We start from the raw sequence: 113881 nt of genomic DNA, 5'->3' as shown, positions 1-113881 counted from the left end.
CAAGAAGGCGACGCCGGCGAAGACCACCGCCGCCGCCAAGAAGACCACCGCGAAGAAGACCGCCCCGGCGAAGAAGGCCACGGCGAAGAAGGCGCCGGCGAAGAAGACCACCGCGCGCAAGACCACCCCCGCCAAGAAGACCACCACCGCCCGCAAGAAGTAAGCGGCGCAGGGTCGTAGGGCCACTCACACGCCGGGCCGGGCTCCCCCTCGGGGAGCCCGGCCCGCGGCGTGTCCGCGCCCTGTTCGGCCCAATCGGGACCGGAGATTTGCGCTCAGAGGGTCTGCAGCGTCACCAGCGTGATCCGCGGACCGGCGTCCCCGGCGCCCGGCTCCGTCTCGATCCGCACCCGCTGCCCCGGACGCAGCAACAGCAACCCGCCCGCGTCGAAGGCATCGGCCCCGAACTCCACCGGGGTGCCGTCGTCGAGCAGCACACTGCCGCTGCGGGTCTCGGGGTCGTACGTGTACGCGGTCGCCTGCATGAACCGCAGCCTATCCGGCCGTGCGACAGCCATGGGCCGCCGTCCGCGGACCGACACCCAGCGCCAGCGCGGCCGCCAGATCCTCGCCGGTGTCCACGTCCCGGCGGACGGAATCCACCCCCGCCAGTCGGATTTCCACCGCCCCCGAAGACAAATGCCGACGGCGCGAAGCGCCCCCGAATGCGGGTTCCAATTCCACTCCCGGACCGGCCGAGAGGAATGTCGTACCTATTTCGGCCGCATCCGGGAGAAATGTCCGGGGGAATTTCCCGGCGGCGTCGAGGACACGCGCCAGCTCCCCGGGGCGCAGCGCCGGCAGGTCCGCGTTGAGCGCCGCGACCCGCGCGTCCGGCCGGGACTCCCGTACCGTCCGCGCCCCGTGCGCCAGCGCCGCGTTCAGGCCGGCGGCCGGGGAGTCCGGCACGATCCGCGCTCCGAGCGCCGCCAGCGCGACCGCGGCCACCGGATCGTCCGTGACGACCGCCACATCCCGCACCCGCGCGCATTCCAGCGCCGCGGCCACCGTGTCCTGCGCGAACGCCAGCGCCAGCCGTGGACGCAGCAGCGCCCCGGTGGCCTCGGCGAGCCTGCTCTTCGCCCGCGCAAGGGGCTTCAGGGGGACGATCAGGGACCAGCCGTCGTCCGGATCGGTGTTCATCGGGGCCCATTGTGGCCCGGCGCCCTTCGTCGGCGTCCGACGGGCCGGAGAGGCCGGTGCCCGGCGGCGGCGGGAGTCCGGGGCGTACCGTGTCCTCGACAGACCAGGAGCATGGGGCGACACTTGACCCCCTGCACGCCAGTCCCAGAGGAAGGTGCACGAGTGTCCCGCCGCAGAATCGGCTTCTGGTACCGCCTGGCGGCGGTCATCGCTAAACCGCCGCTGGTGGTTCTGTTCAAGCGGGACTGGCGCGGTGCGGAACACATTCCGGCCGACGGCGGATTCATCACCGCCGTCAATCACAACTCGTATCTGGACCCGCTGTCCTATGCGCACTTCCAGTACAACACCGGACGTGTCCCGCGCTTCCTCGCCAAGGCCGGACTCTTCAAGGGCTCGTTCGTCGGCATGATGCTGCGCGGCACCGGACAGATCCCCGTCTACCGCGAGACGACCGACGCCCTGGACGCCTTCCGCGCCGCCGTCGAGGCCATCGAACGCGGCGAATGCGTCGCCTTCTACCCCGAGGGAACCCTCACCCGCGACCCCGACATGTGGCCCATGGCGGGCAAGACCGGCGCCGCCCGTGTCGCGCTGCTGACCAAGGCCCCGGTCATCCCGGTCGCCCAGTGGGGCGCCAACCTCGCGATGCCGCCGTACGCCAAGGAGAACAAGTTCAACCTGTTCCCGCGCAAGACGCTGATCGTGCAGGCCGGCCCGCCCGTCGACCTCTCACGCTTCTACGGCCAGGAGCCGACGCCCGACGTGCTGCGCGAGGCGACCGAGGCCATCATGGCCGCGATCACCGCGCTCCTGGAGGACGTGCGCGGCGAGCAGGCGCCGCCCGAGCCGTACGACCACCGCAAGGCCCGGCTGGAACAGCGGCGCAAGGCCGCCGGGGAGGGCAAGAAGTGACCAAGGCAGCCGTATTCGGCACCGGATCGTGGGGCACCGCCTTCGGCATGGTGCTCGCCGACGCGGGCTGCGAGGTGACCCTCTGGGGCCGCCGCGCCGAGCTCGCCGACGCCATCAACACCACTCGCACCAACCCCGACTACCTCCCGGGGGTCGAGCTCCCCGCGAACGTCCGGGCCACCACCGACCCGGCCGAAGCAGCCCACGACGCCGACTTCACCGTCCTCGTCGTCCCCTCCCAGACGCTGCGCGCCAACCTCGCCGAATGGGCCCCCAAGCTGGCCCCCGACACCGTCCTCGTCTCCCTGATGAAGGGCGTCGAACTCGGCACCGCCAAGCGCATGAGCGAGGTCATCACCGAGGTCGCCGACGTGCCCGTGGAGCGCGTGGCCGTCCTCACCGGCCCCAACCTGGCCAAGGAGATCGCCGCCCGGCAGCCCGCCGCCGCCGTGGTCGCCTGCGCCGACGAATCGGTCGCCCAGCGGCTCCAGGCCGCCTGCATGACCCCGTACTTCCGCCCGTACACCAACACCGACGTCGTCGGCTGCGAACTCGGCGGCGCGGTCAAGAACGTCATCGGGCTCGCCGTCGGCATCGCCGACGGCATGGGGCTCGGGGACAACTCCAAGGCCACGCTCATCACCCGCGGCCTCGCCGAGACCACCCGGCTCGGGCTCGCCATGGGCGCCGACCCGCTCACCTTCTCCGGCCTGGCCGGCCTCGGCGACCTGGTGGCCACCTGCTCCTCGCCGCTCTCCCGGAACCACACCTTCGGCACCAACCTCGGCCGCGGGATGACGCTCCAGGAGACCATCGCGGCGACCAAGCAGACCGCCGAGGGCGTCAAGTCCTGCGAGTCCGTGCTCGATCTGGCGCGCCGCCACGATGTCGACATGCCGATCACCGAGATGGTCGTCTCGATCGTCCACGAGGGCAAGCCGCCGATCGTCGCCCTCAAGGAACTGATGTCGCGCAGCGCCAAGTCCGAGCGCCGCTGAGGCCCGCAGCAGGCCCACACCAGGCCCACAAGGCCCACACCAGGCCGGCACTAGGCCGGACGCGCGCGGCGGGCCGGGGCTCTTAAGCGCATCGAACACGCAAGGTACGCTCAACGCGTTATGAGCGAGAACACCCAGAGCCCCCGCAAGCCGCGCGTGGCCGTCGTCTTCGGCGGACGCAGCTCCGAGCACGCCATCTCCGTCGTCACGGCCGGCGCCGTCCTGCGCGCCATCGACCGGACCAAGTACGACGTGCTGCCCATCGGCATCACCACGGACGGGCGCTGGGCGCTGACCGCCGACGCCCCCGAGCGGATGGCCATCGCCGACCGTGCCCTGCCGAACGTCGCCGACCTGGCCGAGTCCGAGCAGGGCGGCGTCGTCCTCTCCGTCGACCCGGCCAACCGCGAGGTCGTCCACACCGAGCCCGGCTCCGTGCCCAAGGCGCTCGGCGAGGTCGACGTCGTCTTCCCGGTGCTGCACGGCCCGTACGGTGAGGACGGCACCCTCCAGGGTCTCCTGGAGCTCTCCGGCGTCCCCTACGTCGGCGCGGGCGTCCTCGCCTCCGCCGTCGGCCAGGACAAGGAGTACATGAAGCGGGTGTTCACCTCCTTCGGGCTGCCGGTAGGCCCGTACGAGGTCATCCGGCCCCGTGAGTGGGACCAGAACCCCGCTGCCGCCCGCAAGAAGATCGTCGAGTTCGCCGCCGACCACGGCTGGCCGCTCTTCGTGAAGCCCGCCCGCGGCGGCTCCTCCATGGGCATCACCAAGGTCGACGACCTCTCCGGCCTGGACGAGGCCATCGAGGAGGCGCGCCGCCACGACCCCAAGATCCTCGTCGAGTCGCTGCTGCGCGGCCGGGAGATCGAGTGCGGCGTCCTGGAGTTCGAGGACGGCCCGCGCGCCAGCGTGCCGGCCGAGATCCCGCCCGTCACCGACCACGACTTCTACGACTTCGAGGCCAAGTACATCGACTCGGCGTCGGGGATCGTGCCCGCGCCGATCGGTGACGAGGCCACCGCCGAGGTCCAGCGCCTGGCGGTCGCCGCGTACGAGGCCGTCTCCTGCGAGGGCCTGGTGCGCGCGGACTTCTTCCTCACGGAGGACGGCGACTTCGTCATCAACGAGATCAACACCATGCCGGGGTTCACCCCGATCTCCATGTATCCGCGCATGTGGCAGGAGAGCGGCGTCAGCTACCCGGAGCTCGTCGACCGGCTGATCCAGGCCGCGCTGACCCGCTCCACGGGCCTGCGCTGAAGCCCTCGATCCCCTGGAGTCCCTAGTCGCACTCCGGTTCCAGGGCGCACGGAACGGCCTTCTCCACCGGGGCGGCGAGATCCGTGAGCGGTGCGGCGTCGTGGGCGTACCGCTCGTCCAGCGTCACCTCCACGTACGTCTTCCGGTACACCGAGGTGAAGCGGGGTCCGCCGTCCTCCGGCTGTTCCAGCATCCACCGGACGCCGTTCACCGAGACGCCCTGGGACTGGGGATCGGTCATCTTTTCGGGCCGGGGGACGCCACAGCGCAGTACGATCGCCGCGTCCCCCCACCCGGCGGTCAGCTCGGACTCGGGCTCCGGATCGTTCCGTCCCAGCCCCGCCACGGTGTCCGGAAGCTCCTTCGCCAGCGCCTGGCAGAGGGCCGCTTCCTCCGCCGAAGGGCTGGGAACCGGGACCGACGCCTTCACGTCCGTGGAGGAGCAGCCCGCGGCGGTCAGCAGCAGAACGGCTGCGACGGCGGCGGGCAGGCCGAAGGGCCGGTGGGGAGACGTCACCGGCCAAGGGTAGACGGGGGCTACAGATGCACGACCGGGCAGGTGAGGGTCCGCGTGATGCCGTCCACTTGCTGGACCTTGGCGACCACCATGCGGCCCAGCTCGTCCACCGTGTCGGCCTGGGCGCGGACGATCACGTCGTACGGGCCCGTCACGTCTTCCGCCTGGATCACCCCCGGGATCTTGGAGATGGTCTCGGCGACGGTCGACGCCTTGCCCACCTCGGTCTGAATAAGGATGTACGCCTGTACCACGGAACCTCCAGGGCGGCCACGAGGATCTTGTGGGAGAAAGGGACGCCACGGTACCGCGTCGCCGAGGGCCGCGGGGAGACCTGCGCGCCCCGAGGCGCCCACAGTGTGGCGTACGCACGACAGAAGTTGACGGTCTACTTGACGGTACCCAGCGCGGTGACGGCTCGCGACCCGCAGAGCGAGCGGCGGGCGACGCGCACGGCCGGCACGACAACACGAGGTGAGACGCGGTGAAGGGCACAGTAGGAGAACTGGGGGAGTTCGGGCTCATCAGGGAGCTCACCTCCCGGCTCACCTCCACACCGGCGGTACGGATCGGACCCGGCGACGACGCCGCGGTCGTCTCCGCACCCGACCGGCGCGTGGTGGCCAGTACGGACATCCTGCTCGAAGGACGGCACTTCCGCCGTGACTGGTCGACGGCGTACGACGTCGGCCGCAAGGCGGCCGCGCAGAACCTCGCCGACATCGCCGCCATGGGCGCCGTGCCCACCGCGCTGCTCCTCGGCCTGGTCGTCCCCGCCGAACTCCCCGTCACCTGGCCGGTCGAGCTCATGGACGGCCTGCGCGACGAGTGCCAGGTCGCGGGCGCGGCCGTCGTCGGCGGCGACGTCGTCCGCGGCGACACCATCACCATCGCCATCACCGCCCTCGGCGACCTGCGCAACCACGACCCGGTGACCCGGGGCGGGGCACAGCCCGGCGACGTCGTCGCCTACACCGGCTGGCTCGGCTGGTCCGCCGCCGGATACGCGGTGCTCTCCCGCGGCTTCCGCTCGCCCCGCGCCTTCGTCGAGGCCCACCGGCGGCCCGAACCGCCGTACCACGCGGGCCCCGCGGCCGCCGGGCTCGGCGCCACCGCCATGTGCGACGTCAGCGACGGACTCATCGCCGACCTCGGCCACATCGCCGAGGCCAGCAAGGTCCGCATCGACCTGCGCTCCGGGCTCATCGACATCCCGACCCAGATGCACGACATCGGGCAGGCCGTGGGTGTGGACCCGCTGCAGTGGGTGCTCACCGGGGGAGAGGACCACGCGATCGTCGCCACCTTCCCGCCGGACGTGAAGCTGCCGGCCCGCTGGAAGGTCATCGGCGAGGTCCTCAACCCCTCCGCGCTGCCCCAGGTCACCGTGGACGGGGCGCCCTGGCACACCAAGGGCGGCTGGGACCACTTCGGGGGGCACGAGTGAGCCCGCCCCTGGTCCTCACCGTCGCCGGATCCGACTCCGGCGGCGGAGCCGGCATCCAGGCCGACCTGAAGACGATGCTCGCCCTCGGCGTGCACGGCATGAGCGTGCTCACCGCCGTCACCGCCCAGAACTCGCTGGGTGTCCAGGGCGCGTGGGAACTGCCCGAGGAGGCTGTACGGTCCCAGTACCGGGCCGTCGTCGACGACATCGGCGTCCAGGCCGTGAAGACCGGCATGCTGTCCTCCGCCGCGCTGGTGGAGACGGTGGCGGACCTGCTAGCGGGCACGCCGGACGCGCCCGTGGTCGTCGACCCGGTCGGCGTCTCCAAGCACGGAGACCCGCTGCTCGCGGCCTCGGCGCTGGATTCCGTACGGACGAAGCTGCTGCCGCTGGCGACGGTGGCCACGCCCAACCTGGACGAGGTGGCGCAGCTGACGGGAGTCGTCGTCGAGCGGGAGTCCGATCTGCGGGAGGCCGCCGCGGCGGTCCTGTCGTACGGGCCGCGGTGGGCGCTCATCAAGGGCGGCCATCTCGAGGGGGACGCCGTCGACCTGCTCACGGACGGCGGCGAGGAGCACTGGCTGCGCGCTCCCCGGCACGACAACCGGCACACGCACGGCACGGGCTGCACGCTGGCCTCGGCCGTGGCGTCGGGCCTCGCGAAGGGGCTGACCGTGCCGGAGGCGGTGCGGGAGGCGAAGGCGTACGTGACGGGGGCGATAGCGGCCGGGTTCGCGCTGGGCGCGGGGATCGGCCCGGTGGATCACGGCTGGCGGTTCCGCGGCTGACCGGTGCGGTGCCCGGGCGTACGTCTGGGCCCGCGCCTGTGTCCGGGCATGGCAAAAGGCCGGTTCACCGAGGTGAACCGGCCTTTCAAGGCAACCGCAGAGGCTGCGCTACGACGATGCGTCGGCGGGATCATCCCCGCTTGCGCGGGGAGCATCACTTAGCGCGAGACCTTGCCGGCCTTGATGCACGAGGTGCAGACGTTGAGCCGCTTCGGCGTCCGACCGACCACGGCACGCACGCGCTGGATGTTCGGGTTCCAGCGACGAGACGTACGGCGGTGCGAGTGCGAAATGTTGTTGCCGAAGCCCGGCCCCTTGCCGCAGACGTCGCAGTTGGCAGCCACGGGTCACTCCAAAGACTTCAGATTTACAGTGAAAACCGGCGCACCGGAATCAGAGGTCTGAAGTGGCTTGCCGGGGGAATGGCCCGACTTTCGCCGGGCAACCGGAGCAGCATACAACGCCTGCTCCCGTAGAACGAAACTACCACGGTCGCCGCGGCCCCCGCCCCCGTCCCTGGTCACGAGCGGGTCTACCCTGCGGTGAGCTCACCGCAGACGCCGCCAGCCGCCTAGCAGGAGGACCACCCGTTGCCGCAGACCGCGCAGACCCTCGACGCCGCAGCGGTCCGCTCCTGGTGCGTACGGGCGCTGGACGCGCTCGGCAGGGAGCGCGAGGAGATCGACGCGATCAACGTCTATCCGATCGCGGACGGGGACACCGGCACGAACCTGTATCTGACGGTGGAGTCCGCGGCGCAGGCCGTCGAGGCGGTCTTCGCGGCGGAGGATCCCGACGCGGGCGACGCCATACGGGCCATGGCGCACGGTGCCCTGATCGGCGCCCGGGGGAACTCCGGGACGATTCTCTCGCAGCTGCTGCGCGGCATGGCGTCCGTTCTCGCGGACGGGCGTGACGGGGATCACCTCGCCCGGTCCCTGGCGGCGGCGGCCCGCGCGGCCCGGGAGGCGGTGGCGCACCCCGTCGAGGGAACGATCCTGAGCGTGGCGGGAGCGGCGGCGGAGGCCTGCGAGCGGGGCGGGAGCCTCGTGGCGGTGGCCAGGGGGGCGTACGAGGGAGCCAGGACCGCGCTGGAGGCCACGACCGGGCAACTGGCCGTGCTCCGACGCGCGGGGGTCGTGGACGCGGGCGGACGAGGACTTGTGGCCGTCCTCGGGGCGCTGGTGGAGGTCGTGTCCGGGGAGGCACAGGTCCGGCCGGCCAGGGCGGCGCACCGGCCGGCCGGTGCGGACGAGGCGTGCGGAGCCGAAGACGGATCCGACGGGCCCGCCGAGCCGGCCGGCCCCGCCTTCGAGGTGATCTACCTCCTGGAGGCGGAGGACGCGGCCGTGGAGAGGCTGCGGGCCCGGCTGGACGCGATGGGGGACTCCCTGGTCGTGGTCGGCGGCGACGGCCTGTGGAACGTGCACGTCCACGTCGACGACGCGGGAGCGGCCGTCGAGGCGGGCGTGGAGGCGGGCCGGCCGTACCGGATCCGCATCACGCACTTCTCGGGTGTCACCGAGGTACGGGAACGGATGCAGCGGGCCGTCGTGGCGGTCGTACCCGGTGAGGGGCTCGCGGGCCTGTGCGCGGAGGCCGGGGCGACGACGGTGCTGGCCAGGCCGGGGGAGCCACCGGCCAGCGGCGAACTCGTCGACGCGATCCGGCGGGCCCACGCGCGCGAGGTCGTGCTCCTGCCGAACGACACCGACCTGCGGCACACGGCGGGCGCGGCGGCCGAACAGGCCCGCGCGGAGGGCATCAGGGTCGCTCTGATCCCGACCCGCGCGGCCGTCCAGGGCATCGCGGCGCTCGCCGTCCACGAGCCGGACCGGCGCTTCGACGAGGACGTGGTGGCGATGACGGCGGCGGCGGGGGCGACCCGGTACGCCGAACTCGCCGTCGCCGAACGCCGGTCCTTCACCTCGGCCGGCGTCTGCCAGGCCGGCGACGTCCTCGGCCTGATCGAGGGCGACGTGGCGGTCATCGGCCAGGACCTGACGACGACGGCCCGCACGGTCCTGGACCGGATGCTGTCGGCGGGCGGCGAACTGGTGACCCTGATCGTGGCGGACGAGACCCCACCCTCACTGGCCACGACCCTCGAACGCCACGTCCGCGACACGTACCTGGCGGTCGACACGACGACGTACCGCGGGGGCGTGGGCGCGCCACCGCTTCTGATCGGCGTCGAGTAGCGACCGGGCGGCGCGGGCCCCCACCCTCCCGCGAGCCGCGTGAAGCCGCTGCACGGCTTGCGGCGGTGAGCCGGGAGCGGCTGCGGCCTGAAGCCGCCGCCCCACCAGCCGGTGCGAGGCGGCCGGCCCCCCCCCTCGCGGGGCCGGCCGCCCGCTTGCGCGAGGTGAAGCCGCTGCCCCGCGAGGCGGTGCGGGCGGCTGCACCCGCCCCGTGGGGTGCAAGGCGGCCGCGCCTGTGCCGCGGAGCCGGCCGCCCGCTGGCGCGGCGGGACGTTGCCGTCCCCAAGCGGTGCCGGCCGCCCGCACCCACCTGGGAGCCCGTGGCCGCGCCGGCCTACCCCGTGGTGCGAGGTGCCGCGCCTGCTCGTCGCAGAGCCGGCGACCGCTTGCGCGGAGTCGAGCCGCCGTCCGCGAGGCGTACCGGGCCGCCCGTACCCTCCCGGCCTCCCCCTGGACGGCGGCAGGGCCGCAGGGGGTTCAGGGCGTTGCCTGGGACAGCAGGGCCTTCGCCTCCTCCGATTCCGGGTTCTCCGCCAGCACGCCACGCGCCAGCGCCGTCGCCTCCGCGCGCTCGCCGAGGTTCAGGTGGAGCCGGCCCGCCAGGAGTTCCGCCGTCGTACGGCGGTCGCGGACGTCGGGGCCGGCCGACGCGAGCGCCGACACCGCGCGCGTCGCGTACGACAGGGCCTCCCGCGCATCCGTCTCACCGAGCAGCTCCGCCGCCTGGACGTACGTGTCCGCCAGCTGCACCACGTCGGAGCCGCACGCCTCCGCCGCCGCGTCCATGAGGGCACGGCCCTCCTCGGCCCCCGCGATCCACGCCCGGACGCGCAGCGTCCTGACGTACGCCGCCGAGTCGCCCAGCTCCCGCCACAGCTCGCCCGCCCGCTCGTACGCCGCGGCGGCCTCCGGCTTCAGCTCCGCCCGGAGCAACGCCTCCGCCGCCAGGTTCGCGAGCATCGCGTGGTCCCGCTGCTCCGGCCACTCCTTCGCGAGCTCCGCCGCCCGCAGCCACTGCTCCGCCGCGGCCCGCGGTTCGTCCAGCGCCGTCAGGCAGTCGCCGAGCCACCACAGCGTCTGGACGACCATCCCGTCGCCGTGCTCCTCCACGGACAGGTCCGGCAGCACCGACTCCAGAATCGCCGCCGCCTCCTCCGTCCGCTCCTCCCGCAGCAGCCAACCGCCCAGCTGATGCCGGGCGTACGCGCCGATGCCCCGGCTCTCGCCGGCCTCGTCGGCCCAGTGCGCCGCCTCCAGGGCGTGTTCCGTCGCCTCCGCGAACCCTCCGGCCGCGGCGAGCGCGTGCGCGAGCTGCATCCGCAGCCGGGCCTGCCCGCCCGCCGGCGCGTGCGCGGCCCCGTGCTCCAAGGCCGCCCGGGCGGCCCGCTCGGCCGTCTCGACGTCGTCGAGGTGCAGGGCGATCCGGGAGAGCTGAACCTCCGGCTCGACGGCGTACCAGGGCAGCCCGGCCCGGTGGTACAGCTCCGCGGCGTGCGCGTACTGCCGGGCCGCGCCCTCGGCGTCCCCCCGGTGCGCCGCCAGATCGCCCCGTACGGCCTCGGCCTCGGCGATCCGGTCCATGACGGTCGGATCCTCCGCACAGGCCGCGGTGAAGGCCAGCAACGCGTCCACCGACCGCGCGAGCTCCTCGGGCGCGCCCTCCTCCTCGTGCAGCCGCAGCAGCCCGATCCGTACCCGGGCGAGCAGCGCCCCGGCCACCTGGCGAGCCGTGGCCGCCCCCTCGGCGTGCAGGGCGAGCACCCGCGCGATCGCCTCCTCGACGGCCGCCGACGCCTCCTCCACCCGCTCGTCCAGCGCGAGCGCGTACGCGGCCCTGGTCCGGGCGGCCTCCGCCTCACCACGGTCGCCGGCCGCCTCGTACCCCTCGGCCGCCGTGCGGAACAGCCGCACCGACTCCGCCGGGCCGTCCGCCATGGCCATCGCCCGGTGGTCGTCGAGCTCGGCGCGCGCGAGCGCGTCCAGCTCCACCCCGGATACCGCCACGGCCTCCCACGCCGCCCGCGCGGACGGGCTGCGCTCCTTCGACAGCCGTCGCGCCTCCGCGAGCGGATCGCGCGACTCCGTCACCGGCTCCACCACGGGCTCCGGGACGCGCACCGGTACCGGCACCGCCCCCGACGCCCGGACCCCCAGCGGCAGCCGGTCCAGCAGCGGCGCCTGCCCCATCCGCTCCCGGACGAGCTCGCTCACCCGCTCCGTACCGTTGCGCTCGTCGAAGCGGCGGGCGATCGCCAGCGCCTCCACGCGCGCGTGGCCGGCGAGTTCGCCCGCCGTCCAGGAGGACCCCGCAGGACCCGGCACCGACTGCCCACCGTGCCCGAGCGCCACCAGCCGGTCCATCAACAGCGCCGTCACGGCCAGGAAGTCCAGGAGGCTGTCCGGATCACCGGCGTCCGTGAAGTACGCCGGACGCTCCGCCAGGATCTCCAGACCCCGCGCCTCGTTCCCGGTCAGCGCGCAGAACTCGATGTGCTCCGCCACCGAGCCGCGCATGCTCTCCATCGGCCGCACCAGGCGGTAGCCCCGCAGGTGGTTCGCGCGGGCCTGCTCCCCCCGGCCGAGCCGGAGCAGCGGCAGCAGCGAGGACGCCAGAACCGCGTGCGGCTCATGGGCGCAGGTGTGCTCACCCGCCAGGACCGGCGCCCAGATCTCCAGGGCCTCCTCGTCCTCACCCAGCTCCACGCGCCAATGGCCCTGCCCGTGCAGCTCGCAGGCATGGCAGTCGGCCATCCGGTCCCGGTCGGCCGCCAGCCAGGCCGCGTACGCCCGGGCCGCCCGCTCCCGGTCACCGATGTGGCGCGCCACCCGGAACTCGCTCCGCCGCACGGCCCGCTCGGAGTACCCCGCGAGCCGGTACCGGTGCTCCATCTCGCCGAGCCACTTCTCGATCGAGGCGAGCGGGATGTGCGGCTGGTCGAGCATCCCGCTGGAGACCCACTTGAACACCCAGTGCAGGGAGTGCGCCTCGTACGCGTCGAAGTCCGCGGGGTTCTCGTCCCACATCCGCAGCAGCCGCGAGAAGGGCACGAACATCTTCGCCTTCTCGGAGCTGTAGTTGTACGCCTGCAGCTGGTGCCCGAGCGCCTCGATGACGGCCAGGGGCTCACCGATCCGCTCGGCCTCGGCGAGCAGCCGCTCGGCCCGCTCGTTGCGCGCGGGCCCCTCGGGCTGCCCGGAGTTCTCCCGCATGGCCTCGCGCAGGGCCTGGATGGTCAGGGTCATGCCTCGTTCTTCCCGTCATGAGTGGCCCATTCGAGCAGTCCTGCGAACGCCCGGTTGAGCAGCGCCGAGTCGGCCGGACGCAGCGGCCGCTGCGCCATCAGCAGCGCCTGGCCGTACAGCGCCTCGACGGCCGTTCCGGCCAGCTGCGGATCGTCGAGCGAGCCGATCCGGCGGATCAGCGGATTGAGATGGTTGAGGACCAGCCGGGCCCGCGGCGCGCTGCCGCGCAGCGAGCCGAGGATGCCCGCCCACAGGTCGTCGGCCTGTTCCTCGGCGTCCGCCCGCGCCTGTTCGTGCCGAGCCGCCCGGTCGTCCAGGTGCAGCGCGGGCACGGTCAGCGGGTGGAAGGACCGCAGGGACACGTCGCAGCCGAGAGCATCCAGCGCGGCGCGCGCCACCGCCAGGAACGGCGCGAGCGCCAACTCCTGCGCGGGGTCGACGGAGTCCAGATGGGCGGTGACGGTGTCCGCGTCGAGCTCGGCGACCGCCGTGCCCGGCCGGACCTCGGGGAGCCGCTCGACCAGCTCCGTGTCGTACGTGTAGCCGCCGTTGACCACGCCGATGCCCTGCGCGGACGCGATGGCCGCGACCTGCCGGAACTCCTCGACCGTACGAGTGTAGTGCACCACCGGGTGCCGGCGGGCGAACTCCTCCAGCGAGAGACGGCCGTCCGTCGTCTCGAACGGCAGCCACGGCAACATCGCCCGCAGCATCTCGCCGTCGTGCCGGGCCAGCGACTTCACCCCGAGGTGGTGCACCGACAGGAACTGCTCCAGGCGCTCGGGGTCGCCCGCGGCCAACGAGCCGAGCCAGTCGCGTACCGCCGCGCCCAGCGCGTCCCGTACGCCCGCCAGCGTCTCGTCCTCGTACAGCGACTCCCGCGAGGCGGTCGGCCGCAGGCTGTCCGTGTCGAGCACACACCGCACGAAGAACGCCCAGTCGGGCAGCAGCCCGTCCGCCCGCTCGGTGAGCAGCATGCCCTTGAGATGGACCCGGTGCCCCGCGCGCTGAGCGGGGCTGACCGCCGACGGCAGGACGTACGCCACACCCCGGATGCCGGCCAGCGGCAGATCCAGGTCGATCGAGTCGAGCGGGGTGAAGCCGAACAGCGTCCGGCAGTGCCCGGCGAGCGCCACCCGCCGGGCGGCCGGGCTCGGGTACGAACGGTCCCAGGGCGCGGGCAGATCGGTGACCGGCTCGTCCCCGACCCGTACTTCGTACGGGAGGAGAGAGCCGTACTCGCGGGCCAGCGAGAGCACCTTCGCCTCGGTCAGCCACTCGCCGGCACCGGGGCGCGCGGTGAGGTACACGGTCGTGCCCGGCTCGGGGCGTGCGCCGTCCGGGAGCGTACGGACCGTGTACGAACCGTCGTCGCGGGCCGTCCACTCCACCGGAGGGGCTGCGGGCGTACGAGCGCTGCGGCTCACCACCCGGATCTCGCCGGCGACCACGAAGCAGGCGAGCAGCCCGATGCCGAACTGGCCCAGGAACTCGGCCCGCGCGCTGGCGATGCCCTCGGCGTCGGCCCGCTTCGAGCTGCGGCCGATGGTGGCCAGCAGGCTGTGCACATCGTGCTCGGTCAGCCCGATGCCGCTGTCCTCGACGCGCAGGCCGCCGCCGTCCACGGACAGCAGGACCCGCGCGGGGGCGTCCGGCTGCTCGGCGCGGCGCGCGGTGATCGCGTCCACGGCGTTCTGCAGCAGCTCACGCAGATAGACCCGGGGGCTCGAATAGAGATGGTGGGAGAGGAGATCCACGAGTCCGCGCAGATCGACCTGGAAGGTGTGAGGTGTCTGATCAGGAGTCATCGTCGCTGCGCCGGTGGGGGGACGGGCGACGGCGCGGGTCGGGCGATCCCGGCGTGCGGTGATCGCGGAGGAGAGGGGAGGACGCGTCATCCTAGGCATCACGACGCCGACGTGACCAGGGGATATCCACAGCCTGCGGGACGGGTGTCAGTGGAGTGGTGTGCAATGGAACGCGTGCCAGTGCTCGACGAACCCCTCAAGAACCTCCTCGGCGCCGCCACCGCGAAGGTGATGGCCGAGCAGCTCGACCTGCGGACGGTCGGGGACCTCCTCCACCACTACCCCCGGCGGTACGCCGAGCGCGGCGAGCTCACCGCGCTCGCCGACCTGCCGCTGGACGAGCACGTCACGGTGGTCGCGCAGGTCGCCGACGCCCGCGTGCTGACCTTCAACAAGGGCGGCCGCGGCAAGGGCCAGCGCCTGGAGGTCACGATCACCGACGGCAGCGGCCGGATGCAGCTGGTCTTCTTCGGCCGGGCCGTCCACTTCCACCAGAAGGAGCTGCTGCCGGGCCGCCGCGGGATGTTCGCCGGCAAGGTCGGCGTCTTCAACCGCAAGCTCCAGCTCACCCACCCCGAGTACAAGCTCCTGGACGCCGAGAGCAGCGACGAGACGGTCAAGGCGTTCGCCGGCGAGCTGCTGCCGATCTACCCCGCCTGCAAGCAGCTGGAGTCCTGGACCATCGAGCAGTCCGTCGCCATCGCCCTGGACTCCCTGGCCGCCACCGGCTGGGCCGGGCTCGCCGACCCACTGCCGCCCGCCCTGCGCGAGGGCCGCGACCTCACCGACCTGCCCGAGGCGCTCCAGAAGGTCCACCGCCCCCGCACGAAGGCGGACATCGAGGACGCCCGTCGGCGGCTGAAGTGGGACGAGGCCTTCGTCCTCCAGGTCGCCCTGGCCCGCCGTCGGTACGCGGACACCCAACTGCCCGCCGTCGCCCGCAGGCCCACCCCGGACGGCCTCCTCGACGCCTTCGACGCCAAGCTGCCCTTCACCCTCACCGACGGCCAGCAGAAGGTCTCCCGCGAGATCTTCGACGACCTCGCCACCGAGCACCCCATGCACCGCCTCCTCCAGGGCGAGGTGGGCAGCGGCAAGACGATGGTGGCCCTGCGGGCCATGCTCGCCGTCGTCGACGCCGGGGGACAGGCCGCGATGCTCGCCCCCACGGAGGTTCTCGCCCAGCAGCACCACCGGTCGATCACCGAGATGATGGGCGAGCTCGCCGAGGGAGGCATGCTCGGCGGCGCCGAGCACGGCACCAAGGTCGTCCTGCTCACCGGCTCCATGGGTACGGCGGGGCGACGGCAGGCCCTGCTCGACCTGGTCACGGGCGAGGCCGGGCTCGTCATCGGCACGCACGCCCTGATCGAGGACAAGGTCCAGTTCCACGACCTCGGCCTGGTCGTGGTCGACGAGCAGCACCGCTTCGGCGTCGAACAGCGCGACGCCCTGCGCGGCAAGGGGAAGCAGCCCCCTCACCTGCTCGTCATGACGGCCACCCCCATCCCGCGCACCGTGGCCATGACCGTCTTCGGCGACCTGGAGACCTCCGTCCTGGACCAGCTGCCCGCCGGCCGCTCGCCGATCGCCAGCCATGTCGTCCCGGCTGCCGACAAGCCGCACTTCCTCACGCGCGCGTGGGAGCGCGTGCGCGAGGAAGTGGAGAAGGGACACCAGGCGTACGTCGTCTGCCCCCGCATCGGCGACGACGAGGACGAGAAGAAGAAGCGCAAGGCGTCCCCCGAGGACGAGGCCGAGAAGCGGCCGCCGCTCGCGGTCCTGGAGGTCGCCGATAAGCTCCGCGCCGGCCCGCTCGCCGGGCTCCGCATCGAGGTCCTGCACGGCCGGATGCACCCCGACGACAAGGACGACGTCATGCGCCGCTTCGCCGCCGGCGAGGTCGACGTCCTGGTCGCCACCACCGTCATCGAGGTCGGCGTCAACGTCCCCAACGCCACCGCCATGGTGATCATGGACGCCGACCGCTTCGGCGTCTCCCAGCTCCACCAGCTCCGCGGCCGCGTCGGCCGCGGATCCGCCCCCGGCCTCTGCCTGCTTGTCACCGAGATGCCCGAGGCCGCCCCGGCCCGGCAGCGTCTCGCCGCCGTCGCCTCCACCCTCGACGGCTTCGAGCTCTCCCGGATCGACCTGGAGCAGCGCCGCGAGGGCGATGTCCTCGGCCAGGCCCAGTCCGGCGTCCGCTCCTCGCTGCGGATGCTCACCGTCATCGACGACGAAGAGGTCATCGCCGCCGCCCGGGAGGAGGCGACCGCCGTCGTCCTCGCCGACCCGGACCTCACCGACCACCCCGAGCTGCGCACCGCGCTCGACGCCCTCCTCGACAAGGAACGTGAGGAGTACCTGGAGAAGGGCTGACGCGAGGGGCCGGAAGCCGCCATAAGCTATTGCACACGCAATGGCTTATGGCTTATGGCTTCCACAGAGCGAGGACCCCAGATGACCCGCGTGATCGCCGGCACCGCCGGCGGACGCCGACTCGCCGTACCGCCGGGCAGCGGCACCCGCCCCACCTCCGACCGGGCGCGGGAAGGCCTCTTCTCCACCTGGGAGTCGTTCCACGGCCTGGCCGGGGCACGCGTCGTCGACCTGTACGCCGGTTCCGGCGCCGTCGGCCTCGAGGCGCTCTCCCGCGGCGCCTCCCACGCATTGCTCGTCGAGGCCGACCCACGTGCCGCCCGGACGGTGCGGGAGAACATCCGCACCCTCGCCCTGCCGGGCGCCGAACTGCGCACCGGCAAGGCCGAGCAGATCGTGACGGGCCCGGCCCCGGCGGAGCCGTACGACCTGGTCTTCCTCGACCCTCCGTACGCCGTCTCCGACGACGATCTTCGGGAGATCCTCCTCACACTCCGCTCCGGGGGCTGGATCGCGGACGATGCTCTCGTCACCGTGGAGCGCAGCACCCGAGGCGGGGAATTCGGCTGGCCGGCCGGTTTCGAGCCATTGCGGGCCCGTCGCTACGGCGAGGGAACGTTTTGGTACGGTCGCGCCGCCTCTACGTGCGAAGACGCACGATGACCGGACCGGAGAGCGAGGGACCCAAGTTGCGCCGCGCCGTCTGTCCGGGGTCATTCGACCCCATCACCAACGGACATCTCGACATCATCGCCCGCGCCTCCAAGCTGTACGACGTCGTACACGTCGCGGTGATGATCAACCAGTCCAAGAAAGGGCTGTTCACCGTCGACGAGCGGATCGAACTGATCCGTGAGGTCACCCGCGACTTCGGCAACGTCGAGGTCGAGTCCTTCCACGGACTGCTCGTCGACTTCTGCAAGCAGCGCGACATCCCCGCCATCGTCAAGGGCCTCCGCGCGGTCAGCGACTTCGACTACGAGCTGCAGATGGCGCAGATGAACAACGGCCTCTCGGGCGTCGAGACCCTGTTCGTCCCCACCAACCCCACGTACAGCTTCCTGTCGTCCTCCCTGGTCAAGGAGGTCGCCGCCTGGGGCGGCGACGTCTCCCACCTGGTGCCGGAGGCCGTCCTCGGCAGGCTCACCGAGCGCCTGGCCGAACAGCGCGGCCGACAGTGACCTGGAGCGAGCGTCCCTGACGGTCCGTCACCAGGTGTCGGACGGGGGACGACTGCCCTTACAGTCGTCCCGTCCGTCTCCATCCAGCTGTAGAGAGTGGCGAGCACCCGGTGGACGTGCAGAAGAAGCTCGACGAGATCGTTTCGACGGTCACAAACGCCCGCTCCATGCCCATGTCGGCGTCCTGCGTGGTCAACCGCGCCGAGCTGCTCGCCATGCTCGAAGAGGTACGGGAGGCCCTGCCCGGCTCCCTGGCCCAGGCCCAGGAGCTCCTCGGCGGGCGCGAGCAGATGGTCGAGCAGGCCCGGCAGGAGGCCGAGCGGATCATCGAGGCGGCCCACGCCGAGCGCGGCTCGCTGATCTCCGACACCCAGGTGGCCCGCCAGTCCCAGGACGAGGCGGACCGGATCCTCGCCGAGGCCCGCCGGGAGGCCGAGGAGATCAAGGCGGAGGCCGACGACTACGTCGACTCCAAGCTCGCCAACTTCGAGGTCGTCCTCAACAAGACCATCGGATCCGTCGACCGCGGCCGCGAGAAGCTCCTGGGCCGGGGCCCGGGACTCGACGAGCAGGGGTACGCCGATGAGGACGCCCCCGAGTACAGCGCGGACCCGCAGACCCTGATCCACCGGGCCGACGCGTACGTCGACGCCAAGCTCGGCGCCTTCGAGGCCGTGCTGTCCAAGACCCTGGAGGCCGTCGGTCGCGGCCGGCAGAAGCTGCACGGCCGGATCGCCACCGACGACCTCGGCGCGCACATGGCGGCCCAGGACGCGGCGGGCAACGCCGTGCACACGAGCGACGCGGACTATCTCGCCGGCCTCGCGGAGCTGGCCGACCCCGAGCCGGGCCGGCAGCCCGCGCCCGCCATGCAGCAGGTTCCGCAGATCCCGGCGCAGCAGCCGGACCCGTACGGGTACCAGCAGCCGCAGCACCAGCCGCAGGACGCGTACGCCTACCAGGGCCAGGACCCGTACGCGTACCAGAACCAGGACCCCTACGCGTACCAGCAGCAGTACAGCTACGAGCAGCAGCACCAGGTCCAGCACCAGGCACAGCCCCAGCAGCCGCAGGCCGCCGCGCTCGACGAGACCAGCTTCTTCGACACGAGCATGATCGACCTGGAGCAGCTGCGGCAGTACGAGCAGGGGCACGGCCAGGGCCAGGGCCACTGAGTCAGGGCCAGGGTCACTGAGCGGACCCTGCCCCGGGCCGATTGGGCCCTGGGCGAAGCGTCCAGTATCCTGGCTCTTCGGTCGCGCGTATGCCCGCGATCCCTGCTGCCCGCTTCGTCTCTCGATTCGAACACGGCAGCCCCCTCACGATCCGAAAGCAGGAAGAGCCCTGAGCACGCGCCTCGACCACCGCAACCCCCTCGTGTTCGACACGCACGAGCTGGGGCGGCGTCCTGGTGCCCTGCAGCGGCTCTCCCGCTCGGTCACGGCCCCCGGCCACTTCGGTGTCGAAGGGGTCATCGGCGTGCCGGAAGGCGCGCCCGTGGAGATTGATCTCCGTCTCGAGTCGGTCATGGAAGGGGTGCTTGTCACAGGCACCGCCCGTGCATCGGCCGAGGGGGAGTGCGTAAGGTGTCTGGAGCCCGTCGAGCTGGATCTCGACGTGGACTTCCAGGAGATGTTCTCGTACCCCGACTCCGACGACCGGGGCCGCTCCAAGGCGGCCGCGGACGACGAGGCCGAGGACGGCGAGGACATGATCCCCCTCGAGGACGGCATGTTCGACCTCGAACCCGTGCTGCGTGATGCGGTAGTGCTCGCACTGCCGATGCAGCCGGTGTGCCGGGAGGACTGTGCGGGTCTGTGTTCCGAATGTGGAACCAACCTGAACGACAACCCGGACCACCACCACGACGCCGTCGACATTCGTTGGGCGGCACTGCAGGGACTCGCCGGTTCGCTGGGAACCGATGAGAAGGACAACATGAGCGGCGCCGAAGCTGGCGTCGACGAGAAGCAGGAGAAGTAGCCGTGGCTGTTCCGAAGCGGAAGATGTCGCGCAGCAACACGCGCCACCGCCGGTCGCAGTGGAAGGCTGCGGTCCCCACCCTGGTTTCGTGTGAGCGTTGCCAGGAGCCGAAGCAGCAGCACATCGCGTGCCCGAGCTGCGGCACCTACAACAAGCGCCAGGTCCTCTCGGTCTGAGTGGCTGGTGAGAGGCGCGATGTCTGAGTCCAACAAGACGGACAATGCCTCGTCCCACACGCTTCTGGAAGGGCGGCTCGGGTATCAGCTCGAGTCCGCCCTTCTGGTGCGTGCGCTGACGCACCGCTCGTACGCGTACGAGAACGGCGGTCTGCCCACCAACGAGCGTCTCGAGTTCCTCGGGGACTCCGTGCTCGGCCTGGTGGTCACGGACACGCTGTACCGCACCCACCCCGACCTGCCCGAAGGCCAGCTGGCCAAGCTGCGGGCCGCGGTGGTCAACTCGCGTGCGCTGGCGGAGGTCGGTCGCGGCCTCGAACTCGGCTCCTTCATCCGGCTCGGCCGGGGCGAAGAGGGCACGGGTGGCCGGGACAAGGCGTCCATCCTCGCCGACACCCTTGAAGCGGTGATCGGTGCGGTCTATCTCGACCAGGGCCTCGACGCGGCCTCGGAGCTGGTGCACCGGCTCTTCGACCCGCTGATCGAGAAGTCCTCGAACCTCGGTGCAGGACTGGACTGGAAGACCAGCCTCCAGGAACTCACCGCGGCCGAGGGCCTGGGTGTGCCGGAGTACCTCGTCACGGAGACGGGTCCGGACCACGAGAAGACCTTCACTGCTGCCGCCCGCGTCGGTGGTGTCTCGTACGGCACCGGCACCGGCCGCAGCAAGAAGGAGGCGGAGCAGCAGGCGGCGGAATCCGCCTGGCGCGCGATCCGCGCGGCGGCGGACGAGCGAGCGGTGGCGGCGAAGGCCGCGGCGGCGAGCGCGTCGACCGTCACGGCTCCGGTCGAGGCTGACAGCGACGTCGAGGCTGACGTCGAGGTCACGGCCGAGGTCACGGCCGAGGTCGAGGCCGAGAACGGTGGCGCGCCGACGGCCACCGACCCGGCGCAGACCGTCTGACCCGTTCCTTCGGGTTCTTTCCCGCCCGCTCCCTGATCCCAGGGGGCGGGCGGTGCCGTTTCCGCAGCCGTCGAACCGGGCGTCGAACCGGGCGTCGAACCGCTCCGCGGGCGGGCGATAGGCTGCGATCGTCGTCGTCACCGCCCCCGTCGGAGGAGTCCCGTGCCCGAGTTGCCCGAGGTCGAGGTCGTACGGCGCGGTCTTGAGCGCTGGGTCGGCGGGCGCACCGTGGGCGAGGTCGAGGTGCTGCATCCCCGGGCCGTGCGCCGGCACCCGGCAGGCGGGGCGGACTTCGCCGCGCGCCTCAAGGGCCACCGCTTCGGGACCGCCCGCCGCCGCGGCAAGTACCTGTGGATCCCGCTCGCCGACTCCGACGTCTCCGTCCTCGGCCACCTCGGCATGAGCGGGCAGCTGCTCGTCCAGCCCGAGGACGCCCCCGACGAGAAGCACCTGCGGATCCGCGTCCGCTTCGAGGACGGCCTCGGCACCGAGCTGCGCTTCGTCGACCAGCGCACCTTCGGCGGACTGTCGCTCCACGAGAACACGGCGGACGGCCTCCCCGACGTCATCGCGCACATCGCCCGCGATCCGCTGGACCCGGAGTTCGACGACGCGGCCTTCCAGACGGCGATCCGCCTGCGCCGTACGACCGTCAAGCGCGCGCTGCTCGACCAGACGCTGATCAGCGGGGTCGGCAACATCTACGCCGACGAGGCGCTATGGCGCGCCAAGCTGCACTACGAACGCCCCACCGCCATGCTCACCCGGCCGCGGTCGGCCGAACTCCTCGGTCATGTACGGGACGTGATGAACGCGGCCCTCGCCGCCGGCGGGACCAGCTTCGACAGCCTCTACGTCAATGTGAACGGCGAGTCCGGCTACTTCGACCGGTCGCTGGACGCCTACGGTCGCGAGGACGAGCCGTGCCACCGCTGCGGCACACCGATGCGCCGCCGCCCGTGGATGAACCGGTCCAGCTACTTCTGCCCGCGCTGCCAGCGCCCGCCGCGCGCTACGGCGTGACGCCGGCGGAAGCCGTGCGCTTCTCGTCGTAAATCTCGCGCGCCGAGAGCACCTCCGGCATGCGGCCCTCGACCAGGTCGATCAGGGCACGCAGCCGCTCCGCGACCTCGCGGCCCAGGGGCGTCAGGCGGTAGTCCACCCGCGGGGGGTTGGTCGGCTGGGCCTCGCGGTGGACGAGGCCGTCGCGCTCCAGCGCGTGCAGGGTCTGGGACAGCATCTTCTCGCTGACCCCGTCGACCCGGCGGCGCAGCTCGTTGAAGCGGAACGTGCCCTCGTGGAGCGCGCCGAGTGTGAGGGCGCCCCACCGGCCCGTCACATGCTCCAGCGTCTCGCGCGAGGTGCAGGCCCGGGCGAACACGTCGAACACGAGGTCGTCAGTCATACCCTCAAGCCTACTCGCGTACAGCGCTCCCCCTCGGAGTGCGCTCACCAGTGGATTGCGTCCCGGGCGGCCAGGGAACGACGAAGGGCCCCGTCACCACGTGGTGACGGGGCCCCTCCTCCGGTATTCCGTCGGCTCAGAAGCCGAAGTCCTGCGTCCACCACGGACCGCCGTCCGCGAAGTGCACGCCCACGCCCAGCGTTGTGTAGTCGCAGTTCAGGATGTTCGCGCGGTGGCCGTCGCTGTTCATCCACGACTCCATCACGGCCGCGGCGTCCGCCTGGCCCCGGGCGATGTTCTCGCCGCCGAGCCCGGAGACGCCGGCCTGACGGGCACGCTCCCAGGGGGTGTCCCCCTCCGGGTCGGTGTGGTCGAAGAAGCCGCGCTGCGCCATGTCCTGGCTGAACGCGCCGGCCAGCGCGGCGAGAGCGCTGTCGGACCGCACCGGCGTGCAGCCCACCTTCGCCCGCTCCTCGTTGACCAGCCGCACGACCTCCGCCTCGGCCGCCACGTCGCGGGCGACCTGGGCCGGGGCCTCGGTGCGCACGACGGGCTTCTCGGTCGTGGGGGCCGGCTTCGGCTTCGGCGGCGTCGCCTTGGTCGTCGTCCTCGACGGCTGCGGGGCCGGCTTCTTCGGTGCCGGGGAGACGGTGGTCTTCGACGGCTTCGGCGACGGGGTCGCGGAAGCGGTGGAGGGGGAGGAGGTCTTGCCGGTCCCCTTGCCCGCACTCGTACCCGTGGGCGGGGTCGACGACCGGTTCGACGGGGTCGCGGACGAGCCGCCCTGCGTCGTCAGCTCCGGCGCCTGCCGGGACTCGGTCTGCCGCTCACCCGAGCCGGCGCTGCCGACGGTCAGGGTGTCCCCGCCGGGCAGCAGGCCCGAGGCGACGGCGATCGCGCCGACCGCCACCGCGGCGGAAGCGCCGAGCAGCCCGGTGCGCACGGGCGCGCCGCGCCTCTTGCGATGGCGTCCCATCTGCTCTGCCTTTCTGCCGACCTGTGCTGTGCTCTTTGCTGATCTTTGCTGCCGTGGTCCCTGGTGCAGGGTTTGTCCACTGAGACGCATCCGAACGGGTGAGTCTCATTCGGTCGGGACTGTACGCCATGACGCGCGGGGGCGACGTGCTCCTTCGGCAATTGGCCCGTTAGCGTGCAGCCATGAACGAAGACGTACGGCTCACCGCATGGGTGCGCGGCCGAGTACAGGGAGTGGGCTTCCGTTGGTTCACCAGGGCAAACGCCTTGGAGATCGGAGGGCTCGTCGGCTTCGCCCTCAACCTCGACGACGGGCGGGTGCAGGTCGTCGCCGAGGGGCCGAGTGAGAATTGCCACCGTCTGCTCGACTGGCTCCGTTCCGACGACACTCCCGGACGTGTGGACGGAGTCACTGAGATCTGGGACACCCCGCGCGGCGGCTACGACGGCTTCGCGATCCGCTGACGATCATCGGCCGACGCCGTCCGCCCGAGTGCTCCGCGCACTCGGGCGGACGTTCGGAGAACGGCAGCCCAAACGGAAATGACCTGCTGATTGCCGAGAAGGTCTTGCCGTGCCGCGCTCCGCGAGGAAGGATGATCTCTACGCCCCTGAGGCACCGAGTTGCGAGGCGCCGCCGCGAGTTCCGCGGCCGCGGACCCCCCCGGTCGCCCCTTGATACCGGGCGTGATCGTGTTGACCGTCAAACTTTTTGGTGAGACTCTGGAAGCCCCGCGCACCTTAGCTGTTCGGCGGCGAAAACGGCACGAAACAAGATGTGCCGCTGAGCACCGCGGGTGCGAAAATCCCTCACGACCCAACCGCTTCGGTCGGTCACTCAGTGTGGAGGACCATCCATCATGGCAAAGGCGCTTCTCGGTTACGTCGGCGGCTCCGACCCGCGACTCCTCGCCGAGATGCGACGGCTTCAGCAGCGCGTCCAGGACCTGGAGTCCGAGCTTGTTCGGATCCAGTCCGAGAACGACGCGCTCAACGCTGCCGCCGCACAGCACGGAGAGTCGCTGCTCGACAGCATCGACCTCGACGTTCCCCAGGCGGAGCCTGCGCTCACCTGACAGTCAGCCCCGTGCCGGGGCCAGGTGAGAAACACTCTCGCTGGAACAGCTAGATATGCAAGGGACGCTTCGGCGTCCCTTCTTTCTTGAGTCCCGATGCTTTCCTGGGTCCCCCATGTCCCACCCCTCTTCTGGGGAGGGTGTGCCCTGCACCTTCACGGGTGAAACGCGTGACCCCAGGTAGAGTCCGGGGGCGTGCATCTCAAGGCCCTGACCCTCCGCGGTTTCAAGTCGTTCGCCTCCGCCACCACGCTGCGGTTCGAACCGGGAATCACGTGTGTCGTGGGGCCGAACGGATCCGGCAAGTCCAACGTCGTCGACGCCCTGTCCTGGGTCATGGGAGAGCAGGGCGCCAAGTCGCTGCGCGGCGGCAAGATGGAGGACGTCATCTTCGCCGGCACGACCGGGCGGCCGCCGCTGGGCCGCGCCGAGGTCTCGCTGACCATCGACAACTCCGACGGCGCGCTGCCCATCGACTACGCCGAGGTGACGATCACCCGGATCATGTTCCGGGGCGGCAGCAGCGAGTACCAGATCAACGGCGACACCTGCCGGCTGCTCGACATCCAGGACCTGCTCTCCGACTCCGGCATCGGCCGCGAGATGCACGTCATCGTCGGTCAGGGGCAGCTCGACTCCGTCCTGCACGCCGACCCGATGGGGCGCCGCGCCTTCATCGAGGAGGCGGCCGGCGTCCTCAAGCACCGCAAGCGCAAGGAGAAGGCGCTGCGGAAGCTCGACGCGATGCAGGCCAACCTCGCGCGCGTGCAGGACCTCACCGACGAACTGCGCCGCCAGCTCAAACCGCTCGGCCGGCAGGCGGCGGTCGCCCGCCGGGCCGCCGTCATCCAGGCCGACCTGCGCGACGCCCGGCTGCGCCTTCTCTCCGACGATCTCGTACGGCTCCAGGAGGCGCTGAAGGCCGAGGTCGCCGACGAGGCCGCGCTCAAGGAACGCAAGGAGAGCGCCGAGCGCGAGCTCAAGGCGGCGCTCGCGACCGAGGCGGACCTGGAGGACGAGGTACGCAGACTCGCCCCGCGCCTCCAGCGCGCCCAGCAGACCTGGTACGAACTCTCCCAGCTCGCCGAGCGGGTCCGGGGCACCGTCTCGCTCGCCGACGCGCGCGTGAAGAGCGCGACCGCCCAGCCGCCCGAGGAGCGGCGCGGACGCGATCCGGAGGACATGGAACGCGAGGCCGCCCGTATCCGCGAGCAGGAGGCGGAGCTCGCGGCCGCGCTGGAGGCCGCCGAGCGCGCCCTGGAGGACACCGTCGCCCACCGCGCCGAACTGGAGCGCGAGCTCGCGGTGGAGGAGCGCCGCCTCAAGGACGTGGCCCGCGCCATCGCCGACCGCCGGGAGGGGCTCGCCCGGCTGCACGGCCAGGTCAACGCCGCCCGCTCGCGCGCCGCGTCCGCCCAGGCCGAGATCGACCGGCTCGCCGCCGCCAGGGACGAGGCCCAGGAGCGGGCCGTCGCCGCCCAGGAGGAGTACGAGCAGCTCAAGGCCGAGGTCGACGGGCTCGACGCGGACGACACGGAACTGGGGGAGCGGTACGAGGCCGCCCGCCGGGACCTCGCCGAGGCCGAGTCGGCCCTGACGGCCGCCCGCGAGGCCGCCACGGAGGCCGACCGCAGCCGCGCGGCGACCCGGGCCCGCCACGAGGCCCTGTCCCTGGGGCTTCGCCGCAAGGACGGTACGGGAGCGCTGCTCGGCGCCCGCGACAGGCTGAGCGGACTGCTCGGCCCGGCCGCGGAACTGCTCACCGTCACCCCGGGATACGAGATCCCCGTCGCCACCGCTCTCGGCGCGGCGGCGGACGCGGTCGCCGTCTCCGGCCCCGCCGCGGCCGCCGAGGCCCTGCGCCTGCTGCGCAAACAGGACGCGGGCCGCGCGGCGCTGCTCCTGACGGGAGCGGAGACGTACGGGCCCTCCGCCGACGAGGCCGGCCCGGGGGCGCACGCGTCCGCCGAGCCCAGGACACCGACCGCCCGCACGGACGGGCCCGCGCCCGATGCCGCGCCGAACGGAGGCCAGGCCTCCCTGCTCGCCGACGGGCTCGCGCCGGCCGCCGCGGGAGACGCCGCTCGAGACGCCGTGCCGGAAGCCGTCGGCCGGGCCTCCGGCGGGCCAGCGCCCGATGCCGCGCTGAACGGAGGCCGGGCCTCCCGGCCCGCCGACGAGCTCGCGCCGGATGCCGCAGGAGACGCCGTGCCGGACGCCGTCGGGCGGGACTCCCACTCACCCGCGCCGTCTCCGCGCCCCGCGGCGCACCCGTATCCGTACGCCGTCTCCCTCGTCCGTGGACCCGAGGAACTCATGGGCGCCGTGCGCCGGTTGCTCGACGGGATCGTGGTGGTCGGGACGCTGGAGGAGGCCGAGGAGCTCGTCTACGCCCAGCCGGGTCTCACCGCCGTCACCGCCGAGGGGGACCTGCTGGGGGCCCACTTCGCCCATGGAGGCTCCGCCGGGGCGCCCAGCCTCCTCGAGGTGCAGGCGTCCGTCGACGAAGCCGCGACCGAGCTGGAGGAGCTGGCCGTACGGTGCGAGGAGCTGGCCGCCGCCCAGCGGGAGGCCACAGAGCGCCGCCGCACCGCCGCCGCGCTCGTCGAGGAGCTGGCCGAACGCCGTCGCGCCGCGGACCGCGAGAAGTCGGCCGTCGCCAAGGAGTTCGGCCGCCTCGCCGGCCAGGCCCGCGCCGCCGCCGGGGAGGCCGAGCGCACCACCGCGGCGGCCGCCCGCGCGGAAGAAGCGCTGGAGAAGGCGCTGTACGAGGCCGAGGAGCTGGCCGAGCGCCTGCTCGTGGCCGAGGAGACCCCGGCCGAGGAGGAGCCCGACACCTCCGTGCGCGACCGGCTCGCCGCCGACGGCGCCAACGCCCGCCAGACCGAGATGGAGGCCCGGCTCCAGCTCCGTACCCATGAGGAACGGGTCAAGGGCCTCGCGGGCCGCGCCGACTCCCTCGACCGGGCGGCCAGGGCCGAACGCGAGGCACGCGCGCGTGCCGAGCAGCGCCGCGCCCGGCTGCACCATGAGGCGGAGGTCGCCGGCGCGGTCGCCGCGGGCGCCCGGCAGCTGCTGGCCCACATCGAGGTCTCCCTGGTCCGGGCCGAGCAGGAGCGCGTGCTCGCCGACGCGGCCAAGAGCGCCCGCGAGCAGGGCTTGGCCGCCGCCCGGAACCGGGGCCGCGAGCTGAAGGCCGAGCTGGACAAGCTCACCGACTCCGTCCACCGCGGTGAGGTCCTCGGCGCGGAGAAGCGGCTGCGGATCGAGCAGCTGGAGACCAAGGCCCTGGAGGAGCTGGGCGTCGAGCCGGCCGGCCTGGTCTCCGAGTACGGCCCCCATCACCTCGTACCGCCGTCGCCGCCCGCCGAGGGCGAGGAGCTGCCGGAAGACCCGGACCACCCGCGCAACCAGCCCCGCCCCTTCGTCCGTTCGGAGCAGGAGAAGCGGCTGAAGGCCGCCGAACGGGCGTACCAACAGCTCGGCAAGGTGAACCCGCTGGCCCTGGAGGAGTTCGCGGCGCTGGAGGACCGGCACAAGTTCCTCTCCGAGCAGCTGGAGGACCTGAAGAAGACCCGCGCGGACCTCCTTCAGGTCGTGAAGGAGGTCGACCTCCGCGTCGAGCAGGTCTTCACCGAGGCGTACCGGGACACCGCCCGTGAGTTCGAGGGCGTCTTCTCGCGTCTCTTCCCCGGCGGCGATGGCCGGCTGATCCTGACCGACCCCGACAACATGCTCACCACCGGTGTCGACGTGGAGGCCCGGCCGCCGGGCAAGAAGGTCAAGCGCCTCTCGCTGCTCTCCGGCGGCGAGCGCTCGCTGACCGCCGTGGCGCTCCTGGTCTCCATCTTCAAGGCCCGCCCCAGCCCGTTCTACGTCATGGACGAGGTGGAGGCGGCCTTGGACGACACCAACCTCCAGCGGCTCATCCGGATCATGCAGGAGCTCCAGGAGTCCTCGCAGCTCATCGTCATCACGCACCAGAAGCGGACGATGGAGGTCGCGGACGCGCTGTACGGCGTCTCCATGCAGGGCGACGGCGTCTCGAAGGTCATCAGCCAGCGCCTGCGGTGATCAACTACAAGTCTTGAACTCAAGGCGCCACGCCGCAGGTTTAAAGTCATACAACATCAGGTCTTGACTTCGAAACTTGAAGGAATAGTCTCTGCAACGTTGCTTTTACCTTCACGTGGTGGGCGGCGTCATGTTGTGCGCCACTGGAAGGGCTCGCCCCCCCACGCCCCGGCGACGCTGCCGGAGCCCCCAGGAGTCCATGTGACCAGCACCGCGCAGGCGCCCACGCCGCCGCCTTCCGAAGGCCGAGCCGCCCACCCGGACCACCTCGGCCACGTCATCTTCATCACGGCGTCCGCCGCGATGGGTGGTTTCCTCTTCGGATACGACAGCTCCGTCATCAACGGCGCCGTCGAGGCTATCCGGGACCGCTACGACATCGGCTCCGGCACCCTGGCCCAGGTCATCGCGATCGCCCTGATCGGCTGTGCCATCGGCGCCGCGACCGCCGGCCGGATCGCCGACCGCATCGGCCGCATCCGCTGCATGCAGATCGCCGCCGTGCTCTTCAGCGTCAGCGCCGTGGGCTCCGCCCTGCCCTTCGCCCTGTGGGACCTCGCCTTCTGGCGGATCGTCGGCGGCTTCGCCATCGGCATGGCCTCGGTGATCGGCCCGGCGTACATCGCCGAGGTCGCCCCCGCCGCCTACCGCGGTCGCCTCGGCTCCTTCCAGCAGGCCGCCATCGTCATCGGCATCGCCATCTCCCAGCTGGTCAACTACGGCATCCTGCAGCTCGCCGACGGCGACCAGCGCGGTGAGATCGCCGGCCTCGAGGCCTGGCAGTGGATGCTCGGCGTGATGGTCGTCCCCGCCCTGCTCTACGGTCTGCTCTCCTTCGCCATCCCCGAGTCCCCCCGCTTCCTCATCTCCGTCGGCAAGGTCGACCGGGCGAAGGAAGTCCTCGCGGAGGTCGAGGGGCACGGCGTCGACCTCGACCGCCGCGTCGCCGAGATCGACCGCGCCATGCGCAGCGAGCACAAGTCCACCTTCAAGGACCTGCTCGTGGCCGGCGGCCGCTTCAAGCTGCTCCCCATCGTCTGGGTCGGCATCGGACTCTCGGTCTTCCAGCAGCTCGTCGGCATCAACGTCGCCTTCTACTACTCCGCGACGCTCTGGCAGTCGGTCGGCATCGACCCCTCAAGCTCGTTCTTCTACTCGTTCACCACGTCGATCATCAACATCGTCGGCACCGTGATCGCGATGGTCCTGGTCGACCGGGTGGGCCGCAAGCCCCTCGCGCTCGTCGGCTCCATCGGCATGGCCGTCGCCCTCGCCGTCGAGGCATGGGCCTTCTCCGCCGACCTCGTCGACGGCAAGCTGCCCGAGACCCAGGGCGTCGTGGCGCTCGTCGCCGCCCATGTCTTCGTGCTCTTCTTCGCCCTCTCGTGGGGCGTGGTGGTCTGGGTCTTCCTCGGCGAGATGTTCCCCAACCGGATCCGCGCCGCCGCCCTCGGCGTCGCCGCCTCCGCGCAGTGGATCGCCAACTGGGCCATCACCGCGAGCTTCCCGTCCCTGGCGGACTGGAACCTCTCCGGTACGTACGTGATCTACACGGTCTTCGCCGTGCTCTCCATCCCCTTCGTGCTCAGGTACGTCAAGGAGACCAAGGGCAAGGCGTTGGAGGAGATGGGCTAATCCCCGCTGCCCCTCTCCTCGTGATCGGAACTGCCCCGGCCCACGGCCCTATGCCGTGAGCCGGGGCAGCACCGTCTCCCCCAGCAGACGCAGACCGCGCCACCCCTCCTCGACCGGCATCCCGCCGCACAGCGGATGGAACACCAGGCTCTCCAGCTCCCCGCCCAGGGCCACGCACTCGTCCGGCGTGACGATCCGGTACACCCCCTCGGCCCGCAGCTCCGCGACCGTCGTCGCCGTCGAGCGCACCGCCGAGCGGATGTCCTTCGACTGCCAGGAGGCGTACGTCCGCGCCTCGTGCAGGAAGTGCTCCCCGTACAGCTCCCAGGACCGGTCCGGGTCCTCCGCGAGGTGCAGCAGCGGGGTCCGCTCGGCCGGCATCATCGTCCAGCCCTCCGTGCCGTACTCCGCGCACCGCTCCCGGTAGTACGTCTCCAGCTCCGGCAGGTGCGCGCTCGGGAAGAACGGCAGCCCGAGCCGGGCCGCCCGCCGCGCCGCCGCCTTCGAGGAACCGCCCACCAGCAGCAGCGGATGAGGCCGGGTGAAGGGCCGCGGAGTGACCCGTACCGTACGGCCCTGGTATGTGAAGGGCTCGCCGGACCACGCCTTCAGCAGGGTCTCCAGGAGCAGGTCCTGCAGCTTGCCGCGGCGGCCCCAGTCGACCCCGCGCTCCTCGTACTCCTCCGGGCGGTAGCCGATGCCCGCGACCGTCACCAGCCGCCCTGCGCTCAGCAGATCCAGGACGGCGATCTCCTCGGCGAGCCGCAAGGGGTCGTGGAGCGGCCCGATGATCGCCGAGACGGTGACCGCGATCCTCTTCGTCGCCCCGAAGACCGCGCCCGCGAAGGCGAAGGGGGAGGGCAGCCAGTTGTTGGCGGCGCCGTGGTGCTCCTCGGTCTGGACGGTGGCGACGCCGTGCTCGTCGGCGTAGGCGGCCATGGCGAGGGCGGCGCGGTAGCGCTCCGAGAGGGACTCGGGGGTGGCATGCGGATCGACGAGGTTGAACCGTACGACGGTGAACGGCATGGGAAGTCCCCCTCCGCGCGTGGGAAGCCGGCGAAGGGGGACGGTATCTGACGTAGCGTCAGATGGAAACGGTGGAGACGGTCTCGCGGGCCTCGGCGGGCTCCGCCGGTGCGTGGACCGCGGCCCGCGGCAGCACGGCGTACAGCACGCCCGCGACCACGATCGTCGCCGCCCAGCCGAGGCCGTTCTCCCCGATCCAGGACGAGGCGAGCGGACCGGAGAACCAGTCGACCTTGGTGAACAGCAGACCGGCGGCCAGCGCCACGGCCCAGGCCGTCATCGCCTGCCAGGCGAAGCCGCCCCGGTACCAGTAGGCGCTCGTGCGCGTGGTGTCCATCAGCGCCACCCCGTCGTACGACCGGCGGCGCAGCATGTCGACGCCGAAGACGCCGATCCACGCGGAGAACGCCACCGCGAGCAGCGTCAGGAAGGAGATGAACGAGCCGATGAAGCTGGTCGCCACCACCATCAGGAGGAAGCCGAAGACCAGGCTGATCACGGCGTTCACGCTCACCGCCGCGGCGCGCGACACCTTGATGCCGAGGGTCTGGGCGGTGAACCCCGCCGAGTACATCGACATCGAGTTGATCAGCAGCATCCCGATCAGCGCGATGAGCAGGTACGGGACGGAGATCCAGGCCGGCAGCAGCTCACCGATGAACGAGACCGGGTCCTGAGCCGAGGCCAGACCGGGCGTCGCCACCGCCATGACCGCGCCCATCAGGACCATCGGCAGCACGACGATGCCGGCGCCGCCGATCGTGGAGCCGACCATCGCCTTCGAGGAGGCCGTACGGGGCAGATAGCGGGTGAAGTCCGGGCCGGACGGGACCCAGCTGATACCGCCCGCCGCGATGGTGCCGATACCCGCGATCATCATCGCCGTCGAACCGGCCGGCTTGTCGAAGACCGCCGACCAGTCCGTGTTCGCCACCAGATAGACCAGGACGAGGACGGAGAAGGCGCCGAAGAGGTACGTCGACCACTTGCTGCACACCCGCAGGGCGTTGATGCCGAGCCCGGACACCAGGAAGGTGCAGGCGACGAAGAGCAGCAGTGTGACGACGATCAGCGCGGTGTTCGACGCGATGCCGAAGAGCAGATCGAGCACGGTCAGCACGGCGTAGGCGCCGGTGACCGCGTTGATGGTCTCCCAGCCCCAGCGGGCCACCCAGATCAGCGACCCGGGGAAGAGGTTGCCGCGCTGCCCGAAGACGGCCCGCGACAGCGCCATGCCGGGGGAGCCGCCCCGCTTGCCGGCGATCGAGATCAGGCCGACGATCCCGTACGAGAGGATCGGCGCGGCCGTCGCGACGACGAGGACCTGCCAGAAGTTCAGGCCGTTGAAGACGATCAGACCCGCGCCCATCGTGAGAAGAAGCACACTGATGTTGGCGGCGACCCAGGTCGGGAACAGCTCCCGTACGTGGCCGGTGCGCTCGGCATCGGGGACGGGTTCGAGACCACGGGTCTCGACGGCGCGTTCGGCGGCCTGGCCGCCGGATATCGCGCCTTCTGGCTCGCGCGCGGGGGCGTGGGGCATGGGAGGTACTCCGTACAGAGGTGGGGCTCCGGGGGAGGGCGGGCGGTCGAAGCGCGCGCCAAGTGCACCAGCATCGTATGTAATCCAGCAAAGGTCCACATAAAGACCCCTTGGCGCCGGTCGTACCGATCCTCCACCCGTCGGCGGACGATCCCGGCCGTACGCGGGCCGCCGCCCCTGACCGCCCGACGGCGGGGGACTCGCCCCGGCGGGCGGCACCCGGGGTGACGCGGCGGGCCACGCCATACTGGTGGGGTTATGGAACTCATTCTTGCTGTAGTCATCGCCCTGGTCGTCGCCGTCGCCGTGACCAGCGGGCTCGTGATCAGCGGCCGCAAGAAGAAGCAGCTGCCGCCGCCCGAGGCGCCGTCCACCACGCCGACCATCACCGCTCCGCCCGCCGAGCCGCACGTCGGCGACGAGGCGGAGACGCCGCGGGAAGAACCACGCCGGACCATCGAGGAGGTCGACCTTCCGACCGCCGAGGAGGCCGTCGAGACCCCGGCCGCCGTCGAGGACCCGGTCGTCGCCGCCCCGCCGGCGCCCGAGATCGAGGTGCCGGAACCGACCGCGGGCCGTCTCGTACGGCTCCGCGCCCGCCTCGCCCGTTCGCAGAACTCCCTCGGCAAGGGGCTGCTCACGCTGCTGTCGCGGGACAACCTCGACGAGGACACCTGGGAGGAGATCGAGGAGACCCTCCTCACCGCCGACGTCGGCGTCGCCCCCACCCAGGAGCTGGTCGAGCGCCTGCGCGAGCGCGTCCGGGTCCTCGGTACCCGCACCCCCGAGGAGCTGCGTGCCCTGCTCCGCGAGGAGCTCATCACCCTCCTCGGCCCCGACCTCGACCGCGCCGTGAAGACCGAGAGCGACCCGGGCACCCCGGGCGTCGTCATGGTCGTCGGCGTCAACGGCACCGGCAAGACCACGACCACCGGCAAGCTCGCCCGGGTCCTGGTCGCCGACGGCCGCTCCGTCGTCCTCGGCGCGGCCGACACCTTCCGCGCCGCCGCGGCGGACCAGCTCCAGACCTGGGGCGAGCGGGTCGGCGCCCGGACCGTACGCGGTCCCGAAGGCGGCGACCCCGCGTCGATCGCCTTCGACGCGGTCAAGGAGGGCATCGCGGAGGGCGCCGACGTCGTCCTCATCGACACCGCCGGCCGACTGCACACCAAGACCGGCCTGATGGACGAGCTCGGCAAGGTGAAGCGGGTCGTCGAGAAGCACGGTCCGCTGGACGAGGTCCTGCTCGTCCTGGACGCCACCACGGGCCAGAACGGCCTGGTCCAGGCGCGCGTCTTCGCCGAGGTCGTCGACATCACCGGCATCGTGCTCACCAAGCTCGACGGCACGGCCAAGGGCGGCATCGTGATCGCGGTCCAGCGGGAGCTGGGCGTTCCGGTCAAGCTGATCGGCCTGGGGGAGGGCCCGGACGACCTGGCTCCCTTCGAGCCGGGGGCCTTCGTCGACGCCCTGATCGGCGACGGGGCCTAGACCTGGAGCGGCCGGCGGACCTGGCTCACCCGTGGTGCGGGCTTCACCCGCGGGTGGGTCCGTCCCCCTCCCGTAACCGTTGTGGGTAATCGTCCCGCAGGGCTGGGGGTCCCCCCGGACGGAGTCTGGGGGAGGGTGGGCACACCCACGGGGGCGGCGACCGTTCAAGGGCCGGTCAGGCCGTGGGCCCGGCCCGCACGGAGGGCGTTCAGGCCGTGGGCCCGGGCCCGCACGGGGGCCAGTCAGGCGTGGGCCCAGCCCACAACAGCTACGTTCAGGCCCTGGGGCCGGCGCGGTGGCAGACGTACGCCAGGGTGCCCAGAAGGAGCCGCGCCTGCGGTGGGGCGCCCGCCGTGTCCAGCGTCGGGGGCCGCAGCCAGCGGACCGGGCCCAGGCCGGCGAGGTCCGACGGCGGCGCCGTCACATGCGCGCCGGCCCCCAGGCCCCGAAGGTCCAGGTCCGCGTCGTCCCAGCCCATCCGGTACAGCAGCTGCGGCAGCTCCGCCGCCGCGCCCGGCGCCACGAAGAACCACGCCCGTCCCGTCGGCGTCGCGCAGACCGGGCCCAGCGGCAGCCCCATGCGCTCCAGCCGGACCAGCGCCCGGCGCCCCGCGGCCTCGGCGACCTCGATCACGTCGAAGGTCCGGCCCACCGGCAACAGCAGCGCCGCGCCCGGGTACCGCGACCACGCCTTGGTCGCGTCGTCGACGCCCGCGCCCGCCGGGACCTCGTCGGCGAACGAGAGCGGATGCGCCCCCGGAGCCGTACACGACGGATCCCCGCAGGAGCACTGGCCGGAGACGGCCCGCGCTCCCGGGACCACGTCCCAGCCCCACAGTCCTGTGTACTCGGCCACCGCTGTGCACTCTGTCGTGCGGACGCGGCGTCGTGAGCCGGACCGCATCTCGCGAATGCCGCCGATCGTGAAGCCCATGCCCCCTCCAACGGGTCGAACGCGCCGGTGGTTACGACTCGGAGCCCCACCGTCACGCTCCGTAGCCGGAGGTGGCGTACGGTCGCGGGCGAGGTGGTGCGGCCCGTTGCGCGCGCCTCCTCGCGCAACACTCCGCCGACCCTGGTTCGTCGCATGTCAAGTGAATCGTGTTCCCCGGCGGGTGAGTTCATTCGAAGGGGTGGCGAATGGTGGCGTTTCTTGAAACCAGCTCGCGAGACGGGTGATCGTAGGATTACTTTCGGTGCTCGAACCCAGGAGTTCACTGCGCGCATGGGTATGCCGGAGGCAACCCGCTTTCCTGTTCGAAGGAGTGCATGCTCCAGACGAACGCCGCAACACCCGGCATTCTGATAGGGGTTCGCGCAACAGAGACATCGACGTGGATGGGGGCGTTCCTGTGGGCGGCAACGGCGCAGACGCTACGACTGCCGGCAAGCGCCCGAACGAGCAGCTGAGCTCGTGGTTCGTGCGCAGCGGCTGGTCGAAGGGCGAGCTGGCGCGCCAAGTGAACCGCAGGGCACGTCAGATGGGCGCGCACCACATCTCCACCGACACCTCCCGCGTCCGCCGCTGGCTGGACGGCGAGCAGCCCCGCGAACCCATCCCGCGGATCCTCTCCGAGCTGTTCTCCGAGCGCTTCGGCGCGGTCGTGGCCATCGAGGACCTCGGACTGCGCACCGCCCACCAGTCGCCGTCCGTCTCCGGTGTCGACCTGCCCTGGGCCGGACCCCAGACCGTCGCCCTGCTCAGCGAGTTCTCCCGCAGCGACCTGATGCTCGCCCGCCGCGGCTTCCTCGGCTCCGCCCTCTCACTCGCCGCCGGACCCTCGCTCATCGAGCCCATGCAGCGCTGGCTCGTACCCACCCCCGCCGGCGAGGCCGAGCGTCCCGAACCCGCCGTCGACACCCGGCGCCCCGGCCGCCTCTCCCCGGGCGAGCTGGACCTGCTCGAATCCACCACGGCCATGTTCCGCCAGTGGGACGCCCAGTGCGGCGGCGGGCTGCGCCGCAAGGCGGTCGTCGGCCAGCTCCACGAGGTCACCGACCTCCTCCAGGAGCCCCAGCCGGCCGCCACCGCCCAGCGCCTGTTCAAGTGCGCAGCCGAACTGGCCGAACTGGCCGGATGGATGAGCTACGACGTCGGCCTGCAGCCCACCGCCCAGAAGTACTTCGTCCTTGCCCTGCACGCCGCCAAGGAAGCGGGCGACAAGCCGCTCGGCTCGTACATCCTCTCCTCGATGAGCCGTCAGATGATCCACCTCGGGCGGCCCGACGACGCCCTCGAACTCATCCACCTCGCCCAGTACGGCAGCCGCGACTGCGCCACCGCGCGCACCCAGTCCATGCTGTATGCGATGGAGGCCCGCGCCTACGCGAACATGGGCCAGCCCTCCAAGTGCAAGCGGGCCGTCCGCATGGCCGAGGACACTTTCGCCGACGTCGGCCTCGACGGCGAGCCCGAGCCCGACTGGATCCGCTTCTTCTCCGAGGCCGAGCTCAACGGCGAGAACTCCCACTCGTACCGGGATCTGGCCTACGTCGCCGGGCGCTCCCCGACGTACGCCTCCCTCGCCGAGCCCGTCATGGAGCGCGCGGTCGCCCTTTTCGAGAAGGACACCGAGCACCAGCGTTCGTACGCACTCAACCTGATCGGCATGGCCACCGTGCACCTCCTCAAGCGGGAGCCCGAGCAGTCCGCCGCCCTCGTCGAGAGAGCCCTGGGCGTCGCCAAGAGGGTCCGCTCCGAACGGGTCAACACCCGGCTCCGCAAGACCGTCGACACGGCCGCCCGCGACTTCCGCGACGTCGCCGAGGTCGTCCAGCTCACCGACCGGCTCACCGCTCTGCTGCCCGAGACCGCCGAGGCGGTCTGAGCGCGGCGACCCTCCACACCCCGGCCGCGACAGCCGTCCCTCACTGCCCGACTCGGCTCCCCCGCCGCAAGGACACAGGGACGCTGCCGCGGCCGGCCCACGCCCGGGGCCCCGTGCCTGCGGGCAGGGTACGCGCGTGACACATCCGTGATCTTGTCGTTCACAGCCGCGTAACACGCCCCACCCCTTCGTCACTGCGGCGAAACATCGTGCGGCATCGACGGAAACGGCGCTGCGCCAACTTTGGCGAACATAACCGGCCACCCCTCACGGCCAAGCCGCTCTCCGGCCCCGCCCCCGCACAGGCCGTACCGACGACGAGGAGACGCCGATGGCACCAGCCATCACGACCCTGGCAGCAGACGCCCCCGAGCTGTCCGCCGCCAACACCGGGTTCATGCTCATCTGCTCCGCCCTGGTCATGCTGATGACCCCGGCACTCGCCTTCTTCTACGGAGGCATGGTCCGCGTCAAGTCCACCCTCAACATGCTGATGATGAGCTTCATCAGCCTCGGGATCGTCACGATCCTCTGGGTGCTCTACGGCTTCAGCATCGCCTTCGGCACCGACAACGCCTCCCTCTTCGGCTGGTCGTCCGAGTACGTCGGCCTCAGCGGCATCGGCGTCAACCAGCTGTGGGACGGCTACACCATCCCGGTCTTCGTCTTCGCCGTCTTCCAGCTGATGTTCGCGATCATCACCCCCGCCCTCATCAGCGGCGCCCTCGCCGACCGCGTGAAGTTCACCGCCTGGGCCCTCTTCATCGCCCTGTGGGTCACGATCGTCTACTTCCCCGTCGCCCACTGGGTCTGGGGCTCCGGCGGCTGGCTCTTCGAGATGGGCGTCATCGACTTCGCCGGCGGCACGGCGGTCCACATCAACGCCGGTGCCGCGGCCCTCGGCGTGATCCTCGTCATCGGCAAGCGCGTCGGCTTCAAGAAGGACCCGATGCGCCCGCACAGCCTCCCGCTGGTCATGCTCGGCGCCGGTCTGCTCTGGTTCGGCTGGTTCGGCTTCAACGCCGGCTCCTGGCTCGGCAACGACGACGGCGTCGGCGCCGTGATGTTCGTCAACACCCAGGTCGCCACCGCCGCCGCCATGCTCGCCTGGCTCGCCTACGAGAAGATCCGCCACGGCTCCTTCACCACCCTGGGCGCCGCATCCGGCGCGGTCGCCGGCCTCGTCGCCATCACCCCGGCCGGCGGCGCCGTGAGCCCCCTCGGCGCGATCGCGGTGGGCGCCGTCTCCGGTCTGCTCTGCGCCATGGCCGTCGGCCTCAAGTACAAGTTCGGCTACGACGACTCCCTCGACGTCATCGGCGTCCACCTCGTCGGCGGAATCGTCGGCTCCCTCCTCGTCGGCTTCTTCGCCAGCGGGGGAGTCCAGTCCGACGCCAAGGGCCTCTTCTACGGCGGCGGCCTCGACCAGCTCGGCAAGCAGGCCATCGGCGTCTTCGCCGTCCTCGCCTACTCTCTGATCGCCTCCGCGATCCTCGCGCTGATCATCGACAAGACGATGGGCATGCGGGTCAGCGAGGACGACGAGGTCTCCGGCATCGACCAGGTCGAGCACGCCGAGACCGCGTACGACTTCAGCGGAGCCGGCGGCGGCGCCTCCTCGCGCAGCACGGCCGCGCCCGCCCCCGCAGTTACGGAGACCAAGAAGGTGGACGCATGAAGCTCATCACCGCAGTCGTGAAGCCGCACCGGCTGGACGAGATCAAGGAGGCCCTCCAGGCCTTCGGAGTCCAGGGCCTCACGGTCACCGAGGCCAGCGGATACGGCCGCCAGCGCGGCCACACCGAGGTCTATCGCGGGGCCGAGTACACCGTCGACCTCGTCCCGAAGATCCGCATCGAGGTCCTCGTCGAGGACGACGACGCCGAACAGCTCATCGATGTCGTGGTCAAGGCCGCCCGAACCGGCAAGATCGGTGACGGAAAGGTGTGGAGCGTGCCGGTCGAGACCGCCGTACGCGTCCGCACGGGCGAGCGCGGTCCGGACGCACTGTAGGCACGGAGCACTGAAGGAGCTGCTGGGTGACGAGCGTCGATGTGAGTACGCAAGCGGAAGACTCGGGACCCAGCGGCTACGCGGCGGCCCGGCTGCGCCTTCTCAGTGAGAAGGAGCGGTCCGGGCCGCCGCGCCGTGCCGCCCTGGCCCGGCTCACCGACGACTGGCTGACCGGACTGTTCACCGCCGCCCAGCCGCCACGAGGGGTGGCGCTCGTCGCCGTCGGCGGCTACGGGCGCGGTGAGCTCTCCCCACGGAGCGACCTCGACCTGCTGCTCCTCCACGACGGAACCGCCGACGCGGGCGCCATCGCCCGGCTCGCCGACCGGATCTGGTACCCGGTCTGGGACCTGGGCCTCGCCCTCGACCACTCCGTACGCACCCCCGCCGAGGCCCGCAAGGCGGCCGCGGACGACCTCAAGGTCCAGCTCGGGCTCCTCGACGCCCGGCCCGTCGCCGGCGACGCCGGACTCGTCGCCGGACTGCGGACCGCCGTACTCGCCGACTGGCGCAACCAGGCACCCGAACGGCTCCCCGAACTCGACGCGCTCTGCCGCGAGCGGGCCGAGCGCATGGGGGAGCTGCAGTTCCTCCTCGAACCCGATCTGAAGGAGGCCCGGGGCGGACTCCGCGACGCCCAGGTCCTGCGCGCCGTCGCCGCCTCCTGGCTCGCCGACGCACCACGCGAGGGCCTGGACGCCGCCCGCCGCCGCCTCCTCGACGCCCGCGACGCACTGCACCTGGCCACCGGCCGGGCCACCGACCGGCTCGCCCTCCAGGAGCAGGACGCCGTCGCCCAGGAGCTCGGGCTCCTCGACGCCGACACCCTGCTGCGCGAGGTGTACGAGTCCGCGCGGATCATCTCGTACGCCACCGACGTCACCTGGCGCGAGGTCAACCGCGTCCTCAAGGCCCGCTCGGCCCGGCCCCGACTGCGCACCCTCCTGGGCGGCCGCTCAGGAGGCGGAAAGCCGCCGATCGAACGCACCCCGCTCGCCGAGGGCGTGGTGGAGATGGACGGCGAGGTCGTCCTCGCCCTCAGCGCCAAACCCGAACGGGACTCCGTGCTGCCCCTGCGGGCCGCCGCCGCGGCCGCCCAGTCCGGCCTCCCGCTCTCCCCGCACGCCGTACGCCGCCTCGCCGCCGCCGCCAAACCGCTGCCCGTCCCGTGGCCCGCCGAGGCGCGCGAGGAGCTCGTCACCCTGCTCGGCGCCGGGGAACCCACCGTGCCTGTCTGGGAGGCGCTGGAGGCCGAAGGGCTCATCACCCGGCTCCTGCCCGACTGGGAACGGGTCCGTTGCCGGCCCCAGCGCAACCCCGTCCACACCTGGACCGTCGACCGGCACCTCGTCGAGACCGCCGTCCGCGCCTCCTCCCTGACCCGCCGCGTCGGCAGGCCCGACCTGCTGCTCGTCGCCGCGCTGCTGCACGACATCGGCAAGGGCTGGCCAGGCGACCACTCCGTGGCCGGCGAGACCATCGCCCGCGACGTCGCCACCCGGATCGGCTTCGACCGCACCGACGTCGCCGTCATCGCCACCGTCGTACGCCACCACCTGCTGCTCGTCGAGACCGCGACCCGCCGCGACCTGGACGACCCGGCCACCGTACGGTCCGTCGCCACGGCCGTCGGGACCCACGGCGCGCTCGAACTGCTGCACGCCCTCACCGAAGCCGACGCCCTGGCCACCGGACCGGCCGCCTGGTCCTCCTGGCGCGGCGCGCTCGTCACCGACCTCGTCAAGAGGGTCGGCGCCATCCTCGCCGGGGAGCCCGAACCGGAATCGGAACCCGCCGCTCCCAGCGCGGAGCAGGAACGCCTCGCGGTCGAGGCGCTACGCACCGGGGAGCCCGTCCTCGCCCTGCACGCCCAGCCGGAGACCGCGGCGCAGGACGGCGAACCGGAACCCGTCGGCGTCGAACTGCTCATCGCCCTGCCCGACCAGCCCGGCGTGCTGCCGGCCGTGGCCGGCGTCCTCGCCCTGCACCGGCTGACCGTCCGCGCCGCCGACCTGCGCGCCATCGAGCTCCCCACCGAGCTCGGGCCGGGCGCCGTCCTCGTCCTGAACTGGCGCGTCGCCGCCGAGTACGGCTCCCTGCCCCAGGCCGCCCGGCTCCGCGCCGACCTCGTCAGGGCCCTGGACGGCAGCCTCGACATCCCCGCCCGGCTCGCCGAACGCGAGGCCGCCTACCCGCGGCGGCGCGGCGTCACCGCCCCACCGCCGCGCGTCACGGTCGCCGCCGCCGACTCCCGCCTCGCCACCGTCATCGAGGTCCGCGCCCAGGACGCCCCCGGACTGCTGCACCGCATCGGCCGGGCCCTGGAGGGCGCCGACGTCCGGGTCAGGAGCGCGCACGTCTCCACGCTGGGTGCCAACGCGGTGGACACGCTGTACGTGACCCGCCCCGACGGCTCGCTTTTGGCGGACGAGGAGGCGGCAGACCTGGCGCAGGCCCTGGAGGGCGCGCTGCGGTGACAGCGTCCGCCCCCGCCCGATCCGACGGGCGGGGGCACACACTTCGAGCGGCCAGATACCCTGGAGGGCAATCCGTCCGCCCGCCCCCGACACCGAGGATCCGCGACCGCCGTGTTCGATACCCTCTCCGACCGCCTTGCAGCGACATTCAAGAATCTCCGGGGCAAGGGGCGCCTGTCCGAGGCGGACATCGACGCCACCGCGCGCGAGATCCGTATCGCCCTCCTCGAGGCGGACGTCGCCCTGCCCGTCGTCCGGGCGTTCATCAAGCAGGTCAAGGAGCGGGCCGCCGGCGCCGAGGTCTCCCAGGCGCTGAACCCCGCCCAGCAGGTCATCAAGATCGTCAACGAGGAGCTCATCGGCATCCTCGGCGGCGAGACCCGGCGCCTGCGGTTCGCCAAGACCGCGCCGACCGTGATCATGCTCGCCGGTCTCCAGGGTGCAGGTAAGACCACCCTCGCCGGAAAGCTCGGTCTCTGGCTCAAGGGCCAGGGGCACTCGCCGCTGCTCGTCGCCTGCGACCTCCAGCGCCCCAACGCCGTCACCCAGCTCGGCGTCGTCGCCGAGCGCGCCGGTGTGGCGTTCTACGGCCCGCAGCCCGGCAACGGCGTCGGCGACCCGGTCCAGGTCGCCAAGGACTCGATCGAGTACGCGCGGACCAAGATGTACGACGTCGTGATCGTCGACACCGCCGGCCGCCTCGGCATCGACCAGGAGCTGATGCAGCAGGCCGCGGACATCCGCGACGCCGTCAGCCCCGACGAGGTCCTCTTCGTCGTCGACGCCATGATCGGTCAGGACGCGGTCAACACCGCCGAGGCCTTCCGCGACGGCGTCGGCTTCGACGGCGTCGTGCTCTCCAAGCTCGACGGCGACGCCCGCGGTGGTGCCGCGCTCTCCATCGCGCACGTCACCGGCCGCCAGATCATGTTCGCCTCCAACGGCGAGAAGCTGGACGAGTTCGACGCGTTCCACCCGGACCGCATGGCGTCCCGCATCCTCGGCATGGGCGACATGCTCTCGCTCATCGAGAAGGCCGAGCAGACCTTCAGCCAGGAAGAGGCCGCCAAGATGGCCTCCAAGCTGGCGTCCAAGAAGGGCCAGGAGTTCACGCTCGACGACTTCCTCGCCCAGATGGAACAGGTCCGCAAGATGGGCTCCATCAGCAAGCTGCTCGGGATGCTCCCCGGCATGGCGCAGATGAAGGAGCAGATCAACAACATCGACGAGCGGGACGTCGACCGCACGGCCGCGATCATCAAGTCGATGACCCCGGGCGAGCGCCATGACCCGACGATCATCAACGGCTCGCGCCGCGCCCGTATCGCCAAGGGTTCGGGCGTCGAGGTCAGCGCCGTCAAGGGCCTGGTCGAGCGGTTCTTCGAGGCCCGCAAGATGATGTCCCGCATGGCGCAGGGCGGGGGTATGCCGGGCATGCCCGGGATCCCCGGCATGGGCGGCGGCCCCGGACGGCAGAAGAAGCAGATCAAGCAGGCCAAGGGCAAGCGCAAGAGCGGCAACCCGATGAAGCGCAAGGCCGAGGAGGAGGCCGCCGCGGCGCGCCGCGAGCAGGCCCAGCAGGGCGGCGCGTTCGGGCTCCCGGCCGGACAGGGCGCGAAGGACTTCGAGCTCCCGGACGAGTTCAAGAAGTTCATGGGCTGAGCAGGTCCCATGGAGGGGCCCGGGGCGGTGCGAAACCGCCCCGGGCCCCTTTTCACTCCTTCACCCCGCCTGAAATGCCGAGGATGTCGGCCTTTCCGATACTGGGGGCCGGGCCTGACGTCGGTATGAGGAGAGCAGCGTGCCCAACTCCGTACCTCCGCGCGACCGGACCGACCAGCCCTGGCGCTCGGAAGGGGCCCCGCCTCCCCAGCCGCCGAAGAGAAAGATGCCCGGCGGCTGGGGAGGGCTCGTCCTCACCGCGCTGATCGTCTACCTCCTCGCCAACCTCGTGCTGTCGTTCTTCAACCGGGGCGACGAGCCGACGATCTCGTACACCGAATTCAGCAAGCAGGTGACCGCGGGCAACGTCACCAAGATCTACTCCAAGGGCGACGCCATCCAGGGCGAGCTGAAGAACGAACAAGCCCTGCCCAACGGCGGCAAGGGCGACTACACCAAGTTCGTCACCCAACGGCCCGCCTTCGCCGACGACAAACTCTGGGACGAGCTCACCGCGAAGGGCGTCACCGTCACCGCCGAGCCCGTCGTCCGGGAGCGCAGCTTCCTCGCCAACCTGCTCATCTCGCTCGCACCCATGCTGCTGCTCGTCGCCCTGTGGATCTTCATCTCCCGCCGGATGAGCTCCGGCATGGGCGGCGCCGGCGGCATGCTCGGACGCAAGACCCCGCCCAAGCCCGTCGAGCTCGAACCCGGCGCCAAGCGCACCACCTTCGAGGACGTGGCCGGCATCGACGAGGTCGAGGGCGAGCTCAACGACGTCGTCGACTTCCTCAAGAACCCCTCCGCCTACCGCGCCATGGGCGCCAAGATGCCGCGCGGCGTGCTCCTCGCCGGCCCGCCGGGAACCGGAAAGACACTCCTCGCGCGAGCCGTCGCCGGCGAGGCCGGGGTGCCGTTCTTCTCCGCCTCGGCGTCGGAGTTCATCGAGATGATCGTCGGCGTCGGCGCCTCACGGGTACGGGAACTCTTCGCCGAGGCCCGCAAGGTCGCCCCGGCGATCATCTTCATCGACGAGATCGACACCATCGGCCGCGCCCGCGGCGCCGGCTCGGGCATGGGCGGACACGACGAACGCGAGCAGACGCTCAACCAGATCCTCACCGAGATGGACGGCTTCACCGGCTCCGAGGGCGTCATCGTCCTCGCCGCCACCAACCGCGCCGACGTCCTCGACCCGGCGCTGACCCGGCCCGGCCGCTTCGACCGGATCGTCCATGTGAACCCGCCCGACCGCGGGGGCCGCGAGGCCATCCTCAGGATCCACACCCGGGAGATCCCGCTCGCCCAGGACGTCGACCTGGGCCGCGTCGCCCGTACCACCCCTGGCATGACCGGCGCGGAACTCGCCAACCTCGCCAACGAGGCCGCGCTCCTCGCCGTCAAACGCCAGCAGAAGACGGTCACCCAGTCCGACCTCTCCGACGCCCTGGAGAAGGTCCAGCTCGGCGCGGAACGCCCCCTGGTCATGCCCGAGGAGGAGCGGCGCCGCACGGCCTACCACGAGAGCGGCCACGCCCTGCTCGGCATGCTCCAGCCCGGCGCCGACCCCGTCCGCAAGATCACCATCGTGCCGCGCGGCCGGGCCCTCGGCGTCACGCTGTCGACGCCCGACGCCGACAAGTACGCGTACACGGAGGAGTACCTGCGCGGCCGGATCATCGGCGCGCTCGGCGGAATGGCCGCCGAGAAGGTCGTCTTCGGCGTCATCACCACCGGCTCCGAGAGCGACCTCGAACAGGTCACCCACATCGCCCGCGGCATGGCCGGACGCTGGGGCATGAGCGAACTCGTCGGCCGCCTCACCGCCATCCCCGGCGACGCACAGCAGGCGTACGGCCTCTCGGCGGCCCCGGCGACACTCGACACGGTCGCCGAGGAGATGCGCCGGATCGTCGACGAGTGCTACGAGAGCGCGGTCCGCCAACTCCGCGAGAACCGCGACAGGCTCGACGCCCTGGCGACCGCCCTCCTGGCCGAGGAAACCCTGGAGGAGGACGCCGCCTACCGCGCCGCCGGCATCACCCGCCTGGCGAAGGACACATAGACCCCGGCCCGTGGCCCGTGCACTCGGGCTCGCCCCCGGCGCTCGTGCTCGCGCGGGATGCCTCGCCACGCGCGCGTGGCGAAGCATCCCGATAGGCGCCCGTCGCTCGTCGCCTAGGGGACGCGGGCGAGCAGGTAGCGGAAGACGTTCGGCATCCACACCGTCCCGTCCCCGCGGACGTACGGAACCAGAGCCTCCGTGATCTCCTTCTCGACCTGGGACGGGTCCGTCGCCCGGACCGCCGCGTCGAACTCGCCCGTCGACAGCAGCCCCCGCACCGCACTGTCCTGATCCGCGTAGCCGAACGGGCAGGACACCCGGCCCGAGCCGTCCGGCTTCAGACCGGCCCGCGCCACCACGTCCTCCAGGTCGTCACGGAGCGCCGGGCGCCAGCCGGCCAGCCGGCCCGCGACCCGCAGCACCGACGCCGTCGCGCACCGCTCGGGCGGCCCCCAGCCCGCGAGCACGATCGCCGTGCCCGATTGCGCCAGAGGAGTGACGGCCGCCAGCGCCCGGCCGAGCCCCGCCGAGGGGTGGAAGGCCGTGATCACGTCGTACGGGGTACGGGACGGGCCACCGGCGTCGCCCGCGATGTCCGACACGTCCGCCGGATCGCCCTCGACCACCGCGTGCCCCGCACCCTCCGGCAGCCGCTCCCTGGCCAGCTCCACGCGCGCGTGGTCCCGGTCCACGCCGGTGACCCGCGCGCCCCGCGAGGCCGCCATCAGCAGCGCGAGCCCCGACCCGCAGTCGAGCCCCAGGACCCGGGAGCCGCCGCCCACGGCGAGACGGTCGTACACCGCCTCGTAGAGCGGCACGAGCATCCGCTCCTGGATCTCGGCCCAATCGCGCGCGGGGTCGTGCCGGACGAGCGTAGGTGTCATGGAAAGCGCCCCAATCAGTACCTGGTCGACGGCCCCCGTGTACGTGCGCCCGCATCCCCCCGTATGTCAGGGAACTGCGCATCCGTCCCCACGTCCAGTGCTCGCACCGGACCACTTCCCCTTCGGGGCGGGGCCGGTGCGCCGCCTTGCGCCGGGACCCGGTACTCTCCCCGCGTCGGCCCCGGGGCGTTGCCCGTCACCGCTGTCGGCCACCGGTGTAGGCGACCCCCGTACGCCGACGCGTATGCGGCGCTACGCACCAGCTTGCCGCGAGCTGCGAGCCTTCTCCGCAGTTCGGCGCACTGGCCCTCGTCCGGACGCATGAACGGCAACTGACGGGTACGTGCAAATTATTTGGGATGCCCCGTAATGGAACCCGGGAGCACATCGGCTCGTTGTACGCGACGTGAGCACGACACCACCTGTTCTCGCCGCAGAGCTGGCACAGGCGTGGGCCGACATTCAGCGGCACCACCCCGAACTGCCGGATCTTGCCGCGCCCGAGTCCCTGATCGGAGAGTCCTCGTCCGCCTGCGGCGCCGAGCTCTCCTTCGAGCGACTGCTCCACGAGGCAGTCCACGGCATCGCCGCCGCCCGAGGAGTCCGCGACACCTCGCGCGCCGGCCGCTACCACAACCGCAGATTCCTGGCGATCGCCGAGGAGATGGGCCTCGACCACGCCGAGGAGCCGCACGCCAGCAGCGGCTTCTCCCTGGTCACGCTCAACCCCGAGGCGAAGCGCCGGTACCGGCCCACGATCGAGCGACTCCAGCGCGCCCTCAAGGCCCACACCGTCGCGACGGCCGCCGACACCAAGCGCTCCTTCCGCGGCCCCGCCGCGCGCCACGGCTCCTCGGGCGGCGGCGTCCGCGTGAAGGCCGTCTGCGACTGCGGCCGCAACGTCCGCGTGGTCCCCTCCGTCCTCGCCCAGGCACCCATCGTCTGCGGTGGCTGCGGCAAGCCCTTCCGTATCCCGGAAACGGTGGGTGCGGCGAGATGAGCCGGTGCCCGGCCCGGGTCGGGCCCGCCACCGGCGTGTGGCACAATGGCTAGCTGTACTCGACAGTCGCACAGGACCCCTCTCTCCTCCGGCTGACGCGTCCATCGGGCACCCGAGTACCGCAACCCCACGTGGCATCTCATGTGCCCAACCACGTCAAGACCAGGAGACACCACTCCAGTGGCAGTCAAGATCAAGCTCAAGCGCCTCGGCAAGATTCGCCAGCCGCACTACCGCATCGTCGTCGCCGACTCGCGCACCCGTCGTGACGGCCGCGCGATCGAAGAGATCGGCCTCTACCACCCGACGTACAACCCGTCGAAGATCGAGGTCGACTCGGAGCGTGCGCAGTACTGGCTGTCCGTCGGCGCCCAGCCGACCGAGCCGGTCCTCGCCATCCTGAAGCTCACCGGCGACTGGCAGGCGCACAAGGGCCTTCCGGCCCCGGCGCCGCTGCTGCAGCCGGCGACGAAGGAGGACAAGCGCGCCTCCTTCGACGTGTTCGCCAAGACCCTCGAGGGTGACGACGCCAAGGGTGAGGCCATCACCCCGAAGGCGAAGAAGGCCGACAAGAAGGCGGACGAGGCCGAGGTCGCGTCCACCGAGTCGACCGAGGCCTGATCGTGCTCGAGGAGGCTCTCGAGCACCTCGTGAAGGGCATCGTCGACAACCCTGACGATGTGCAGGTCGCCTCGCGCAACCTGCGCCGCGGTCGCGTGCTCGAGGTCCGGGTCCACCCCGACGACCTCGGCAAGGTGATCGGCCGCAACGGCCGCACCGCGCGTGCGCTGCGTACCGTCGTGGGCGCCATCGGCGGCCGTGGCATCCGCGTCGACCTCGTCGACGTGGACCAGGTCCGCTGAACGAGTTGGACACACCGGCACGGGCCGGGGAGGGCCTTCGGGTCCGCCCCGGCCCGTCGTCGTCGGACAGGAGAGAATGAAGTCGTGCAGCTGGTAGTCGCGCGGATCGGCCGCGCCCACGGCATCAAGGGCGAAGTCACCGTCGAGGTCCGTACGGACGAGCCCGAGCTCAGGCTCGCGCCCGGAGCCGTCCTGGCCACCGACCCGGCCTCCACCGGGCCGCTGACCATCGAGACCGGCCGGGTGCACAGCGGCCGGCTGCTGCTGCGCTTCGAGGGCGTACGCGACCGCAACGCGGCCGAGGCCCTGCGCAACACCCTGCTGATCGCCGACGTCGACCCCGACGAGGAGCCGGAGGGCGAGGACGAGTACTACGACCACCAGCTCATGGACCTGGACGTCGTGCTCGCCGACGGCACCGAGATCGGCCGGATCACCGAGATCACCCACCTGCCGTCCCAGGACCTCTTCATCGTCGAGCGGCCCGACGGCACCGAGCTGATGATCCCGTTCGTCGAGGAGATCGTCACCGACATCGACCTGGAGCAGCAGCGGGCCGTCATCGACCCGCCCCCCGGTCTGATCGACGACCGCGCCGAGATCGTCTCCTCCCGGGACGAGGACTCCTCCGAGGACGAAGACTCCGCCAAGGACCAGGCATCCTCCAAGGACGAGGGCGCATGAGGCTCGACGTCGTCACGATCTTCCCCGAGTACCTGGAACCGCTGAACGTCTCCCTCGTCGGCAAGGCACGCGCGCGTGGACAACTCGACGTCCACGTCCACCACCTGCGGGAGTGGACCTACGACCGGCACAACACGGTCGACGACACCCCCTACGGCGGCGGCCCCGGCATGGTCATGAAGACCGAGCCCTGGGGCGACGCCCTCGACCAGACCCTCGCCGACGGCTTCGAGGCGGGCGCACACGGCCCCGTCCTCGTCGTCCCCACGCCCAGCGGACGCCCCTTCACCCAGGAACTCGCCGTCGAGCTCTCCGAGCGCCCCTGGCTGATCTTCACGCCCGCCCGCTACGAGGGCATCGACCGGCGCGTCATCGACGAGTACGCGACCCGTATGCCGGTGTACGAGGTCTCCATCGGCGACTACGTCCTGGCCGGCGGGGAGGCCGCCGTCCTGGTGATCACGGAGGCCGTGGCCCGACTGCTGCCCGGCGTCCTCGGCAACGCCGAGTCCCACCGCGACGACTCCTTCGCCCCCGGAGCCATGGCCAACCTCCTGGAAGGCCCCGTCTACACCAAGCCCCCCGAGTGGCGCGGCCGCGCCATCCCCGACGTCCTCCTCAGCGGGCACCACGGCAAGATCGCGCGCTGGCGCCGCGACGAGGCCTTCCGTCGTACGGCGGCCAACCGGCCGGACCTGATCGAACGCTGCGACCCTTCGGTCTTCGACAAGAAGGACCGGGAGATCCTCTCCATGATGGGCTGGTCCCCCGAGCCGGGCGGCCGATTTTGGCGCAGGCCCGACGCCGTGGAAGAATAGGCCGCTGCTGTGTGTCCGGCGAGCGCCCCTGCCACAGGGGGACGACGCCCGCACGGCACGCACGGCGCTTCATCTCCTTTTCGAACGTTCCGCTGATGACCTGTGGCATCAGCGAGGAAAGAGACCACCATGGCCTCCCTGCTCGACACGGTCAACGCGGCTTCGCTCCGCACCGACCTCCCCGCCTTCCGCCCCGGCGACACGGTGAACGTCCACGTGCGCGTCATCGAAGGCAACCGCTCCCGTATCCAGCAGTTCAAGGGTGTCGTCATCCGCCGCCAGGGCTCGGGCGTCAGCGAGACCTTCACGGTCCGCAAGGTCTCGTTCTCCGTCGGCGTCGAGCGCACCTTCCCGGTGAACAGCCCGATCTTCGAGAAGATCGAGCTCGTCAGCCGCGGTGACGTCCGTCGCGCCAAGCTCTACTACCTGCGCGAGCTGCGCGGCAAGGCTGCCAAGATCAAGGAGAAGCGCGACAGGTGAGCTCCGGCTCACCGATCGCGCGGGGCTTCGGAGCGATGACTCTCAGGGCGGCCGGATAGGCTCTGCCCCCGATGGACACCGAAGCACAGCACACGGAGCGCGACCGCTCCTCCGAGACGGAGGAGCGGTCGCGCTCCGCGCGTATTTCCGGGTGGTCGTGGCGTCGTACGGGCGTCGTGGGCGGCGTCTGCGTGGTCTTCCTGCTGCTCCTGAGCCACTTCGTGACACAGCCCTTCCTGATCCCCAGCGGCTCGATGGAGCCCACCCTCCGGGTGGGCGACCGGATCCTCGTGAACAAGCTGGCGTACCGTTTCGGCGACCAGCCGCGCCGCGGTGACGTCATCGTTTTCGACGGCACGGGGTCCTTCCTCCAGGAGGCCCCCGAGGAGAACCCGGTCACCGGCCTGCTGCACGGCGCGGCCGCGGCCCTCGGACTCGCGGAGCCCGCCGAGACCGACTTCGTGAAGCGGGTCGTGGGCGTGGGAGGCGACCGTGTCGTCTGCTGCGACGGGGACGGCCGGCTGACCGTCAACGGCGTGCCCGTCGAGGAGCGGTACGTGCTGCTGGGCGACGCCCCCTCGAAGGTCCCCTTCGACATCGTCGTCCCCCAGGGCACCCTGTGGGTGATGGGCGACCACCGCAGCCAGTCCAGCGACTCCCGCGACCATCTCGGGCAACCGGGTGGCGGCATGGTGCCCGTGGAGCGCGTGATCGGCCGCGCGGACTGGATCGGCTGGCCCTTCGGCCGCTGGTCCGGGGTGCCGGAGACGGGCGCCTTCGACGCCGTACCCGCTCCTGTGGCGGGTGGACATGGGTAACCGGGGCAGGCCGGCCGGACACCGCGCCGACTCCCGGCTGCCCACCGGCACACGGTCCACGCACGGCGGCCGTCCACTGCCCGGCCGGGCGGAGCGGCGCAGGCTCGCCCGCAAGGTCAAGCGCAGGCGACAGCGTTCCGCGGTCAAGGAGATCCCGCTCCTGATCACCGTCGCCCTGCTGATCGCACTCGTCCTGAAGACGTTCCTCGTCCAGGCCTTCGTCATCCCGTCCGGCTCGATGGAGCAGACGATCAGGATCGACGACCGGGTCCTGGTCGACAAGCTCACCCCCTGGTTCGGCTCCAAGCCGCAGCGCGGTGACGTCGTCGTCTTCAAGGACCCCGGGAACTGGCTCCAGCAGGACCCGGCTCCGGCCGCCGAGGACCCGGTCGGCGTCAAGCAGGTCAAGCAGGCCCTGACCTTCATCGGGCTGCTGCCCTCGGCCGACGAGCAGGACCTGATCAAACGGGTCGTCGCGGTCGGCGGCGACACGGTCGCGTGCTGCGGTGAGAACGGCCGGATCACCGTCAACGGCGTACCGCTGGACGAACCGTATCTGCACCCGGGGAACGAGCCCTCGAAGATCAAGTTCGAGGTGAAGGTGCCGCCCGGCCGGATCTTCGTGTTGGGCGATCACCGGTCGGACTCCGCCGACTCCCGTTTCCACCTCGACGAGAAGGACCGGGGCACGATCTCCGAGGAGGACGTGGTGGGCCGGGCCGTCGTGATCGCCTGGCCTGTCGGGCACTGGCGCCGACTGGAGGAGCCGGACACGTTCGCGGCCGTACCGGACGGTCGTTCGGGATCTGTGTCCGCGCACGGCGCGTCGCATAGTGTGTCCTCGCGGAATCTGAACGGATTGCCCTGGCTCCCGACCCCTGCGGAACTCCCGCTCGTTATGGGAGTGGTGGGCCTGTCCCTGTTCTGGGGCAGGCATGTGCACGGAGTGAGGAGTGGATGTGGGGGATGTGGCCGTCGGCGCACGATCCGGACACGGCGAGCCGGAGGAGAGGCCTGAGCGGCTCGCCGAGTCGTCGGTGGCCATGAGGGACGACTCCTCCGGGCGGCGGGACGCCGACCCCGCGGACCCCGCTGACGGCGAGGGCGGGGGCGACGGCGCGGGCGAGGACGGGCAGGCGGGGCAGACCGGCCCCGGCCCGAAGAAGCAGCGTTCCTTCTGGAAGGAACTGCCCCTGCTCATCGGTATCGCGCTGCTGCTCGCGCTGGGGATCAAGACCTTCCTCATGCAGGCGTTCTCGATCCCCTCCGACTCGATGATGAACACGCTGCAGCGCGGTGACCGGGTCCTGGTGGACAAGCTGACCCCATGGTTCGGCGCCGAGCCGGAGCGCGGCGAGGTCGTCGTCTTCCACGACCCGGGCGGCTGGCTGGAGGGCGAGCCCACCACCGAGCCGAACGCCCTGCAGACGGTCCTGAGCTGGATCGGCCTGATGCCCGACCCGGCGGAGAAGGACCTGATCAAGCGGGTCATCGCGGTGGGCGGTGACACGGTCTCCTGCAAGGAGGGCGGCAAGGTCGTCCTCAACGGCAAGACCCTGGAGGAGGCCGCGTACATCTACCCCGGCTCCTCGCCCTGCGGTGACAAGCCCTTCGGGCCGATCACCATCCCCGAGGGCAGCATCTGGGTGATGGGCGACAACCGGCAGAACTCCCTGGACTCGCGCTACCACCAGAACCTCCCGGGCGCCGGCACCGTCCCGAACGACGAGGTCGTCGGCCGCGCGGTCGTCGTGGCCTGGCCCGTCACCCGCTGGTCGACGCTGCCCGTGCCGGACACCTTCGACCAGCCCGGGCTGAGCCAGGCACTGGCCGTGGCCCCCGGCGCGGCCGGACTCGCCGGCGCCCTGCCGCTGGTGCTGTGGCGCAGGAAGAGGCTCGCGTCCCGGCATACCGCCGAGTAGGAACGCGCGGGTAGGGTGCCGTCCCAGATCGACGAACCGACCTTGAGGGTGGGGAGCGCTGGGATGAGCGGAACCATACGAACGGACGGCGGCCGCGGCCGCCTCGGCAGCGTGCTGTCGGGGCTGGCCGTGGCCGTCGGCTGTGTGCTCTTCCTCGGCGGATTCGCCTGGGGAGCCGTGCTCTACCAGCCGTACACCGTGCCCAGCGACTCGATGACCCCGACCCTGGCCGTCGGCTCCAAGGTCCTCGCCCAGCGCATCGACGGTGACGAGGTCCGACGAGGCGACATCGTCGTCTTCAGGGACCCGCTGTGGGGCGACATGCCGATGCTCAAGCGGGTCGTCGGCATCGGCGGTGACACGGTCACCTGCTGCGACGCCGACGGGCGGCTCACGGTCAACGGCACGGCCGTCGAGGAGACGTACCTGCGCCCCGGAGCCCCCGCCTCGGGGCAGAAGTTCTCCGCCGCCGTGCCGGAGGGGAACCTCTTCCTCCTCGGCGACGAGCGGCACAACTCCCTCGACTCCCGGGTCCACCTCCAGGAGGCCGGCCAGGGCTCCGTGCCGCGCTCCGCCGTCACCGCCCGCGTCGATGCCCTCGCCTGGCCCATGGACGGGGTCCTGGCACGGCCGGAGGGCTTCGCGGCGCTGCCGGGCGGGGTCTCCCGGCCCGGGCCCGTGAAGCCGCTCTTCTACGCGATCGTCGGCGGGTGTGTACTGATCCTGGCCGGGGCCGCGTACGGGCCGCTGGCGCAGCGGCTGGGCGGACGGCCCGGTGGCGGGTCCGGCGGGTCCGGTGGTGGGGCCGGCGGACGGCCCGGCGGACGGCCCGGCGGTGGGTCCGGCAAGGAGACGGTGAGCACATGACGGGTACGGAAGGCTTGGCCGAGCCGGCCGAGCCGGCCGAGCCGGCTGAGGCAGCGAGGCTGCGGCGGGTGGCGCGGGTCGTCCTGCTCGACCCCGACGACCGCATCCTCCTCCTGCACGGGTACGAGCCCGACGACCCGGCCCAGACCTGGTGGTTCACGCCCGGCGGCGGTCTGGAGGGCGACGAGACCCACGAGGAGGCGGCACTGCGCGAGCTGGCCGAGGAAACCGGCATCACCGAGGTCGACCTCGGGCCGGTCGTCTGGCAGCGGATCTGTTCCTTCCCCTTCGACGGGCGCCGCTGGGACCAGGACGAGTGGTACTACCTGGCACGAACCACCCAGACCGCGACGGCCCCGACCGCGCTCACCGAGCTGGAGGCGCGCAGCGTCGCGGGCCTGAGGTGGTGGACCTCCGCCGAACTGTCGGCGGCGCGTGAGACGGTGTATCCGACCAGACTCGCCGAGCTGCTCCACAGACTGCTCGACGAGGGACCGCCGAGTGCGCCGGTGGTGCTCGCCCCGGAAATCGTTTAGCGGTGCGAGCGGCTGGCGCACAATAGGTGGACGCACGGCTGAAGGGGAACATGCCATGAGCGCCGAGGACCTCGAGAAGTACGAGACCGAGATGGAGCTGAAGCTCTACCGGGAGTACCGCGACGTCGTCGGGCTGTTCAAATATGTGATCGAGACCGAGCGGCGGTTCTACCTCACCAACGACTACGAGATGCAGGTGCACTCGGTCCAGGGCGAGGTGTTCTTCGAAGTGTCCATGGCCGACGCCTGGGTCTGGGACATGTACCGGCCGGCCAGGTTCGTCAAGCAGGTCCGGGTGCTGACGTTCAAGGACGTAAACATCGAGGAGCTCAACAAGAGCGACCTGGAGCTCCCGGGCAGCTGATCCCGCACCCGAAACCACCCGCAAAGGTGAGGCGGTTATCCACAGGTGGGTAACTGTCCACCATGATCCACACGGAGCGTCGCGGAACGTCACAGTCGGTACCGGAGGTGGTACCGAATGAACCCGACCCACGCGACCGGCCCGGCCAGCCCCACACACCCGGCCCACACGACGACCGCGACGACCACGACGAACGCGACGAACGCACTCGGACGGTACGGAGAAGAGCTGGCCGTCCGACGGCTCACCGAGAGCGGCATGTCCGTCCTCGCACGCAACTGGCGCTGCGGCCGCACCGGCGAGATCGACATCGTCGCCCGCGACGGCGACACCGTCGTCATCTGCGAGGTGAAGACACGCCGCGAAGGCGCCTTCGAGCACCCCATGGCCGCCGTCACCCCCACCAAGGCCGACCGGCTCAAACAACTCGCCGCCTGCTGGCTCGACCGCCACGGTGGCCCACCGCCCGACGGCGGCGTCCGCATCGATCTGATCGGCATCGTCCTGCCACGCCGCGGCGCCCCCGTCGTCACCCACGCCCAGGGGGTGGCCTGAGATGGGATTCGCCCGCACCTGCTCCGTCGCCCTCGTCGGCGTGGAAGGCGTCGTCGTCGAGGTCCAGGCCGACCTCGAACCCGGAGTGGCCGCCTTCACCCTCGTCGGACTCCCGGACAAGAGCCTCACCGAAAGCCGCGACCGCGTCCGCGCCGCCATCGTCAACTCGGACGCCGAATGGCCCCAGAAGAAACTCACCGTCGGACTCAGCCCCGCCTCCGTCCCCAAGAGCGGCTCCGGCTTCGACCTCGCCGTCGCCGCGGCTGTCCTCGGCGCCGCCGAGCGCATCGACCCCAGGGTCATCGCCGACCTCGTCCTCATCGGCGAACTCGGCCTCGACGGCCGCGTCCGGCCCGTCCGCGGCGTCCTGCCCGCCGTCCTCGCCGCCGCCGAAGCCGGCTACCACCAGGTCGTCGTCCCCGAGCAGACCGCGGGCGAAGCCGCCCTCGTCCCCGGCGTATCGGTCCTCGGCGTCCGCAGCCTGCGCCAGCTCATCGCCGTCCTCACCGACGAACCCGTCCCCGAGGAGGAACCCGCAGAGGAAGGCCGCCCCGACGCCATGCTCGCCGGACTCCTCGTCCCCGGCGCGGGCGTCGGCACCGGCCTCGCCGCCGACCCGGCCGACGGACCCGACCTCGCCGACGTCGCCGGACAGCACACCGCCCGCCGAGCCCTGGAGGTCGCCGCCGCCGGCAGCCACCACCTCCTGCTCTCCGGGCCACCCGGCGCCGGAAAGACCATGCTCGCCGAACGGCTCCCCGGCATCCTCCCTCCGCTCACCCGACAGGAGTCGCTCGAAGTCACCGCCGTCCACTCCGTCGCCGGCATCCTCCCGCCCGGCGAACCCCTCGTCCGCCGCGCCCCCTACTGCGCACCCCACCACTCCGCGACCATGCAGTCCCTCGTCGGCGGCGGCAACGGCCTCCCACGCCCCGGAGCCGTCTCCCTCGCTCACCGAGGTGTGCTCTTTCTGGACGAAGCTCCCGAATTCTCCGGAAAAGCACTCGACGCCCTGCGCCAGCCCCTCGAATCCGGACACGTCGTCGTCGCCCGCGCCGCCGGAGTCGTCCGCCTCCCCGCCCGCTTCCTGCTCGCCCTCGCGGCCAACCCCTGCCCCTGCGGACGACACACCCTGCACGGCGCCGGATGCGAATGCCCCTCCTCCCTCATCCGCCGCTACCAGGCACGACTCTCCGGCCCCCTCCTCGACCGCATCGACCTGCGCGTCGAAGCCGAACCCGTCACCCGATCCGACCTCCTGGGACAAGGCGGCCGCGGCGAACCCACCGCCACCGTCGCCGACCGCGTCCGCGAAGCCCGCGCCCGCGCCGCGGCCCGCCTCGCCGACACCCCCTGGAACGTCAACAGCGAAGTCCCCGGCCACGAACTACGTACCCGCTACAGCGTCGGCCCAGGAGCCCTCGCCGCCGCCGAACGCGACATCGAACGCGGACTCCTCACCGCACGCGGCCTCGACCGCGTCCTCCGCGTCGCCTGGACCGTCGCCGACCTCGCCGGACACGACCGGCCCGACGCCCACGACGTCGACCTCGCCCTCCAACTGCGCACCGGCATCGCCCGCGGCGTCCCCGTCGGAGCGGGGGACCTCGCATGACCCCGCCGCGAGAACGCACCACGGAAGAAACACCCCACGCCACCCCGGACGAAGAACGCCTCGCCCGCGCCGCACTCACCCGCATCGTCGAACCCGGCGACGAACACGCCGGCCGCTGGCTCCGCCGATACGGCGCCGCCGGCTTCCTCCGACACCTCCGCGACCCCGCCGAACCCCATCACGACACCCACCCCGACACCGGCCCCGCCCCCTTCCCGGGCACCGGGGAGAAACGCGTCGACGGATGGCGACGACGCGCCGCCGCCGTCGAACCACGACGAGACCTCGACGCCGCGGCCCGGCACGGCGGCCGACTCGTCGTCCCCGGCGACACCGAATGGCCCCGACAGCTCGACGACCTCGGCGACGCCCGCCCCATCGGACTCTGGATCCGCGGCCCCGCCGACCTGCGGACCTGGGCACTGCGCTCCGTCGCCGTCGTCGGCGCCCGCGCCTGCACCCCCTACGGCGCGCACATGGCCACCACCCTCGCCTCCGGACTCGCCGAACACGGCTGGGTCGTCGTCTCCGGCGCAGCCTTCGGCATCGACGGCGCCGCCCACAGAGGCGCCCTCGCCGCACAGGGCGCGACCGTCGCCGTCCTCGCCTGCGGTGTCGACGTCCCCTACCCCCGCGGCCACGCCGGACTCATCGGACGCATCGCCGAACAAGGCCTCGTCGTCGGGGAATTACCGCCAGGCAGCCACCCCACACCGAGCAGATTCATCCTCCGTAACCGCGTCATCGCCGCACTCACCCGCGGCACCGTCGTCGTCGAGGCCCAGTACCGCAGCGGATCCCTCGTCACCGCCCGCAGCGCCCATCGACTCGGCCGCCACACCATGGGCATCCCCGGCCCCGCCACCAGCGGCCTCTCCGCAGGCGTCCACGAACTCCTCCGCGGCGAGGCCACCCTCGTCACCGACGCCGCCGAAGTGATCGAACTCGTCGGCGACATGGGGCAACTCGCCCCCACCCGCCGAGGACCCGTCCTGCCCAGGGACCTCCTCGGCCCACACACCGCCCGCGTCCTCGAAGCCCTCCCCGCCGGCCGCCCCGCACCCGTACCCGAGATCGCCGACCGAGCCGGAACCACCCCCGACGACACCCTCGCCCGACTGTACGAACTCCACTCCCTGGGGTACGTCGAACGGCAAGGCGGTGACTGGCAGTTGACGAACAAGCCCACAGAAGGGGCGAACGCGCGGCGAGGCGGTCCTTGACCTGGGGCATTCGGGTGAAAAGGTGATGTCGATGAACACCCCAGCCCTCTCGACCGCACCCGAGGAGCCGGCACGCGCCACGACCAGGGTTCGAAGGTGTGGACGAGGGCACCCACCCCGGCCGACGCGATCCACGGAGGATCGCTCACCGCGACAGTCCAGTCACGCTACGCTCGCCAGGACCCCCTACCGGACACACCCACCGACTCACTCCACAGCAGAACGGCTCAAGGCAACGCATGCCCCAGCACACCTCCGGGTCTGACCGCGCTGCGGTGCCCCCAGCAGCCCGGGGCACCGTGCGACCGCCCGCACCGACATCGCTCGACGAGCTGTGGCGGTCGTACAAGGACACGGGCGACGAGCGTCTGCGGGAACAGCTGATCCTCCACTACTCCCCACTCGTCAAGTACGTCGCCGGCCGCGTCAGCGTCGGACTGCCGTCCAATGTGGAACAGGCCGACTTCGTCTCCTCCGGAGTCTTCGGACTGATCGACGCCATCGAGAAGTTCGACGTCGAACGCTCGATCAAGTTCGAGACCTACGCCATCACCCGCATCCGCGGCGCCATGATCGACGAACTTCGGGCGCTGGACTGGATTCCCCGCTCCGTGCGCCAGAAGGCACGCAACGTCGAGCGCGCCTACGCCACCCTCGAGGCACAGCTGCGACGAACCCCCTCCGAGACCGAGGTCGCCGCCGAGATGGGCATCGCCCTGGAGGAACTGCACGCGGTTTTCAGCCAGTTGTCCCTGGCGAACGTCGTGGCACTCGAAGAGCTGCTACACGTCGGAGGCGAGGGCGGCGACCGGCTGTCGCTCATGGACACGCTGGAGGACACCGCCGCCGACAACCCGGTCGAGGTCGCCGAGGACCGCGAGCTGAGACGGCTGCTCGCCCGGGCCATCAACACCCTCCCCGAGCGCGAGAAGACCGTCGTCACCCTCTACTACTACGAGGGCCTCACCCTCGCCGAGATCGGCAACGTCCTCGGCGTCACCGAGAGCCGGGTCAGCCAGATCCACACCAAGTCGGTCCTGCAGCTGCGCGCCAAGCTGGCCGATGTAGGACGCTGACGCCACGAGGCCGGTCGTACAGTGGAGCCGTGCCCAGGATTCGAGCGGCCAGTGTGGCCGAGCACCGGACGATGCAGCGCGGCGCCCTGCTGGACGCCGCGCGATCCCTGCTGTCCGAAGGCGGTACGGAAGCGCTGACCTTCCCCGCCCTCGCCGAGCGTACGGGCCTGGCCCGCTCCTCGGTGTACGAGTACTTCCGCTCCCGCGCGGCCGTCGTCGAGGAGCTGTGCGCCGTCGACTTCCCCGTGTGGGCGGCCGAGGTCGAGACGGCGATGGCCCGGGCCGACACGGCTGAGGGCAAGGTCGAGGCGTACGTACGCAAGCAACTGGAACTGGTGGGGGACCGGCGCCACCGGGCGGTCGTCGCCATCTCCGCGAGCGAGCTCGACAACGGCGCCCGAGAGAAGATCCGCGCCGCCCACGGCGGACTCGTCGCCATGATCGTCGAGGCCCTCGCGGACCTGGGCCAGGCCGAACCCCGCCTCGGCGCGATGCTCCTCCAGGGCGTCGTCGACGCGGCCGTCCGCCGCATCGAGCTCGGGGCGGCGGAGGACCCTGACACCATCGCGGACGCGGCGGTCTCCATGGCACTCCGCGGCGTCAGCTCCTGACCCCCGGGGCCCCGCCCCCCGTCACCGTTTTCCTGGCTCTGCAATGGGGCCTCCGGCCTTCGGGTCCGGCATGACTTCCCCTCTCGTTGTTCATGATCCAGGGGGCGGGGTCACCGGGGCCGGAGGCATCGACGGACCGCTGATGAGGGGCTCGAGTGCTGGCTTCACCCCTCGCCCGACGGGGGGCGGACGTTCTCTTCGCACTGCTCCGGGATGGAACCTTCTACGAACCGCAGCCAGCATCAGGCTGAACCTCATCACCCTCGCCACACACCGGGCAGTCATGCTCGTCGATCGAGCCGATCACGACCGGATGACGACAGAAGTCGCACGGACGCGTGCCCTCACCAACCGACTCCCGAGCAGACACGCATTACTCATGACAGCCACACTGCCAGACCATCACCCGGCACCGGCCAAGCCACCTCGGCCAAAGGCATGGGGGGCACGTCCCCTTCTGGTCGTGGTGTCGTGTCAGGGCAGGCCTGTCACCGGCAGCAGCCTCGATGGGCCGTGGCGGAGCAGGAGCAGGGGATTCAGGTACGTGTCGCCTCGTAGGAGGCCCCAGTGGAGGCAGGACGCCGGGCAGTGGGGGGTGTCGTCCGGTGGGGTGGTGAGGGTGGCGACCGGTTGGCCGCGGGTGACCGTGGTGCCGACGGTGACCGTGGGGGTGACCGGTTCGTAGGTGGTGCGCAGGGGCGGGTCCCCGGTGTCCGGCAGGGTGATCGTGAGGACTCCGCGCCCGGCCACCCGGCCCGCGAAGGTGACGACGCCGGGCGCCGCCGCGTGGACCGGGGTGCCCGGTGGGGCGTCCAGGTCGAGGCCGCGGTGGCCGGGGCCGTACGGGCCGGCCGGTGGTTCCCAGCCGCGGAGGATCTCGGGGCGCGGTGGTCCCACGGGCCAGATCAGGGCGGCCGTGAGAAGCAGTGTCGTGAGGTGCATGGGGATACGCTCCCGCGGGCGCCCGTTCCATGGGGATCATGGTCGATATCTGTGGAGTACCGGCCGGTTGTGGACAGCGCCGTCACCCGGTGCCCCCCGGGTCCCGTACACTTCCTATGGCGATCCGGGTCACCGGGTCGACTTCGCACGCCCCGCCACCACCCTCACCGGTCGTGGCAGCGCCTTTTCGGTCCTTCGTGGCACGGCGCGTCGGGGCGTCAGGACATAACCGAGAACACCAAGGAGATACGGCCATGGCCGTCGTCACGATGCGGGAGCTGCTGGAGAGCGGCGTCCACTTCGGTCACCAGACCCGTCGTTGGAACCCGAAGATGAAGCGCTTCATCTTCACCGAGCGCAACGGCATCTACATCATCGACCTGCTCCAGTCGCTGTCGTACATCGACCGCGCCTACGAGTTCGTCAAGGAGACCGTCGCGCACGGCGGCTCCATCATGTTCGTCGGTACGAAGAAGCAGGCCCAGGAGGCCATCGCCGAGCAGGCGACGCGTGTCGGCATGCCGTACGTCAACCAGCGTTGGCTCGGTGGCATGCTCACCAACTTCTCCACCGTCTACAAGCGTCTGCAGCGCCTCAAGGAGCTCGAGCAGATCGACTTCGAGGACGTCGCCGCCTCGGGTCTCACCAAGAAGGAGCTCCTGGTCCTCTCCCGCGAGAAGGCCAAGCTGGAGAAGACCCTCGGTGGTATCCGCGAGATGCAGAAGGTGCCGAGCGCCGTCTGGATCGTCGACACCAAGAAGGAGCACATCGCCGTCGGTGAGGCGCGCAAGCTCCACATCCCGGTCGTCGCGATCCTCGACACCAACTGTGACCCCGACGAGGTCGACTACAAGATCCCGGGTAACGACGACGCGATCCGCTCCGTCACCCTGCTCACCCGCGTGATCGCCGACGCTGTCGCCGAGGGCCTCATCGCCCGTTCCGGCGCCGCGACCGGCGACTCGAAGCCGGGCGAGAAGGCCGCGGGCGAGCCGCTCGCCGAGTGGGAGCGCGACCTGCTCGAGGGTGAGAAGAAGGCAGACTCCGACGAGGCTGCCGAGGCTGCCGAGGCCGGCGAGGCCGCCGAGAAGCCGGCCGAGGCCGCTGCCGAGGCTCCGGCCGCCGACGCCGAGGCTGCTCCGGCCGCCGAGGCCGTCGAGGCTCCCGCCGCCGAGGCCCCGGCCGCCGAGGCCGAGCAGGCCTGACCCACGGCCCGACCTTCACAGGTCCGGTTGTTTCGGATGTAGACGGCGGGGGCCCACAAAGCCCCCGCCGTCCACCCGTAGATCTTTCAGACTTCGAGAGAGAACTCAGACTCATGGCGAACTACACCGCCGCTGACGTCAAGAAGCTCCGTGAGCTCACCGGCGCCGGCATGATGGACTGCAAGAAGGCTCTGGACGAGGCCGACGGCAACGTCGACAAGGCCGTCGAGGCTCTGCGCATCAAGGGCCAGAAGGGCGTCGCCAAGCGCGAGGGCCGCTCCGCCGAGAACGGCGCCGTCGTCTCCGTCATCGCCGACGACAACACCTCCGGTGTGCTCGTCGAGCTGAAGTGCGAGACGGACTTCGTCGCCAAGGGTGACAAGTTCCAGGCCGTCGCCAACGCGCTCGCCGCCCACGTCGCCGCCACCTCCCCGGCCGACCTGGAGGCGCTGCTCGCCTCCGAGATCGAGCCCGGCAAGACGGTCCAGGCGTACGTCGACGAGGCCAACGCCAACCTCGGCGAGAAGATCGTCCTCGACCGCTTCGCGCAGTACGCCGACGGCTACGTCGCGGCCTACATGCACCGCACCATGCCCGACCTGCCCCCGCAGATCGGTGTTCTCGTCGAGTTCGACAAGGAGAACGCCGAGATCGCCAAGGGTGTCGCGCAGCACATCGCCGCCTTCGCGCCGAAGTACCTCACCCGTGAGGATGTTCCGGCCGAGGTCGTCGAGACCGAGCGTCGCGTCGCCGAGGAGACCACCCGCGCCGAGGGCAAGCCCGAGGCCGCGCTCCCGAAGATCGTCGAGGGTCGCGTCAACGGCTTCTTCAAGGACGCCACGCTGCTCGGCCAGCCGTACGCGCTGGACAACAAGAAGTCCGTCCAGCAGATCCTGGACGAGGCCGGCGTCACCCTGAAGCGCTTCACGCGCATCAAGGTCGGCATCTGAGTCCGTACGCAACGGACACCGGACCCCGGTAGGGTCTGAAGCAGTCGTCCACGCTCGCGTAGGACGACCGCAGATCTGACGAGGAGGCCATTGCCGTAGGGGAAACCGCAAGGACCCATCGGCAATGGCCTTCGTCGTATGTGCACGAGGAGATCTCCATGAACCAGTCCGCCGCACAGGGCGACGACATCCACGGCAAAAAGTCCGGCCGCTTCATGCTGAAGCTGTCCGGCGAGGCATTCGCCGGTGGCGGCGCGCTCGGCGTCGACCCCGACGTCGTGCACAAAATCGCGCGCGAGATCGCCGCAGTCGTCCGCGACGGAGCGGAGATCGCGATCGTGATCGGCGGCGGCAACTTCTTCCGCGGCGCCGAGCTGCAGGTCCGCGGCATGGACCGGGCGCGCTCCGACTACATGGGAATGCTCGGCACCGTCATGAACTGCCTTGCTCTCCAGGACTTCCTGGAGAAGGAGGGCATCGACTCCCGCGTCCAGACCGCCATCACCATGGGCCAGGTCGCGGAGCCGTACATCCCGCTGCGTGCCGTGCGCCACCTGGAGAAGGGCCGCGTGGTCATCTTCGGCGCCGGTATGGGCATGCCGTACTTCTCCACCGACACCACGGCCGCCCAGCGTGCCCTGGAGATCGACGCCGAGGCCCTGCTCATGGGCAAGAACGGCGTGGACGGGGTCTACGACTCCGACCCGAAGACCAACCCCGACGCGGTGAAGTTCGACGCGCTGGAGTACGGCGAGGTGCTCTCCCGCGACCTCAAGGTCGCCGACGCCACCGCCATCACGCTGTGCCGCGACAACAATCTCCCGATCCTCGTCTTCGAACTGCTCGCCGAGGGCAATATCGCGCGCGCGGTGAAGGGTGAGAAGATCGGCACTCTCGTGAGCGACCAGGGCACCCGGGCCTGAGCTTCGGCTCGAACCGGGTACCTCCCCGCGAGGGGATGGACAGAGCCCTGCCGGTCGCACACCGTGCAGGACAAGACGCGACGACACGCAGGAGCAAGTGGTGATCGAAGAGACCCTCCTCGAGGCCGAGGAGAAGATGGAGAAGGCCGTCGTGGTCGCCAAGGAGGACTTCGCCGCGATCCGCACCGGCCGTGCGCACCCGGCGATGTTCAACAAGATCGTGGCCGACTACTACGGTGCGATCACGCCGATCAATCAGCTGGCGTCGTTCTCGGTGCCGGAGCCGCGCATGGCGGTGGTGACCCCGTTCGACAAGAGCGCGCTGCGCAACATCGAGCAGGCGATCCGTGACTCGGACCTCGGCGTCAACCCGAGCAACGACGGCAACATCATCCGTGTGGTGTTCCCGGAGCTCACCGAGGAGCGCCGCCGCGAGTACATCAAGGTCGCCAAGAGCAAGGCCGAGGACTCGAAGATCTCCATCCGTTCCGTGCGCCGCAAGGCCAAGGAGACCATCGACAAGCTGGTCAAGGACGGCGAGGTCGGCGAGGACGAGGGCCGCCGCGGCGAGAAGGAGCTCGACGACACCACCGCGAAGTACGTCTCGCAGGTGGACGAGCTGCTCAAGCACAAGGAAGCCGAGCTGCTCGAGGTCTGATGAACGACTCTTCCTGGGGGGCCCCGGCCGGTTCCGGCTACTGGGGGCCCGACCAGGGGCCTGCCCCGGCGGGTCCCGCATACGATGGGCTACAGGCGGCGCAGACTCGGCCCATGCCCATCGTGCCCGACGTCCCCGCCGGCGATCACCAGGACGACCACGGCCGGGGGGCCGCTCAGTCGAGCGGTCCCCTGTTCCGTGACGAGACGCCGAACGAGCACCCGCAGGAGCCCATGTCCAGCCCGTCCCAGCCGTCCCCCGGGGCTCCGCAGAAGAAGAACGCGGGGCGCGACCTGGGCGCGGCCATAGGAGTCGGGGTCGGGCTCGGCGCCGTCATCATCGCGTCGCTGTTCATCTGGAAGGCCGCGTTCGTCGGGGTCATAGCGGTCGCCGTCGTGGTCGGACTGTGGGAGCTCACCACCCGTCTCCAGGAGCGCAAGGGCATCAAGGCTCCGCTCGTCCCGCTCGCCATCGGCGGCGCGGCGATGGTCGTGGCCGGATATGTCCGCGGCGCGGAGGGGGCCTGGATCGCCATGGCCCTGACCGCCCTCGCGGTCCTCGTGTGGCGCATGACGGAGCCGCCCGAGGGTTATCTGAAGGACGTCACGGCGGGCGTGTTCGCCGCGTTCTACGTGCCGTTCCTGGCGACGTTCGTGGCGCTGATGCTCACCGCGGACGACGGGCCGCAGCGGGTGCTCACGTTCCTGCTGCTGACCGTGGTCAGCGACACCGGGGCGTACGCGATCGGCTGGCGTTTCGGCAAGCACAAGCTGGCGCCGCGGATCAGCCCCGGCAAGACCCGCGAGGGCCTGCTGGGGGCGGTGGCGTTCGCGATGGCGGCGGGCGCGCTCTGCATGCAGTTCCTGATCGACGACGGGACATGGTGGCAGGGGCTGCTGCTCGGTCTTGCGGTGGCGGCGAGTGCGACGCTCGGTGACCTCGGCGAGTCGATGATCAAGCGCGACCTCGGTATCAAGGACATGGGCACGCTGCTCCCGGGCCATGGGGGCATCATGGACCGGCTGGACTCGCTGCTGCCGACGGCGCCGGTGGTCTGGCTGCTGTTCGTGCTCTTCGTCGGTACGACCTGACGACCTGACCGAAGGTCTTGTCCACGGTGGGGCTCGCTGTCCGTAGGGACGGCGAGCCCTTCGTCGTATCCGGGGGTGTCCGGGGGCTCATCTTCGGCCCAGCAGGCGGTGGCGCAGCGCCGCCCGGGCCGCGTTGGCGCCGGGCGCGCCGTGGACGCCGCCGCCCGGGTGTGCCGAGGCCGAGGCCAGGTACAGGCCCTTGACCGGTGTCTCCGGGCGCCCGGTGCCGGGCGTGGGCCGGAACACGAGCTGTTGGTGGAGCGAGGCCGTACCCCCGTTGATGGCACCGTGCCGCAGGTTCGCGTCCATCGACTGCAGCGTCGGCGGGGCGAGGATCCGCCGGGCGCGGATGCGGTCACGGAAGCCGGGGGCGTAGCGCTCCACCTGCGCCTCGACGCGGTACGCCATCGCCTCACGCTCCCGCGTGTCCCAGACGCCGGTGATGCCGTCGGGTCCCGCGTCGCCGCGGATGCGCTGGGGCAGGTGGGTGTACGCCCACGCCGACTCCGTACCGGCGGGTGACCGCACCGGATCCGAGGTGGTCATCTGGCCGAAGAGGGCGAACGGTTCCTCGGGGACGTACTCCGTGGCGATCTGCGCGGCGAAGCGGGTCAGCCCGTCCACCCCGTCGGCCAGATGGACGGTGCCTGCCGTGGCCGCGGCATCGGCCGTCCACGGCACGGGGGAGTCGAGCGCCCAGTCGACCTTGAAGGTGGCGAAGTCCCACTGGAAGCGCCGCAGATCGCGCAGCAGCCGGTCGGGCAGGTGCTCGGGGGCGACCAGTCGGCCGAAGAGCGCCGGTGCCGAGACGTCGGCGAGGACGGCCCGGCGCGCGGGCACCTCCTCCCCGCCGGCCGTACGGACCGCGACCGCCCTGCCCTCCCGTACGACGACCGACACGACCCGTTCTCCGCATCGCACGGCACCACCGCGGCCCGCCAGGCGGCGTACCAGAGTCGCGGTCAGGGCCCCGGCCCCGCCCACCGGTACGGGGAACCCGTGGCTCTGGCCGAGCATGGACATCAGCCAGCCGAAACCTCCGCTGCCCGCCGCCTCGGGGGCCAGGTCGGCGTGGAGCGCGTTGCCCGCCAGCAGCAACCGCCCCGCCTCCCCGTCGAACTCCTCCTCGCCCAGACGGCGTACCGGCAGGGACAGGTTCCTCGCCAGCCGCAGCCCGGTCGACGGCCGCAGCCGGGTGGCGAGACGCAGCGCCGGCAGGACGGGCGGGAAGGGGGTGAACAGAGCCCGCACGATGTCCCCGCCGAGCCGCTCCCACAGGGCGTACATGCCCCGCCAGGCCTCGCCGTCGCCCGCCGCGAAATCGTCGAGTCCCGCCGCGGTCGCCTCCAGGTCGCGTGAGAGGACCGCGCACCGCCCGTCCGGCAGCGGATGCGCCAGGACCCGCGGGGCGTGACTCCAGCGCAGGCCGTGGCGTTCCAGATCGAGGCGGGCGAGCACGGGGGAGGCGGCGGCCAGCGGATAGAAGGCGCTGAAGACGTCACTGACGTAGTCGGGGTGGACGCCGCGGTCGCTGCGGACCGCACCCCCCGGCTCGGGCTGCTCCTCCAGGACCTCCACGCTCCACCCCGCGTCCGCGAGGAGATTGGCGGCGACCAGCCCGTTGGGGCCGGCTCCGATCACCACGGCGTCCGGCACGGGTCACACCACCCGGGTCGGCGAGGCCCCGCCCGTCCTGCCCGTCCGGTCCTCGCCCTGTCGGTTCTCCACGGTCCGGGCGAGCCGGGCGAGCATGCCCCGGTGCCGGAGCTCGATCAGGGAGTCGGACAGGGTGTTGTGCCAGCGGCCGCCCAGGCCGCGCAGCGGGTGCTCGTCACAGATGACCAGCGTCTCCTCGCCCCACGGGCTCACGACGAGCGCGATCCGGGCAGTTCCGATGCCTTGGGCGACGGCCTCCAGCTCCAGTTCGGCCCCCGGCTCGCAGCGGCGCACGATCGTCTCGCCGTGACCCGACCACGGGCCGAGCCGGACCGTGTACCGCAGCCGGGACCCGACCTGGGGCCAGTCGCCGTCCAGAGGCTCCGAGTCGGAGGTGCCCACCACCCACTCGCTGTAGCGCGAGGGATCCGCGAGGACGGCCCAGACGTCCTCGGGGCTCCGGCGGATGAGCTGGTGTCGTACGGCCATGGGGTCCTCCCACGTCGAGAAGTCGTCCGGGACGCCGGTCGTCTCGGACGTACGGGTTCGGGGCGTACGGGCTCCGGGCGTGCGGGTTCCCGATCCCGCGCGGTCCATCCGTCCCTGTGCCTACCGTGGACCCATGACGGGAGCTTCACCACTGCGCGGCCGTACGGCGGTCGTCACGGGTGCCGCGCGCGGTGTGGGGGAGCAGGTCGCCCTGGCCGTCGCCCGCCGGGGGGCGCGCGTGGCCGTCCTGGGCCACGAGGAGGGCGAGCTCGCCCGGGTGGCCGCCCGCTGCCGGGAGGCCGGCGCCACCGCCCACTTCTGGCCGGCCGACGTGACCGACGAGCGGCGGATGACGGCCGTGGCCGGGGAGGTCGAACGGCGGCTGGGGCCCGCGTCGGTCGTCGTCGCCAACGCCGGCATCGCCGCGGGCGGACCGTTCGACCGCACCGACCTCGTCACCTGGCGCCGGGTCGTCGAGGTCAACCTCGTCGGCAGCGCCGTCACCGCCCGCGTCTTCCTGCCCGCCCTGCTGGCCACCCGCGGCTACTACCTGCAGATCTCCTCACTCGCGGCGCTGGCCCCGGCGCCGATGATGACGGCGTACGGAGCGTCCAAGGCCGGAGTCGAGGCGTTCGCGCACGCCCTGCGCGCGGAGGTCGCGCACCGGGGCGTGGCGGTCGGTGTGGCGCGCCTGAGCTGGACCGACACCGACATGATCCGGGCGGCCGAGGACCACCGGGTGATGCGCGAGGTACGGCTCCACATGCCCTGGGGCGCCTCGCGGGTGCACGCCCTCGACGGGGTCGGCGAGCGGCTGGCCACGGGGATCGAGCGCCGCCGCCCCCTCCTGGGCCTCCCGCCCTGGATCCGCCTCGTTCCGTCGGTCCGCCCCCTGCTGCCCTCGCTGGTCGCGCACCGCGCCCGGCACGTCCTGTCCCGCCTCGACGAGCGCGCCCTCACGCCCACGGGCCCGCTCGGCCCGGGAGGCGAGGCGGACCGCTCCCGGGGCGGTGGCTGCGGGGACGGCTGGTGACAGACCCTTCCGTGACGGACTGGGAGCCCCGGTGATGCCGCACGAGCTGGATCACGTGCTCGCGGCCCTGAGCGGCGATCGAGCGGAGTCGTAACATCGGCCCCAGGCGCAGCGATGGTGTACATCGGGTCGTGTTCCCTTCCAAGAGAACGGCCCGAACCGAGCCCTCGGAGTTACCGCTCCGGGGGCTCACGTACGTCCGTGCCCCGCGCGGGGCTTGTGCCCTGGGTCACGCGCGCGCGTCTGCGACACTGGTAGCACCATGCCCAAGCCCGGAGAACTCACTTTCGTCGCGCCCCGCGGAGCCAAGAAGCCGCCGCGGCACCTCGCCGACCTCACGCCCGCCGAGCGCAAGGAGGCCGTCGCCGCGATCGGCGAGAAGCCGTTCCGCGCCAAGCAGCTGTCCACGCACTACTTCGCGCGGTACGCCCACGACCCCGCCGAGTGGACCGACATCCCCGCCGCCTCCCGCGAGAAGCTGCAGGGCGAGCTGCTGCCCGACCTGATGTCCGTGGTCCGGCACATCTCGTGCGACGACGACACCACCCGTAAGACCCTGTGGAAGCTGCACGACGGCACGCTCGTCGAGTCCGTCCTCATGCGTTACCCGGACCGGGTCACCATGTGCATCTCCTCGCAGGCCGGATGCGGGATGAACTGCCCGTTCTGCGCCACCGGACAGGCCGGGCTCGACCGGAACCTGTCGACGGCCGAGATCGTGCACCAGATCGTCGACGGGATGCGCGCCCTGCGCGACGGCGAGGTGCCCGGAGGGCCCGCGCGGCTCAGCAACATCGTCTTCATGGGCATGGGTGAGCCGCTGGCCAACTACAAGCGGGTCGTCGGAGCCATCCGCCGGCTGACCGACCCCGAGCCGGACGGGCTCGGGCTCTCGCAGCGCGGGATCACCGTCTCCACGGTCGGTCTCGTGCCCGCGATGCTGCGCTTCGCCGACGAGGGCTTCAAGTGCCGGCTCGCCGTCTCGCTGCACGCGCCCGACGACGAGCTGCGCGACACCCTCGTGCCCGTCAACACGCGCTGGAAGGTCCGCGAGGTCCTCGACGCGGCCTGGGAGTACGCCGAGAAGTCCGGCCGCCGGATCTCCATCGAGTACGCCCTCATCCGGGACATCAACGACCAGGCCTGGCGCGGCGACCTCCTCGGGCGGCTGCTCAAGGGCAAGCGCGTGCACGTCAACCTGATCCCGCTGAACCCGACCCCGGGCTCGAAGTGGACCGCCTCCCGTCCCGAGGACGAGAAGGCGTTCGTCGAGGCGATCGCCTCCCACGGCGTCCCCGTCACCGTCCGTGACACCCGCGGTCAGGAGATCGACGGTGCCTGTGGACAGCTGGCGGCGTCCGAACGCTGACCTTGTACTCTGTGCTCGAACACATCTCCATATTCCGACAGGGGAGCGCCACAGCGCTGAGAGTGCGGTCACCGTAGGACCGCAGACCCTCTGAACCTCGCCCAGGTCATTCTGGGTAGGAAGTTCGGTCGTAACTCGAGCTGTTGCGCCCTGCCCGCCTTCCGGTGGGCAGGGCCGCGTCTCTTCCTGGTCATACCCAGGAGGAATTTTCAGTGAGCACCAAGAAGATGGCCGCGGCGGCGATCGCCGCCGCGCTGGGCGTCACCACCCTCGCCGCGTGCGGCGGATCCGGTGACAAGGGCGCGACGACGGGCGCGGACAAGACCGTCACGCTCGTCAGCCACGACTCCTTCAACGCCTCCAAGGAGGTCCTGGCGGAGTTCACGAAGCAGACCGGCTTCCAGGTCAAGGTCCTCAAGAGCGGCGACGCCGGCGAGGCCGTCAACAAGGAGATCCTGACCAAGGGCTCCCCGCAGGGCGACGTGTTCTTCGGCGTCGACAACACCCTGCTCTCCCGCGCCCTCGACAACGGGATCTTCGTCCCGTACGAGGCGAAGGGCCTGGACCGGATCCCCGCCGAGCTCCGGCTCGACAAGGAGCACCGGGTCACCCCGATCGACTCCGGTGACATCTGCGTCAACTACGACAAGAAGTTCTTCGCCGACAAGAAGCTCGCGCCGCCGCAGACCTTCGACGACCTGGCGAAGCCGCAGTACAAGAACCTGCTCGTCGTCGAGAACCCCGAGCGGTCCTCCCCGGGCCTCGGCTTCCTGCTCGGCACCGCCGCGCAGTACGGCGACGAGGGCTGGCAGGACTACTGGAAGAAGCTCAAGGCCAACGGCGTGAAGACCGTCGACAGCTGGGAGCTCGCCTACAACCAGGAGTTCTCCGGCTCCGCCGGCGGCAAGAAGGCCAAGGGCGACCGGCCGCTGGTCGTCTCGTACGCCTCCAGCCCGCCCGTCGAGGTCCTCTACTCCGAGCCGCAGCCCAAGGACGCCCCCACCGGGGTCTCCACCGGCACCTGCTTCCGGCAGACCGAGTTCGCCGGACTGCTGAACGGGGCGAAGAACACCGAGGGCGGCAAGGCGCTGATCGACTTCCTGATCTCCAAGAAGTTCCAGGACGACATGCCGCTGCAGATGTTCGTCAACCCGGTCGTCGAGGACGCCACCCTGCCCGAGCTCTTCACGAAGCACGGTGTCGTCGTCGACAAGCCGCAGACCATGGCACCCGCCAAGATCGCCGAGAAGCGCGACCAGTGGATCCAGCAGTGGTCGTCGCTCGTTCTGAAGTAGTTCCCGACCGCAGGGGAAGCGCGGCGCGGCTCGGCCTGATGGTCGTGCCCGTCGCCTTCTTCGCGCTCTTCTTCGCCTGGCCCGTCGCCTCGATCGTCGAGCGCGGGCTGCGCGTCGACGGCGCGTGGCGGTTCGGCCGCTTCGGCGAGACGCTGAGCCGGCCGGAGATCCTCGACGTCCTCTGGTTCACGCTCTGGCAGGCACTCGCCTCCACCGGGCTGACGCTGCTCATCGCGCTGCCCGGCGCGTACGTCTTCGCGCGCCTCGACTTCCCCGGCAAGGGGCTGCTGCGCGCCGTCGTCACCGTGCCCTTCGTCATGCCGACCGTCATGGTCGGCACCGCCTTCCTGGCGCTCGTCGGACGGGGCGGGCTCCTCGACGAGTGGTGGGGGGTCCGCCTCGACACCACCGTCTGGGCGATCCTCCTCGCCCATGTCTTCTTCAACTACGCCGTCGTCGTCCGCACCGTCGGCGGCCTGTGGGCGCAGCTCGACCCCCGCCAGGAGGAGGCGGCCAGGGTCCTCGGCGCCTCCCGCTGGACCGCCTGGCGCACCGTGACCCTGCCGGCGCTCGCCCCCTCCGTCGCCGCGGCCGCGCTGATGGTCTTCCTGTTCACCGCGAGCTCCTTCGCCGTCGTCCAGATCCTCGGCGGCTCCACGTACTCCACCCTGGAGACGGAGATCTACCGGCAGACGGTCGACCGCTTCGACCTGACGACGGCCGCCGTCCTCACCATGGTGCAGTTCGGCGCCGTGGGCGTCGTCCTCGCCGTGCACGCCCGGACCGTGCGCCGGCGCGAGACGGCGCTGAAGCTGGTCGTGCCCGAGCAGACCGCGCGCCGTCCCCGGGGCGCCGGCCAGTGGGGGCTGTTCGGCGTCGTCCTGCTGTCCGTCGCCCTGCTGATCGTGCTGCCGCTCGGCGTCCTCGTCGAACGGTCCCTCGCCACGCCCGACGGCTACGGGCTCGACTACTACCGGGCCCTGCGCTCCACGGACCCCTCCGGCACCTTCCTCGTGCCCCTTCTCGACACGATCGGGAACTCACTCCGGTACGCCCTCGTCGCCACCGGCATCGCCCTGGTGATCGGCGGACTGGCGGCGGCGGCCCTCACCCGGCGGGCCGGGCGGCTCGTGCGCGGCTTCGACGCGCTGCTGATGCTGCCGCTCGGGGTGTCGGCGGTGACGGTGGGCTTCGGCTTCCTGATCACGCTCGACGAGCCGCCGTTCGACCTGCGGGCGAGCTGGATCCTCGTCCCGCTCGCCCAGGCCCTGGTCGGTGTCCCCTTCGTCGTACGGACGATGCTGCCCGTCCTGCGGGCCGTCGACGAGCGGCTGCGGGAGGCGGCGGCCGTCCTCGGCGCCTCGCCGCTGCGGGCCTGGCGCGAGGTCGATCTGCCGCTGGTACGGCGGGCCCTGCTCATCGCCGCCGGATTCGCCTTCGCCGTGTCGCTCGGGGAGTTCGGCGCGACCGTCTTCATCGCCCGGCCCGACACCCCGACGCTGCCGGTCGCCGTCGCCCGGCTGCTCGGCCGGCCCGGCGACCTCAACTACGGCCAGGCCATGGCCCTCTCGACGATCCTGATGGTGGTGTGCGCGGTGGCCCTGCTGCTCCTCGAACGCCTCCGCACCGACCGGACCTCCGGGGAGTTCTGATGCTGACGCTCAAGGACGCGACCGTACGGTTCGGGGCGCGGGCCGTCCTCGACTCGGTGGACCTGGAGGTCGCCGAGCACGAGATCGTGTGCGTGCTCGGGCCGAGCGGCAGCGGAAAGTCCACACTGCTGCGGGTCGTCGCCGGACTGCAGCGCCTGGACGAGGGCCGGGTGATCCTCGACGGCAGCGACCAGACCGGGGTGCCGGTGCACCGGCGCGGCGTCGGGCTGATGTTCCAGGACCACCAGCTCTTCCCGCAGCGGGACGTCGGCGGCAACGTCGCCTTCGGACTGCGGATGCGAGCCCCCGGCCCGGGCGAGCCCGGCGCGGCACGGATGGGGAAGGCGGACCGCGACCGGCGTGTGGCGGAGCTGCTGGAGCTCGTCGGGCTGCCCGGAGCCGGGCGGCGGGCCGTCGCCTCGCTCTCCGGCGGCGAGCAGCAGCGCGTGGCGCTCGCCCGCGCGCTCGCCCCCCGGCCGAGGCTCCTCATGCTGGACGAGCCGCTCGGCCAGCTGGACCGAACGCTGCGGGAGCGGCTCGTGGTCGAGCTGCGCCGGCTCTTCCACCGGCTGGGCACGACGGTGCTCGCCGTCACCCACGACCAGGGCGAGGCGTTCGCGCTCGCCGACCGGGTCGTCGTGATGCGGGACGGCAGGATCGCCCAGTCCGGGACTCCGCTGGAGGTCTGGCAGCGCCCGGCCTCCGAGTTCGTGGCGCGCTTCCTGGGGTTCGACAACGTGGTGGCCGGGACGGTGAGCGGGGACGCGGCCGACACGGTGTGGGGGAAGCTCCCGGTGCCGGAGGGGGCACCCCAGGGCGCGGGGAAGATCCTCGTACGCCCCGGCGGCGTCCGCCTCGGCGCCCCTGAGGACGGCCTGACCTGCACCGTCGAAGCCCGGACCTTCCGCGGCACCCACGTCGCCGTCCTGCTCCGACCGGCGGACGGTCCCGTGCTGGAGGCGGAGTGCACCCTCCGGGACGCACCGGAGGAGGGCGCCGAGGTCGGCGTGACCTTCGCGGCGGACGAGGTCGTGGTGCTGGCGGGGGACCGGCTCTAAGGCCGGCGGGGTGGCCGGCGGGGCCGGAGGACGCCCCCTAGGGGGTGTCTTGCCGATCAGGCCGGGCTCGCGTGCCCTGGTGCCGCGCCTCGCCGCGTTGTCGTCGGTCGCCAACGCTCCGCGTTGTCTCCCTCCTCCGCCTTGCGATCCACGGCACCAGACCCCGCTCCCTGACCCGGTCTGATCGACAAGACACCCCCTAGCGCAGGGCCGGGGAGCCGGTTCGCGACTCCCGGGACGGCGCTTCCTCGGCGTTCCCGGCCTCCGCCTCGGCGTCGTGGACGGCTCCCGCCTCGTGGCCCTCCGGCGCGCCGAACCAGGCCACCGCCACCGCGCCCGCGACCGCCAGCACGAAGCCGAGGACGGCGAGCCAGGCGAGGCCCGGGCGGGAGGCGTCGCCCAGCCACCACACCCCGATCATGCCGGGGAGCACCGTCTCACCGACCACCAGCGCCGCCGTCGCCCCGTTCACCGAGCCGATCTGCAGCGCGACGGTGTGCAGATACATGCCGCCGACCCCGGCGACGAGGATCGCGTACAGCGCCGGGTCCGTGAGGAGCGCGCCGAGGTCGAAGGGGTCGACGCCGTTCAGGATCCGCACCCCGACGCCCAGCGCGCCGAAGCCGAGCCCGGAGAGCAGACCGGCCAGGATCGCGGCCCGCGCGCCCAGGAGCCGTACGAGAACCGTGCCGCCCGCCATCAGGAGCAGGGAGATCGCGAGCAGCCACCAGTGCGTCGCGATCGAGGTGTGCCCGCTGCCCTCCGCGCCCGCCGCGCTCGCCAGGAGCACCAGAGCGGAGCAGACCACACCGATCGACGTCCACTCCGCCCGGGTGAGCCGGATGCCCAGCAGCCGGACGCTCAGGACCGCCGTGACGACCAGATTCGCGCTGATCACGGTCTGGGACAGGAACAGCGGCAGCAGCCGGGCCGCGAGCGCGCCGAGACCGAAGCCGATGAAGTCCAGGATCGTGCCGACGACGAACTCCCAGGTCGCCGCCGCCTTGGCGGTGGAGGAGAGGCTCGGCCCACCGCGCTCCGTGAGCCGGCCCGCCGCGGCCGCCTCGCGCCGCGCGGACCTGCGCGACCCGACGGCCTGCAGGACGGAGCCCGTGCCGTAACAGATCGAGGCGGCGAGGGCGGTCAGCAGTCCTATGAGCACCGAGGGGCTCCGTTCCGGAGGGGGAGGGGTACGGACTGCCAGACGGGGGATCGGGCGTCGAAGTTGCCTCGCGCGGCCACCGGCGGTGATCATCTGGCCTACTCTGCTGCGAGTGAGCGGAATAGATCTGGGCAACGGAGTCGTCGGCGCCATCCTGGGAGTCGTGTTCGCCACCCTGTTCCAGCAGTGGACGCAGGACATCTGGTTCAGGATCAGGCGCCGTTCGGCGGGCATGGTCCGCAGCCTCACCTTCCGGGAGCGGCAGGGCGTGCCGTGGTCGACGTTCTCCCTCGGACCGCTGCACACCTCCGCGCTGATCGTCGAGGGCGACGGGGACCGGGCCATCGCCCCCGAGGCCGTCCACGTCCAGGTCCTCACCGACGAGATCGCGCTGCCCGAGGACATGGCCGGATGGCGCGCCGAGATCGAGGCGGAGGAGAGCCGCGCGGCGGCCGCCGGCGAGCGGGCGGCGGTGTGGAACGGGCCGCGGTACGCCGTCGAGAGCCTGGAGATCTCCCGCAGCGCCCTCGACGAACAGTCCGAGGTCCACCTGCGCCTGCGGCCGACGGACTACTACACCTTCATCGCGGCCCAGCAGCTGGACCGCCGGCTGCCGGACGGCTCCACACCCCGCACCCGCTACCTCGACCCCGAACAGCCCCTGAGCGCCCCCGCGTTCCTCCAGTGCAGCTTCGGTGTCAACATCGCCGTGGTCACCTCCGACCACCTCCTCGTCGTCAGCCGGCGCAGCGACCGGGTGCGGGTCGGCGCGGGCGTGTGGAACTCCTCCGTGAACGAGGGGCTTTCGCGCCACATCGACTCCTCCGGCCGCAACGCCCCCGACCTGCACGCCGTCGCCCGGCGCGGGATGCGCGAGGAGATGTCGCTGGAGCCGCACGAGTACACGCTCTCGCTCCTCGCCTTCGTCCTCGACGTGGAGAAGCGCCAGTGGAGCGCCCACTTCTACGCCAGGCTCGGCGACATGACGGCCGAACAGCTCACGGCCCGGATGAGCCGGGGCGTCGCCGACCGCTGGGAGCACCAGGGCACCGAGTACGTACCCTTCCGCTCCGCCGACGTCGCGCGCTATCTGCTGCGGCCCGACCGGATCCACCGCTGGGCGCCGGTGGCGCCGGCGCTGTTCCACCTCGCGCTCGTGCATGTGCACGGGCGGGCCTCGGTGGAGCGGGCGGAGGCCCAGGCGATACGGAGGCTCTAGGGGGTGTCTTGTGGATCAGGCCGGGCTCATCCACAAGACACCCCCTAGCCGAGCGGGGAGCCCAGGCGGCGGAGGGCCTCCGGGGCCTCGGCGACGGAGTCGACCAGGGCGATCCGGGCCGCCATCGGGCGGTCCGCGGCCAGTGCCCGGAGCAGCGGCCAGGCCGGCAGGCGTTCCGTCCAGTGGGCGCGGTTCACCAGGACCATCGGGGCGGGCTCTCCCCGGGACTCGTAGTAGTTCGGCGTCGTGGCGTCGAAGATCTCCTGGACCGTGCCGGCGGCACCCGGCAGGAAGACCACCCCGGCGGTGCAGCGGGCGAGCAGGCCGTCCTCGCGGGTGGCGTTGGCGAAATACTTCGCGATGTGACCGGCGAACGGGTTCGGCGGCTCGTGCCCGTAGAACCAGGTCGGGATGCCGACCGAGTCGCCGCCTTCCGGCCACCGCGCGCGCACCTCGAAGGCGGCGCGTGCCCACTCCGTGACGGACGGGACGAAGGAGGGCGCCTTGGCGAGGAGTTCGAGGGCCTCGTCGAGGACGGCGTCGGTCAGCGGCGCGGTGTACGCGCCCAGGTTCGCGGCCTCCATCGCGCCGGGGCCGCCGCCCGTCGCCACGGTGAGACCGCTCCGCGCCAGCGACCGCCCGAGCCGGGCCGCCCCGGCGTACGCGTCGGTGCCACGGCCCATCGCGTGCCCGCCCATGAGGCCGACGACCGGGGCGCCGGCGAGCAGTTCGTCGAGGGCGTCGGAGATCGCGTCGTCGTGGACGGAACGGAGCATCGACGCGAGGATGTCGCCGTCGGCCTTCGTCCGCTGGAACCAGGCGTAGGCGAGGGCGTCGGGGGTCGTCTCGTAGCCCCCGTCCCGCAGGCCCTCGAACAGATCGTCGGGGGAGTAGAGCCGGGCGCGGTACGGATCGAACGGCAGATCCGGCACGGGCGGGAAGACGAGGGCCCCGTCCGCGCGGACCTTGGCGGCGGCTTCGGGCTGCATCGCGCAGCCGAGGAAGACGGCGCCGGTGGTGGAGGCGGAGAGCAGGGCGAAGGTGCGGTCGGTGAGGTCGACGGACTGGATCCGGTATCCGACGAGGGAACCGCGGGTGACGACCGCGTCGAATTCGGCGGGCGTGTGGATCTCGCGCTCGTGGGGGCGGCCGGTCATGGGGACACGATAGGCCCCCGTGGTGCGGGGCCGTGTCGAGGCTGCGCGCTCGTGGGCACTGGGCGGTCGGGGCGGCGGCGCCCGCAAGGGCGCCGTCCGTCGTGCCCCAGCGGAACGCATGCCCGCAACAGAGGGGGGCAGTGGCGTCAGCCTCTCAGGGGGACCGCCGCCAGTTCCGCCACCAGCCACGTCAGGGGGAGGAACACGGCCAGCAGGATGCCCGCGCGCATCAGGGCCGCCGTGCGGAGGACCGTCGGCGGGGCTCCGAGGCGCAGGAGGGCCTCGGTGGTGTGGGTGCGGCACTGCTTCGATTCCAGGGCCGCCGTCAGCAGCGTCGCCGTCGTGCAGGCCATCACCAGCGCCGCCCCCAGCCCCGTCAGCGGGCCGAAGCCGCCCGCCCGGGAGTCGTGCAGCGTCACCGCCGCGAGGGCGGCCGAGGCCACCGCGCAGACCACGCCGAGCGGGCGGCCGATGCGGCGCGACTCGTCCATCAGGACGCGGCCGGCGAGGAGCCGGGTCGCGCCCGGGCGGACGGCCTGCAACAGCCGGCCGCACCAGTGGGTGATGCCGGGGCCCGCCATCGCGAGGCCGGCGGCGGTGAGGAGCCAGCCGGCGAGCACGCCGCCGGGGCTTCCGGCGGAGCGGCCCGGCAGCGGGAACACGCCGCCCCCGCCGCCGTCGCCCGCGTACGTCTCCACCGCGAGGCCCACCGCCAGCAGCGCCACGCCCCACGGCAGCCCCGAGGGCGCCGCCTTCTCGACGCCCTCGGGGGGCGGGGGAGTCCTCCGTGGGCGCAGGGCGACGGCGGCCGCCGTGGAGGCGGCCACCGGCAGGATCGCGAGCAGGGTGAGCGCGGCGGCGAGCGGGATCGGCCGGCCGGCGGCGAGGAGCTCGGCCGCCGCGCCGTCGAACGGCAGGCCGGTGATGTCCCCGCGCAGGTGCAGGTAGAACAGCAGCGCGACCATCGAGCCGAGCGTGCAGGAGACCGCCGTCGAGGCCGCGGCGATCGCCGTGAGCCGGGCCGGCCCGAGGCCGATCGCCGAGAGCCCGGGCCGCGGTCGCGTGCTGGGATCCGTACGGGCCACGGCCACCGCGAAGTACACGGTCGCCGCCATCGGGATGAGGCACCACAGCAGGCGCACGGTCGCCGCGCCCGACCGGTCCGGGTGGCCCACGGCGTACCCCAGCGTGCAGAGCAGCAGAAAGCCGACCCCCGCGGCCGCCGCGGCGACCAGGAGGCGCCGCAGCAGGACGAGGGGGTGGGCCCCGCGGACTAGACGGAGAGCGAGCACGCGGCGACGCCCTCCGCCCCGGTGGTCGGCACCACGGTCCCCACGCGGCGCCCGTCGAGCAGGGCGACCGAGCGGTCGGCGAGGCCGGCGACCTCCGTGTCGTGGGTGGCGAGCACCACGGTGATCCGGTGGGAGCGGGCCGCGGCGGTGAGCGTGCGCAGCACCTGGGACCCGTCGGCGCGGTGCAGGGAGGCGGTCGGTTCGTCGGCGAAGAGGACCGACGGGGTGGTGACCAGGGCCCGGGCGATGGCGATCCGCTGGCGTTGCGGCTGGGTCAGGGCGTGCGGGCGCTTCCGGCCGTACGCGCCGACGTCGAGCCGCTCCAGCCACTCCTGGGCGGAGGTCCTGGCCGTCCGGTGGGAGACCCCGCGCAGCAGGAGCGGCAGGGCAGCGTTCTCCCAGACGGTCAGTTCGGGGACGAGCCCGGGTTCGGGGTCGATCCAGCCGAACCGGTCGCGGCGCAGCCGTTCGCGCTGGGACTGGCTCAGGGTGTGGACCGGGCTGCTGTTGAACCAGACCTCGCCCTGCTGGGCGAGCGTCTGTCCCGACAGACAGCGCATGAGTGTGGTCTTCCCGCTGCCGCGCGGGCCGACGAGGGCGAGGATCTCGCCCTCGCGCACGCCCAGGGAGACGCCGGTGAGTACGTCCGAGCCTTCCAGGGTGCAGTGCAGGGAACGCGCCCAGAGCACGTCGTTGTCCGGTGGGGCCATCGCGTACACCTCGATGTCGGATCCGATTCTTGCGTTCCCCCGTCCGGGGGAACGAAGGGACGGGCCTGTCGGTCACTGGGCACCGTAAGGATTCAGATCCGCTTGTACGGACAGCACACGGCCCGGGCCGCCGCCATCCACTCGGATGGCGGCATGCCCGGGCCGGGGGTCACGCCGTGAGGGCGGCGTGAGGTCCTGTGCCTGGAAGGGCGGGAACCGTCAGAGCTTGGTCCACGCCTCGGTGAGCACCGAGCGCAGGATTCCCTCGATCTCGTCGAAGGTGCCCTGGTCGGCGATCAGCGGCGGGGCCAGCTGGATGACCGGGTCGCCACGGTCGTCGGCACGGCAGTACAGGCCGTTCTCGAACAGCGCCTTGGAGAGGTAGCCGTAGAGCACACGCTCGGTCTCCTCGTCCGTGAAGGACTCCTTGGTGACCTTGTCCTTGACGAGCTCGATGCCGTAGAAGAAGCCGTTGCCGCGGACGTCGCCGACGATCGGCAGGTCGTGCAGCTTCTTCAGGGTGTCGAAGAAGTTGCCCTCCTGGTCCAGCACGTGCTGGTTCAGGCCTTCCTTGTCGAAGATGTCGAGGTTGGCGATCGCGACCGCCGACGACACCGGGTGGCCACCGAAGGTGTAGCCGTGCAGGAAGGTGTTGTCGCCCTTGTAGAACGGCTCCGCGAGGCGGTCCGAGATGATGCAGGCACCGATCGGGGAGTAGCCCGAGGTCATGCCCTTGGCGCAGGTGATCATGTCCGGCACGTAGCCGAACTTGTCACAGGCGAACATCGTGCCGAGGCGGCCGAAGGCGCAGATCGTCTCGTCGGAGACGAGGAGCACGTCGTACTGGTCACAGATCTCGCGGACCCGCTGGAAGTACCCGGGCGGCGGCGGGAAGCAGCCACCGGCGTTCTGCACCGGCTCCAGGAAGACGGCCGCGACGGTCTCCGGGCCCTCGAAGAGGATCTGCTGCTCGATCTGGTCGGCGGCCCAGCGGCCGAAGGCCTCGGGGTCGTCGCCGTAGATCGGGGCGCGGTAGATGTTGGTGTTCGGCACCTTGTGCGCGCCGGGGACCAGCGGCTCGAAGGGGGCCTTCAGGGCCGGCAGACCGGTGATCGACAGGGCGCCCTGCGGGGTGCCGTGGTAGGCGACCGCGCGCGAGATGACCTTGTACTTGGTGTGCTTGCCCTGCAGCTTGAAGTACTGCTTGGCGAGCTTCCACGCGGTCTCGACGGCCTCGCCGCCACCGGTGGTGAAGAAGACCTTGTTCAGGTCGCCCGGGGCGTAGTGCGCGAGACGCTCGGCGAGCTCGACGGCCTTGGGGTGCGCGTACGACCACACGGGGAAGAACGCGAGCTCCTGGGCCTGCTTGTACGCGACCTCGGCCAGCTCCTGGCGGCCGTGACCGGCGTTGACCACGAAGAGACCCGCGAGACCGTCGAGGTAGCGCTTGCCCTTGTCGTCGAAGATGTAGGTGCCCTCACCACGCACGATGGTGGGGACGGGGGAGTTCTCGTACGACGACATGCGGGTGAAGTGCATCCACAGGTGGTCGTACGCGGTCTTGGACAGGTCCTGGGTCACGATTATCGAGTTCCCCACATATAGGTCTGCTTCTTGAGCTTGAGGTAGACGAAGCTCTCCGTGGAGCGCACGCCGGGGAGGGTGCGGATGCGCTTGTTGATCACATCCAGCAGGTGGTCGTCGTCCTCACAGACGACCTCCACCATCAGGTCGAACGAGCCCGCGGTCATCACCACGTACTCGCATTCGGCCATGGCCGTCAGCGCGTCCGCCACCGGATCGAGGTCACCCTCGACGTTGATGCCGACCATCGCCTGCCGCCGGAATCCCACGGTGAGCGGGTCGGTGACGGCGACGATCTGCATGACGCCCTGGTCGAGCAGCTTCTGGACGCGCTGGCGCACGGCCGCCTCGGAGAGGCCGACGGCCTTGCCGATGGAGGCGTACGGACGGCGACCGTCCTGCTGGAGCTGCTCGATGATCGCCAGGGAGACGGCATCGATCGTCGGGGACGAACCGGAACCGGTTCTGGAGTTCGTGCTTTGACTGGCCACGACTTCACTGTGCACCGAGACTCGTCTGTCTGGCAAGCCCGGACCGATGAAATTCGTTGTTTCGGCTTCGTGATCACACTGAATCCGAAGTTGGGGGGTGCTGGGCCTGTCGAAAGCGTCAGGGAAGCGACTACCCTGAGGTGTCTCAGCAAACGGGACGCCGCACGAAGACGTGCGACCAAGAACGTGACAGGAGGGGTGGCAAGTGACCACCGAGCTGCGCCGGCTGCGTAACTACATCAACGGGGAGTTCCGGGACGCCGCCGACGGGCGGACCATCGAGGTGGTCAACCCGGCCACGGGCGAGGTCTTCGCCACGTCTCCGCTCTCCGGCCAGGAGGACGTCGACGCCGCGATGACGGCTGCCGCGGCCGCCTTCCCGGCCTGGCGGGACACCACGCCCGCCGAGCGCCAGAGGGTCCTGCTCAAGATCGCGGACGCCTTCGAGGAGCGCGCCGAGGACCTGATCGCCGCCGAGGTCGAGAACACCGGCAAGCCGGTCGCCCTCACCGCGAGCGAGGAGATCCCGCCGATGGTGGACCAGATCCGCTTCTTCGCGGGTGCCGCGCGGATGCTGGAGGGCAAGTCCGCCGGCGAGTACATGGAGGGCCTGACCTCGATCATCCGCCGTGAGCCGGTGGGTGTGTGCGCCCAGGTCGCGCCGTGGAACTACCCGATGATGATGGCCGTGTGGAAGTTCGCCCCGGCCCTCGCCGCGGGCAACACGGTCGTCCTCAAGCCGTCCGACACGACCCCCGCGTCGACCGTCCTGATGGCCGAGATCATCGGCTCCATCGTCCCCAAGGGCGTCTTCAACGTGATCTGCGGCGACCGCGAGACCGGCAAGGCGATGGTCGAGCACCCGATCCCGGCGATGGCCTCCATCACCGGTTCGGTGCGCGCGGGCATGCAGGTCGCCGAGTCGGCCGCCAAGGACGTCAAGCGCGTCCACCTGGAGCTGGGCGGCAAGGCCCCGGTCGTCGTCTTCGAGGACACCGAGATCGAGAAGGCCGTCGAGGACATCTCGGTGGCGGGCTTCTTCAACGCCGGCCAGGACTGCACCGCCGCCACCCGCGTGCTCGTGCACGAGTCCATCCACGACCAGTTCGTCTCGGCGCTGGCCAAGGCCGCGGCCGACACCAAGACCGGTCAGCCGGACGACGAGGACGTGCTCTACGGCCCGCTGAACAACGCCAACCAGCTCGCGCAGGTCGCCGGCTTCATCGACCGCCTCCCGGCCCACGCCAAGGTCGAGGCCGGCGGCCACCGGGTCGGCGACAAGGGCTACTTCTACGCCCCGACCGTCGTCTCCGGCCTCAAGCAGGACGACGAGATCATCCAGAACGAGGTCTTCGGCCCGGTCATCACGGTGCAGTCCTTCCGTGACGAGGAGCAGGCCCTGGAGTACGCGAACGGCGTCGAGTTCGCGCTCGCGTCCTCGGTCTGGACGAAGGACCACGCCCGCGCGATGCGGATGTCCAAGGCGCTCGACTTCGGCTGTGTGTGGATCAACACCCACATCCCGCTGGTGGCGGAGATGCCGCACGGCGGTTACAAGAAGTCCGGCTACGGCAAGGACCTCTCGGCGTACGGCTTCGAGGACTACACGCGCATCAAGCACGTGATGACGTCCCTGGGCTGAACCACCTGAACGGGTACGGGCGGCCGGGGTTCCTCCCCGGCCGCCCGTCCGTCGTTCCGGTGCCTCAGGTGCGGTTGTTACAGGGTGCCCGCGAGGGCGGCGGCGGTCGCCGTGCCGCTCACGCCGCGCAGGTCGACCGGGGCGGCCGTGGACCACGTGCGGTCGGTGTGCCGGACGGTGTGGAGGACGCGTCCGTCGCTCGTGGTGAGGGCGAGCTGGAACTCGCCGTCGACGGAGGCCCCCGCCACGGACGTCGCGGTGACCTGGCCCACGATGCCGGCGAGCGTCGCGAAGCCGGTCCAACTGCCGTTGCCCGTACGGAGGGTGTGGTACTGGCGCGTGCCGTTGTCGGTGGCGATCACCATATGGGTGTCGACGCCGGTTCCGGCCATCGTCACCGAGGTCACGGGACCGGTCGCGCCGGCCGCGGACGCGACGTCGCCCCACGTGGTCCAGACGCCGTTGGAGGCGCGCACGCTGTGCTGGACCTTGCCGCCCACGACGACGGCCACGTGCAGCTGGCCGCCCGCGCTCGCGGTGGCGACCGACGTCGCCGTGGAGAGCGGCCCGGCCGCCCCGGTCACGTCCCCGAAGACGGACCACGTACCGTCCTGGCGCCGCACCGTGTGGTACGGGCGGCCGCCCGCGATCGCCAGGACGTGCAGCTCGTGGCCGATCGAGACCGTCGAGACGCGGCTGATGTTCGTCAGCGCGCCGGCGACGGCGTTGACGTCCCCGAATCCGGTCCAGTGGCCGTCGCCGCGCCGCACCGCGTGGCGCAGCCGTCCGTCGCCGCCGAGAGCGACGACGTGCGTGTCGGTGCCGATTCCGGCGACGGCCGAGGCCCGGATCGGGCCGACGGGGCCGGCCTCGGCCTCGACGTCCGTGAAACCGGTCCAGGTGCCGTCGGCCAGCCGGATGCCCTGGAAGAGCCGGGTGCCGCCCTGGACGAGCGCCTCGGTCTTCCAGCCCGCGCCCAGGTCGCGGACCTGCTGGACCCAGCCGCGTACGTCGTCGACGCGGGTCTCGTGGGCCCCGGTCCTGGTCTGGCCGCTGTCCATGCAGCCGCCCTGCCAGGAGGTGCTGGTGACGGCGACCAGCGCCGGCCCGCCGTTCTCCGTGCGCAGCGCCGGGCCGCCCGCGGCGCCCTTGCAGATCGTGGCGTCGGGGGAGCTCGCGGCGGCGTCCAGGCCGAAGCCGGTGGTGGCCACGGAGCCCACGGTGAAGGTCCCGGTGTGGACCGCCGTCGGAGCCCACTGGAAGGCGGTGCGGCCGAAGCCGGCGACGGTGAGCCGCTCGCCGGTGACCGGGGCGGCGGCCGACAGCGTCACGGGCGTGACGCCGGTGGCCGGCTTGTCCAGCCAGACCATGGCGAGATCACGGTCGGCCCGGGGGACGACGTACGAGACGGTGCGGGTGACCGTGCCGGTGGTGGCCAGGTCGTCGCGGCCCAGGGTGAGCGTGGTCCTCTGCCGCGGCGCTCCGGCCGGGATGTCGATGCTCCGCGCGGGGTCGTCGGCGAGGCAGCTCTTGGTGGTGACGGCCCAGCGCGGGTCGACGAGCGTGGCGGTGCAGGAGCGGGTGAGGCCGACGGAGAGCCTGCCGGTGAAGCCGTACGTGGACGTTCCGGGCTGCTCGGTCGGCGGCGCGGAGGAGCCGGTCACCCGGAGGTCGAGCAGGACCGGCTCCTTCCCGGCCGTGAACTCCCTGGACGTGTCCCGGGGAATGTCCAGGGCCTCGGTCCGCCCGTCCGTGGAGACGCCGGCGCGGATGTCCCGGCCGTAGGTCTCGATGCGGTACGTCCCGGGGACGTCGACCGTCAGGTAGCCGGTGTCGGCGGCCCGGAAGCAGATCCGGGAGTCCTCCGTCGTCAGCGTCCGCGCCCATACCGAGAACGCGTGGTCCCACTCGCACGAGACATGGAGGATCTTTCCGTCGCCGGCGACGAGCCGGGCGCCGGTCGCGGCGAGGACGTCACCGCTGTAGGGGTAGGCGCCGTCCTCGACGGCGTACGGAGCGCCGGTGGCGTCCGTGGGCTCCTCGGCGGCGACAGCGGTGGGGACGAGCGCCCCGGTGAGGGTGACGGTGGCCGCGATCACGCTTGCGGCGGGCAGCCATCTTCGTATGAGCACAGGTGTATTCGCCTTCATGAACGAGCCTCCCGAGCGGGCGGGAGACGTACGGGACAACGAGTCGTTCGTTCTCCGCCAGGCAGCGGCAGGACATGATCGCCCAGGGTTCGCGGGATTGTTCGAACGTCTGTCGGCGTGTCGCCGGGAGGCTGTCGTTCCGCTTGGACGGGGTGAGGAACCCGGTTTTTGAACGCGTTCATGATGGGCGTACGCTGCTGTCATGAACGAGACGAAAGGGCCGACGGCCCTTCTCAGGCGTATCCGCGCATGGCTGGTCCTCTTCATCGTCTGTCTGGTGCTCAGCGGGCTCACCGCCTTCCCGCTCGTCACCGAACTCCGGCTGACCGAAGCCGCGCTGACCTCCTGGGCGGCCCCGGTCGCCGACCTCTTCCCGGGGCTCCTGGAGTGGATCCAGCGGGTCCGGGACGGCCTCGACGCCGCCGACGCGCAGTACCCCTTCGTCCTCTACGGCACCGACTGGCTGGCCTTCGCCCACCTCGTCATCGCCGTCGCCTTCTACGGGCCCTACCGCGATCCGGTCCGCAACATCTGGGTGATCGAGTTCGGCATGATCGCCTGCGCCGGCATCATCCCGCTCGCCCTGATCTGCGGCCCGATCCGGGGCATCCCCTTCTGGTGGTCGGTCATCGACATGTCGTTCGGTGTCTTCGGCGTGATCCCGCTGCTCGTCGTCCACCGGATGATCAAGCGCCTGGAGGCGCTGGAGGCCCTGGAGGCGCTCACTCCGACGGCGTCCCGTACGTCGCCGGCATGAGCCGCAGCGCGACCTCGTTCATGTCCTGACCCTTCGCGTCCGTGGCGTTGACGCTGTAGACCAGGGTGCGCGCGCCGTCACGGGTCGAGGCGATCGCCGCGTTGTAGCCCCACCGGCCGCCCGTCTTGCCCCACACCTCCCGCCCGCCCAGCTTCTTCATCGACAGGCCCACCGAGTACGCCGCCGGGTCGCCGCTCCTGAAGTCCGCCACCTTCGGGAGCGTGAACATCTCCTCCAGGAGCGGGCCGCGCACGACCCGCCCCTGGAAGAGGGCCCGCGTGAAACGCTCCAGGTCCGCCGTCGTCGAGACGATGTCGCCGGCCGCCCAGCCGTCCGTCGTGCCCCACACCGACACGTCGCGCAGCCCGGTCGTGCCGTCGTCCAGGGTCATCGTCTGGTAGCCGTGGTTGTGCGGGCCCCTGATCCGCGGGTCGGTCCCGGGGACGTACGTGTCGCGCAGACCGAGCGGCCGCAGGACCCGCGCGGCGACCTGCTCCTCGTACGTGTCACCCGTGACGCGCTCGATCAGCAGCTCCACTAGCTCGGGCAGATTCCGCAGATCGGGCTGCGGGGCGCGCGGGGCGTCCGGTGTGCCGGGCTCGTCGCCCTCCCGCAGCACGCCCAGCATCCGGCGCAGCTGCGCCATGGCGTCCCGGCCCGTCGCGGAGATCGCGTCGAACGCGGCCTCCGCCCGCTCGGGAGCCGCGCGCACGGCCACCGGCCCGGCCTCCGCCTGCACGACCATCAGGCTCACCGCATGGGACAGGATGTCGTGCATCTCGCGCGCGATCCGGGCGCGTTCGCGCGCCGCGGCCCGCTCGGCCTCCACGCGCGTGGCCCGCTGCCGTGCGTCGGTGAGCCGCCCGAAGACGTACGCCGCCGCGAACACGAAGAGCGAGAAGGTCAGTTCACGCGCCGAGCGGGTGTTCAGCCACACCGACACCGGCACCGCGACCACCAGCAGCGCACCCGTCGTCAGCCGCTTCCACGGCGGCGAGAGCGCGGCGATCGTGTAGACGATGACGAGCCCGGTGTACGGCAGGGGCTGACCGGGGCCCTCCACGGCCAGCTTGTACAGCGCGCTGGTCGCCATGATCGCGAGAAGCACGGCGACCGGCGCGCGCCGCCGCCAGATCAGCGGGATCACGGTGAGCGTCGTCAGCCCGTACGCGGTCCAGGTCGCCGGCTCCAGATCCGGTGGGCGCGGCACCACGAACGGCATGGTCATGGCCGCCTGGACGAGCAGCGCGATCCCGAGGTCCACGGCGGGGGGATGGGCGGCCGCGAGCATCCGGGCCCGCTCCCACCGTCCCTGTACGCCGGTCCGTATGTCCGCCCGTACGCCCATTACGGCTTGCGGCCCACCGCGCCGAACTGCGCCACCTGGCTCGCCGGGGCGAACCGCCAGCTCGCGCACGAGACGATCCCCGGGTCGAGGACGTCGAGTCCGTCCAGGAAGGAGGCGAACTCGGCGCGGCCGCGGGCGGTGATGGGCGGGGTCGCGTTCTCGTTCCAGAACGCCATCGCCGCCACGTTCCCCTCGCCGCCGAGCTCCGGCTCCAGGGTGGGGTGGGTGAGGACGAGGTGGCTGCCGGACGGCATCGCGGCCATGAGCGTGGAGACGACGGACCGGGCCTCGTCGGTGTCGAGGACGAAGTTGAGGATGCCGAGCATCATCACCGCGACCGGACGCGACAGGTCCAGCGTGCGCGCCGCCGCCTCCAGGATGCGCTCGGGGTCCCGCGCGTCCGCGTCGACGTACTCGGTGACCCCCTCCGGGGCGCTGGTCAGCAGCGCGCGGGCGTGCGTCAGCACGATCGGGTCGTTGTCGACGTAGACGATCCTCGACTCCGGCGCGATCCGCTGGGCGACCTCGTGGGTGTTGTCGGCGGTCGGCAGACCGGTCCCGATGTCCAGGAACTGGCGTACCCCGGCCTCGGCCGCCAGATGGGTCACCGCCCGGCCGAGGAAGGCCCGGTCCGCGCGGGCCACTTCACCGATGCTCGGATAGAGAGCGGTGACCTGGTCGCCGACCGCGCGGTCCACCGGGTAGTTGTCCTTGCCGCCCAGCCAGTAGTTCCACACCCGGGCGTTGTGCGCGATGTCGGTACGGATCCTCTCGGTCCCCGTCACCTCTGCGGACCCCTTCCCAGTTCGGCGGCGAGCACGTCCACGCGGTTGGTGGTGATCGAATCCACCCCGTGGGACAGGAGCTTACGCATCGTGCGCCGGGTGTCCGCGGTCCAGGCCGACAGCAGGTATCCGTCACGGTGCACCCGCTCCGCGAGCTCCCGGCTCACCAGGCCGAAGCGGTAGTTGAGCCAGCGCGGCCTCACCGCGTAGAGGAGCGCGGCGCGCGGCGGCGCCAGCGTCGTCCACGTCAGCGCGATCTCGGCGGCCGGGTCGGCGGCCCTGACGTTCAGCATCGCCACCCCGCCCGCGCAGTACAGGACGCGCTCGGCGGCCCCGCACTCGCGGACCGTGCCGACGATCGTGCGGACCGAGGCCTCGTTCCCGCCGGGCAGGTCCAGCATCAGCCGGTGCGGCCCGGCGGCGATCAGCGCCTCGCGCAGCGTGGGGACGCCGTCGTGCGTCAGCTCGCGGAGCTGCGTCAGGGTGAGCGCGGCCAGCGGCCGGTCGTGCCCCCAGAGCCGCTCGAGCGTGTCGTCGTGGAGGAGGACGGGGACGCCGTCGGCGGTGAGCCGGACATCGATCTCGACGACGTCCGCGCCCCCCTCGATCGCCGAGACGATCGAGGGGACCGTGTTCTCACGGACGCGATACGGGTCGCCGCGGTGGCCTACGACAGTGACGTGGTCCATGGGGCCATTGTTGCGGCTGGGGCGGTGGGCGGCGGGGCGACGCTCAGCGCGCGAGCCATGTGTCCGTGTAGCTGTCGATCTCCGCGGCGATGCGGGCCTTCCCGGCCGGGTCGAGGAAGGACGCCTCGACCGCGTTCTTCGCGAGCGCGGCCAGACCGCGCTCGTCGAGCTCCAGGAGACGGGCGGCGACCGCGTACTCGTTGTTCAGGTCCGTACCGAACATCGGCGGGTCGTCACTGTTGATCGTCACCAGGACGCCCGCCGCCACCATCTCCTTGATGGGGTGCTGGTCCAGATCGGTCACCGCGCGGGTCGCGATGTTCGAGGTCGGGCAGACCTCCAGCGCGATCCGGCGCTCCGCCAGGTACTTCAGGAGCTCCGGGTCCTGAACGGCGCTGGTGCCGTGGCCGATCCGCTCCGCGCCCAGCTCGTTCAGGGCGTCCCAGATCGTCTGCGGACCCGTCGTCTCGCCCGCGTGCGGGACGGAGCGCAGGCCGGCCGCGATCGCCCGGTCGAAGTACGGCTTGAACTGCGGGCGCGGCACGCCGATCTCCGGGCCGCCGAGCCCGAACGAGACCAGCCCCTCGGGACGCCGCTCGACCGCGAGCCGGGCGGTCTCCTCCGCGGCGACCAGACCCGCCTCGCCCGGAATGTCGAAGCACCAGCGCAGCACGACGCCCAGCTCCGTCTCGGCCGCCTTCCGGGCGTCCTCGATGGCCGCCATGAAGGCCCGCTCGTCGATCCCGCGGCGGGTCGAGCTGTACGGGGTGATGGTCAGCTCGGCGTACCGGATGTTCTGCCGCGCCATGTCGCGGGCGATCTCGAAGGTCAGCAGCCGGACGTCCTCCGGGGTGCGGACGAGGTCGACGACCGAGAGGTAGACCTCGACGAAGTGCGCGAAGTCGGTGAACGTGAAGTAGTCGACGAGCGCCTCGGGGTCCGTCGGGACCTTCGAGTCGGGGTGGCGGGCGGCCAGTTCGGCGACGATCCGCGGGGAGGCGGAGCCGACGTGGTGGACGTGCAGCTCGGCCTTGGGCAGTCCCGCGATGAAGGGGTGGAGGTCGGTCATCGGATCATCCTAGGCCGGTCCGGTTGGCCGCGGAGGGGAGGTCGTAGCATGGCGGGACCACGATGGGGGAGGCCCATGTCAGACAACAGCGACCAGCCGCGGGGCGGGTACGACCCGGCGGACCCGTGGGCTCCGCCGAACCGCGACGGGGTGGAACTGAGCAAGCCGGCGACGCCCGCGCCGCAGGACCGTCCACCGGTGCACGACCAGCCGACGATGACGTCGATGCCGGCGGCCGGAGACGTACCGCCGCCGCCCGTGGCCCCCGGCGGGCCCGCGGCCACGCCGCCCGGCGCGTACGGCTATCCGGCGCCGGCCCCGGCCGCCTCCGCGCCGACGGGGTACGGCTACCCCGGCTACCCGGGATACGCGGCCTCGGGCTACGGCCAGCCCGGCTGGCAGGCGGCCCCGGCCAACGGGATGGGGACGGCGTCGATGGTGCTCGGCATCATCGCGACCGTCGGCTTCTGCATGTACGGCCTCGGCATCGTCCTGGGCATCCTGGCACTGATCTTCGGCATCATCGGCCGCAAGAAGGTGCAGCGGGGCGAGGCGAACAACGGCGGGATGGCGACCGCGGGCATCGTTCTCGGCTCGATCGGCATCCTGGTGAGCGCGGTCTTTCTGGCCTTCGCCATCTGGGTCATCGCCCAGGGGGAGTCCTACGACAGCGATGTGGACGACCCGTTCGCCACGAGCCTGGCGGTCGAGAACCGCTAGAGCGAGTCGTGACGGAGAGGGGCCCCGGCGCTGCCGCGGGGCCCCTTCCTTCATGCGCCGCGCAGTCGATCCCTCGCCTCCATCAGTGCGAAGCCCAGCAGGTTCAGCCCGCGCCAGCGCGACGGGTTCTTCGCGCGCGGGTCGTCGGCGGTGAGACCGATGCCCCACACCCGGTCCAGCGGGCTCGCCTCCACCAGCACTCGGCAGCCCGTACCGAGCAGATAGGACCGCAGGGCCTCGTCCGAGCCGAATTTGTGGACGCTGCCCTCGACCACGATCCCGAAGCGCTCCCGCTCCCACACCGTCTCGTCGAAGCCCCGCACCAGCCGCCCGGCGTTCTTCGCCTCCGCGGGCGTACGGGACGAGAGCGCGGCCCGCTCGGCCTCCGGGTCGCCGAAGAGCCGGGCCTTCGCCGCCATCATCCAGTGCTCGGCCGTCGCGTACCGCACCCCGTCGACCTCGAAGGGTGAGGCCCACCACTGGCTCAGACAGCTCGCCGAGAGCTGCCCGTCCGGCCTGGGACGGTGGCCCCAGAAGTGCAGCCACTTCACCTTTTCACCCCTGCTGACCTGCCCCGTCAGCTCGTCGATCTTCCCCATGCACGCGATTCTGGCAGTCGCCACGGACAGTCCGTACGGTGATTTCCCGGACCCCTCGACACATGGTCGACCGATTCCGTCGCGTAACCAAAAGGCAACAACGGAATCACTTGTTGGAGCCGTATCCCTCTGTCAGGATCGGCACTCAATTCGAGCTGGAACAACGGAGAGCGTCATGGGCAACCGCTTCCAGGTGACGGGCCGCTTCGCGGACGGCGCACAGTACTTCGGCGGGCGGCTGCGGCCCGGGACCTCAGGTGAGGAGCACAGCGTCGTCGACCCGGCCACGGGCGAGGAGGTGTACACCTACGAGCTCGCCTCCACCGCCGACGTGGACGCCGCCGTCGCCTCCGCGAAGGAGGCGTTCCCCGGCTGGGCGGCCGCGACCCCCGGCGAGCGCTCCGACGCCCTGCACCGGTTCGCCGGCGTGCTCGCCGAGCGGGCCGAGGACTTCGCCCGCGTCGAGTCGCTCCAGTGCGGCAAGCCCATCAGGCTGTCCACCGAGTTCGACGTGCCCGGCACGGTCGACAACACCGCCTTCTTCGCCGGAGCGGCCCGCCACCTCCAGGGCCAGTCGGCCGGCGAGTACAGCGGTGACCACACCTCGTACGTACGGCGCGAGCCGATCGGTGTCGTCGGGTCCATCGCTCCCTGGAACTACCCGCTCCAGATGGCCGCCTGGAAGATCCTCCCGGCCATCGCCGCCGGCAACACGATCGTCCTCAAGCCGGCCGAACTCACCCCGCTCACCTCGCTGATGTTCGCCCAGGCGGCCACCGACGCAGGCATCCCCGACGGCGTCGTCAACGTCGTCACCGGCGCCGGCCGCACCGCCGGCGAACACCTCGTCGGCCACCCGGACGTCGCCATGACCTCCTTCACCGGCTCCACCCCGGTCGGCAAGCGGGTCGCCGAGATCGCCACCTCCACCGTCAAGCGGCTCCACCTGGAACTCGGCGGCAAGGCCCCCTTCGTCGTCTTCGACGACGCCGACCTGGAGGCCGCCGCCCACGGCGCCGTCGCCGCCTCGCTCATCAACACCGGCCAGGACTGCACCGCCGCCACGCGCGCGTACGTCCAGCGCCCGCTCTTCGACGCGTTCGTCGCCCGCGTCGCCGAGCTCATGGAGACCGTCCGCCTGGGTGACCCCTTCGACCCCTCCACCGACCTCGGTCCGCTGATCAGCCACGTCCAGCGCGACCGCGTCGCCGCCTTCGTCGAGCGCGCCCGCGGCTACGCCACCGTCGTCACGGGCGGCGAGGCCCCGGGCGGGGAGCTGAAGAACGGCGCGTACTACCGTCCGACCCTGATCACCGGCGCCGCGCAGGACAGCGAGGTCGTGCAGTCGGAGATCTTCGGACCGGTCCTCGTGGCCCTGCCCTTCGACGGCGACGAGGAGGGCATCCGGCTCGCCAACGACACCCCCTACGGCCTGGCCGCCTCCGCCTGGACCCGCGACGTGTTCCGGGCGGGCCGTGCGACCCGCGAGATCAAGGCCGGGTGCGTCTGGGTCAACGACCACATCCCGATCATCAGCGAGATGCCGCACGGAGGCTACAAGGCCTCCGGATTCGGAAAGGACATGTCGGCTTACTCCTTCGAGGAGTACACGCAGGTCAAGCACGTGATGTACGACAACACGGCGGTCGCCGCGAAGGACTGGCACCGCACGATCTTCGGGGACCGATAGCAGTCAGCCGCCCGACCAGCGGCTCAACCCTCCCGAAAGGGCACAGCGCATGGAGCAGTACGAGCCCGACAGCCTGTCCGCCGCTCAACTCGCGGCGATGCGGCGCAGCCTGACGAGCGGCCGGGGCGCCCTCACCCGCCGTTCGATGCTGCGCGCCGGAGGCGTGGGCGCGCTCACGATCGGCGGCCTCGCGTCCCTGAGCGCCTGTGGCATCCCGCCGGCCAAGCGGGAAGGTCAGGGCCCCGCGTCCACGGACTTCTCGGCGAAGGAGAAGCAGCTCAGCTTCTCCAACTGGACGCAGTACATCGACATCAGCGAGGACGAGAAGTCCCGCCCCACCCTGGAGGCGTTCACCAAGCGCACCGGGATCAAGGTCAAGTACACCGAGGACATCAACGACAACGTCGAGTTCTTCGGGAAGATCCAGCCCCAGCTCGCCGCCGGCCAGGACACCGGCCGCGACCTGATCTGCGTCACCGACTGGCTCGCCGCCCGCATCATCCGCCTCGGCTGGGCGCAGAAGCTGGACCCGGCGAACCTGCCGAACGCCTACGCCAACCTGGCCCCGCAGTTCCGCCGCCCCGACTGGGACCCCGGCCGCTCCTACTCGTACCCGTGGACCGGCATCTCGACCGTCATCGCGTACAACGTGAAGGCCACCGGAGGCCGCAAGGTCGACTCCGTCACCCAGCTGCTCGACGACCCCGCCCTCAAGGGCAAGGTCGCCTTCCTCTCCGAGATGCGCGACACGGTCGGCATGACCCTGCTCGACATGGGCAAGGACCCGGGCACCGTCACCGACGCCGACTTCGACGCCGCCCTCGGGCGGGTCCAGAAGGGCGTCGACACCAAGCAGATCCGGCGCTTCACCGGCAACGACTACACCTCGGACCTCAGCAAGGGCGACATCGCGGCCTGTCTCGCCTGGGCCGGAGACCTCATCCAGCTCCAGGTCGACAACCCGGACATCAAGTTCGCGATCCCGGCCGCCGGTTACATGACGTCCACCGACAACCTCCTCGTCCCGGCCAACGCCCGGCACAAGACCAACGCCGAGAAGCTCATCGACTACTACTACGAGCTTCCGGTCGCCGCCGAGCTGGCCGCGTACATCAACTACGTCTGCCCGGTCGACGGGGTGAAGGACGAACTCGCCAAGATCGACCCCGAGCTCGCGAACAACACGCTGATCCTCCCGGACAAGGCCATGGCCAGGAAGTCGCACGCCTTCCGCTCGCTGACCAGCGAGGAAGAGACGGCGTACGAGGAGAAGTTCGCCAAGCTCATCGGTGCCTGAGCAGCCGTCGCCCACCCCTTACGAACCGGGATCGCAACCCATGACTGACAAGAACACCGGCGGCGCCGTCCGTCTCACCGGCATCAGCAAGACCTACGGCTCCTTCACCGCCGTCCATCCGCTCGACCTGACGATCCCGCAGGGCTCGTTCTTCGCGCTCCTCGGCGCCTCCGGCTGCGGAAAGACGACCACCCTGCGGATGATCGCCGGCCTGGAGGACCCCACCACGGGCTCGGTCTTCCTCGGCGACACCGACGTCACCGACCTCCCGCCGTACAAGCGGCCGGTCAACACCGTCTTCCAGTCCTACGCGCTCTTCCCGCACATGGACATCACCGAGAACATCGCCTTCGGCCTGCGCCGGCGCGGTATCAAGTCGGTGAAGAAGCAGGTCGACGACATGCTGGAGCTCGTCCAGCTCGGCGACAAGGCCCGGCACAAGCCGCACCAGCTCTCCGGCGGCCAGCAGCAGCGCGTCGCCGTGGCCCGCGCGCTCATCAACCACCCGCAGGTCCTCCTCCTCGACGAGCCGCTCGGCGCCCTCGACCTCAAGCTGCGCCGCCAGATGCAGCTGGAGCTCAAGCGCATCCAGACCGAGGTCGGCATCACCTTCGTCCACGTCACCCACGACCAGGAGGAGGCCATGACCATGGCCGACCAGGTCGCGGTGATGAAGGGCGGCCGGGTCGAGCAGCTCGGCGCCCCCGCCGACCTGTACGAGAACCCGCGGACCACGTTCGTCGCCAACTTCCTCGGCACCTCCAACCTCATCGAGGCGGAGGTCGTCGAGACCGGCGGCACGGACCTGGTCGTGTCGGCCGGCGGCGGCAAGCTCAGGCTGCCCGCCGACCGCTGTTCCGCGACCGTACGCACCGGCGGCAAGGTCCTCGTCGGTGTCCGGCCCGAGAAGATCTCGCTCGCGCACGCCGACGACGCGGGGAAGATCGCCGAGGGCCGCAACAGGGTCACCGGCCGGATCGCGGACTCCTCCTTCATCGGCGTCTCCACCCAGTACGTGGTGAACTCGCCGGCGGGCGCGGAGCTCCAGGTCTACGAGCAGAACATAGAGCGCGACACGCGCCTGACCCCCGGCGCCGAGGTCGTCCTGCACTGGAACCCGGCCCACACCTTCGGCCTGGACGCCACGCAGGACATCGACGCGGGCGTGGAGACGGTGGAGGACGCCTCGTGACGACCACGGAAGCTCCACCCGTACCGGACCTGCCGGTCCGCAAGGCGGCCACCCGCAAGCGCCTCGTCCCGTACTGGCTGCTCCTGCCCGGCATCATCTGGCTGCTCGTCTTCTTCGCGCTGCCGATGGTCTACCAGGCCTCCACCTCCGTGCAGACGGGCTCGCTGGAGAAGGGCTTCGAGGTCACCTGGCACTTCCAGACGTACTGGGAGGCCCTGACCGAGTACTACCCGCAGTTCATCCGCTCGCTGTTGTACGCCGGTACCGCCACGCTCCTGTGCCTGCTGCTCGGCTATCCGCTGGCGTATCTGATCGCCTTCAAGGCCGGCCGCTGGCGCAATCTGCTCCTGGTCCTGGTCATCGCGCCCTTCTTCACCAGCTTCCTCATCCGCACCCTGGCGTGGAAGACGATCCTCGCCGACGGCGGACCGGTCGTCGACGTCCTCACCACGCTGCACGTCCTGGACGTGACCAGCTGGCTCGGCTGGACCGAGGGCGACCGCGTGCTCGCCACCCCGATGGCGGTGGTCTGCGGTCTGACGTACAACTTCCTGCCGTTCATGATCCTGCCGCTCTACACCTCCCTGGAGCGGATCGACGGCCGGCTGCACGAGGCCGCCAAGGACCTGTACGCGTCCCCCGCCACCACCTTCCGCAAGGTGACGTTCCCGCTCTCCATGCCGGGCGTGGTCTCGGGCACACTGCTCACCTTCATCCCGGCCAGCGGCGACTACGTCAACGCCGAGCTGCTCGGCTCGACCGACACCAAGATGGTCGGCAACGTCATCCAGTCGCAGTTCCTGCGGGTGCTCGACTATCCGACGGCCGCCGCGCTGTCCTTCATCCTCATGGCGATCGTGCTCCTCATGGTCACCGTCTACATCCGCCGTGCGGGAACGGAGGACCTGGTCTGATGCGTTGGATCCGCCGGAACCTTGTCGCCATCGTGGGCCTGCTGACGCTCGCGTACATGATCCTGCCGAACATCGTCGTGATGGTGTTCTCGTTCAACAAGCCGAACGGGCGCTTCAACTACGCCTGGCAGCGCTTCTCGCTCGACGCCTGGAAGGACCCGTGCGGCGTCGCCGACCTGTGCGGCTCGCTGACCCTGTCGCTCCAGATCGCCGCCTGGGCCACGGTCGGCGCCACGATCCTCGGCGCGATGATCGCCTTCGCGCTGGTCCGCTACCGCTTCCGGGCGCGCGGCGCGATCAACTCGCTGATCTTCCTGCCGATGGCGATGCCCGAGGTCGTCATGGCCGCCTCCCTGCTCACGCTCTTCCTCAACATGGGCGCCGAGCTGGGCTTCTGGACGGTCCTGATCGCCCACATCATGTTCTGTCTGTCGTTCGTGGTGACGGCGGTCAAGGCGCGGGTGATGTCGATGGACCCGCGGCTCGAGGAGGCCGCGCGCGACCTCTACGCCGGCCCGGTGCAGACCTTCGTACGGGTCACCCTGCCGATCGCCGCACCCGGAATCGCCGCCGGAGCGCTGCTCGCCTTCGCACTCTCGTTCGATGACTTCATCATCACCAACTTCAACGCGGGCTCGACCGTCACCTTCCCCATGTTCGTCTGGGGTTCGGCACAGCGCGGCACACCCGTCCAGATCAACGTCATCGGTACGGCCATGTTCGTCATCGCCGTCCTGGTGGTGGTGGCCGGTCAGATCGCCACCAACCGGCGCAAGAAGACAGCGACAAGCTGAGTACGGCCCTGAGAAGGCCCTGAAACAGGCCCTGAAGGAGTTGGAAACCATGGCCCCAGTCGCCATGCGTAGTGCCGCACGATCTCTCTCCGACGCCCAGCCCGTCCCCTTCTGGCTGGAAGACCCCGGCAAGCCCGGAGCCCTGCCCGCCCTCACCGGCACCGAGAAGTGCGACCTTCTCGTCGTCGGCGGCGGATACAGCGGACTGTGGACCGCGCTCCTCGCCAAGGAGCGGGACCCCTCCCGGGACGTCGTGCTGATCGAGGGCCGCGAGGTGGGCTGGGCCGCCTCGGGCCGCAACGGCGGCTTCTGCGCCGCCTCCCTCACGCACGGCTTCGGCAACGGACTCGCCCGCTGGCCGGGCGAGCTGCCGAAGCTGGAGGAGCTCGGCGAGCGCAACCTCGACGCCATCGAGGCGGCGGTCGCCCGCTACTCCCTCGACTGCGACTTCGAGCGCACCGGCGAGATCGACGTCGCCACCGAGCCGCACCAGCTCGAGGAACTCGGCGAGATGTACGCGGAGATCGAGCGGCTCGGTCTCGCGGACGGTCTCGACCTCCTCGACGCGGACGCCGTCCGCGCGGAGGTCGACTCCCCGACCTTCCTCGGCGGCGTGTGGGACCGGCGTGGTGTCGCCATGCTCAACCCCGCCAAGCTGGCGTGGGGTCTGAAGCGGGCCTGTGCGGAGCTGGGCGTGCGGATCTACGAGAACACGCCCGGCCTCGACCTCGTCTCCGTCGGCGCGGGCATGGGCGTGCGCACCCCGTACGGCCGGGTCCTCGCCCGGCGCGTGGCGCTCGGCACCAACGTCTTCCCGTCACTGGTCAAGCGGGTCCGCCCGTACACCGTCCCGGTCTACGACTACGCCCTGATGACCGAGCCGCTCTCGCCGGAGCAGCTCGCCTCCGTCGGCTGGAAGAACCGGCAGGGACTCGGCGACTCCGCCAACCAGTTCCACTACTTCCGGATCACCGCCGACAACCGGATCCTCTGGGGCGGATACGACGCGATCTACCCCTTCGGCGGCAAGCTCAACGCCGACATGGACCACCGCCCGGAGACGTATCTCAAGCTCGCCGAGCACTTCTTCCGCTGCTTCCCCCAGCTGGAGGGGCTCCGCTTCAGCCACGCCTGGGGCGGCGCGATCGACACCTGCTCCCGCTTCTCCGCCTTCTTCGGTACGGCGTACCAGGGCAAGGTCGCGTACGCGGCCGGCTTCACCGGTCTCGGTGTCGGCGCCACCCGCTTCGGCGGCGACGTGATGCTCGACCTGCTGGCCGGCGAGCGGACGGAGCGCACGGAGCTGGAGATGGTCCGCTCCAAGCCGCTGCCGTTCCCGCCCGAGCCGATCGCCTGGGCCGGCATCGGCATCACCAAGTGGTCGCTGGCCCGGGCCGACGAGAACGGCGGCCGTCGCAATCTGTGGCTGAAGGCCATGGACCGCCTGGGGCTCGGCTTCGACAGCTAGAGGTGCTCTTCCGCGCGCCGGGTGCGCGCCCCCGGCGCACACCACTCGATCATGGTGTGACCCAGTTCACCACCATCCGGTGGTCCGAACCCGCGTAATGATCGTCGCTCACCCCGCTCTCTGCGTGTGGACATCGCGTTCGCACACGGAATGGAGGCCATGGGCAATGAGTGCTTCGGGGGCCAGGACCGCAGTGGAATGGCTGGCGTCGGTGGCGCCGGATCCCCACGCCTGCCGGTGGGAGTGGGAGCGCAACCCGCTCGGGGTGGCGCTGCTGCCCGCCGGCAGGCGCTGGGACGTGCTGATCCTGCCGGGGGAGCTCGGCTGCCCCACGCTCGACGTGCTGTCCCGGCTCGTGGCGCGGCCCGGGCCCGTCCTCGCCGACTTCGGCGAAGCCCGTACGGGCTTCTTCGTGCCGCCCGGCACGGCCGCGCGCTGGCTCGGGACGGGGGTGCGCAGCGCGGGTCGTGGCACCTGGATCGTCGTCCCGTACCCCGGGCGGGCGACCGGCGGGGTCCGCTGGCTGATCCCGCCCGACGGCAGCGGGACGCTCACGGACGCCTCGCTCCTGGAGCTGGCGATGCACGAGGCGGCGGGCCGACTGGCGCGCGGGGAAGGGGAACAGAGGTCGTGAGGCAGTTGTGGACCGCGGGGCGACGTACGGACCGGTGTTCCGGCTGGGAGTTCAGCCGGAACGTCGACGCGTACACGTGGAGCTGAGTGTCAGGATCAGCAGCCCCAGGCAGAGGCTGGCCAGCACGTCCAGCGGCCAGTGGTAGCCGCGCAGGATCAGGCCGGTCCCCGTCAGCGCCGTCAGTGCGGCCGCGACGGGGATCAGCCGGTTCGAGACCAGGAACGCCGCGCCGAAGTACGCCACCATCGCCGTCGCCGTGTGGCCCGACGGGTAGTAGCCCGCGGCCCACGGCTCCAGCGGGCCCGGGCGGGCCGTCCACTCCTTCACGGGGATGACCAGCGCCGGTACGAGAGCCATCGCGAGGCCCGCGTACAGCGCCGGGGCGCGACGGCCGCGGTGGACCGCGTACGCCATCGCACAGCCGAGGACGGGGAGCGCGACCGTCAGATTGCCGAGGTCGGCGCCGAGTTCGGAGAGGCGGCGGGGGACCGTGTCCACCCACGCGCGGGAGGCGCGCTCGTCCAGGCGCGCGAGCGGTCCTTCGACGAGGACCTGCCAGGTGACGACGGCGAGCAGAACGACCGCCGAGAAGACAGCGGGCCTCCCCGGAACAGGGGGGGTGGTTCCGGGGAGGCCCGCTTGACCGGGCTGCCGCGCGCCCCGGGGGGTGTGGGGCGGGCGGCCATCCGATCGGTGAGGAGTTCCGGAGCCAGAGGCTCCAGCGGTGTGCGCGAAGGCACGGTCAAGGCGGGGCTGGGGAGGCTCCGCCCTGGTGTCGCCTGCAGTTTCCTGCGAGCGGGGTGTTTCTCTCATCTGCAGAAACCGTACGGCAGAGAAAGGGGGACCGACAGCCGGATCTCCATCCCGCCATCGGCCCCCCACACCTTCTTCACACCAGGTGTCGTACGCCTCAGATTCCGGCGAACGCGTTCTCGATGATGTCCAGGCCCTCGTTCAGCAGGTCCTCGCCGATGACCAGCGGCGGGAGGAAGCGCAGCACGTTGCCGTAGGTGCCACAGGTCAGGACCAGCAGGCCCTCGGCGTGGCAGGCCTTCGCCAGTGCGCCGGCGGCCTCCGGGTTCGGCTCCTTGGTGGCACGGTCCTTGACCAGCTCGATGGCGATCATGGCGCCGCGGCCGCGGATGTCACCGATGGCGTCGAACTTCTCGGCCATCGCCGACAGGCGGGTCTTCATGATCGACTCGATCTTCTTCGCCTTGGCGTTGAGGTCGAGCTCCTTCATGGTCTCGATGGAGCCGAGCGCACCGGCGCAGGCCACCGGGTTGCCGCCGTAGGTGCCGCCCAGACCGCCGCCGTGGACGGAGTCCATGATCTCGGCGCGACCGGTGACGGCGGCGAGCGGCAGACCGCCCGCGATGCCCTTGGCGGTCGTGATCAGGTCGGGGACGATGCCCTCGTCCTCACAGGCGAACCACTGACCGGTACGGCAGAAGCCGGACTGGATCTCGTCGGCGACGAAGACGATGCCGTTGTCGTTGGCGAACTTCACGATCGCCGGCAGGAAGCCCTTGGCCGGCTCGATGAAGCCGCCTTCGCCGAGGACCGGCTCGATGATGATCGCGGCGACGTTCTCGGCGCCGATCTGCTTGGTGATGTTGTCGATCGCCTGGGCGGCGGCCTCGGGGCCGCAGTTCTCCGGGCCGGTGGGCCAGCGGTAGCCGTAGGCGACCGGCACGCGGTAGACCTCGGGCGCGAACGGGCCGAAGCCCTGCTTGTACGGCATGTTCTTCGCCGTCAGCGCCATGGTGAGGTTGGTGCGGCCGTGGTAACCGTGGTCGAAGACGACGACGGCCTGACGCTTGGTGTACGAACGGGCGATCTTGACCGCGTTCTCGACGGCCTCGGCACCCGAGTTGAACAGCGCGGACTTCTTGGCGTGGTCGCCCGGGGACAGCTCGGACAGCGCCTCGCAGACCTCGACGTAACCCTCGTACGGCGTGACCATGAAACAGGTGTGCGTGAAGTCGGCGAGCTGCGCGGCGGCGCGGCGGACCACGGCCTCGGCGGAGGCGCCGACGGAGGTCACGGCGATGCCGGAGCCGAAGTCGATCAGGCGGTTGCCGTCGACGTCCTCGATGATGCCGCCGCCGGCCTTCGCGGTGAAGACGGGCAGCACGGAGCCCACGCCGCCGGCCACGGCGTCGAGGCGGCGGGCCTGAAGCTCCTGCGACTTCGGACCGGGGATGGCGGTGACGACGCGCCGCTCCTGCGGGACAGCGTTCATGCGGGGCTCCTGGGGTGTTCTGGACGCACTTGTGGGTTTCTTCCGCAGGCTAGGCGCGCGGGAGGGGCCTGGGCATGCGCCGATCGGGAGTGTTGGGGGGTGTGTCGTTGTCCGCGGTGGACATGGCGGCGCCGAAACCGCTCCGGGGCGGTCCCCGCCGACTAGATTGACGGTGGCACAGACGCGGCGACCTGGCTGGTCAGGGGGCAGGGGTTCATGGAGACCGACGGCACGTACGAGTCACGCGACACGCGGGGGAGCGCGGTCCCGCGCCCGGCGACTCCCCCCGCACTGCCCGGTCCCCCGCACGCGCCACCCGTACCGCCCGCCCCGCACGCCCCACCCGTCCCCGCCCAGGCCCCGCCGGTCCCCCCCGCCCCGCCCCAGCCCCCGCCCCCGCCGGCGGGGGCCCCCGCTGCTGCCCGCCCGCCTGTCGTCGCCTGGCTGGACGCGCCGCGCGCCAAGGCGGCCCTCGGCATCTGGCGGTACCGGCACGTGCCCGCCGCGCCGCCCCGCGAGGCGACACGCCTGGCACCCATCACCATCGCCGGGCTGCTGATCCCGCTCGCCCTCGGACTCTTCCTGTGGTCCGCCTACCGGCGCGGCACCATCCCGTACCTGTGGCTCCCGCTGCAGACGCTCACCCCCGAGGACTGGTGGTACGCGGGCACCACCTCCCCCCGCGACTGGCACGGCGCCGAAGCACACGTCGTCTACAGCGGCGTCGTCTTCGGCCTGCTCGTGTTCGCGATCGCCCGGCTCGGCTCGTGGGGCGCGGTGACCCGGCACTTCCTCGACCGGTTCCGTCCGCCCGTCCGGACCGCGCTCACGGCCGCGGGAGCCCTCGTCGCCCTCGCCTTCGTCTGGCCGGAGGCCTTCGGCGCGGGCTGGGAGCCGCTTCCGGTCGCCAAGCCCGTGCTCTCCCTCGCCGTCCTGTTCGGGGGCGGATACGACACGCTCACGTCACCGCTCCTCGTCTACCTCCTGTACGCGCTGATCACCGCGGCCGTGGTCTGGCCGTTCGCCCGGACCGGCGACTGGGTGACCCTCGCCCGCCGATGGCGGAGCCGCGCCGCCGACACCGTCCCCTCCCCGAGCGCCGCCCCGCAGACCCCCCGTTCACAGTGGCCCGGACTCCGCGCCGCCGGGGAACAGCGTGCCGCCGACCTGCTCGCCGACGAGCTGCACACCGGTCGGATGAACGACGTCGACTGCGCCCGGGTGCGCCGGGCCTGGCGGGACGCCGAGCGCGACGCCCGGCGCCGCGCCTCCTTCGTCGACACCGTGCTCCGCCAGGGCGCCGCCGCCGAAGCGCACCCCTCGGGCGGCCGCGACCTGCCGCACCGGACGTACGCCCACGACCTGCTCGTGGGTCAGGTCCGGATCGGCCGGTACGTCGCCGGGGAGCGCAACCCGCTCGCCTACCACGGCGCCGGCCTCGCCCTCGACCCCGAACTGCTCGGCACCTCGTTCCTCGCGGTCGGGCCCTCCGGCGCCGGGAAGACCCGCTGCCTCACCGGCCCGGTCATCGAGTCGCTCACCCTTCAGGCCCTCACCGGCAGCTGCTCCGTCGTCGCGGTCGGCGCCGCCGGGGCCCCGCTCGGCCCCGACGAGGCCTACGACGTCGTGGTCCGCCTCGGCGACCCGGCCTCCCCCTACGACCTCGACCTCTACGCGGGCGCCACCGACCCCGACGAGGCCGCCGCCTTCCTCGCCGAGGGACTCGTCGGCGACGTCGAGGGCGTCGAGACCCGGCGCGCGACCACCGTGCTCGCCCAGCTGATCGGCCCCTACCGGGCCGCGCACGGCCGCTTCCCGACCGTCCCGGCGCTGCGCGAGCTGCTCGAAGGGCGCCCCGAGACGCTCCGGGAGCTGCTCGACCAGCTGCCGCCGGACGGCGCCGAGGCGATGCGCCGCGAGCTGGACTCCCGTATCCGCCAGGTGGGCACCGCCACCGACGTGGGTCCCGCCCTCGCCGACCGGCTCGCGTCCCTCGACCGGCCCGCGTTCGCCGACTTCTTCGGCGCCGGCCCTGACGTACGGCCCTTGTCCCTGCGTGCCGTCGCCCAGCACCCGGTCCGCGTGCGCGTCACGCTGCCGGAAGGCGGCCACGAGGAGGCCTCACGGCTGCTCACCCGGCTGCTCCTGGCCCAGTTCGAGACGGTCACCCGGACCGACACCGGGCGCGCGCACTTCGCCTGCCTGGTCCTCGACGACGCGGCGGGCGCCCTCACCGCCGGCACCGTGCGCGGGCTCCAGCACCTGCGGCCGCGCAACGCGGGCGTCGTCCTCTCGCTGCGCACCCTCGCGGAGGTGCCCGAGGCGCTGCACGGACCGCTCCTCGCCGTGATCGGCTGCCGGATGGCGTTCGCCGGCATCACCACCTGGGACGCTCGGGCCTTCGCCGAGGCGTGGGGCACCGAACGGGTGGAGGTCACCGAGGTGGCCCGGCACACGGTCTTCGCCGACCAGCCGATGACCCGGGCCTTCCACGCCCTGCGCAAGCTCGTCACGGGTAAGGCCGTGACCACCGATGCCGTCACCGTACGAGAAGTGGAAAGGGAACGCTGGTCGGCCTCCGACCTCGCGCACGCCGTCCCCGCCGGGCATGCCGTGCTGTCCCTCACCCATGTGCGCGGCGAGCACACGCCACCGCTCCTCGTGGACCTGCGGAGCTGACGCGGGACGCGGTGGGCCCTGGCACAATCGGGGGCGCCGTTCGTCGGAGCGGCCTTCCTCCGCTCAAAGGTACGACGGTCCATGCCGCCCACCCTCGCCTCCCTCGTCCAGCACTCGGCCCTCAAACTCACCGTCCGCGCGGGTGAGGACCGCCTCGCCACCCCCGTGCGCTGGGCCCACGTCAGCGAGCTCGCCGACCCCGTCCCGTACATGGAGGGCGGCGAGCTGCTGCTCACCACCGCGCTGACCCTGGACGCGGAGGACTCCGAGGCGATGCACCGCTATGTCCGGCGGCTGCTCGCCGCGGGCGTGGTGGGGCTCGGCTTCGCGATCGGCGTCAACTACGAGGAGATCCCGCAGGCCCTCGTGGAAGCGGCGCGGGCCGAAGGGCTCCCGCTCCTCGAAGTGCCCCGGCGCACGCCGTTCCTGGCGATCAGCAAAGCCGTCTCGGCGGCGATCGCGGCCGATCAGTACCGGGCCGTGACCGCCGGGTTCGAGGCCCAGCGGGAGCTGACCCGCGCCGCGCTCGCGGAGGGTCCGGACGCGGTGGTCGCCCGGCTCGCGGCGCACGTGGACGGCTGGGCGGCGCTGTACGACACCTCCGGCACCGTCCTTGCCGTGTCGCCCGAGTGGGCGGCGCGCCGGGCCGCCCGGCTGACGCCCGACGTCGAACGGCTCCGGGAGCGGCCCGCGCCCGCGAGCGCGGTGGTCGGCGGCACCGACGACCGGGTGGAGCTCCAGTCGCTCGGCACCGGACGGCGGGTCCGGGGCGCGCTGGCCGTCGGGACGGGGGCGCCGCTCGGGACGGCGGAACGGTACGCCGTGCACTCCGCGATCGCCCTGCTGACGCTGACGACCGAGCGCTCGCGCTCCCTGCAGGCGGCCGAGGGGCGGCTGGGCGCGGCGGTCTTGCGGATGATGCTCTCCGGCCAGCCGGACCACGCCCGCGCGGTGGCGGGTGATCTCTACGGCGGGCTCCTCGACGCGCCCTTCCGGCTGCTGATCGCCGAGCCCGTGCCGGGGGAGCGGGAGGGCGAGGCGCCGCTGCCGGCGCTGGCCGAGGCGCTGGAGTCGGCCGCGGCCCGGGCGGGCGAGACCGTGCTGACCGTTCCGGAGGGCGAGGAGCGGCTCCTGGTCCTGGCCGGCGACGGCGGGGCGGTCGTCGCGGCCTGCGAGGGGTACACGGAGCGGGACGCGGAGGAGGCCGGTGTCGTCGTCGGCCTCTCGGCCCCGGCGGGGCCGATCGCGGCGGCGACCGCGTACAAGCAGGCCGAACAGGCGCTGTCGGTCGCCCGGCGGCGCGGTCGCGCACTGGTCGAGCACGAGGACCTGGCGGCCGGCTCGGTCCTGCCGCTGCTGGCCGACGACGCGGTCCGCGCCTTCGCCGACGGCATGCTGCGCGCCCTGTACGAGCACGACGCCACCGGCCGCGGCGACCTCGTGGCCTCCCTGCGGGCCTGGCTCTCCCGCCACGGCCAGTGGGACGCGGCGGCGGCGGACCTCGGCGTCCACCGCCACACGCTGCGCTACCGGATGCGCCGCGTGGAGGAGATCCTGGGCCGCTCCCTGGACGACCCGGACGTCCGGATGGAGCTCTGGCTGGCCCTCAAGGCGACGGGCGCGGAGTCGGAGGAGCGGTAGGGCCGCCGAAGGGGGATCCGACCGGCTCCCTCCCCGCGCTCCGCCCCGAACAGGCCTCTTTCTGCCCGATGGCGGGCAAAATCATTGATCATTCACCGCGGAACTCCCTACCCTCCAGGACATGACAACCCCCGCGGCCGATCCCGCCTCCGACGAACGCACCCCCGAATCCCGCCCCGCCACCCCCGGCCCCACCCCCCGCCGGATCCCCGGTGCCGTCTGGGCCGCGCTCGGGATCGTGTACGTCGTCTGGGGGTCCACCTACCTCGGGATCCGGATCGTCGTCGAGACCATGCCGCCGTTCCTGTCCGCCGGGTTCCGCTTCGTCCTCGCCGGCCTCCTCCTCGCCGGGCTGATCGCCTGGCGGCAGGGTCCTTCCGCGCTCCGGGTCAGCCGCGCCCAGCTGGGCTCCGCCGCGCTCGTCGGCCTGCTCCTGCTCCTCGGCGGCAACGGCCTCATCGTCCTCGCCGAGACCTCCGTCCCCTCCGGTCTCGCCGCCCTGCTCGTCGCCGTCGTCCCCGCCTGGGTCGTCGTCCTCAAGGCCGTCTTCGGGCAGCGCCCCACCGCCGGGGGCATCGCCGGCGTCCTCCTCGGGCTCGCCGGCCTCGCCGTCCTCACCCTGCCCGGCCTCAGTGGCGACGTCCGCATCAGCGGCGTCCTGCTCGTGATCGTGGCGACCCTGCTGTGGTCCGTGGGCTCGTTCTCGTCCTCCCGCATCCCCATGCCCGCCAACCCCTTCACCGCCAGCGCGTACGAGATGGTCGCCGGCGGCCTCGGCTGCGCCGCGGTCGGTCTGATCCGCGGCGAGCAGCAGGGCCTCGATCTCGCCGCGATCTCCACCCGTTCCTGGACCGCGCTCGCGTACCTGATCGTCTTCGGGTCCCTGATCGCCTTCACCGCGTACGCCTGGCTGCTGCAGACCGCTCCGATCTCGCTCGTCGCCACCTACGCGTACGTCAACCCCGTCGTCGCCGTCCTCCTCGGCGCCCTCGTCCTGAGCGAGGCCCTCACCTGGCCCATCGCTGTCGGCGGCGCCGTCGTCGTGGCCGGTGTCTGGCTGATCGTCTCGACGGAACGCAGAAGCTGACGCACGGAGGATCCGCTCCACTTCAGCCAATCAGGCAAGGAGCGCGCCCGCACCACTCCACACCGGACAAACCACTGCCCGCCCCCTCGGCCCTAACGTGGTGGCACCGAGACATCCAACCGACACGAAAGGGCCGGGACGCAATGACTGCCACCCACGCCTTCTGGCTCGCCGGCCGCGAGGCCACCGGCGAGGACACCTTCGACGTCACCTCCTCCTGGGACGGCCGGCTCGTCGGCAAGGTGAGCGTGCCCACCGAGGCCCAGGTCGAGGAGGCCGTCGCGGCCGCCCACGCCGTCGTCGACGAGTTCGCCGCCACCCCGGCGCACGTCCGCGCCGCCGCCCTCGACCACGTGTCGAAGCGTCTCGCCGAGCGCACCGAGGAGATCGCCCAGGTGATCTCCGCCGAGAACGGCAAGCCCATCAAGTGGGCCCGCGGTGAGGTCGGCCGCGCCGTCTCCGTGTTCCGCTTCGCCGCCGAGGAGGCCCGCCGGTTCAACGGCGGAGAGGCCCAGCGCCTCGACACCGAGGCCGGTGGCGTCGGTCGTCTGGCGATCACCCGCCGCATTCCCAAGGGTGTCGTCCTCGGTATCGCGCCGTTCAACTTCCCGCTGAACCTGAGCGCCCACAAGGTCGCCCCGGCCATCGCCGTCGGCGCCCCGATCATCCTCAAGCCGGCCCCGGCCACCCCCATCTCGTCCCTGATCCTGGGCGAGCTGCTGGCCGAGACCGACCTGCCCGCCGGCTCCTGGTCCGTCCTGACCGTGCCGAACGACCGGATGCCCGCCCTCGTCCAGGACGAGCGCCTCCCGGTGATCTCCTTCACCGGCTCCGACAAGGTCGGCTACGCCATCCAGGAGTCCGTGCCGCACAAGCACTGCACCCTGGAGCTCGGCGGCAACGCCGCCGCGGTCGTCCTCGGCGACTGGGCCTCCGAGGAGGACCTGGACTGGGCGGCGAGCCGTATCGCCACCTTCTCCAACTACCAGGGCGGCCAGTCCTGCATCTCCGTGCAGCGCGTGATCGCCGACGCCTCGGTCTACGACCGGCTCGTCCCCAAGGTCGTCGCCGCCGTCGAGGCCCAGGTCACCGGTGACCCGACCGACGCCACCACCGACGTCGGCCCGCTCGTCGACGAGAACGCCGCCAAGCGCGTCGAGTCCTGGGTCGACGAGGCCGTCCAGGCCGGTGCGAAGCTCCTCACCGGCGGCAAGCGCGAGGGCGCGACCTACGCCCCGACCGTCCTCACCGACCTCCCGGCCGATGTCACCCTGGCCCGTGCCGAGGTCTTCGGCCCGGTCCTCACCATCGCCAGGGTCGACGGCGAGGCCGAGGCCTTCGCCGCCGTCAACGACTCGGACTTCGGCCTCCAGGCCGGTGTCTTCACCCGCGACCTGCAGACCGCCTTTCGCGCCCACCGCGCGCTGGAGGTCGGCGGCGTGATCATCGGCGATGTCCCGTCCTACCGCGCCGACCAGATGCCGTACGGCGGCGCCAAGAAGTCCGGCGTCGGCCGCGAGGGCGTCAAGTACGCGATGGACGACTACACGTACGAGCGCGTCCTGGTCCTGACGGGCCTCGCGCTGTAACACGTACGGACCATCCGTACGCCGACACGTACGGAGAGCCGTACGGATCCACGAGACCGACGGCCGGAGCCCACTGTGCGGGGGCTCCGGCCGTCTTCTCGTTCCTGGTCGTCTATCGGTACGCGCGGAAATCGGGTAGTACGGACGAGTAGCCACAAGCCCCCATCAGCGGCGAGGTGAGTTGGTTCATGTCCGCACCCACCCAGCGGCCCAAGGTCACGGAACGAGAAGCGCGTCAGGTCGCCGAGGCCGCGCGCGAGCAGGACTGGCGCAAACCCAGCTTCGCCAAGGAGCTCTTCCTCGGCCGCTTCCGGCTGGACCTCATCCACCCGCACCCGCTTCCAGCCGACGAGGACGTACGGCGCGGTGAGGCCTTCCTCGGAAAGCTCCGGGAGTTCTGCGAGACGCGCATCGACGGGCGGCTGATCGAACGCGAGGCCCGCATCCCCGACGAGGTCGTCGCCGGCCTCAAGGACCTCGGCGCGTTCGGGATGAAGATCGACCCGAAGTACGGAGGGCTCGGCCTCACCCAGGTGTACTACAACCGTGCCCTCGCCCTCGTCGGCTCCGCGAGCCCCGCGATCGGCGCGCTGCTCTCGGCCCATCAGTCCATCGGCGTACCGCAACCGCTGAAGATCTTCGGCACGCAGGAACAGCGCGACACCTACCTCCCCCGCCTCGCCCGCACCGACATCTCGGCCTTCCTGCTCACCGAACCCGACGTGGGCTCCGACCCGGCCCGGCTCGCCACGACGGCGGTACCGGACGGCGACGACGCCTACGTCATCGACGGGGTGAAGCTCTGGACGACCAACGGGGTCGTGGCCGACCTGCTCGTCGTCATGGCCCGGGTGCCGAAGTCGGAGGGCCACCGGGGCGGCATCACGGCCTTCGTCGTCGAGGCGGACTCGCCCGGCATCACCGTCGAGCACCGCAACGCCTTCATGGGCCTGCGCGGGCTCGAGAACGGCGTCACCCGCTTCCACGGCGTGCGGGTACCGGCGGCGAACCGCATCGGCCCGGAGGGCGCCGGCCTCAAGATCGCGCTGACGACGCTGAACACCGGCCGGCTCTCGCTCCCCGCGATGTGCGTCGGCGCCGGAAAGTGGGCGCTGAAGATCGCCCGCGAATGGGCCGCCGTACGGGAGCAGTGGGGCAAGCCGGTCGCCCGCCACGAGGCGGTCGGTACGAAGATCTCCTTCATCGCGGCGACCACTTTCGCCCTGGAGGCGGTCGTCGACCTCGCCTCGCAGATGGCCGACGAGGACCGCAACGACATCCGCATCGAGGCCGCGCTCGCCAAGCTCTACGGCTCCGAGATGGGCTGCCTCATCGCCGACGAACTGGTCCAGATCCGGGGCGGACGCGGGTACGAGACGGCGGACTCGCTGGCGGCCCGGGGTGAACGGGCCGTACCCGCCGAACAGCTCCTGCGTGACCTGCGGATCAACCGGATCTTCGAGGGCTCGACCGAGATCATGCACCTGCTCATCGCCCGCGAGGCGGTCGACGCGCACCTCGCGGTGGCCGGCGACATCATCGACCCGGAGAAGTCGCTCGGCGACAAGGCGAAGGCGGGGGCGCGGGCGGGCGGCTTCTACGCCCGCTGGCTGCCGAAGCTCGTCGCCGGACAGGGGCAGGTGCCGGGCGCCTACCGGGAGTTCGGCGAGCTCGCGACCCATCTGCGGTACGTGGAGCGGACGTCGAGGAAGCTCGCGCGCTCGACGTTCTACGCCATGTCGCGGTGGCAGGGCCGGATGGAGCTGAAGCAGGCGTTCCTCGGGCGGATCGTGGACATCGGCGCGGAGCTCTTCGCGATGAGCGCGGCGTGCGTACGGGCGGAGCTGATGCGGTCGACGGGGGAACACGGCCGCGAGGCCCAGGCGCTCGCCGACGTGTTCTGCCGACAGGCGCGGCTGCGGGTGGAGGAGCTCTTCGGCCGCCTCTGGTCCAACACGGACGACCTGGACCGGAAGGTGGTGGACGGGGTCCTGGCGGGCCGCTTCGAGTGGCTGGAGGCGGGCGTGGTGGACGCGAGCGACGACGGCCCCTGGATCGCAGACGCGACCCCGGGCCCGCCGACAGCGGAGAACGTCCACCGCAAGATCCCCTGACGACCGGGGGGCCGGGGCCCGCCCGCGCCCGGCGACCACCGGGGTGGGCCTCCGCCCCGCCGGGGCGGTGCCCGCCCCCCGGCCTCGTTGCCTCCGCGCCCCCCGTGTGGGCAATCGTCCCGCAGGGCGGGACGGGTGGGCACACGGGACGGCGCCCTTGCCGGGCCCAGGCTCCCCGTGCCTGCGGTGCCCACGGGTGCGGCGCCGTCGTGGGTTGTGCCCACCCGTTCCGCCGTGCGGAACGCCTGCCCACAACCCGGGAGCGGGGTGAGGGCGGGCACCACCCGCAGGTTGGCGGTGGGCACCGCCCCGGCGGAAGGGAGGCCCGCGGCACCGGCCCAGCAGGAGCCAGGTTTCGGGCCGGGCGTCCACGGGGCGGATGTGGGAGACCGCGCGCCCCGGCGCACGGCAGGATGGTCCCGTGACCGTCATAGACATCCCCGGCTCCAAGTCCGTCACCGCCCGCGCGCTCTTCCTCGCCGCCGCCGCCGACGGAACCACCACCCTCCTCCGGCCCCTCCTCTCCGACGACACCGAGGGCTTCGCCGAAGGGCTCAAGGCCCTCGGATACGAGGTCAGGCAGGAGCCGGGGGCCTGGCACATCGAGGGCCGGCCCACCGGGCCGGCCCTCGACGCCGCCGACGTGTACTGCCGCGACGGCGCCACCACCGCCCGCTTCCTCCCCACCCTCGCCGCCGCCGGCCACGGCACCTTCCACTTCGACGCCTCCCCCCAGATGCGCCGCCGCCCCCTCGGCCCCCTCAGCACCGCCCTGCGCACCCTCGGTGTCGACCTCCGGCACGAGGAGAAGGAGGGCCACCACCCGCTCACCGTCACCGCCCGCGGCATCAAGGGCGGCGCGCTCACCCTCGACGCCGGCCAGTCCTCCCAGTACCTGACCGCCCTGCTCATGCTCGGCCCGCTCACCGCCGAGGGCCTCGCCATCACCGTCACCGACCTGGTCTCGGAGCCGTACGTCGAGATCACCCTCGCGATGATGCGGGCCTTCGGGGCGCGGATCACCCAGGAGGGCCGCACGTACACCGTCGCGCCCACCGGATACCGGGCGACGACGTACGCGATCGAGCCCGACGCCTCCACGTCCTCCTACTTCTTCGCCGCGGCCGCCCTCGAAGCCGGCCGCCCCGTCACCGTCCCCGGCCTCGGCACCGGCGCGCTCCAGGGCGACCTCGGCTTCGTCGAGGTCCTGCGCCGGATGGGCGCGGACGTCGAGATCAGCGACGCCGCCACCACCGTCCGCGGCACGGGAACCCTGCGCGGCCTGACCGTCAACATGCGCGACATCTCCGACACCATGCCGACCCTCGCCGCCCTGGCGCCCTTCGCCGACGGACCGGTCCGCATCGAGGACGTCGCCAACACCCGCGTCAAGGAGTGCGACCGCCTCGACGCCTGCGCCGAGAACCTCCGCCGTCTCGGCGTCACGGTCTCCACCGGCCCCGACTGGATCGAGATCCGGCCCGGCGTCCCGGCCGGACCGGTCGAGATCGCCACCCACGGCGACCACCGGATCGTCATGTCCTTCGCGGTCACCGGCCTGCGCACGCCCGGCATCACGTTCGACGACCCCGGCTGCGTACGGAAGACGTTCCCGGACTTCCACCAGGTCTTCGGGGCGTTCACCCGCACCCCGTGAAGACCACACGGTCTTTGCGGCAAGAATGGGGGGCATGAGCGACCGCCCCTCTCCTCTCGCCGACCCGCACATCGTCTTCGCGCCAGTCGAAGGCCGCCGGGACATCGTCGTCCTCGGCTCCACGGGATCCATCGGCACCCAGGCCATCGACCTGGTCCTGCGCAACCCCGACCGCTTCCGGGTCACGGCCCTCGCCGCCTCCGGCGGCCGCGTCGGGCTGCTCGCCGAGCAGGCACACCGGCTGAAGGTCGCGACGGTCGCCGTCGCCCGCGAGGACGTGGTGCCCGAGCTGCGCGCCGCGCTCGAGGAGCGGTACGGCGTCGAGACCCTGCCCGAGATCCTCGCGGGGCCCGACGCCGCCACCCACGTCGCCGCCTCCCCCTGCCACACCGTCCTCAACGGCATCACGGGATCCATCGGGCTGGCGCCCACGCTCGCCGCCCTCGAAGCCGGCCGCACCCTCGCCCTGGCCAACAAGGAGTCGCTGATCGTCGGCGGCCCGCTGGTCAAGGCGCTCGCCGAGCCCGGCCAGATCATCCCGGTCGACTCCGAGCACGCCGCTCTCTTCCAGGCACTCGCCGCCGGCACCCGCGCCGACGTCCGCAAGCTGGTCGTCACCGCCTCCGGCGGCCCCTTCCGCGGCCGTACGAGGGAGGAGCTGGCCCACGTGACCCGCGAGGACGCGCTCGCCCACCCCACCTGGGCCATGGGCCCGGTCATCACGGTCAACAGCGCCACTCTGGTGAACAAGGGCCTGGAGGTCATCGAGGCGCACCTCCTCTACGACATCCCCTTCGACCGCATCGAGGTCGTCGTCCACCCCCAGTCGTACGTCCACTCGATGGTCGAGTTCACGGACGGCTCGACCCTCGCCCAGGCCACCCCGCCCGACATGCGCGGCCCGATCGCGCTCGGCATCGGCTGGCCCGAGCGGGTCCCGGACGCGGCCCCCGCCTTCGACTGGACCAAGGCGTCCAGCTGGGAGTTCTTCCCGCTCGACACCGAGGCCTTCCCGTCCGTCGGCCTGGCCCGTCACGTCGGCGCACTGGGCGGCACCGCACCCGCCGTCTTCAACGCGGCCAACGAGGAGTGCGTGGAGGCGTTTCTCGCCGGAAGGCTGCCGTTCAACGGAATCATGGATACGGTCACGGCAGTCGTCACCGAACACGGCACACCCGCCACGGGAACCTCGCTCACGGTGTCGGACGTCCTCGAAGCGGAGACCTGGGCCCGGGCCCGGGCCCGCGAACTGGCAGAACTCGCAGCGAAGGCACCCGCGGAGGCGCGCGCATGACCGTACTTCTGACGCTCCTCGGCATCGTGCTGTTCACGTTGGGGCTGCTCGTCTCCATCGCCTGGCACGAACTCGGCCACCTCTCCACGGCCAAGCTCTTCGGCATCCGCGTGCCCCAGTACATGGTCGGCTTCGGCCCCACCCTCTGGTCGAGGAAGAAGGGCGAGACGGAGTACGGCATCAAGGCCATCCCGGCCGGCGGCTACATCCGCATGATCGGGATGTTCCCGCCCGGCAAGGACGGCCGGATCGAGGCCCGCTCCACCTCGCCCTGGCGCTCCATGATCGAGGACGCCCGCGAGGCCTCCTTCGAGGAGCTCGAGCCCGGCGACGAGAAGCGGCTCTTCTACACGCGCAAGCCG

Annotated in this window: 102 protein-coding genes and 1 riboswitch (2 of these 103 only partly in view); of the genes, 72 read left to right on the top strand and 30 right to left on the bottom strand. The window is 71.7% G+C overall.

Translation table 11 applies throughout. From position 1 onward, the window contains the following. Positions 1-163, top strand: the end of a protein-coding gene (locus tag ACFYV5_RS07000; protein ID WP_355107457.1) for an HU family DNA-binding protein. The gene continues 512 nt to the left of window position 1, outside the view; 163 of the gene's 675 nt are visible here — the last part of the coding sequence; the start codon falls outside the window, past its left edge; its stop codon occupies positions 161-163. A 112-nt stretch (positions 164-275) separates the two neighbouring features. On the opposite strand, the gene ACFYV5_RS06995 is transcribed toward ACFYV5_RS07000, so the two are convergent. Beyond that, positions 276-485: a hypothetical protein gene (locus ACFYV5_RS06995; protein ID WP_389165386.1), complete on the bottom strand. Its 210-nt coding sequence runs from the start codon at positions 483-485 to the stop codon at positions 276-278. A gap of 10 nt (positions 486-495) precedes the next feature. Beyond that, entirely contained in the window at positions 496-1143 is a 648-nt protein-coding gene (gene cofC / locus ACFYV5_RS06990; protein WP_389165384.1) for a 2-phospho-L-lactate guanylyltransferase, read from the bottom strand. A gap of 162 nt (positions 1144-1305) precedes the next feature. Here cofC and ACFYV5_RS06985 point away from each other — a divergent pair, with 162 nt between their 5' ends. From ACFYV5_RS06985 to ACFYV5_RS06975, 3 genes are all read left to right on the top strand, one after another. Continuing rightward, entirely contained in the window at positions 1306-2058 is a 753-nt protein-coding gene (locus ACFYV5_RS06985) for a lysophospholipid acyltransferase family protein (RefSeq protein ID WP_389165382.1), read from the top strand. Beyond that, the gene (locus ACFYV5_RS06980) at positions 2055-3056 is read left to right on the top strand and encodes an NAD(P)H-dependent glycerol-3-phosphate dehydrogenase (RefSeq protein ID WP_355107449.1); all 1002 of its coding nucleotides are present in this window, start codon (positions 2055-2057) and stop codon (positions 3054-3056) included. The genes ACFYV5_RS06985 and ACFYV5_RS06980 overlap by 4 nt, the downstream gene beginning before the upstream one ends. A gap of 120 nt (positions 3057-3176) precedes the next feature. Continuing rightward, positions 3177-4316, top strand: coding sequence for a D-alanine--D-alanine ligase family protein (locus ACFYV5_RS06975; RefSeq protein ID WP_355107447.1), 1140 nt, complete (start codon positions 3177-3179; stop codon positions 4314-4316). 22 nt (positions 4317-4338) lie between these two features. Here the strand turns inward: ACFYV5_RS06975 and ACFYV5_RS06970 are convergent, their stop codons facing one another. After that, positions 4339-4833, bottom strand: a complete 495-nt coding sequence (locus tag ACFYV5_RS06970; protein ID WP_389165378.1) for a DUF3515 domain-containing protein — start codon at positions 4831-4833, stop codon at positions 4339-4341. Positions 4834-4853: 20 nt separating this feature from the next. Continuing rightward, positions 4854-5087, bottom strand: coding sequence for an Lrp/AsnC family transcriptional regulator (locus ACFYV5_RS06965; RefSeq protein WP_028802415.1), 234 nt, complete (start codon positions 5085-5087; stop codon positions 4854-4856). A 230-nt stretch (positions 5088-5317) separates the two neighbouring features. Between ACFYV5_RS06965 and ACFYV5_RS06960 the strand changes: the two genes are divergently transcribed. Further along, entirely contained in the window at positions 5318-6280 is a 963-nt protein-coding gene (locus tag ACFYV5_RS06960) for a thiamine-phosphate kinase (RefSeq protein ID WP_355107442.1), read from the top strand. Continuing rightward, positions 6277-7068, top strand: a complete 792-nt coding sequence (gene thiD, locus ACFYV5_RS06955; RefSeq protein WP_389165374.1) for a bifunctional hydroxymethylpyrimidine kinase/phosphomethylpyrimidine kinase — start codon at positions 6277-6279, stop codon at positions 7066-7068. The genes ACFYV5_RS06960 and thiD overlap by 4 nt, the downstream gene beginning before the upstream one ends. Before the next feature lie 158 nt (positions 7069-7226). Here the strand turns inward: thiD and rpmB are convergent, their stop codons facing one another. After that, positions 7227-7412: a 50S ribosomal protein L28 gene (gene rpmB / locus ACFYV5_RS06950; protein ID WP_003957616.1), complete on the bottom strand. Its 186-nt coding sequence runs from the start codon at positions 7410-7412 to the stop codon at positions 7227-7229. Positions 7413-7658: 246 nt separating this feature from the next. Here rpmB and ACFYV5_RS06945 point away from each other — a divergent pair, with 246 nt between their 5' ends. Further along, on the top strand, positions 7659-9269 hold the full coding sequence (locus tag ACFYV5_RS06945) for a DAK2 domain-containing protein (protein ID WP_389165371.1): 1611 nt from the start codon (positions 7659-7661) through the stop codon (positions 9267-9269). Between the two features lie 477 nt (positions 9270-9746). On the opposite strand, the gene ACFYV5_RS06940 is transcribed toward ACFYV5_RS06945, so the two are convergent. Beyond that, positions 9747-12512: a tetratricopeptide repeat protein gene (locus tag ACFYV5_RS06940; RefSeq protein ID WP_389165369.1), complete on the bottom strand. Its 2766-nt coding sequence runs from the start codon at positions 12510-12512 to the stop codon at positions 9747-9749. Beyond that, positions 12509-14320, bottom strand: coding sequence for an HSP90 family protein (locus ACFYV5_RS06935; RefSeq protein WP_389165365.1), 1812 nt, complete (start codon positions 14318-14320; stop codon positions 12509-12511). The genes ACFYV5_RS06940 and ACFYV5_RS06935 overlap by 4 nt, the downstream gene beginning before the upstream one ends. A gap of 165 nt (positions 14321-14485) precedes the next feature. Here ACFYV5_RS06935 and recG point away from each other — a divergent pair, with 165 nt between their 5' ends. The 8 genes from recG (at position 14486) to mutM (ending at position 21966) form a co-directional block, all read left to right on the top strand. Beyond that, entirely contained in the window at positions 14486-16699 is a 2214-nt protein-coding gene (recG, locus tag ACFYV5_RS06930; RefSeq protein WP_389165363.1) for an ATP-dependent DNA helicase RecG, read from the top strand. 81 nt (positions 16700-16780) lie between these two features. Beyond that, the gene (gene rsmD, locus ACFYV5_RS06925) at positions 16781-17362 is read left to right on the top strand and encodes a 16S rRNA (guanine(966)-N(2))-methyltransferase RsmD (protein WP_355107430.1); all 582 of its coding nucleotides are present in this window, start codon (positions 16781-16783) and stop codon (positions 17360-17362) included. A gap of 26 nt (positions 17363-17388) precedes the next feature. Continuing rightward, the gene (gene coaD / locus ACFYV5_RS06920; RefSeq protein WP_355108321.1) at positions 17389-17880 is read left to right on the top strand and encodes a pantetheine-phosphate adenylyltransferase; all 492 of its coding nucleotides are present in this window, start codon (positions 17389-17391) and stop codon (positions 17878-17880) included. A gap of 110 nt (positions 17881-17990) precedes the next feature. Next, on the top strand, positions 17991-19055 hold the full coding sequence (locus ACFYV5_RS06915; protein ID WP_389165358.1) for an ATP synthase F0 subunit B: 1065 nt from the start codon (positions 17991-17993) through the stop codon (positions 19053-19055). Positions 19056-19224: 169 nt separating this feature from the next. Then, positions 19225-19863: a YceD family protein gene (locus ACFYV5_RS06910; RefSeq protein ID WP_389166340.1), complete on the top strand. Its 639-nt coding sequence runs from the start codon at positions 19225-19227 to the stop codon at positions 19861-19863. 2 nt (positions 19864-19865) lie between these two features. Continuing rightward, entirely contained in the window at positions 19866-20039 is a 174-nt protein-coding gene (rpmF, locus tag ACFYV5_RS06905; RefSeq protein ID WP_030496967.1) for a 50S ribosomal protein L32, read from the top strand. 19 nt (positions 20040-20058) lie between these two features. Next, positions 20059-20943: a ribonuclease III gene (rnc, locus tag ACFYV5_RS06900; protein ID WP_389165354.1), complete on the top strand. Its 885-nt coding sequence runs from the start codon at positions 20059-20061 to the stop codon at positions 20941-20943. 162 nt (positions 20944-21105) lie between these two features. Then, positions 21106-21966, top strand: coding sequence for a bifunctional DNA-formamidopyrimidine glycosylase/DNA-(apurinic or apyrimidinic site) lyase (gene mutM, locus ACFYV5_RS06895; RefSeq protein WP_355107422.1), 861 nt, complete (start codon positions 21106-21108; stop codon positions 21964-21966). Here the strand turns inward: mutM and ACFYV5_RS06890 are convergent. Both ACFYV5_RS06890 and ACFYV5_RS06885 read right to left on the bottom strand, forming a co-directional pair. Then, positions 21956-22348 carry a helix-turn-helix domain-containing protein gene (locus ACFYV5_RS06890; protein ID WP_355107420.1) on the bottom strand — a complete coding sequence of 131 codons (393 nt, stop codon included), beginning with the start codon at positions 22346-22348 and terminating at the stop codon, positions 21956-21958. The two genes, mutM and ACFYV5_RS06890, sit on opposite strands and share 11 nt — an antisense overlap. A 136-nt stretch (positions 22349-22484) precedes the next feature. Next, positions 22485-23324, bottom strand: coding sequence for a CAP domain-containing protein (locus tag ACFYV5_RS06885; RefSeq protein WP_389165350.1), 840 nt, complete (start codon positions 23322-23324; stop codon positions 22485-22487). A gap of 182 nt (positions 23325-23506) precedes the next feature. Between ACFYV5_RS06885 and ACFYV5_RS06880 the strand changes: the two genes are divergently transcribed. The 4 genes from ACFYV5_RS06880 to ACFYV5_RS06865 all read left to right on the top strand — a co-directional run bounded on the left by ACFYV5_RS06880 (position 23507) and on the right by ACFYV5_RS06865 (position 30108). Continuing rightward, on the top strand, positions 23507-23788 hold the full coding sequence (locus ACFYV5_RS06880; RefSeq protein ID WP_158990922.1) for an acylphosphatase: 282 nt from the start codon (positions 23507-23509) through the stop codon (positions 23786-23788). A 395-nt stretch (positions 23789-24183) separates the two neighbouring features. Then, positions 24184-24399, top strand: a complete 216-nt coding sequence (locus tag ACFYV5_RS06875) for a hypothetical protein (protein WP_215066520.1) — start codon at positions 24184-24186, stop codon at positions 24397-24399. Positions 24400-24594: 195 nt separating this feature from the next. Continuing rightward, positions 24595-28473: an AAA family ATPase gene (locus ACFYV5_RS06870; protein WP_389165346.1), complete on the top strand. Its 3879-nt coding sequence runs from the start codon at positions 24595-24597 to the stop codon at positions 28471-28473. A 201-nt stretch (positions 28474-28674) separates the two neighbouring features. After that, positions 28675-30108, top strand: a complete 1434-nt coding sequence (locus tag ACFYV5_RS06865; protein WP_355107413.1) for a sugar porter family MFS transporter — start codon at positions 28675-28677, stop codon at positions 30106-30108. Between the two features lie 48 nt (positions 30109-30156). Here ACFYV5_RS06865 and ACFYV5_RS06860 read toward each other — a convergent pair whose 3' ends face one another. Both ACFYV5_RS06860 and ACFYV5_RS06855 read right to left on the bottom strand, forming a co-directional pair. After that, positions 30157-31134 carry an LLM class flavin-dependent oxidoreductase gene (locus ACFYV5_RS06860; protein WP_389165343.1) on the bottom strand — a complete coding sequence of 326 codons (978 nt, stop codon included), beginning with the start codon at positions 31132-31134 and terminating at the stop codon, positions 30157-30159. 58 nt (positions 31135-31192) lie between these two features. Continuing rightward, positions 31193-32677: a cytosine permease gene (locus tag ACFYV5_RS06855; RefSeq protein ID WP_389165341.1), complete on the bottom strand. Its 1485-nt coding sequence runs from the start codon at positions 32675-32677 to the stop codon at positions 31193-31195. A gap of 258 nt (positions 32678-32935) precedes the next feature. Here ACFYV5_RS06855 and ftsY point away from each other — a divergent pair, with 258 nt between their 5' ends. Next, positions 32936-34168 carry a signal recognition particle-docking protein FtsY gene (gene ftsY / locus ACFYV5_RS06850; protein WP_355107407.1) on the top strand — a complete coding sequence of 411 codons (1233 nt, stop codon included), beginning with the start codon at positions 32936-32938 and terminating at the stop codon, positions 34166-34168. 274 nt (positions 34169-34442) lie between these two features. Here the strand turns inward: ftsY and ACFYV5_RS06845 are convergent, their stop codons facing one another. Further along, positions 34443-35102: a bifunctional DNA primase/polymerase gene (locus ACFYV5_RS06845; protein WP_389165339.1), complete on the bottom strand. Its 660-nt coding sequence runs from the start codon at positions 35100-35102 to the stop codon at positions 34443-34445. 418 nt (positions 35103-35520) lie between these two features. On the opposite strand from ACFYV5_RS06845, the gene ACFYV5_RS06840 reads away from it, so the two are divergent. The 6 genes from ACFYV5_RS06840 to ftsH all read left to right on the top strand — a co-directional run bounded on the left by ACFYV5_RS06840 (position 35521) and on the right by ftsH (position 45213). Further along, entirely contained in the window at positions 35521-36996 is a 1476-nt protein-coding gene (locus ACFYV5_RS06840) for a hypothetical protein (RefSeq protein ID WP_355107403.1), read from the top strand. A gap of 331 nt (positions 36997-37327) precedes the next feature. Beyond that, positions 37328-38674, top strand: coding sequence for an ammonium transporter (locus ACFYV5_RS06835; RefSeq protein ID WP_389165336.1), 1347 nt, complete (start codon positions 37328-37330; stop codon positions 38672-38674). Further along, positions 38671-39009 carry a P-II family nitrogen regulator gene (locus ACFYV5_RS06830; RefSeq protein WP_101390346.1) on the top strand — a complete coding sequence of 113 codons (339 nt, stop codon included), beginning with the start codon at positions 38671-38673 and terminating at the stop codon, positions 39007-39009. Before ACFYV5_RS06835 ends, ACFYV5_RS06830 begins: the two co-directional genes overlap by 4 nt. Before the next feature lie 26 nt (positions 39010-39035). Further along, complete coding sequence (locus ACFYV5_RS06825) at positions 39036-41486, top strand: [protein-PII] uridylyltransferase (RefSeq protein WP_389165333.1); 2451 nt, start codon at positions 39036-39038, stop codon at positions 41484-41486. A gap of 111 nt (positions 41487-41597) precedes the next feature. After that, positions 41598-43148 (top strand): signal recognition particle protein, encoded by a 1551-nt coding sequence (ffh, locus tag ACFYV5_RS06820; protein ID WP_389165330.1) that lies wholly within the window; start codon positions 41598-41600, stop codon positions 43146-43148. Between the two features lie 139 nt (positions 43149-43287). Further along, positions 43288-45213 (top strand): ATP-dependent zinc metalloprotease FtsH, encoded by a 1926-nt coding sequence (ftsH, locus tag ACFYV5_RS06815; protein WP_355107395.1) that lies wholly within the window; start codon positions 43288-43290, stop codon positions 45211-45213. Between the two features lie 113 nt (positions 45214-45326). On the opposite strand, the gene ACFYV5_RS06810 is transcribed toward ftsH, so the two are convergent. Then, positions 45327-46097 carry a class I SAM-dependent methyltransferase gene (locus ACFYV5_RS06810; RefSeq protein ID WP_389165326.1) on the bottom strand — a complete coding sequence of 257 codons (771 nt, stop codon included), beginning with the start codon at positions 46095-46097 and terminating at the stop codon, positions 45327-45329. 406 nt (positions 46098-46503) lie between these two features. Between ACFYV5_RS06810 and ACFYV5_RS06805 the strand changes: the two genes are divergently transcribed. The 17 genes from ACFYV5_RS06805 to ACFYV5_RS06725 all read left to right on the top strand — a co-directional run bounded on the left by ACFYV5_RS06805 (position 46504) and on the right by ACFYV5_RS06725 (position 59529). Further along, complete coding sequence (locus ACFYV5_RS06805) at positions 46504-47097, top strand: hypothetical protein (protein ID WP_355107391.1); 594 nt, start codon at positions 46504-46506, stop codon at positions 47095-47097. 180 nt (positions 47098-47277) lie between these two features. Beyond that, positions 47278-47718, top strand: coding sequence for a 30S ribosomal protein S16 (gene rpsP, locus ACFYV5_RS06800; protein ID WP_355107389.1), 441 nt, complete (start codon positions 47278-47280; stop codon positions 47716-47718). A 2-nt stretch (positions 47719-47720) separates the two neighbouring features. Next, complete coding sequence (locus ACFYV5_RS06795) at positions 47721-47960, top strand: RNA-binding protein (RefSeq protein ID WP_005311361.1); 240 nt, start codon at positions 47721-47723, stop codon at positions 47958-47960. An 84-nt stretch (positions 47961-48044) separates the two neighbouring features. Next, a complete protein-coding gene (gene rimM, locus ACFYV5_RS06790; protein ID WP_389165322.1) occupies positions 48045-48644 on the top strand; it encodes a ribosome maturation factor RimM in 600 nt (199 codons plus the stop codon). Continuing rightward, positions 48641-49462 carry a tRNA (guanosine(37)-N1)-methyltransferase TrmD gene (gene trmD, locus ACFYV5_RS06785; RefSeq protein ID WP_355107385.1) on the top strand — a complete coding sequence of 274 codons (822 nt, stop codon included), beginning with the start codon at positions 48641-48643 and terminating at the stop codon, positions 49460-49462. The genes rimM and trmD overlap by 4 nt, the downstream gene beginning before the upstream one ends. A gap of 129 nt (positions 49463-49591) precedes the next feature. Then, the gene (rplS, locus tag ACFYV5_RS06780; protein WP_355107383.1) at positions 49592-49942 is read left to right on the top strand and encodes a 50S ribosomal protein L19; all 351 of its coding nucleotides are present in this window, start codon (positions 49592-49594) and stop codon (positions 49940-49942) included. Positions 49943-50013: 71 nt separating this feature from the next. Beyond that, complete coding sequence (gene lepB / locus ACFYV5_RS06775; RefSeq protein WP_355107381.1) at positions 50014-50760, top strand: signal peptidase I; 747 nt, start codon at positions 50014-50016, stop codon at positions 50758-50760. Beyond that, on the top strand, positions 50753-51778 hold the full coding sequence (gene lepB, locus ACFYV5_RS06770; protein ID WP_355108319.1) for a signal peptidase I: 1026 nt from the start codon (positions 50753-50755) through the stop codon (positions 51776-51778). Before lepB (ACFYV5_RS06775) ends, lepB (ACFYV5_RS06770) begins: the two co-directional genes overlap by 8 nt. Then, positions 51729-52682 (top strand): signal peptidase I, encoded by a 954-nt coding sequence (gene lepB / locus ACFYV5_RS06765; protein WP_355108317.1) that lies wholly within the window; start codon positions 51729-51731, stop codon positions 52680-52682. Before lepB (ACFYV5_RS06770) ends, lepB (ACFYV5_RS06765) begins: the two co-directional genes overlap by 50 nt. A gap of 63 nt (positions 52683-52745) precedes the next feature. Beyond that, the gene (gene lepB / locus ACFYV5_RS06760) at positions 52746-53549 is read left to right on the top strand and encodes a signal peptidase I (protein WP_389165316.1); all 804 of its coding nucleotides are present in this window, start codon (positions 52746-52748) and stop codon (positions 53547-53549) included. After that, positions 53546-54085 (top strand): NUDIX hydrolase, encoded by a 540-nt coding sequence (locus ACFYV5_RS06755; protein WP_389165313.1) that lies wholly within the window; start codon positions 53546-53548, stop codon positions 54083-54085. Before lepB (ACFYV5_RS06760) ends, ACFYV5_RS06755 begins: the two co-directional genes overlap by 4 nt. A 55-nt stretch (positions 54086-54140) precedes the next feature. Further along, the gene (locus ACFYV5_RS06750) at positions 54141-54449 is read left to right on the top strand and encodes a DUF2469 domain-containing protein (RefSeq protein ID WP_005311352.1); all 309 of its coding nucleotides are present in this window, start codon (positions 54141-54143) and stop codon (positions 54447-54449) included. A 117-nt stretch (positions 54450-54566) separates the two neighbouring features. Beyond that, the gene (locus tag ACFYV5_RS06745; RefSeq protein WP_389165310.1) at positions 54567-55004 is read left to right on the top strand and encodes a YraN family protein; all 438 of its coding nucleotides are present in this window, start codon (positions 54567-54569) and stop codon (positions 55002-55004) included. Position 55005: 1 nt separating this feature from the next. After that, positions 55006-56619, top strand: a complete 1614-nt coding sequence (locus ACFYV5_RS06740; protein ID WP_389165307.1) for a YifB family Mg chelatase-like AAA ATPase — start codon at positions 55006-55008, stop codon at positions 56617-56619. Continuing rightward, positions 56616-57842 carry a DNA-processing protein DprA gene (dprA, locus tag ACFYV5_RS06735; RefSeq protein WP_389165304.1) on the top strand — a complete coding sequence of 409 codons (1227 nt, stop codon included), beginning with the start codon at positions 56616-56618 and terminating at the stop codon, positions 57840-57842. Before ACFYV5_RS06740 ends, dprA begins: the two co-directional genes overlap by 4 nt. A gap of 239 nt (positions 57843-58081) precedes the next feature. Continuing rightward, positions 58082-58918: an RNA polymerase sigma factor WhiG gene (whiG, locus tag ACFYV5_RS06730; RefSeq protein WP_355107355.1), complete on the top strand. Its 837-nt coding sequence runs from the start codon at positions 58082-58084 to the stop codon at positions 58916-58918. A gap of 53 nt (positions 58919-58971) precedes the next feature. Then, positions 58972-59529 (top strand): helix-turn-helix domain-containing protein, encoded by a 558-nt coding sequence (locus ACFYV5_RS06725; RefSeq protein WP_355108313.1) that lies wholly within the window; start codon positions 58972-58974, stop codon positions 59527-59529. A gap of 474 nt (positions 59530-60003) precedes the next feature. On the opposite strand, the gene ACFYV5_RS06720 is transcribed toward ACFYV5_RS06725, so the two are convergent. Further along, entirely contained in the window at positions 60004-60471 is a 468-nt protein-coding gene (locus ACFYV5_RS06720; protein ID WP_389165300.1) for a peptidoglycan DD-metalloendopeptidase family protein, read from the bottom strand. Positions 60472-60725: 254 nt separating this feature from the next. Here ACFYV5_RS06720 and rpsB point away from each other — a divergent pair, with 254 nt between their 5' ends. The 5 genes from rpsB to ACFYV5_RS06695 all read left to right on the top strand — a co-directional run bounded on the left by rpsB (position 60726) and on the right by ACFYV5_RS06695 (position 65298). Beyond that, entirely contained in the window at positions 60726-61676 is a 951-nt protein-coding gene (gene rpsB / locus ACFYV5_RS06715) for a 30S ribosomal protein S2 (protein ID WP_389165296.1), read from the top strand. A gap of 113 nt (positions 61677-61789) precedes the next feature. Then, positions 61790-62626 (top strand): translation elongation factor Ts, encoded by an 837-nt coding sequence (tsf, locus tag ACFYV5_RS06710; RefSeq protein WP_355107349.1) that lies wholly within the window; start codon positions 61790-61792, stop codon positions 62624-62626. 158 nt (positions 62627-62784) lie between these two features. Beyond that, complete coding sequence (gene pyrH / locus ACFYV5_RS06705; protein WP_355107347.1) at positions 62785-63549, top strand: UMP kinase; 765 nt, start codon at positions 62785-62787, stop codon at positions 63547-63549. A 100-nt stretch (positions 63550-63649) separates the two neighbouring features. Then, a complete protein-coding gene (gene frr, locus ACFYV5_RS06700) occupies positions 63650-64207 on the top strand; it encodes a ribosome recycling factor (protein ID WP_355107345.1) in 558 nt (185 codons plus the stop codon). Then, positions 64207-65298 carry a phosphatidate cytidylyltransferase gene (locus ACFYV5_RS06695; RefSeq protein ID WP_355107343.1) on the top strand — a complete coding sequence of 364 codons (1092 nt, stop codon included), beginning with the start codon at positions 64207-64209 and terminating at the stop codon, positions 65296-65298. The genes frr and ACFYV5_RS06695 overlap by 1 nt, the downstream gene beginning before the upstream one ends. 87 nt (positions 65299-65385) lie before the next feature. Here the strand turns inward: ACFYV5_RS06695 and ACFYV5_RS06690 are convergent, their stop codons facing one another. Together ACFYV5_RS06690 and ACFYV5_RS06685 are read right to left on the bottom strand one after the other, a co-directional pair. Next, positions 65386-66954 carry a phytoene desaturase family protein gene (locus ACFYV5_RS06690; protein ID WP_389165290.1) on the bottom strand — a complete coding sequence of 523 codons (1569 nt, stop codon included), beginning with the start codon at positions 66952-66954 and terminating at the stop codon, positions 65386-65388. A 3-nt stretch (positions 66955-66957) separates the two neighbouring features. Then, entirely contained in the window at positions 66958-67443 is a 486-nt protein-coding gene (locus ACFYV5_RS06685; protein ID WP_355107339.1) for an SRPBCC family protein, read from the bottom strand. Between the two features lie 133 nt (positions 67444-67576). On the opposite strand from ACFYV5_RS06685, the gene ACFYV5_RS06680 reads away from it, so the two are divergent. The 5 genes from ACFYV5_RS06680 (at position 67577) to ACFYV5_RS06660 (ending at position 73850) form a co-directional block, all read left to right on the top strand. Continuing rightward, complete coding sequence (locus ACFYV5_RS06680; RefSeq protein WP_389165288.1) at positions 67577-68476, top strand: SDR family oxidoreductase; 900 nt, start codon at positions 67577-67579, stop codon at positions 68474-68476. 262 nt (positions 68477-68738) lie between these two features. Then, on the top strand, positions 68739-69845 hold the full coding sequence (gene rlmN / locus ACFYV5_RS06675; protein WP_362415685.1) for a 23S rRNA (adenine(2503)-C(2))-methyltransferase RlmN: 1107 nt from the start codon (positions 68739-68741) through the stop codon (positions 69843-69845). A 29-nt stretch (positions 69846-69874) separates the two neighbouring features. After that, positions 69875-69985: riboswitch (TPP riboswitch) on the top strand. Positions 69986-70072: 87 nt separating this feature from the next. Continuing rightward, positions 70073-71140, top strand: coding sequence for a thiamine ABC transporter substrate-binding protein (locus ACFYV5_RS06670; RefSeq protein ID WP_355108311.1), 1068 nt, complete (start codon positions 70073-70075; stop codon positions 71138-71140). Between the two features lie 38 nt (positions 71141-71178). After that, complete coding sequence (locus tag ACFYV5_RS06665; RefSeq protein ID WP_355107333.1) at positions 71179-72792, top strand: iron ABC transporter permease; 1614 nt, start codon at positions 71179-71181, stop codon at positions 72790-72792. After that, positions 72792-73850 (top strand): ABC transporter ATP-binding protein, encoded by a 1059-nt coding sequence (locus ACFYV5_RS06660; protein ID WP_389165285.1) that lies wholly within the window; start codon positions 72792-72794, stop codon positions 73848-73850. Before ACFYV5_RS06665 ends, ACFYV5_RS06660 begins: the two co-directional genes overlap by 1 nt. Before the next feature lie 199 nt (positions 73851-74049). On the opposite strand, the gene ACFYV5_RS06655 is transcribed toward ACFYV5_RS06660, so the two are convergent. Beyond that, positions 74050-75012 (bottom strand): hypothetical protein, encoded by a 963-nt coding sequence (locus ACFYV5_RS06655; RefSeq protein WP_389165282.1) that lies wholly within the window; start codon positions 75010-75012, stop codon positions 74050-74052. 112 nt (positions 75013-75124) lie between these two features. On the opposite strand from ACFYV5_RS06655, the gene ACFYV5_RS06650 reads away from it, so the two are divergent. Continuing rightward, positions 75125-76231 carry a hypothetical protein gene (locus tag ACFYV5_RS06650; RefSeq protein WP_389165279.1) on the top strand — a complete coding sequence of 369 codons (1107 nt, stop codon included), beginning with the start codon at positions 75125-75127 and terminating at the stop codon, positions 76229-76231. Between the two features lie 44 nt (positions 76232-76275). Here the strand turns inward: ACFYV5_RS06650 and ACFYV5_RS06645 are convergent, their stop codons facing one another. From ACFYV5_RS06645 to ACFYV5_RS06625, 5 genes are all read right to left on the bottom strand, one after another. Continuing rightward, the gene (locus ACFYV5_RS06645; protein WP_389165276.1) at positions 76276-77388 is read right to left on the bottom strand and encodes an LOG family protein; all 1113 of its coding nucleotides are present in this window, start codon (positions 77386-77388) and stop codon (positions 76276-76278) included. A 146-nt stretch (positions 77389-77534) separates the two neighbouring features. Next, on the bottom strand, positions 77535-78680 hold the full coding sequence (locus ACFYV5_RS06640) for a hypothetical protein (RefSeq protein ID WP_355107323.1): 1146 nt from the start codon (positions 78678-78680) through the stop codon (positions 77535-77537). Then, positions 78662-79390 (bottom strand): ATP-binding cassette domain-containing protein, encoded by a 729-nt coding sequence (locus tag ACFYV5_RS06635; protein WP_355107321.1) that lies wholly within the window; start codon positions 79388-79390, stop codon positions 78662-78664. Before ACFYV5_RS06635 ends, ACFYV5_RS06640 begins: the two co-directional genes overlap by 19 nt. Positions 79391-79609: 219 nt before the next feature. Continuing rightward, positions 79610-80989, bottom strand: coding sequence for an aspartate aminotransferase family protein (locus ACFYV5_RS06630; protein ID WP_389165271.1), 1380 nt, complete (start codon positions 80987-80989; stop codon positions 79610-79612). Beyond that, complete coding sequence (locus ACFYV5_RS06625) at positions 80974-81480, bottom strand: Lrp/AsnC family transcriptional regulator (protein WP_355107317.1); 507 nt, start codon at positions 81478-81480, stop codon at positions 80974-80976. The genes ACFYV5_RS06630 and ACFYV5_RS06625 overlap by 16 nt, the downstream gene beginning before the upstream one ends. Positions 81481-81670: 190 nt before the next feature. Between ACFYV5_RS06625 and ACFYV5_RS06620 the strand changes: the two genes are divergently transcribed. Further along, positions 81671-83107, top strand: coding sequence for a gamma-aminobutyraldehyde dehydrogenase (locus tag ACFYV5_RS06620; protein ID WP_355107315.1), 1437 nt, complete (start codon positions 81671-81673; stop codon positions 83105-83107). Between the two features lie 77 nt (positions 83108-83184). On the opposite strand, the gene ACFYV5_RS06615 is transcribed toward ACFYV5_RS06620, so the two are convergent. After that, positions 83185-85239, bottom strand: a complete 2055-nt coding sequence (locus ACFYV5_RS06615; protein ID WP_389165267.1) for a hypothetical protein — start codon at positions 85237-85239, stop codon at positions 83185-83187. 220 nt (positions 85240-85459) lie between these two features. Between ACFYV5_RS06615 and ACFYV5_RS06610 the strand changes: the two genes are divergently transcribed. Continuing rightward, entirely contained in the window at positions 85460-86014 is a 555-nt protein-coding gene (locus tag ACFYV5_RS06610; RefSeq protein ID WP_389165264.1) for a hypothetical protein, read from the top strand. Here the strand turns inward: ACFYV5_RS06610 and ACFYV5_RS06605 are convergent. The 4 genes from ACFYV5_RS06605 to ACFYV5_RS06590 are packed head-to-tail and all read right to left on the bottom strand — an operon-like array spanning position 85980 to position 89905. Then, the gene (locus ACFYV5_RS06605; protein WP_389165262.1) at positions 85980-87305 is read right to left on the bottom strand and encodes a serine hydrolase; all 1326 of its coding nucleotides are present in this window, start codon (positions 87303-87305) and stop codon (positions 85980-85982) included. The genes ACFYV5_RS06610 and ACFYV5_RS06605 overlap by 35 nt on opposite strands. Positions 87306-87361: 56 nt before the next feature. After that, on the bottom strand, positions 87362-88147 hold the full coding sequence (locus ACFYV5_RS06600; protein WP_389165259.1) for an SAM-dependent methyltransferase: 786 nt from the start codon (positions 88145-88147) through the stop codon (positions 87362-87364). Continuing rightward, positions 88144-88836 carry a glycerophosphodiester phosphodiesterase gene (locus ACFYV5_RS06595; RefSeq protein WP_389165256.1) on the bottom strand — a complete coding sequence of 231 codons (693 nt, stop codon included), beginning with the start codon at positions 88834-88836 and terminating at the stop codon, positions 88144-88146. The genes ACFYV5_RS06600 and ACFYV5_RS06595 overlap by 4 nt, the downstream gene beginning before the upstream one ends. A gap of 43 nt (positions 88837-88879) precedes the next feature. Next, complete coding sequence (locus ACFYV5_RS06590; RefSeq protein ID WP_389165253.1) at positions 88880-89905, bottom strand: adenosine deaminase; 1026 nt, start codon at positions 89903-89905, stop codon at positions 88880-88882. A gap of 75 nt (positions 89906-89980) precedes the next feature. On the opposite strand from ACFYV5_RS06590, the gene ACFYV5_RS06585 reads away from it, so the two are divergent. Continuing rightward, positions 89981-90625, top strand: a complete 645-nt coding sequence (locus tag ACFYV5_RS06585; RefSeq protein WP_355107297.1) for a DUF4190 domain-containing protein — start codon at positions 89981-89983, stop codon at positions 90623-90625. Positions 90626-90675: 50 nt separating this feature from the next. On the opposite strand, the gene ACFYV5_RS06580 is transcribed toward ACFYV5_RS06585, so the two are convergent. Next, on the bottom strand, positions 90676-91224 hold the full coding sequence (locus tag ACFYV5_RS06580) for an NADAR family protein (RefSeq protein WP_389165249.1): 549 nt from the start codon (positions 91222-91224) through the stop codon (positions 90676-90678). A gap of 175 nt (positions 91225-91399) precedes the next feature. On the opposite strand from ACFYV5_RS06580, the gene ACFYV5_RS06575 reads away from it, so the two are divergent. The 7 genes from ACFYV5_RS06575 (at position 91400) to ACFYV5_RS06545 (ending at position 99213) form a co-directional block, all read left to right on the top strand. Continuing rightward, positions 91400-92914: a gamma-aminobutyraldehyde dehydrogenase gene (locus tag ACFYV5_RS06575; RefSeq protein WP_389165246.1), complete on the top strand. Its 1515-nt coding sequence runs from the start codon at positions 91400-91402 to the stop codon at positions 92912-92914. A gap of 49 nt (positions 92915-92963) precedes the next feature. Further along, positions 92964-94211: a spermidine/putrescine ABC transporter substrate-binding protein gene (locus ACFYV5_RS06570; RefSeq protein ID WP_389165243.1), complete on the top strand. Its 1248-nt coding sequence runs from the start codon at positions 92964-92966 to the stop codon at positions 94209-94211. 40 nt (positions 94212-94251) lie between these two features. After that, positions 94252-95403: an ABC transporter ATP-binding protein gene (locus ACFYV5_RS06565; RefSeq protein ID WP_389165240.1), complete on the top strand. Its 1152-nt coding sequence runs from the start codon at positions 94252-94254 to the stop codon at positions 95401-95403. Beyond that, positions 95400-96317 (top strand): ABC transporter permease, encoded by a 918-nt coding sequence (locus ACFYV5_RS06560; protein ID WP_389165237.1) that lies wholly within the window; start codon positions 95400-95402, stop codon positions 96315-96317. The genes ACFYV5_RS06565 and ACFYV5_RS06560 overlap by 4 nt, the downstream gene beginning before the upstream one ends. Beyond that, positions 96317-97111, top strand: a complete 795-nt coding sequence (locus tag ACFYV5_RS06555; protein ID WP_355107285.1) for an ABC transporter permease — start codon at positions 96317-96319, stop codon at positions 97109-97111. The genes ACFYV5_RS06560 and ACFYV5_RS06555 overlap by 1 nt, the downstream gene beginning before the upstream one ends. 49 nt (positions 97112-97160) lie before the next feature. Beyond that, positions 97161-98579, top strand: a complete 1419-nt coding sequence (locus tag ACFYV5_RS06550) for an NAD(P)/FAD-dependent oxidoreductase (RefSeq protein WP_389165234.1) — start codon at positions 97161-97163, stop codon at positions 98577-98579. A gap of 166 nt (positions 98580-98745) precedes the next feature. Next, on the top strand, positions 98746-99213 hold the full coding sequence (locus tag ACFYV5_RS06545) for a hypothetical protein (RefSeq protein WP_389165232.1): 468 nt from the start codon (positions 98746-98748) through the stop codon (positions 99211-99213). A gap of 51 nt (positions 99214-99264) precedes the next feature. On the opposite strand, the gene ACFYV5_RS06540 is transcribed toward ACFYV5_RS06545, so the two are convergent. Next, positions 99265-99711 carry a phosphatase PAP2 family protein gene (locus ACFYV5_RS06540; protein ID WP_389165229.1) on the bottom strand — a complete coding sequence of 149 codons (447 nt, stop codon included), beginning with the start codon at positions 99709-99711 and terminating at the stop codon, positions 99265-99267. A 412-nt stretch (positions 99712-100123) separates the two neighbouring features. Beyond that, a complete protein-coding gene (gene gabT, locus ACFYV5_RS06535) occupies positions 100124-101458 on the bottom strand; it encodes a 4-aminobutyrate--2-oxoglutarate transaminase (protein WP_389165226.1) in 1335 nt (444 codons plus the stop codon). Between the two features lie 216 nt (positions 101459-101674). On the opposite strand from gabT, the gene ACFYV5_RS06530 reads away from it, so the two are divergent. From ACFYV5_RS06530 to ACFYV5_RS06495, 8 genes are all read left to right on the top strand, one after another. Next, positions 101675-104137 carry an ATP/GTP-binding protein gene (locus ACFYV5_RS06530; protein WP_389165223.1) on the top strand — a complete coding sequence of 821 codons (2463 nt, stop codon included), beginning with the start codon at positions 101675-101677 and terminating at the stop codon, positions 104135-104137. An 81-nt stretch (positions 104138-104218) separates the two neighbouring features. Then, complete coding sequence (locus ACFYV5_RS06525; RefSeq protein WP_389165221.1) at positions 104219-105778, top strand: PucR family transcriptional regulator; 1560 nt, start codon at positions 104219-104221, stop codon at positions 105776-105778. A gap of 121 nt (positions 105779-105899) precedes the next feature. After that, the gene (locus ACFYV5_RS06520) at positions 105900-106865 is read left to right on the top strand and encodes an EamA family transporter (RefSeq protein ID WP_355107271.1); all 966 of its coding nucleotides are present in this window, start codon (positions 105900-105902) and stop codon (positions 106863-106865) included. Positions 106866-107008: 143 nt separating this feature from the next. Next, complete coding sequence (locus tag ACFYV5_RS06515; RefSeq protein WP_389165217.1) at positions 107009-108454, top strand: aldehyde dehydrogenase family protein; 1446 nt, start codon at positions 107009-107011, stop codon at positions 108452-108454. Between the two features lie 188 nt (positions 108455-108642). Next, the gene (locus ACFYV5_RS06510; RefSeq protein ID WP_389165214.1) at positions 108643-110568 is read left to right on the top strand and encodes an acyl-CoA dehydrogenase family protein; all 1926 of its coding nucleotides are present in this window, start codon (positions 108643-108645) and stop codon (positions 110566-110568) included. Between the two features lie 421 nt (positions 110569-110989). After that, positions 110990-112225 (top strand): 3-phosphoshikimate 1-carboxyvinyltransferase, encoded by a 1236-nt coding sequence (aroA, locus tag ACFYV5_RS06505; protein ID WP_389165212.1) that lies wholly within the window; start codon positions 110990-110992, stop codon positions 112223-112225. Positions 112226-112250: 25 nt separating this feature from the next. Then, positions 112251-113519: a 1-deoxy-D-xylulose-5-phosphate reductoisomerase gene (dxr, locus tag ACFYV5_RS06500; protein WP_389165209.1), complete on the top strand. Its 1269-nt coding sequence runs from the start codon at positions 112251-112253 to the stop codon at positions 113517-113519. Next, positions 113516-113881, top strand: partial view of a M50 family metallopeptidase gene (locus ACFYV5_RS06495; RefSeq protein WP_389165206.1) — the 5' end (the start) only. 939 nt of this gene lie beyond the right edge of the window; only the first 366 of its 1305 coding nucleotides appear in the window; its start codon is at positions 113516-113518; its stop codon lies off the right edge, out of view. The genes dxr and ACFYV5_RS06495 overlap by 4 nt, the downstream gene beginning before the upstream one ends.

This window comes from Streptomyces sp. NPDC003035 (assembly GCF_042888285.1).
Classification (GTDB): Bacteria; Actinomycetota; Actinomycetes; order Streptomycetales; family Streptomycetaceae; genus Streptomyces.
The sequence above is the reverse complement of the archived record's forward strand: the minus strand, read 5'-3'. Positions and strand labels throughout refer to the sequence as shown.

Bases quoted from the DNA above. Each gene is read 5' to 3' on its own strand.
- ACFYV5_RS06860 (WP_389165343.1), bottom strand. From the start codon at position 31,134: ATGCCGTTCACCGTCGTACGGTTCAACCTCGTCGATCCGCATGCCACC.
- ACFYV5_RS06740 (WP_389165307.1), top strand. From the start codon at position 55,006: ATGGGATTCGCCCGCACCTGCTCCGTCGCCCTCGTCGGCGTGGAAGGC.
- ACFYV5_RS06525 (WP_389165221.1), top strand. From the start codon at position 104,219: ATGCCGCCCACCCTCGCCTCCCTCGTCCAGCACTCGGCCCTCAAACTC.
- rnc (WP_389165354.1), top strand. From the start codon at position 20,059: ATGTCTGAGTCCAACAAGACGGACAATGCCTCGTCCCACACGCTTCTG.
- ACFYV5_RS06595 (WP_389165256.1), bottom strand. From the start codon at position 88,836: ATGGACCACGTCACTGTCGTAGGCCACCGCGGCGACCCGTATCGCGTC.
- ACFYV5_RS06565 (WP_389165240.1), top strand. From the start codon at position 94,252: ATGACTGACAAGAACACCGGCGGCGCCGTCCGTCTCACCGGCATCAGC.
- ACFYV5_RS06750 (WP_005311352.1), top strand. From the start codon at position 54,141: ATGAGCGCCGAGGACCTCGAGAAGTACGAGACCGAGATGGAGCTGAAG.
- ACFYV5_RS06585 (WP_355107297.1), top strand. From the start codon at position 89,981: ATGTCAGACAACAGCGACCAGCCGCGGGGCGGGTACGACCCGGCGGAC.
- dprA (WP_389165304.1), top strand. From the start codon at position 56,616: ATGACCCCGCCGCGAGAACGCACCACGGAAGAAACACCCCACGCCACC.
- ACFYV5_RS06855 (WP_389165341.1), bottom strand. From the start codon at position 32,677: ATGCCCCACGCCCCCGCGCGCGAGCCAGAAGGCGCGATATCCGGCGGC.
- ACFYV5_RS06685 (WP_355107339.1), bottom strand. From the start codon at position 67,443: ATGGCCGTACGACACCAGCTCATCCGCCGGAGCCCCGAGGACGTCTGG.
- ACFYV5_RS06835 (WP_389165336.1), top strand. From the start codon at position 37,328: ATGGCACCAGCCATCACGACCCTGGCAGCAGACGCCCCCGAGCTGTCC.
- ACFYV5_RS06660 (WP_389165285.1), top strand. From the start codon at position 72,792: ATGCTGACGCTCAAGGACGCGACCGTACGGTTCGGGGCGCGGGCCGTC.
- rpsB (WP_389165296.1), top strand. From the start codon at position 60,726: ATGGCCGTCGTCACGATGCGGGAGCTGCTGGAGAGCGGCGTCCACTTC.
- ACFYV5_RS06845 (WP_389165339.1), bottom strand. From the start codon at position 35,102: ATGGGCTTCACGATCGGCGGCATTCGCGAGATGCGGTCCGGCTCACGA.
- gabT (WP_389165226.1), bottom strand. From the start codon at position 101,458: ATGAACGCTGTCCCGCAGGAGCGGCGCGTCGTCACCGCCATCCCCGGT.
- lepB (WP_355107381.1), top strand. From the start codon at position 50,014: ATGGACACCGAAGCACAGCACACGGAGCGCGACCGCTCCTCCGAGACG.
- rsmD (WP_355107430.1), top strand. From the start codon at position 16,781: ATGACCCGCGTGATCGCCGGCACCGCCGGCGGACGCCGACTCGCCGTA.
- ACFYV5_RS06665 (WP_355107333.1), top strand. From the start codon at position 71,179: ATGGTCGTGCCCGTCGCCTTCTTCGCGCTCTTCTTCGCCTGGCCCGTC.
- ACFYV5_RS06550 (WP_389165234.1), top strand. From the start codon at position 97,161: ATGGCCCCAGTCGCCATGCGTAGTGCCGCACGATCTCTCTCCGACGCC.
- ACFYV5_RS06510 (WP_389165214.1), top strand. From the start codon at position 108,643: ATGTCCGCACCCACCCAGCGGCCCAAGGTCACGGAACGAGAAGCGCGT.
- ACFYV5_RS06975 (WP_355107447.1), top strand. From the start codon at position 3,177: ATGAGCGAGAACACCCAGAGCCCCCGCAAGCCGCGCGTGGCCGTCGTC.
- ACFYV5_RS06935 (WP_389165365.1), bottom strand. From the start codon at position 14,320: ATGACTCCTGATCAGACACCTCACACCTTCCAGGTCGATCTGCGCGGA.
- cofC (WP_389165384.1), bottom strand. From the start codon at position 1,143: ATGAACACCGATCCGGACGACGGCTGGTCCCTGATCGTCCCCCTGAAG.
- ACFYV5_RS06720 (WP_389165300.1), bottom strand. From the start codon at position 60,471: ATGCACCTCACGACACTGCTTCTCACGGCCGCCCTGATCTGGCCCGTG.
- ACFYV5_RS06810 (WP_389165326.1), bottom strand. From the start codon at position 46,097: ATGACACCTACGCTCGTCCGGCACGACCCCGCGCGCGATTGGGCCGAG.
- ACFYV5_RS06555 (WP_355107285.1), top strand. From the start codon at position 96,317: ATGCGTTGGATCCGCCGGAACCTTGTCGCCATCGTGGGCCTGCTGACG.
- ACFYV5_RS06520 (WP_355107271.1), top strand. From the start codon at position 105,900: ATGACAACCCCCGCGGCCGATCCCGCCTCCGACGAACGCACCCCCGAA.
- ACFYV5_RS06645 (WP_389165276.1), bottom strand. From the start codon at position 77,388: ATGACCGGCCGCCCCCACGAGCGCGAGATCCACACGCCCGCCGAATTC.
- ACFYV5_RS06940 (WP_389165369.1), bottom strand. From the start codon at position 12,512: ATGACCCTGACCATCCAGGCCCTGCGCGAGGCCATGCGGGAGAACTCC.
- rplS (WP_355107383.1), top strand. From the start codon at position 49,592: ATGGCCTCCCTGCTCGACACGGTCAACGCGGCTTCGCTCCGCACCGAC.
- dxr (WP_389165209.1), top strand. From the start codon at position 112,251: ATGGGGGGCATGAGCGACCGCCCCTCTCCTCTCGCCGACCCGCACATC.
- ftsY (WP_355107407.1), top strand. From the start codon at position 32,936: ATGGAACTCATTCTTGCTGTAGTCATCGCCCTGGTCGTCGCCGTCGCC.
- pyrH (WP_355107347.1), top strand. From the start codon at position 62,785: ATGAACCAGTCCGCCGCACAGGGCGACGACATCCACGGCAAAAAGTCC.
- rlmN (WP_362415685.1), top strand. From the start codon at position 68,739: ATGCCCAAGCCCGGAGAACTCACTTTCGTCGCGCCCCGCGGAGCCAAG.
- whiG (WP_355107355.1), top strand. From the start codon at position 58,082: ATGCCCCAGCACACCTCCGGGTCTGACCGCGCTGCGGTGCCCCCAGCA.
- lepB (WP_355108319.1), top strand. From the start codon at position 50,753: ATGGGTAACCGGGGCAGGCCGGCCGGACACCGCGCCGACTCCCGGCTG.
- ACFYV5_RS06880 (WP_158990922.1), top strand. From the start codon at position 23,507: ATGAACGAAGACGTACGGCTCACCGCATGGGTGCGCGGCCGAGTACAG.
- lepB (WP_389165316.1), top strand. From the start codon at position 52,746: ATGAGCGGAACCATACGAACGGACGGCGGCCGCGGCCGCCTCGGCAGC.
- recG (WP_389165363.1), top strand. From the start codon at position 14,486: ATGGAACGCGTGCCAGTGCTCGACGAACCCCTCAAGAACCTCCTCGGC.
- ACFYV5_RS06890 (WP_355107420.1), bottom strand. From the start codon at position 22,348: ATGACTGACGACCTCGTGTTCGACGTGTTCGCCCGGGCCTGCACCTCG.
- ACFYV5_RS06745 (WP_389165310.1), top strand. From the start codon at position 54,567: ATGAACCCGACCCACGCGACCGGCCCGGCCAGCCCCACACACCCGGCC.
- ACFYV5_RS06695 (WP_355107343.1), top strand. From the start codon at position 64,207: ATGAACGACTCTTCCTGGGGGGCCCCGGCCGGTTCCGGCTACTGGGGG.
- tsf (WP_355107349.1), top strand. From the start codon at position 61,790: ATGGCGAACTACACCGCCGCTGACGTCAAGAAGCTCCGTGAGCTCACC.
- ACFYV5_RS06590 (WP_389165253.1), bottom strand. From the start codon at position 89,905: ATGACCGACCTCCACCCCTTCATCGCGGGACTGCCCAAGGCCGAGCTG.
- ACFYV5_RS06670 (WP_355108311.1), top strand. From the start codon at position 70,073: ATGGCCGCGGCGGCGATCGCCGCCGCGCTGGGCGTCACCACCCTCGCC.
- ACFYV5_RS06570 (WP_389165243.1), top strand. From the start codon at position 92,964: ATGGAGCAGTACGAGCCCGACAGCCTGTCCGCCGCTCAACTCGCGGCG.
- ACFYV5_RS06755 (WP_389165313.1), top strand. From the start codon at position 53,546: ATGACGGGTACGGAAGGCTTGGCCGAGCCGGCCGAGCCGGCCGAGCCG.
- ACFYV5_RS06830 (WP_101390346.1), top strand. From the start codon at position 38,671: ATGAAGCTCATCACCGCAGTCGTGAAGCCGCACCGGCTGGACGAGATC.
- ACFYV5_RS06885 (WP_389165350.1), bottom strand. From the start codon at position 23,324: ATGGGACGCCATCGCAAGAGGCGCGGCGCGCCCGTGCGCACCGGGCTG.
- ACFYV5_RS06610 (WP_389165264.1), top strand. From the start codon at position 85,460: ATGAACGAGACGAAAGGGCCGACGGCCCTTCTCAGGCGTATCCGCGCA.
- ACFYV5_RS06875 (WP_215066520.1), top strand. From the start codon at position 24,184: ATGGCAAAGGCGCTTCTCGGTTACGTCGGCGGCTCCGACCCGCGACTC.
- trmD (WP_355107385.1), top strand. From the start codon at position 48,641: ATGAGGCTCGACGTCGTCACGATCTTCCCCGAGTACCTGGAACCGCTG.
- ACFYV5_RS06545 (WP_389165232.1), top strand. From the start codon at position 98,746: ATGAGTGCTTCGGGGGCCAGGACCGCAGTGGAATGGCTGGCGTCGGTG.
- ACFYV5_RS06515 (WP_389165217.1), top strand. From the start codon at position 107,009: ATGACTGCCACCCACGCCTTCTGGCTCGCCGGCCGCGAGGCCACCGGC.
- ACFYV5_RS06605 (WP_389165262.1), bottom strand. From the start codon at position 87,305: ATGCTCGCGGCCGCCCATCCCCCCGCCGTGGACCTCGGGATCGCGCTG.
- ACFYV5_RS06530 (WP_389165223.1), top strand. From the start codon at position 101,675: ATGGAGACCGACGGCACGTACGAGTCACGCGACACGCGGGGGAGCGCG.
- ACFYV5_RS06995 (WP_389165386.1), bottom strand. From the start codon at position 485: ATGCAGGCGACCGCGTACACGTACGACCCCGAGACCCGCAGCGGCAGT.
- ACFYV5_RS06575 (WP_389165246.1), top strand. From the start codon at position 91,400: ATGGGCAACCGCTTCCAGGTGACGGGCCGCTTCGCGGACGGCGCACAG.
- ACFYV5_RS06680 (WP_389165288.1), top strand. From the start codon at position 67,577: ATGACGGGAGCTTCACCACTGCGCGGCCGTACGGCGGTCGTCACGGGT.
- ACFYV5_RS06635 (WP_355107321.1), bottom strand. From the start codon at position 79,390: ATGGCCCCACCGGACAACGACGTGCTCTGGGCGCGTTCCCTGCACTGC.
- ACFYV5_RS06580 (WP_389165249.1), bottom strand. From the start codon at position 91,224: ATGGGGAAGATCGACGAGCTGACGGGGCAGGTCAGCAGGGGTGAAAAG.